We start from the raw sequence: 111,292 nt of genomic DNA on the forward strand, positions 1-111,292 counted from the left end.
TGGGGTTTTCGAAAGGCTGGCGCGGGCGGAAGGCTAAACTGGTTGAAAGACGACTATGATTTCTCAAGGGGTGAACGCGGCAAGTTCTTCCGCGGCGAACTCGAATTGTCTCCCCCCTCCATTTGGAGCGGGAGACAAGGGAGTTCTTGCTGTCGCGCGCCGAGGCCAAGGGGCATTCGCTTGATGAAATCGTCAACGAATTGCTCAAGGAAGACATTCGGCGCATTAAGGGGGCGAGTTAATGAGCTGGCCGGTCTCGGAAAACGCGACCTTGGCGCGAACTTAACCCCCATCCTTCCCGACCGCCTCCTCAACGAGCCGCCTCACCACCGCTGGGTCGCGCGGGAAGCCGGCGCGCATCCATTCGGCCTGCAGCGTTTTGAGCGCGTCGCCTAGCGCCTTGCCCGGCGCGACGCCGCGGGCGATGAGGTCGGCGCCCTTGATGGGAAAGGCGGGCGTCGGCGTCTCTTCGAGATAGCGCGCCGCTTCGAGCCAATCGGCGTCGTCCGCCGCCGCGGCGCTTTCGGCATGGGCCAGCGCCAGAGCGTCGGCGGCCGCGCGCGGGCCGCATAAAAACAGCATCTCGCGCAGATGGGATGGAGGCGGCGGGGCGTCGCGTCCGTGGAGCGGCGCGAAGCTTCGCGCCGCCGCGGCCAGCCGCGCGAATTCGTCGTTGGAGAGCCGCAATCGGTCGCGTAGTCGCTCGGCGTCTTCGACGGTCAGCGCAGAGAACGCCGCCAAGCGCAAAACCGCGTCCGCCGGCCTGCCTCTGGCCGCCTCGCGGTCGGCGAGTCGCTGCAGGCGGGCGGGATAGCCGATGCCGAGGATTACTTCGATCACGCCGGCGTGCGACATGGCGCGCAGCACTTCCGGCGCCCGGCGCGCGAGCATCAGTTTCATCAGCTCGGCGCGGATGCGCTCGCGCGACAGGCGCGACAGATTTTCCCGCGCGACGATCGACTGATGCAGGCCTTCACGGTCGAACGGCCCTTCGCCATGCGAGGCGTTAAAGCGAAAGAAGCGCAGGATGCGCAGATAATCCTCGCGAATCCGCGTCGCGGCGTCGCCGATAAAACGGACGCGCCGCGCCTCAATGTCCGCAAGCCCGCCAACGTAATCGTGAATCTTGCCATCGGGAGAGAGCGACAGCGCGTTGATGGTGAAGTCGCGGCGCTTGGCGTCCTGCTCGAAATCGCCGCCAAAGCGCACCTTGGCGAAGCGCCCGTCGGTCTCGACATCCTCGCGCAACGTGGTGACTTCGTAAGGCGTTCCGGCGACGACAATGGTCACGGTGCCGTGCTCGAACCCGGTCGGAACGCCTTTCAGGCCGGCGTCGCGCGCAGCCGCGAGAACCGTGTCGGGCAGCGCCGTCGTGGCGAGGTCGATCTCATGCGGCGGCAGGCCGAGCAACGCGTCGCGCACGGCGCCGCCGACGACCCTGGTCTCGGCGCCGGTCTTGGAGAGCGCCGCGAACAATGTCGCCAGACGCGGATCGTCAAGAAGTCTTCGCGCCGCCGTCATTCAAATCGGCCCGGCGTCAATTTTCCGTTCTCGACATGGGCAGGCACATAGGCGCCCTGGTTCAACCGGGTGAGGCCGAGCGTGACGACGCCGGCGATGGCGATAAGTAGTCCGGCGATCGTCAGCAGCGAGACGATCCTGCCATGCCAGAGTTCGCGCACGAAGGGCCACCGCCGCTGCAGCAAATGAAAAAGCGCATAGGCGACGAAAGGCGTCAAAAAGAGCAGGGCGGTTTCGACGATTGCGCGCCACATCAGCGAGAGCGCCTTTCAGAATCAGTGCCGGCGACAGAATATACATGGCGCAGTTGAGACGGCGGTTTAATGCGGAAGGCATGAACAAACTGTCACGTGCAAATCATTGCGCAAGCGGCAAAATGCCCTTATCGCGCCGGTCGCGCTTGAATTGCGACGCCGGCGGGATAAAGTTTGAGGCTGGCCGTCAATCCGCCTGCTTCGCCTTTAAAATCCGCGCGAAGCCGATGGCGCCGGGTTTTGGATCGACGCCCGGCGGAACTGGGCGGCTGTGACGCCGGGCGCCCGACTCTCCTCATCGACAGGCTGCCAGAGCAAGGCTGACATGACCTCACTCGACACTAAGACGACTTCGCTCGAATCGGCCGTCGTCCAATCCGCCGAACGCGCTTTGGACCATATCGGACGGGCCCGCGCCGCCATCGGCGCCGTCATCTTCGGTCAGGACGAGGTCGTCGAACAGGCGCTGGTGACAATATTGGCCGGCGGCCACGGATTGCTGGTCGGCGTGCCCGGTCTCGCCAAGACCAAGCTTGTCGAAACGCTTGGCCGCGTGCTCGGCCTCGCCGAACAGCGGGTGCAGTTCACGCCCGACCTGCTGCCCGCCGACATTCTCGGCTCCGAGGTGCTGGAAGAGGGCGCGGACCGATCGCGCTCGTTCCGCTTCATCAAAGGGCCGATCTTCACTCAGCTGTTGATGGCCGACGAAATCAACCGCGCCTCGCCGCGCACGCAGTCGGCGCTGCTGCAGGCGATGCAGGAGCATCATGTCAGCGTCGCCGGCAAGCGCCACGATCTGCCGCGGCCCTTCCATGTCCTCGCGACGCAGAACCCCCTGGAGCAGGAGGGCACCTATCCGCTGCCCGAGGCGCAGCTCGACCGCTTTCTGATGCAGATCGACGTGCATTATCCCGACCGGGCCAGTGAACGGCGGGTGCTGCTGGAGACCACCGGCGAGACAATGGCCGAGGCAAGCCAGGCGCTCGACGCCGACGAGCTGATGGCGACCCAGCGGCTAGTGCGCCGGCTGCCGATCGGCGAGAAGGTCGTCGACGCGATCCTCGATCTGGTTCGCGCCGCCCGTCCCGACGGGGGCGATCCTGAAATCGCGCCGCATGTCGCCTGGGGTCCGGGGCCGCGCGCGGCGCAGGCGCTGATGCTGGCGACACGGGCCAGGGCGCTCGTCACCGGCCGCCTCGCGCCGTCGATCGACGACGTGGCGAAGCTCGCCGCGCCGGTGCTGCGCCATCGCATGGCGCTCAATTTCGCCGCGCGCCGCGAGATGAGCGTTTCCGACGTGATCGCAACCCTCGTGACGCGGATCGGGTGACGCGTCTTGGACCTTTTTCGCCGTCAGACGGAAAAGCTGACGATGTTCGCTGACGTCGCCACGCGCGCCTATGATCCGGCGCGGCGCCAGCCTGCGGACGGCGCGGCGGCGGCCGATCTCGCGAGCCGAATGCCGCGGCTCGTGGCCCGCGCCCGTGAAATCGCGGCAAGCCTCGCCTATGGGGTTCACGGCCGCAAGCGCGCCGGAGTCGGCGAGACCTTCTGGCAATATCGGCCGTTCGCTTCGGGCGAGGCCGCGCATCGCATCGACTGGCGCCGCTCGGCCCGCGGCGATCAGCTCTATGTGCGCGAGCGTGAATGGGAGGCGGCGCACGACTATTTCCTCTGGATGGATTGCTCGCCGTCCATGGCTTACGGCTCGTCCCTCGCGACGGACGACAAGCTTTCGCGCGCCGTCACCCTTGGGCTGGCGCTCGCCGACGTGCTTGTTCGCGGCGGCGAGCGGGCGGCGGCGCTTGGACTGACCGCGCCGGTCTCGGCCCGCGACGTGATCGACCGACTCGCGCGCGCTTTGGCCGAGAACGCAATGGCGGCGGCGCATGACGATCTTCCGCCGCAGGCGCCGCTGCGCCCTCGCGCGCGCGTCGTGCTGATTTCCGATTTTCTCGTCGAACCGGACGCGCTCGCCGCGCGCCTGCGGCGCTTCGCCGACGCCGGCGCCTCCGGAGCGATCCTGATGGTGACCGACCCCAGCGAAGAGACGCTGCCCTTCTCCGGCGAAACCGTTTTTCTCGACACCGACGGCGGAGCCGCCTTCCACGCCGGCGACGCGCGGAGCCTGCGCGCCGCCTATGCGCGTCGCTTTGAAGCGCATCGCGACGCCGTGCGCCGCGCCGCGCAACGCGTCGGCTTCAGCTTCCTGCAGCATCGCACCGACCGGCCGGCGGCGGAGGCGGCGCTGGCGTTGGCGATGGGACTGCTGGGCTCGGACGGCGTGGGGTTCGAGGAGCGGTGCTGATGTTTTCCTTCGCCGCGCCGCTCGCGCTCTTTGGCCTGCTGGGTCTGCCGCTGATCTATTGGCTGCTGCGGGTGACGCCGCCGCGCCCGCGCGAAATCGTCTTTCCGCCGACGAAAATCCTGCGCGAGCTGAAGCCGGATGAAGAGACGCCGGCCAAGACCCCGTGGTGGCTGATGGCGCTGCGGCTGGCGCTCGCCGCCGCGCTGATTTTCGCAATGGCCGGTCCCGTCTGGGCGCCGAGCGGAATCGTCGCATCCTCGGCGCCGACGCTGATCGTGATCGATGACGGCTGGCCGGCCGCGCCGACATGGGAGCGCCGCATCGAGGGCGCCGCGTCGATCATCGAAGCGGCCGCGCGCGCCGGCGGCCCGGTCGCCGTTGCGCTCGCCTCGGAGACTGCCGCGCCCATTCCGGGAGGTGGACCGCGCGCGATTGAGAAATTGCGCTCCGTGCGGCCCAAGCCGTATCTCCCCGAGCGCAAGGCGATCGGCGAAGGGGTCCGGGCTTTTGTCCGCGCGCATCCGGCTGCGCGGCTCGTCTGGATCGCCGACGGCGTCGCGCAGGGCGATGCGTCAGGTTTCGCGCGGACGCTGAAGGCGTCCGGCGCGAACAGCGTCGAAGTTTATGTCGAAACTCATGCGCCGCGGGCGCTCGCCGCGCCGACCAATGACGCCGCGGCGCTCGGCGTGGACGCGCTGCGAACCGGCGATGATGCGTCGGCTGTCATCGACGCCCTCGACGCCAAAGGCCGGACGATCGGCCGCGCAACGGCGGATTTCAACGGCGTATCGCGCGTTCGCGCGAAAATCGAACTGCCGGTCGAACTGCGCAATGAAGTGAGCCATCTGCGCATTGAAGGCGAAAACTCCGCCGGCGCGGTGGCGCTCTTCGACGCGCGTTCGAAGGTGAAGCGCGTCGTGCTGGTCGGCGGCGAGAGCGCAGATCAGGCGCAGCCGCTGCTCTCGCCGCTCTATTATCTCGAAAAAGCGCTCGCGCCTTTCGCCCAGGTGCGTACTGCGCGGCCGGGCGCCGTCGATCCGGTTGCGGCGCTGCTTGCCGAAAATCCCAATATCATGGCGCTCGCCGATGTCGGCCTCGCGCCCGGCGAAACCTTCGACGCTTTGTCGCGCTTCGTCGAAGAGGGCGGCACGCTGGTGCGTTTCGCCGGTCCGCGCCTCGCCAACGCCGACGACGATCTCTTGCCGGTGCGCCTGCGCCGCAACGGCCGCGTGCTCGGCGGCGCCATGTCCTGGGAAGAACCCAAGTTATTAGCCGAGTTCGATGCGACGAGTCCGTTCTTCGGCCTGCCCGCATCGAAAGACGTGACAGTCCAGCGGCAGGTTCTCGCCGAGCCCGATCCCGGACTCGCCAACAAGACCTGGGCGCGCCTTTCCGACGGCACGCCGCTCGTCACGGCGGAACGGCGCGGCAAGGGGCTGATCGTGCTGTTTCACGTCAACGCCGACGCCAATTGGTCGAATCTGCCAATCTCGGGACTGTTCGTCGACATGCTGAAACGGATCAGCGCCATGGCGGGAGAAACTGCGCCAGCGGGCGGCGAACGATCCGACGTCGCCGCCGATCAGTCGGCCCTGGCGCCGATGCGCCTTCTCGACGGATTTGGCGCGCTCGGCGCGCCCGGCCCCGCCGCGCAAAGCATTCCGCCGGGCTTCGACGGCCCCGCCAGCGCCGAACATCCGCCGGGACTTTATGGCGTGGGAGAAAATTTCGTCGCCGTGCAGACGTTGCGTCCGACGGACGAGATCAGCGCTTTCGATTTCGCCGGCGCTGGCCTGAGCGCGAGCGCCTTGCGATCCGGAGCGCAGCTCGATCTGCGCGGCCCGCTGCTGCTCTTCGCGCTTATCGCCTTCATCGCCGACGCGCTGATCGCCATGGCGCTTGGCGGCAAATTGCGCCTGCGACCCTTCGGCGCCGCGACCGCCGCGATGCTGGCGCTGCTTTGCATGACGGCGATAATGCACGACGCACGCGCCGAACCCGCGCCGAAACCAGCCGCCGCTCAAAGAGAGAAAGACGCCGCGTTGACGACGCGGCTCGCCTATGTGATTTCGGGCGACGCCCGCGTCGACGAAACATCGCGACTGGGCCTTGAGGCGCTGACGCAGGCGCTCAATTCGCGCACCTCTTTCTCGCCCGGCGAGCCGGTCGGCGTCGATCCGGCGAAGGACGAACTCGCCTTCTATCCCATGCTCTATTGGCCGATCGTCGCCACCGCGCCGCAGCCTTCCGCTAAAACGACGGCGAGAGTCGCAGCCTATATGAAACAGGGCGGGACGGTGGTCTTCGACACGCGCGACGCGCTCTCGCAGCGCGTCGGCGGCGCGCCGACGCCGGAGACGCAATGGCTGCGCGACCTGACCAGAGGCCTCGACATTCCGCCGCTGGAAGTGACGCCGCGCGATCACGTCATCACCAAGACCTTTTATCTGCTCGACGGTTTCGTCGGGCGTTACGCCAATGGCGAGACCTGGGTCGAGGCGCTGCCGCCGGAGCCCAAGGATCAGGCGGCGCGCCCGGTGCGCGCCACCGACAGCGTCTCGGCGATCGTCATCACCTCGAACGACCTTGCCGCCGCCTGGGCGCATGACAAGCGCGGCCAGCCGCTGTTTCCGCTGACGCCGGGCGGCGCGCGCCAGCGCGAATTCGCGATCCGCGGCGGCATCAATCTCGTGATGTATACGCTGACCGGCAACTACAAATCCGACCAGGTGCATGTGCGCGACCTGCTGGAAAGGCTCGGCCAGTGAGCGGCGATTGGCGCGACGCGAACTCACCCGCGCCCCTCACCTCACCTCTCCCCGCAAGCGGGGAGAGGAAGCGGCCAACGCTTCGCGAAACGAATAAAGGCGAAGGCGCAGCGCTGGTTACCCCTCTCCCCGCGAAAGCGGGGAGAGGTGAGGTGAGGGGCTTGGGCATTCATCGAGACGCTTGGAGCAAGGCGATATGAGCGACCTTACGCTCGCCTTTTCGCCGCTTATTCCCTGGCCGGCGCTTATCGTCTTCGCCGCGCTTGGCGCCGGCGCACTGGCGCTGATGGCCGCGAGAGGCCAGCGCGGCGCGGCGGTCCGCGCGCTCGCCCTCGCTTTGTTTCTGGCCGCGCTCGCCGATCCGTCGCTGGTGCGCGAAAAGCGCGATCCGCAAAAGAGCGTCGTCGCCGTCGTGGTCGACAAGAGCGACAGTCAGAAATTCGGCGAAAGAGACGCGCAGACCGAAGCAGCGCGCAAGGCGATCGACTCGGCGCTCGAAAAATTCGGCGACATCGAGACGCGAACGATCGGCGTCGCCAACGACGCTTCCGGCAATGACGGCACCAAGCTTTTCGGCGCGCTTGCCGAAGTCTTGAAGGACGTTCCGCCGGAGCGCGTCGGCGGCGCGATACTTCTCACCGACGGCGTCGTCCACGATATCCCCGCCAAAGCCGAAGCGCTCGGCTTCAAAGCGCCCGTGCATGCGCTGGTGAGCGGCCACCAAGGCGAACGCGATCGCCGCATCGAGCTGGTCGAGGCGCCGCGCTTCGGCATCGTCGGCAAAGATCAGATCATCCGCGCCCGAATCGTCGATCTTGGCGGCGACGGCAAGCGCATTCCGATCTCGGTGCGCCGCGACGGCGAGGCGCTGCCGACCTTCAGCCCAGTTCCTGGCGACATCGTCAGCATTCCGGTGCGCATCGAACATGGCGGACCAAATGTCGTCGAGCTTGAAATCCCGCCGGCGCCGGGCGAGCTGACGCCGCTCGACAACAAAGCGGTGCTGTCGATCGAAGGCGTGCGCGATCGGCTCAAAGTGCTGCTTGTCTCCGGCGAGCCGCATCCAGGCGAGCGAAGCTGGCGCAATCTCCTGCGCGCCGACGCCAATGTCGAACTGGTGCATTTCACCATTCTGCGGCCGCCGGAAAAGCTCGACATCACCCCGGCGAGCGAATTGTCGCTGATCGCCTTTCCGACCGCCGATCTCTTCGGCCGCAAGATCAATGAATTCGATCTGATCATCTTCGATCGCTATTCGAGCCAGACGACTCTGCCCTCGATCTATTTCGAGAATATCGCCAATTATGTCGAGAACGGCGGCGCTTTTCTCGCGGCGGTCGGCCCTGATTACGCGACGCTGCGCGGGCTCTATTACTCGCCGCTTGAAGATATCCTGCCGGCGCGTCCCGATGGCGCGCTGATCGAACAGGCGTTTCGCGCCCGGGTCAGCAGGGACGGCGCGAAACACCCCGTTACGCGCGGCCTCGCGGGCGCCAACGCCGAGCCGCCGAATTGGGGCGAGTGGTTCCGGCAGGTCGACGCCAATGTGGTGAAGGGCGATTCAATCATGTCCGGCGTGCGCGACAAGCCGCTGCTGGTGCTGTCGCATGAGGGCAAGGGCAGGGTGGCGCTGCTGCTCTCCGACCAGATCTGGCTCTGGGCGCGCGGCTTCGAGGGCGGCGGCCCGCATGTCGATCTGATGCGCCGCCTCGCCCATTGGCTGATGAAGGAACCCGATCTCGAAGAGGAGGCGCTGCGCGCGTCGGCGCATGGCCGCGAGGTGACCGTCGAGCGCCAGACGATGAAGGAGACGCCGGCGCCAGTGATGGCGACGGCGCCGTCGGGCGCGCGCGAAGAAATCGCCGTCGCGCAGAGCCAACCGGGACTGTGGCGGGCGCGTTTCGACGCGAAAGAGATGGGCCTGTGGCGCTTCGAAAGCGAAGGTCTGACGGCGCTGGTCAATGTCGGCCCACCCAATCCGCGCGAATTCCGCGAAGTCGCGTCGACGACGCAGAAGCTGCAGCCGCTGGCGGAAGCGACCGGAGGAACCGTGCGGCGACTTTCGAACGGCGGCGGCGACACTGCGTCGATGCCGCGCGTCGTGGAGCTGCGCGACGCCAACCGTTACGGCGGCGCGGATTGGATCGGCGTCAGACAGACCGGCGCCTCGACCCTGGTCGGCGTCGAAATCGCGCCGCTCGGTCTCGGGCTATGGGCGATGCTGGCGCTGGTCGGCGCGGTGGTGGCGGCGTGGGGTTGGGAGGGGCGGCGGTAAGGTTGGGGAATTTCCTTCTCACGCTTGCAGGAGGGGGGAAATAGCCGCCTTCCTTGCTACACTCTCTATCTTGTTCGGAGAGATTCGCCTTGCCCAGCTACCGCTCAATCGGCCTCATGTCCGGCACGTCGATGGACGGCGTCGATGTTGCGCTCATCGAAACCGACGGCGACGCCGCCGTCGCCTTCGGGCCGACCGGTCATTACCCCTATAATGACGCCGACCGCGCGCTGCTGCGCAATGCGCTCGCCGAAGCCGCGACGCTCGAAGACCGCGACGCGCGGCCGGGCGTGCTCGCCTTCGCTGAGCGCATGGTGACGGATCGACACGCCGAAGCGGTCGAGACGCTGATCGGCGAGAACGCCATCGATCCGGGAAGCGTCAATATCGTCGGCTTTCACGGCCAGACCGTGCTGCACCGTCCCAAACAAGGGCTCACCATTCAGATCGGCGACGGGCCGGCGCTCGCCGCCCGTCTCGGCCTCGACGTCGCCTATGATTTCCGCGCCGCCGACATCGCCGCCGGCGGCGAGGGCGCGCCGATCGTGCCGGTGTTCCATCGCGCGCTGGTCATCGCCGGCGGCATGAAGGGCGAGGTGGCGCTGCTCAATATCGGCGGCGTCGCCAATGTCACTTATGTCGCCGACGGCGAGGCGCCGATCGCCTGCGACACCGGGCCGGGCAATGCGCTGATTGACGATCTGATGCTCCAACGCACCGGCGCGCCGATCGACCGGCACGGCCATATGGCGGCGCGCGGCCGGGTCAACGAAGCGACGCTGCTTAAAATGCTAGCGCATCCCTTTTTCGACGAGCCGCCGCCGAAATCGCTCGACCGCAACGCTTTCGCGCTCGACGCGGTGGCCAAGCTTTCGACCGAGGACGCCGCCGCAACGCTCACCGCCTTTACCGCGGCTTCGGTGCTGCGGCTTTTCCCGCATCTGCCAACCCAGCCGCAATTGCTCATCGTCTGCGGCGGCGGCGCGCGCAATCCGATCCTGGTGCGCGAACTCGTCATGCGTCTGCCGTGCAAGGTGACGACCGCGAATGCGGTGGGCTGGTCGGCGGATTCGATGGAGGCGCAGGCTTTCGCTTATCTCGCCGCGCGGGTGCTGGAAGGTCTGCCGATCACCTTCCCGACGACGACCGGCGCGCCGCAGGCCATGCCCGGCGGCGTGCTGGCGCGGGCGGCCCCATAGGATTCAGTCCGGATTCGTCATTGCGAGCGAAGCGAAGCAACCCAGAGGCCGGCGCTGAATTGCTTCGTCGCTTGCGCTCCTCGCAATGACGCCTCAGTCGCCCCGCGCGGGAATGGCGATGCGCGGCGGATTGCCGAGACGCCGGTCGAGATAGGCGTCGACATGGGCGATCAGCGGCTCGACCCTCTCTTCGAAGAAATGGTTCGCGCCTTCGACCACCGCATGTTCGATGACGATGCCCTTTTGCGTCTTGAGCTTCTCGATCAGCCCGGTCACTTCCTTGAGCGGCGCCACCCGGTCCTGATCGCCGTGTATGAAGAGGCCCGAAGACGGGCAGGGCGCGAGGAAGGAGAAGTCGAAACGGTTCGCGGGCGGCGCGACCGAGATGAAGCCTTCGATCTCGGGGCGGCGCATCAGCAGCTGCATGCCGATCCAGGCGCCGAAGGAGACGCCGGCGATCCAACAGGCGCGCGCTTCCGGATTGACCGACTGCGCCCAGTCGAGCGCCGCCGCCGCGTCGGAAAGCTCGCCGAGGCCGTGATCGAAGGCGCCCTGCGAGCGGCCGACGCCCCGGAAATTGAAGCGCAGCACCGAAAAGCCCCGCTCCGCAAAGGAGTAGTAAAGATGATAGACGATCTGATTGTTCATCGTGCCGCCGAATTGGGGATGCGGGTGCAGCACGATCGCGATCGGCGCGCCGCGCGTGGCGGACTGATGAAATCGGCCTTCGAGCCTGCCGGCCGGACCGGTGAAGATAACCTCGGGCATTCATGATCCCTTGCAAAACTGGCAAGCGCGCCTTCTACCATGCGGCCCGCAGTCAAATGCAAGGAAATTCGGCGGCTGAGGCCTCGCCTTACGCCGCGCGGGCGATCTCCAGCCCCCGGAAGATGGCGCAGCGCTGGAAAACCGGCAGGCTCGGCGGAAGGTTCTTCTGATGGCAGAATTTCGCCGCGAGTTTGGCGAGGCCCTTGATGTCGCGGCCGGTCGCCTCGGGAAAGGTCGCGACCAGACGATCGATCAGCGCATCGTCCAAGGCGAGTTCGAACTGCCCGGCCATGACGCGCCAGATGCGCCGGCGCGCGTCATCGTCCGGCGGCGCGTAGCGGATGAGCGCGATGCAGCGCGAGACGATCGCCTCGTCGATGTCGTCGACGCGGTTGGTGGTGAGAAACAGCAGTCCGTTGAAATATTCGAGGACGCGCAGGAAGACGCCGACGACGGCGTTCATCGCGATATTGTCGTCGCGCCGCTTGATGTAAACGTCGGCTTCGTCGATGAGCATCACCGCGCCCCAGCGCTGCGCACGGGTGAGAATGTCCTTCAGTGCGGTCTCCATCGTCGCGACATTGAGCCCGAGCTGGCCCGAATGCACGCGATAGAGCGGACGCTGGATGATTTCCGAATATACTTCGGCGGTCAGCGTCTTGCCGACGCCGGGCGGGCCGGCGCAAAGCACCGTCGTGCCGCCTGATTTGCCCTGGACGATGTCGTCCATCAGCACATCCATCTCGGCGGTCAAAATATCGATGAGATCGGTCTGTTCCTCGGGCAGCACCAGCTTTTCCCTCAGCTGCGGCTGATAGCGATAGGGCTGCATCTCGTCGACATGCACCCAGACGTAATGATGCAGATCGAGGTGGAACATGAACATGTAGGGGTGCACCGGAATTTGCGTAAACAGCGCTTCGGGGATCAGCGCCTTGAGTTCGGCGATTTCATCTTCGGCGGCGAAGCGATTGCTCTTGCCGGCCTTGCGCAGGAAATGGCCGAGAATGTCGCCGGGCGCCTCCAGGGTCAGGCTGCGCCCGGTGAGAATGCTTTCGTCATTGACGAGACGCGCCTCCGAGCCATTGCTCGACAGCACGATGAGGTCCTTGCGCGACCAGTCGGTGTCGCGATGGGTGGAGGTCGGATCTTCGGCGTGAAAGCCGATGCCCTTCGCCGAAAATTGCGCGCCATAGCGCCCGCGCCAGTCGAAATAGGTCTCGCTGGAGGCGTCGAAGGATTCGATCAGCGCCGGCGTTTCGCGCACGAACCCGCGCGCCGCCAGGATTTCGCCGATGGTGCGGCCGGCGATGTCCGCACTCATGATCCGAACCAGGTTCGACTGCAGCGTTCCCTTGGCGTTGGCCTTCAATTCGATAAGGATTTTTCCCGCCTCGTCATTGGAGGCCGGAACATAGTCGAAACGGGTGATGACATAGGGCAGGGGTTTGGAGGTGACATTGGCGGTAAAAATCCAGCCGCGGATCGCGTCGGTCGTCAGATAGCGCACCAGCGCCGGCAGCACTTCCTCGAGGTCCTCGGCGGCAAAGCGCGTGCTCTTGGCCTCCATCGCCGCACGCAGGGTCGCGAGCTGCGCGGCCCTGGCGCGAAGATGGGGACCCGCGTCCTGATAGATTGCGCCGAGAAAATCGAGTTCTTCAGCGCTGAAATTCGAAAGATCAGCCTCGACGCGGTCGGAGAAGCGCAGCTGCGCGGACAGGCAAGCGTGAGCCGGAAAGCGCGCGACGAGCGCCTCCACATGGGGCTTGTCGATCTCGATGTGCATGAGTCGCCTTTTCAGGGGAGCCGAATGCACATGCCATACAAGAAACGCGCCGGGGCCGACCCGCTCTGCTAGAATGCCGCCAATGATCAGGCGCGCCTATCTCGATCACAACGCGACCTCGCCGCTGCGCCAGGAGGCGCGGGCGGCGATGCTCGAGGCGCTGGAGACGCTGGGCAATCCCTCTTCGGTCCACGCCGAGGGACGGGCGGCCAAGGCGTTGCTCGAAGACGCCCGGGCCGCCGTCGCCCGTGCGATTGGCGGACCTCGGCGCGGAATCGTCTTCACGAGCGGCGCGACCGAGGCGGCGAGCCTCGCGCTGTCGCCCTGGCTTCGCCGAGAGGGCGAGGCGGCGCCGATCGAGGTGTTGCTGGTCGGCGCCGGAGAGCATCTCTGCGTCCTGCAGGGCCATCGCTTTCCACGCGAGGCCGTGGAAAACGTCCCGCTGACCGCGGAAGGCGTGATCTCGCTTCAAGCGCTGGAGGCGGCGCTGGCGCGACGCGCCGGCGCGCGCGCGATGCTGGCGCTGCAGGCGGTCAATAATGAGACCGGCGTCATTCAGCCGGTCGCCGAGGCGGCGGCGCTGGTTCATGCGGCGAGCGGCGTCGTCGTTTGCGACGCCGTGCAGTCGGTCGGCCGGCTCGAGACGACATTCGCGACCACAGACGCGGACATATTGTTCTTTTCCTCACATAAGCTCGGCGGCCCGATGGGCGTCGGCGCGCTCGCCTTTCGCGATGATAGTCTCCATGTCGAGTCGCCGATGCTGCGCGGCGGCGGCCAGGAGTTCGGACGCCGGGCGGGAACCGAAAATGTCGCGGGAATCGCCGGATTTGCCGCGGCTTTGAGCGCAGCGACCGCCGAGTTGGCCAGCGAGGGAGCGCGGCTCGCCCGTTTGCGCGACGGGCTGGAGAGACAAGTCTTGAAAATCGCGCCCGATACCCGAATCTACGGTTTAGGGGCGCCACGCGCGCCGAACGCCAGCGCTTTCGCAATTCCAGGACTGGCGCCGCGCACGATGCTGATGGCGCTTGACCTGGAAAATGTCGCGCTTTCCGCCGGATCGGCCTGTTCGTCGGGCAAGATGATGGAATCCCACGTTCTTGCGGCGATGGGCGCAGCGGAAAAGGAGGCGCTGAGGGCGAGTTTCGGTTGGTCTTCGACGCAAGAGGATGTAGAACAATTTGGAAAGGTTCTTGCACATGTCGTCGACCGCATGAGGTCACGACAACCCGCCGCCTAGTCGACGCCGAAACTGGGCTGGGCGGCGGCGGAACGATCGGCCGGCGGGCCTTGAACCCGTCGTGACGAGGAGAAAGAAAAATGGCGGCTCGTCAGGAGACCGTTGCGCGTGTCGCGTCAATCGACGTCGACGCATATAAATACGGCTTCTCGACCGACATCGAGACGGAAAAGGCCCCCAAGGGCCTGAATGAAGACATCGTTCGTTTCATCTCGGGAAAAAAGAACGAGCCGCAATGGCTCACCGACTGGCGCTTGGACGCCTATCGGCGCTGGGTGACGATGCCTGAGCCGCGCTGGGCGCGCGTGCACTATCCGCGCATCGATTTCCAGGATCTCTACTACTACGCCGCGCCGAAATCGACGTCGGGGCCGAAGTCGCTCGACGAGGTCGATCCGGAACTGCTGCGCACTTATGAGAAGCTCGGCATTCCGCTGCGCGAGCAGGAAATTCTCGCCGGCGTCGAGACCCGCAAAGTGGCGGTCGACGCGGTGTTCGACTCAGTCTCGGTGGCGACGACCTTCAAGGAAGAGCTGGCGCGCGCCGGCGTGATCTTCTGCCCGATTTCGGAAGCCGTGCAGACTCATCCGGAGCTGGTGCAAAAATATCTCGGCTCGGTCGTGCCGGTGACCGACAATTTCTACGCGACGCTGAACAGCGCGGTCTTTTCCGACGGCTCCTTCGTCTATATTCCAAAGGGCGTGCGCTGCCCGATGGAGCTGTCGACTTACTTTCGCATCAATGAGCAGAAGACCGGGCAGTTCGAGCGCACGCTGATCATCGCCGATGAAGGCGCTTACGTCTCCTATCTCGAAGGCTGCACCGCGCCCAAGCGCGATGAAAACCAGCTTCACGCCGCCGTGGTCGAACTCGTCGCGCTCGACGACGCCGAGATCAAATATTCGACGGTGCAGAACTGGTATCCGGGCGACAGCGAGGGCAGGGGCGGCATCTATAATTTCGTGACGAAGCGCGGCGATTGCCGCGGCCGCAATTCGCACATCTCCTGGACTCAGGTCGAGACCGGTTCGGCGATCACCTGGAAATATCCGTCCTGCATTCTGCGCGGCGACGGTTCGCAGGGCGAATTTTATTCGATCGCGGTGTCGAACGGCTATCAGCAGGTCGACAGCGGCACCAAGATGCTGCATCTCGGCAAGAACACCAGAAGCCGCATCATCTCGAAGGGGATTTCGGCGGGGCGGTCGCAGAACACTTATCGCGGCCAGGTGTCGGCGCATCGCAAGGCGGAAGGCGCGCGCAATTTCACCCAATGCGACAGTCTGCTGATCGGTCATGACTGCGGCGCGCATACGGTTCCCTATATCGAATCGAAAAATCCGAGCGCGCAGTTCGAACATGAGGCGACGACGAGCAAGATTTCCGAGGACCAGCTGTTCTATGCGATGCAGCGGGGACTGTCGGAAGAGGAAGCGACGGCGCTGATCGTCAATGGCTTCGTGCGCGACGTGCTGCAGCAGCTGCCGATGGAATTCGCGGTCGAGGCGCAAAAGCTAATCTCGATTTCGCTCGAAGGGAGCGTGGGGTGATGCGGACGTTGCAGATTTCTTTGCCTGAAGAGCTGGAATCGGAGCTTGCCGCGGCCGTCGCTTGTGGCGAGTTCGAGTCCGAGAACGACGCTATTCGCGCTGCTGTCGCGCAATGGCGCACGGAACGCCTAGTGGAGCGGACAAACCTCGATGACTTGCGCCGGCTCTGGCGTGAAGGCGTCGAGAGCGGCTCGGGGCGCTTCGAAACGATCGACGAGATCAAGGCTGAGGCGCGCCGCCGTCGCTCACAGAGCTAAGTCTCCATGCGCGTCATTCGAACTGCGCGCGCGGAAGAGGATTTGATCGAAATCTGGACTTACATCGCCAGGGACAATCAAAACGCTGCGGATCGGACGTTGGATGCGCTGGAAAGGAAAACGAGATTGCTGGGCTCATATCCGCAAATCGGACGGACGCGACCGGACATCGGCGAAGGCGTGAGAAGCGCCGTTAGCGGCGCTTATCTCATTCTGTACCGCTTGCATGGGAACCATATGGAAGTCGTTCGCTATGTGCATATGCGGCGACGACTTGAGGGACTGAATTGATGCTCGACATCAAGGACTTGCGCGTCGCCGTCGGCGGACGCGAAATTCTCAAGGGCCTTACGCTCAGCGTAAAGGCCGGCGAAGTCGCGGCGATCATGGGCCCGAACGGGACCGGCAAATCGACGCTCTCCTATGTCCTCTCCGGCCGCGAAGGCTATGAGGTCACGCAAGGCGAAGCGCGTCTCAACGGCGAGAATATTCTCGAATTCGATCCGGCCGAGCGCGCCGCCAAGGGCGTTTTCCTCGCCTTCCAATATCCGGTCGAAATTCCCGGCGTCGCGACCATGACCTTTCTGAAGGCGACGCTCAACGCCCTGCGCCGCGCCCGCGGCGAGCCGGAACTGCAGACGCCGGAGCTGATGAAGCGCGTCAAGGAGGCCGCCGCCTCGCTCGGCGTTTCCCAGGACATGCTGCGCCGGCCGCTCAACGTCGGCTTCTCCGGCGGTGAGAAGAAGCGGATGGAAATTCTGCAGATGGCGCTGCTGCAGCCGCGTCTTGCTATCCTGGATGAGACGGACTCTGGCCTCGACATCGACGCGCTCCGCGTCGTCGCCGACGGCGTCAATGCGCTGCGTTCGCCCGAGCGCGCCTTCGTCGTCATCACCCATTATCAACGTCTTCTCGACTATATCAGGCCCGATACGGTGCATGTGATGGCGCAGGGGCGGATCATGCGCTCAGGCGGTCCGGAGCTTGCTACGGAGCTGGAAGAGCGCGGCTATCAGGATTACATCGCGCAAGAGGCGGCGTAAGGCGATGATCAAGCTGGCGAGCGAAGCGGAAGCGACGCTTTCGTCCTTTTATGATGAGATGCGCGACAAGGGCGCGGAGCGGCTGCGCGCCGCCGCCTGGACCGCCTTCTCGGCGCTTGGCCTGCCGAGCCGCCGCATCGAGTCGTGGCACTACACAGACCTCAAGACAGCGATGAGCCGGCCGGCGCCGCTCGCCACCGCTTCGCATGCCGCCCTGTCCTTGCCGCGCGCGCATGACTCGCTGCGGCTCGTGACCCTCGACGGGGTTTTCCGGCCCGACCTTTCCGACATCGCGCGGCTCCCCGAAGGCGTCGTCGTCCAATCGCTGCGCGACGCGCTGACCCACGGCGAGCCGCATATCCTGTCGGCGCTGGCGAGCGCCGATATCGGCGCGCAGGACCCGGTGCTGGCGCTCAACGCCGCGCTGATGCAGGACGGAGTCGTCATCGAGATCGCTCCGGGCAAAAAAATTTCCCGCGCGATCGAGCTTGTGACCTTTACGTCCACGGAGGCGACGCAGTCGACCTATACGCGCGCGCTCGTGATACTGGGCGAAGGCGCTCAGGCGACATTGATCGAAACGCTCGGCGCGCTGTCGACGGCGCCGGCGCAGGACAATAGCGCGCTCTTGCTTCGGCTGGCGCAATATGCGCGCGTCGATCTCGTGACGCATCTCTCGGGCGGCGTCGATCAATCGATCCGCGTCGCCTCGCTGCTGGCGCATCTCGACGCCGACGCGAGGATCAATTCCTTCGCGCTGATCGAGGGAGAGGGCCTGCATCGTCGGCAGATTTTCGCGCGACTTGACGGCGAGAATGCGAGCGCCGCTTTCAATGGCGCGACGCTCGGGCGCGGTCGGTTGCACGCCGACACGACGCTGGTCGTCGACCATGCCAAGCCCAATGGCGCAAGCCGTGAATGTTTTCGCAATATTCTCGACGATCAAAGCGTCGGCGTGTTTCAGGGCAAGGTCATCGTGCGCCCGGGCGCCCAAAAGACCGACGGCGTCATGCAATCGAAGGCGCTGCTGCTCTCCGAGCAGGCGACGATGAACAACAAGCCGGAGCTGGAAATCTTCGCCGACGACGTGCAATGCGGTCATGGCGCGACTTGCGGCCGGCTCGACAAGGATCAGCTGTTTTACCTGAGCGCGCGCGGTCTGCCGCGCCGCGAAGCCGAGGCGCTGCTCATCGAAGGCTTCGCGATTGAGTCGATGCAGGCGCTCGAAGACGAGCAGTTGAAGGCGTTTCTGGTGGATCGCGTCAGCGTTTGGCTGTCCCGAAGGATCGCTCGATGAATGAGATCGCGCGCATAACGACGGCTTATGACATCGATGCGGTTCGCGCCGACTTTCCGATTCTCGCCGAACGTCCCTATGGCAAGCCGCTGGTCTATCTCGATAACGCCGCCTCGGCGCAAAAGCCGCGCGCGGTGATCGAACGCGTGGCGCAATTCTACGAACATGAATACGCCAATGTGCATCGCGGCCTGCATTATCTCGCCAACGCTTCGACGGAGGCCTATGAGGGCGCGCGCGAAACCGTCCGCCGCTTTCTCAATGCGCAATCGACCGATGAAATCATTTTCACCCGCGGCGCGACCGAAGCCTTAAATCTCGTCGCCGCCGCCTTCGGCGAAGCCCATATCGGCGAAGGCGACGAGATCATCCTGTCGGTGATGGAGCATCACTCCAACATCGTGCCCTGGCATTTCCTGCGCGAGCGCAAGGGCGCCGTTCTGAAATGGCTCGAGGTCGATGACGACGGCCGCTTCGATCTTGAGGCCTTAGAGAAGCTCTTCACCAAGCGCACCAAGATCGTGACGCTGACCCATATGTCGAATGTGCTCGGCGCGCCGACACCGATCGCCGATGTCGCCCGCATCGCTCACGCCCATGGCGTTCCGCTTTGCGTCGACGGATCGCAGGGCGCGGTGCATCTTGACGTCGATGTGCAGGCGCTCGACGCCGACTTCTATGTGCTGACCGGCCATAAGCTCTATGGACCGACCGGCGTCGGCGCGCTTTATGGCAAGCGTCAATGGCTCGAGGCGCTCCCGCCCTATGCCGGCGGCGGCGAGATGATCGAAACGGTGACGCGCGATACTGTCGCCTACAACGATCCGCCGCAGCGCTTCGAAGCCGGCACGCCGCCGATCGCTCAGGCCGTGGGGCTTGGCGCGGCGCTCGATTACATGGAGCGCCTCGGCCGGGAGGCGATCGGCGCCCATGAGGCGGGTCTGACCGCCTATGCCCATCAGCGACTGTCGCGGATCGACGGGCTGAAAATCTATGGGCAGGCGCCGGACAAAGGTCCGATCCTTTCCTTCGAAATGGCGGCGGCCCATGCGCATGACATCGCCACGGTGATCGATCGATCCGGCGTCGCGGTGCGCGCCGGAACGCATTGCGCCATGCCTCTTCTCGCCCGCTTCGGCGTCACCTCAACCTGTCGCGCCTCCTTCGCGCTGTATAATACGCGCAAGGAAATCGACCGGCTGGCGGAGGCGCTGGAAAAGGCCCGCTCTCTTTTCGCCTGACGAGAACTGCGTGTTCATGAACGATGCTCCCCATACAAGCGCAGCCGAAACCGACGCCGCATCGGAGCGAACCCCCGAGGCCATTGAAAACGAGCGCCTGACGAACGACATCGTGAAGGCGCTGAAGACGGTCTATGATCCCGAAATTCCAGCCGATATCTATGAGCTTGGCCTGATTTACCGGGTCGACATTTCGAATGAAGGGCTCGTCGAGATCGACATGACGCTGACCGCGCCGGGCTGTCCGGTGGCCGGCGAAATGCCTCAATGGGTCGCGAATGCGGTGAGCGCCGTGCCCGGCGTCAGCGATGTGAAGGTGAATATGGTGTTCGAACCGCCCTGGGATCCAAGCCGCATGTCGGATGACGCGCGTCTCGCGCTCGATATGTGGTGAACGGGCACTTAACGGAATGGCTTTGCGATGACTGGCATGATGAAAATGAGCGTGATGAACGTCAGCCCCGCAGCGGCCGAGCGCGTGCGCGGACTGCTTGCCGCGGCCGGCGAAGGGAAGGGGCTGCGCGTCTCGGTGGAGAAGGGCGGCTGCGCCGGCATGTCCTACAAGATGGAGATCGCCGATCCGAAGAGAGGCGACGAAGTCATTGACGTCGAGGGCGGCCGCGTGATCGTCGACGCCGCGGCGGTGCTCTATCTGCTCGGCACGACGATGGACGTGAAGACGACGCAGTTTTCGTCGACCTTCGTATTCGAAAACCCCAATCAAACGTCGGCCTGCGGCTGCGGCGAAAGCGTTGAACTGACGCCGGCCGACGCCGAGAAGCTGGCCGCCGCGTCGGAAATCGGGAGCGCCTGAATCCATTGGGAGTCGCTCATGGACCGCGCGCGTATCGAGGAGCTTTTCGCCCCCTTTGCCGCGGTTTCCGCGAAGCGCATGTTCAGCGGCCATGGCGTTTACGCCGATGGACTGTTCTTCGCCATTGAAGCGGGCGGCGAAATCTATCTGAAAGCCGATCGGCACAGCGCGGCGCGGTTTCGAGAGGCGGGCTCCCGGCCTTTCGTCTATCAAGGCAAGAACCGACCGATCACGCTTTCCTATTGGAGCCTCCCCGACCGGGCGCTTGAGGACCCCGACGAACTCGTTTTTTGGGCCAAATCGGCGGTTGAGGCCGCTCTGCGGGCGGGCTCGAAAAGGTCGAAGCCGGCCGCAAGGAAACGCGCCGCGTCAAAAGCCTGGCCTCGATTGTGACAGAAGACAGAGAATAAGGCGATAAGCTTTTGAATTTCAATGCTCTTCATAAGACGCTAATACTGGCGTCGCCCGCTCGAATCGCCTATAGACATGTCAACTAGACGCTACCCTTGAACTGGCGCTCACTTGGCCGACGACGACACCAGAAAAGACGATTCCGACAAGCCCGGCTCCGACATCAAGCCGGTCTCGATCACCGATGAGATGAAGCGCAGCTATCTCGATTACGCGATGAGCGTGATCGTGTCGCGCGCGCTGCCGGATGTCCGCGACGGGTTGAAGCCGGTGCATCGGCGCATTTTGTTTTCGATGCATGAGAACGGGCACACGCCGGACAAGGCCTATGTGAAGTCGGCGCGCATCGTCGGCGACGTGATGGGCAAATACCACCCGCATGGCGACGCGGCGATCTATGACGCGCTGGTGCGCATGGCGCAGCCCTTTTCGATGCGGCTGCCGCTCATCGACGGGCAGGGCAATTTCGGGTCGGTCGACAATGATCCGCCGGCGGCGATGCGCTACACCGAATCCCGGCTCGCCAAGCCCGCGCTGGCGCTGCTCGAAGACATCGACGAGGGCACCGTCGACTTTCAGCCCAACTACGACGGCAAGGAGCATGAACCGACCGTCCTGCCGGCGCGCTTTCCCAATCTGCTGGTCAATGGCGCCGGCGGCATCGCCGTCGGCATGGCGACGAACATCCCGCCGCATAATCTCGGCGAAGTGATCGACGCCTGCATCGCGATGATCGACCGGCCCGACATCACCGTCGTCGAGCTGATGGAAATCGTGCCCGGGCCAGACTTCCCCACTGCCGCGACGATCCTCGGGCGGGGCGGCATTCGCAGCGCCTTCGCCACGGGCCGCGGCTCGATCATCATGCGCGCCAAATCCGAGATCGAGACTCTGCGCAAGGATCGCGAAGCGATCATCTTCACCGAAATCCCCTATCAGGTGAACAAGGCGGCGCTGATCGAGCGCATCGCCGAACTGGTGCGGGAAAAGAAAATCGAAGGCGTCGCCGATCTGCGCGACGAATCCGATCGCGACGGCATGCGCATCGTCGTCGAACTCAAACGGGAGGCCGTCGCCGACGTCGTGTTGAACCAGCTGTGGCGCCACACCGCGCTGCAGACGAGCTTCCCCGTCAATATGATCGCGCTGAACGGCGGGCGCCCGGAGCTGATGACGCTCCATGACGTGCTGCGCGCCTTCGTCGATTTCCGCGAGACGGTCGTCACGAGGCGCACCAAATTCCGACTCAACAAGGCGCGCGACAACGCCCATCTGCAGGTCGGCCTCGCCATCGCCGTCGCCAATATCGACGAAGTCATTCGCCTGATCCGCACCTCGCCTGACGCAGCCGCCGCGCGCGAGGCGCTGATGGGACGCGACTGGCCGGCGAAGGACATGGCGCCGCTCGTCGAGTTGATCGCCGATCCGCGCCACAGGCTCACCGACGAAGGCGCCATCCGGCTTTCGGAAGCGCAGGCGCGCGCCATTCTCGATTTGCGGCTGCAGCGCCTCACCGCGCTCGGCCGCGAGGAAATTTCAGAAGCGTTGAACAAGCTCGCCGCCGAAATCGCCGACTATCTCGATATTCTGCGCTCGCGCGAACGTCTCTTTGGCATCGTCAAGGACGAATTGCTGGCGGTGCGCGAAGCGCATGCCACGCCGCGCCGCACGCAGATCATCGAAGCCGACGGCGAGGTCGAGGACGAGGATTTGATCGCGCGCGAAGACATGGTGGTCACCGTCTCGCACGCCGGCTACATCAAGCGCGTGCCGCTCTCGACCTATCGCGCGCAGCGGCGCGGCGGCAAAGGCCGCTCCGGCATGCAGACGAAAGAGGAGGATTTCGTCCACCGGCTCTTCGTCGCCAATACCCATACGCCGGTGCTGTTCTTCTCCTCGCTCGGCAAGGCTTACAAGGAAAAGGTCTGGCGACTGCCGCTCTCGGCGCCGCAGGCGCGCGGCAAGGCGCTGGTCAATCTGCTGCCGCTCGAGCAGAATGAGCGGATCACCACGATCATGCCGCTGCCGGAGGATGAGGAAAGCTGGGCGACGCTCGACGTCATCTTCGCGACGACGGGCGGGACGGTGAGGCGAAACAAGCTCTCCGATTTCGTCGACGTGCGCCGCAACGGCCTTATCGCCATGAAGCTCGACGCGGGCGAAGCGATCGTCGACGTCGCCACCGCGACCGAGCATGACGATGTGCTGCTGACGACGCGCGACGGGCATTGCATTCGTTTCGCCGTGCCCGAGGTCCGCGTCTTTCAGGGGCGCACCTCGATGGGCGTGCGCGGCGTGGCGCTGGGGTCCGGAGACCGGGTGATCTCGCTGTCGATTCTCAATCATTTCGAGGCGACCGGCGAGGAGCGCGCCGCCTATCTGAAGCGCGCCAATGCGCTGCGCCGGCGGATGGGCGAGGACGTCTCGCCCGAGGCCGGCGCCGAGGCCGAGGAGGCGACGACGAGCGCCGTCGAACTGTCGGATACGCGCTTTTACGAAATGCAGGCGGCCGAGCAGATCATTCTGACCGTCTCCGAAAACGGTTACGGAAAGCGTACGAGCTCTTACGAATATCGTACGACCGGTCGCGGCGGCAAAGGCATTGTCGCGATGGCGGTCAACGCCAGAAACGGCAAACTCATCGCCTCTTTCCCGGTCGGCCATGGCGATGAGATTATGCTGGTGACCGACGGCGGCCAGTTGATCCGCTGCCCGGTCGACGGCATCCGCATCGCCGGGCGCGGCGCTCAGGGCGTCATCGTCTTCGACACGGCGGAAGACGAGCGCGTCGTCTCGGTCGAACATATCGGCGATGTCGGCGACGGCGAGGACGCACAGACCTGAATTAAGCGTTCGGCGGCAGGGGGAGGCGCATGAGCGAGGGCGACGACGCAGACGGTCCGGCGCTGGTTACCGGCGCGCCGAGGCGCATCGGGCTTGCCATCGCCGAGAGGTTGGCGCGCGAGGGCCGGCCGGTCGTGCTGCACGCTTCTCCGCGCTCAGCCGAGGAAGCGGAGCTTGCGGCGCATGCCGTCCGGCAGCGCGGCGGCCGCGCGGCGACGGCGATCGCCGACCTCGCCGACGCGGAATCGACACAGCGCCTCATCGCCAAGGCTGGCGAAGCCTTCGGCGCGCTGCGGCTCCTGATCAACAACGCTTCGATTTTCGACATCGACGCCGCCGAGGACTTCTCGCTGGAGATTTACGAGCGGCAGATGCGGATCAATCTGCGCGCGCCGCTGCTTTTGTCGCGCGACTTCGCGGCGGCGCTGCCAGCCAACGCGAATGGCGCGATCGTCAATATTCTCGACCAGCGAGTCTGGCGTCTGACGCCGCGCCAATTCACCTATACGCTGTCGAAAGCGGCGCTGTGGGCGGCGACGCAGACCATGGCCCAGGCCTTGGCCCCGCGCATCCGGGTCAATGCGGTGGGGCCTGGCCCGGTCTTTCCCAACGCCGCGCTCGGCGAGAAGGAATTCGAGATGGAGGCGCGCGGCGTGCCTCTGGAACGCGCCGCCGACGTTTCGGGCGTGGTCGACGCCGTCATTTACCTTAGCCGGGCGAAAAGCGTCACCGGGCAGATGATCGCCGTCGACAGCGGCCAGCATCTCGGCTGGCGCACGCCGGACGTGGGGCCGGAATAGCGCGACGCAAGCATAAGCGACGGCTATGAATTCGGCGCGGCTCTCGCGAGCCTGGAGGCTCGCGGTCCAAGGCCGCATCCCGGACCGCGAGCCGGGAGGCTCGCTTGGTTGCGAACAAGCCGAAGTCGGGGCGCTCAATTCGCGGCGCCGACCTAATCGGCGCTGGGCAGCCGGCGGATGGTGAATTCGATTTGGCCATCGTCCAATTCGCGCCAGAATTCGACCTCGGTCATATAGGCGGCCTTGGGAAAGCGCTCGAATAATTCGCGCGCCTTCGCCCGCGCCTCGCCCCGCTCGAGGGTGAAGGTCTCGCGCCGCCAGCCCCCGCCGCGGCCCTCGCGCTTCGTGGCGAAGCGCCGCGCAAGGTCTCTCGGCGCGCTTCTGGGTGCGCTCATCCTGGTGCTCCGGCGCCTGATCCGGGCGATCAGCCTAGCGCATGGGAGGCGGGAAGGGGAGTCGGGGGTCAACGATGGCGCTTGAGCCCGCTTTCCCGCGTCGCCAAACCGCGCTAGACCCGAGCCATGCCCGAGCGCCCTCCTTATATGATCACCACCGCCATTCCTTATGCGAATGGCGCGCCGCATATCGGCCACGCCTATGAGCGCATCGCCACCGACGCCTTCGCGCGGTGGCAGCGGCTTGACGGCTATGATGTGCTGTTCGTCACCGGCATGGACGAACATGGCCAGAAGATGCAGCGCACGGCCGAGAAGGAAGGGCTGACGCCCCAGGCGCTCGCCGACCGCACCGCCGCGCAATTCGCCCGCATGGGCGAGGCGCTGAACGCCCGCGCCGACGATATCGTGCGCACCACGCAGGCGCGCCACAAGGAGACAGTGCTCGAAATCTGGCGGCGCATGGCGGCGAACGGCGATCTTTATCTCTCCAAATACGCCGGCTGGTATTCGGTGCGCGACGAGGCCTATTACGACGCGGACGAGCTGACCGAGCGCGACGGCAAGAAATTCGCGCCGACCGGCACGCCGGTCGAGTGGGTCGAGGAGGAGAGCTGGTTCTTCAAACTGTCGGCCTATGCGGAACGGCTGCTGGCGCATTACGAGGCGCATCCAGAATTCATCACGCCCGAACACTATCGGAACGAGATCGTCGCCTTCGTGAAACGGGGACTGACCGACCTCTCGGTCTCCCGCACGACTTTCGACTGGGGCATCGAGATTCCGCCGAGCGCGGAGACCAGCGCCAAGCATGTGATGTATGTCTGGGTCGACGCTCTTACGAATTACGTAACGGCTACGGGATTCCTTACGGAAAGCATAAACAGAGCGCGGTTCTGGCCCGCCGACGCCCACGTCATCGGCAAGGACATCACCCGCTTTCACGCGATCTATTGGCCGGCCTTTCTGATGTCGGCGGGCACGCCCCTGCCCAAGCAGATCGTGGTGCACGGCTTCCTGTTTTCCAGGGGCGAGAAAATGTCGAAGTCGGTCGGCAATGTCGTCGATCCGATTGAGCTCGCCGAGCGCTATGGCGTCGATCAGCTGCGCTATTTCTTCCTGCGGGAGATTCCCTTCGGCCAGGACGGCAATTATTCGCATGAGGCGATCGTCAACCGCATCAACGCCGATCTCGCCAACGACCTCGGCAATCTGGCGCAGCGGTCGCTGTCGATGATCGCCAAGAATTGTATGGGCGCCGTACCGCGTAAACACACGTTTACGGAAGCCGACCGGGAGATTCTGGCTCAGGCGGCCGAGGCGCTGACGAAGGCGCGCGCGGCGATGACGGATTACGCGCCGCATCACGCGCTTACGGAAATTTTCCGCGTCGTCGCCGAGGCCAATCGCTATTTCGCCGCGGAGGAGCCCTGGGCGAAGAAGAAGACCGATCCGGCGCGCATGGAGACCGTTCTCTACGTCACCGCCGAGACGTTGCGGCGGCTGGCGATCCCGCTGCAGCCGTTCATGCCCGATTCCGCCGGCAAGCTGCTCGATCTTCTCGACGTCGGTCCCGACGAGCGCGACTTCGCCCATGCGGGTGAGGGGAACGCGCTCCAGGAAGGCGCCCCGCTGCCGCCGCCGACCCCGGCCTTCCCGCGTTTCGTGGAGGACGAGCCGCGCTGACGTCGCAAGCGAAACGTTTCAAGATTGATTGGCGAAGCGCACATTCAACGGGGAGGGGCCATGAACGCCATGAACGTCATGAGCATCAGCGAGCTGCAGATCATGTTTTGGTTCGGACTGGCGCTCATTCTGACCGGGCTGGTGCTGCTCCCGTTTAAATTTTCCGGCGGCGGCATGAGCAAGATCAAATTGCCCGCCATCGAGATGGAGCTCAACGGACCGGCGCTGTTCGTTATGTTTCTCGGCGCGGGATTGATGTGGTTTTCGATCTCGAAAAGAGAAACTGAGCCGCCGCCTGAGCCCGTCGCCATCTCCCCGCCGCCGCCATCGGCGGTCACGGCGATGTCGCCGACGCCTCCGCCGGCCCCCGAGCCGGCGCCGCCTGCGCCGCCGGAACCCGCCGCGCCGAACACCGAAAGGGGCTTCGGCGTGGTCTTGATTGCGTCGAGCATCCCATCAACGGCGAATCAGCAGGCGATCAGGGCGAAGGCGCTCGCGCCGGCCGATGCGGACATTATCCTCTACCGTCGAAAATCGGCTTGGGCCGTCGTCATTCATTATGCCGACAGCCTGAAGGCGGAGGAGGATCTGTCCCGGTACAGGAACGAAAAGGACTGGGCGAGCGCCTATGTGGTCAATCTCGGCTCCTGGTGCCCGCTCGCCAAGCCGACGACCGTGCCCCTCCCATCGAATGCGCAGCCCGCCGCCGGCTTTGACTGTCGCCTGAAGTAACGCGGACGGCCCTTGCTTTTGCCACGCGCTCACCACATTCAGGCGCTTCAAAGGGGGTAGCGGCGACAAAATCGGCGTCGGCCTTTGCGGGCTTGCCGGTCAATGTCCTGACATGCGACAATGTCCAGTGCGGGCTTCACTTGAAGGAGCCGCCCATCGCGCCGCTCGATCGAGTTCGCGCAGCAGCATTCTCCTTGGTTGCGTCGTATCTCTAATCGTCTCATTTCTAACGGAGGAACTCACGGAATGGCGCGTGGCATTTCAACGATCCTGACGGCGGTCATCTTCGGCGCGATCGGATTCGTATTAGGAATCTACGCGGCGCCGACAGAGGGCGTCGCCAATCTGAAAGCGGCGATCGAAGGCCGGTTCAAGCCAGCGGCTCCATCCGAGGAGGGCGCGCCGGCCGAAGAGCCCGCCGCCGTCCCGGCCGAACCGGAGGCGCCGGCGCAACCTGACGCTTCCGCCGCCCCGACGCCCGAGACGCCCCCGGCCGAACAGCCGGCGGCCGTCGAGACGCCGCCCGCCCAGGAGAGCGCGCCCGCCGCCGAGACGCCGCCCGCTCCAGCCGCCGCTGAGACGCCGCCGCCTCCGCCGGCGCAGGAAGCCGCGCCCGTCGCCGCGCCGGAGCCGACGCCGGCGCCAGAGCCCGCGCCCAAGCCGAAACCCAAGCCGAAGCCGAAGCCCAAACCGAAGCCGAAGCCGGCGACGCCCGCCGAAGAGCCTGCGGCCGAACCGCCGCCCGCGCAGCAGTAAGGCGCATCGCGACAGCCTCGTCGCAGGCCGCCCGCCCGAGCTTGGGGCAGGGGTCTGCGGCGAGAGCCGACTTCCGATTGAGATTTACGTGGCGATCAGCGACGCGGCGCGCTTTCGTTCTCGAAACCGCAGGCGCCGGCTACTGCGGCGCGGTCATCAGCTCCAGGATATGGCCGTCCGGGCTCTTGAAATAGACGCCGCGACCGCCGTTCCAGTCATTGAGCTGGCCGTCCGTGAATCGACCGGGCGCGCTGCCAAACGCCAGGCCTTCGTCCTTCACGCGCCCGAAAATCCCGTCGAATTCAGCATCGCCGACGTAGAACGCATAGTGGCTGGCCCCAAAGGAATTTTCCCTGTCGAACAGCAGCGTCAGCGAATCATTGATCTTCACCGGCGCGAAATGGCCCTTGGGGCCGTCGTAGCGCAGCCCGAAAATTCGCGCGAACCAGCGCGCCGCCGCGTCATTATCGTGCGCCGGCACGATGGTGTGGTTGAGGATGATGGCCATGGATCGCGCTCCGCCTGCGGGCAACGGAGCTTAGATGGGGAGCGCCGGCATTTTTGTCACCGGCTTCGCCAGCGCGCCGCTTCCGCCCTTTAATCCGGTTCTAATTTTCAGCGCTTCGCTCGCCGTAATTCTGCTTCAGATAGTCGGCGATTTCTCTGGCGTCTGACTCGCTGATTCGCGCGCCCATCACGCTGATCATTTTCGTCACCTCACCATCCCATTTTTCGGCTGTGAGGAATGGCGAGTTCATTTGAATATAGTTGAGGCTGTGGCACGCCGCGCAATTGGCCTCCACCTTGTCGAGCCCCGGCGCCGCTTTCAGCGCGACCGGCTTTTCCTCGGCGAGAGCGACGCCGGCGACGACAATCGTCGCGAGACTCACGATCAGTCGAGGCATCACGGCGCCCTCCTAGATCACGTTCAGCGTGACGGTCTGCATCCTATTGTGATGATAGCCGCCAGGATTCTGGATCAGATCCCGCCCTTGCGTCTCGCCTGCGTTGTTGGTCGCGCGCGCGGTGACGGCGATTTTGCCGCTCGCGTCGCTTGGAAGAAGGAAGCTGAATGCGCGAAACGCGAAACGCCCGAGGTCCTCGCCAAGTTGCGCCGCAGCCCAGGTCTTCCCGTCATCAAGCGAAATATCGACCGCCTTGACGCCCGTCCCGCCATCCCAGGCGACGCCTTCAATCACGACGCCGCCATGGATTTCGGCGCCGTCGACAGGATAGGCGATCAGCGAATTCACCATGATGTCGGTGATCGGGACGTTCGATTCCGTCTCCTGCGACGTGAAGCTGTTCGGCGAAGGAAATTTGCCCTTGGGGAGGCGATAAGCAGTGCGCATCCAAAACGACTCTTCCGGCCTGGTCAGTAGTTTGATCGCGACGAGATGTTTCATCCAATAGGTGGCCGTCCAGCCGGGCACGATGATGCGGGCTGGAAATCCGTTAAGCGCGGGCAGCGGCTCTCCGTTCATTTCGTAAGCCACCAACACGGAGTCTTCGAGCGCCTTCTCCAGCGGGATGCTCTTGACGAAGGCCGGCGTCTTTTCGACGGCGGGACGGTCGGCGCCGACAAAGGAAACTTCCATCGTCTCCTTTTTCACGCCGACCTTGTCGATCAGGTCTTTCAGCCGCACGCCGCGCCAACGCGCGCAGCCCATCGCGCCGTAGCCCCATTGCACGCCGGCGACATGCGGCTGGAAGAGGCCGCGACGATTGCCCGAGCACTGATTGACGGCGACGATTTCGGCCGACGCCATGCTCTTTAATTCATCAAGGGTGATCGCGACGTCGCTCTGCGCGCCCTCGCCGGCGATCGAAAGCCGCCATGTCTTGGCGTCAACGCTCGGAATGCCGCTCAAATGATAGCGAATGAAGAACGCCTCGTCGGGCGTGATGGCGTGACGGAAATAGTCTATCGGCGTTTCGTAATTCGGCGGACGGCGGCTGAGTCTGATGAGCGGGTTCTTGCCGGCGACGGCCTCGAGCGCGGCGGCGTCGCGCACGCCTTCCGGCAACGCCGGTGAAAGCCACATTTCGTTTTCTCGCGCCAGGGCGCGAAGAGGCGAGACGGCGCCAGCTGCGAGCAAAACGCGCCGAGTAATCATGCCGACTCCTGCGTCAACTGGCGCCGACGCGGCGATGCTCATATCACCGGCGGCAGGCGCTCTTCGTCGTCGCCGCCGAGAAGCGAGACGATTTCGCCGGCTACATCTTTAAGCGGCGCGCCGGCGCCGAACACGTCGCGATCGCCCGACATAAACATCGACGCCTCCTCGACGTCGGCGATCGTCGGGCGTAAATCCATGATCGCCGACAGCGTCGCGTCGTCGATCTCTCCGAGCACGTCGATCACGTCCTTGATCGTCGCCGGCGGGCGTCCATCGCCGTCCTGGACCAAAGCTTGCGTCACTGATGCCTCCCCGATCCGCCAATTTCCCACATGAGCGCGACAGCGCGCGGACAATTTCCATTGGCTGCACAAAAATATAGCGCCGCGCCAATTAGCGGCGAATGGGCCGGCGCTGGATATTGGTGTTTTCCGCCAAGCGAGCCATATTGCGGCATTGGCCATCGCGCGTCAGCAGGTCCCGGTGCGGCAAAAATGTCCGCGTCCGGCCGGCGCCGCGCTGCTCCTTCCTGACCGGGACCGATGCTGATTGACACCCATTGCCACCTGGATTTTCCCGATTTCGCGCCAGAGCTTGGCGAAACGGTCGCGCGCGCCAAGGCGCGCGGCGTCGGGCGGATGATCACGATTTCCACGCATCTGTCGCGCTTCGAGCAGGTGACGGCGGTCGCCGAGGCCTATCCGGACGTGTTTTGCACGGTGGGGACGCATCCGCACCATGCGCATGAAGAAACCGAGCCGACGGTCGAAGCGCTCGTCGCTTTGTCGCAGCATCCAAAATGCGTCGGTCTGGGCGAAGCGGGTCTCGATTATCACTATGATCATGCGCCGCGCGAGGTGGCGCAGCGGATATTCCGCATTCACGTTGAGGCCGCCCGTGAAACCGGCCTGCCGCTCGTCATTCACACCCGCGACGCCGACGATGACTGCGCCGCAATCTTGAAGGATGAAATGGGGAAGGGGGCTTTCCCGGCCCTGCTCCATTGCTTCACCGGCGGTCGCGCGCTGGCCGAGATGGCGCTCGAGCTCGGGCTCTATATTTCCTTTTCCGGCGTCGTGACCTTCAAGAACGCCGAATATTTGCGCGAGATCGCCCGCGACGTGCCGCTGGAGCGGATGTTGGTCGAAACCGACGCGCCGTTTCTCGCGCCGACCCCGCATCGCGGCAAGCGCAACGAGCCGGCCTTCGTCGTCGACACCGCGCGCCTCCTCGCCGAACTCAAGGGAATCAGCGCGGCCGAACTCGCGCGCGCCACGACCGAAAACGCGCTGCGGCTGTTTTCGAAAATGCCGCCGCTGGACGCCGCCGCGTGACCCTCAATATCAGGATTCTCGGTTGCGGCTCGTCGGGCGGCGTGCCGCGCGTCGGGCAGGGCTGGGGGAAATGCAATCCCGACAATCCCAAGAATCGGCGCCGGCGCTGCTCGATTCTCGTCGCGCGCGGGCTGGCCGAAGCGGCGACGCAGGTGCTTGTGGACACCGGTCCCGATCTGCGCGAGCAGCTCATCGACGCGAATGTCCAGCGGCTCGACGCGGTCCTCTATACCCATCCCCACGCCGACCACACCCATGGCGTCGACGATGTGCGCGGCCTCGTCATCATGAGCGGACGCCGCATTCCGGCCTATATGGACGAGCCGACGGCGCACGCCTTCGCCAAGAAGTTCGACTATATTTTTCACACGCCGCCCGGCAGTTTCTATCCGCCGCTGATGACCGAGCATCGCCTGCATCTTGGGCGCGCGGTCACGATCGACGGGCCCGGCGGCGCCATCGTCGCGACGCCGTTCCGCCTCGACCATGGCGACATGGACGCGCTCGGCTTCCGCTTCGACAATGTCGCCTATACGCCCGATCTCCACGCCATTCCGCCTGAGAGCGCGCCATATCTCGAAGGGCTCGACCTCTGGATCATCGACGCGCTCCGCCATCAGCGGCACGGCACGCATCTTTCAGTGGCGCAGGCTTTAGATTTCATCGCCCATTTCAAGCCGAAGCGCGCGGTGCTGACCGACCTGCACGTCGATCTGGATTACGACGCGCTTTCGACGGAGCTGCCGGAACATGTCACGCCGGCGTTCGACGGCATGACGCTGGAAGTCTGATGCGGCAGGCGTCGCAATAATGCCGATCCTAGGTTCCATAATATCGATTATGCGAATCGTGCATGGCGGTTCCCCTCGGCGCCATCCTTCGCCACCTGCCGTAGGTGACCGCGCAGGCCCCGCTGCCAGACCGGGCGCTGAATTCGGGTCGCGCTTTTATGCTCGATCCTCCAAGTCGACGCGCTGCGGCGGGACCTTCGTCGACTGTCTTCAGAATTCGATCGCGCGCCTTATCTAAGGCGCTGCAAACGCTATCATTCCCGCCGAGCCAAAAGCGGCGGGCGGCTCTCAAGCCATGGCGATACTTCGGATTTTTGGATCGCCCTACGGAATTTTCTAGCCTTCCGGGGCGAAACTCTGCTAAAAGGCTCGCTGCGCGGGACTATATGGCATTCAAGAGCACATCATCGTCGTTTGCGAGCGGGCGCATTTTTTGCCGCCCGATCGGAAACGCCTGGGCGCACTAAGGTTGGCATAGCGGTCTTGCCGTTTTTGGCGGAGACGAGCAGGTAGACATGAGCAAAGGTAGAGACTTTCGGGGCCCCCGCAAACGCGGATTCGATGATGACGCCCCGTTTGGTTATGACGCTCCGCGGCCCAGCCGGCCGCCGCGTTCGCAATTTGGAGGCGGCGGATTTACTGACGCGCCGCCCCCGATGATGAACGAGCCCGCTATCGACGCCATCGTGAAATGGTTCAAGCCGGATAAGGGCTTCGGCTTTGTCGAGCTCGGCAATGGGACCGGCGACGCCTTTCTCCATATCGGCGCCGTCCAGGCGGCTGGTTATGACTCGCTGCCGCCGGGCGCCAAATTGCAGGTGCAGGTCACCAGTTCGGTCAAGGGCCAGCAGGTGGCGCGCATTCTCGAAGTCGATCTGGCCGGCGCCGCCGAGCGCGCGCCGCCGCCGCGCAGCGGTGGAGGCGGCGGCTTCGACAGTCCCCGGCCCCGTCGCCAGGCGCCCGATCCGTCGACCGCGGTTCCGGTCTCCGGCAAGGTCAAATGGTTCGACGAGACGAAGGGTTTCGGCTTCGTGCAGTCGAACGACGGCGGCAAGGACGTGTTCGTGCATATTTCGATCCTGGGTCCGTCCGGCGTGAACCGTCTCGCCGAGGGACAGCCCGTCACCATGCAGGTCGTCGACACGGCGAAGGGCCGCGAGGCGCTGTCCATCACCCTGGATTGATTTGCTCTCCAGTCATCGACGCGCCGCGATCCTTTTGAGGGCCGCGGCGTTTTTCTTTGGGGAAGCCTCATGTCGGCCCGGCCAAACAGCGACGTCGCCCGACTGATCGAAATCATGGCGGCGCTGCGCACGCCGGGCAGCGGCTGTCCCTGGGACCTCGAGCAGGATTTCCGTTCGATTGCGCCCTATACGATCGAAGAAGCCTATGAGGTCGCCGACGCCATCGAGCGCGACGACCTCGCCGATCTCAAGGACGAATTGGGCGATCTCCTGCTGCAGGTCGTTTTCCATGCGCGAATGGCGCAGGAGCAAGAGCATTTCGCCTTCAAGGATGTGGTCGACGCCATCTGCGACAAGCTGATCCGACGGCATCCGCACGTTTTCGGCGATAGCCGGTCGCTCGACGCCGACGGCGTCAGCGCGCAGTGGAGCGAAATCAAAGCGCGCGAGAAAGCGGCGAAGCAGGGCGGGCCCCCGGCAAGCCTGCTCGACGGCGCGCCGCTCGCCCTGCCCGCGCTGACCCGCGCCTTGAAGCTGCAGCAAAAGGCGTCAGCGGTCGGCTTCGACTGGGACGACGCGCGTCAGGTTCTAGATAAGATTCGCGAGGAAACCGAAGAAGTCGCCGCGGAGCTCAGCTCTCCCGGCGCGCAGGCGTCGCCGGCGCTCGAAGAGGAGATCGGCGATCTTCTATTCGTCGTCGCCAATCTCGCGCGCCACGCCAGGGTCGACCCCGAACAGGCGCTGCGCGGCGCCAACGCCAAATTCGAGCGGCGATTCCACCATATTGAGCAGCGGCTTGCCGAAACTGGGCGTACGCCCGAAGCCGCGTCTCTCGATGAGATGGAAGCTTTGTGGGTCGAGGCGAAGAAAGCAGAGCGCAAGAAACGCTGACGCTTACGACGCCGCCCGCCTTCGCCGCCGGCCAGATTCGCTTAAGACTTCCGCCTGCGGAAAGCGTCTGGCGAGACCCTCCGAGCGCTCCGGATCGACGCGAACGACAAGATGCACGCCGCCCTGGGGCAGGGCTTCGCGTTCGAGCACTTCGGTATGGGCGTGCAGCCAGGCGAGTCCGGCGCCATCGGCAGCCTCCAGGTCGAGTTCAAAACGGACGCGACCCGCCGCCAGCGTCGCTTCGATCCGCGCCAGCAATTCGTCGAGCCCTTGCCCGGTCAATGCCGACACGAGAATGGGCCGTCGCTGCGGTTCGATCCCGCGCGCCGCCAGACTGAGCGCCGCGAGCCGTTCCGGATCGAGCGCGTCGATCTTGTTCCAGACTTCGAGGATTCGGCCCTCGGCCTGGCCTTTGAGGCCGAGTTCGTCAAGGATCGCCTCGACATCCTTCGCCTGCGCCTCCCAATCCTCATGCGACACGTCGCGGATATGGAGCACCACGTCGGCGAGCGTCACTTCCTCGAGAGTCGCGCGAAAGGCCGAAACCAGCATCGTCGGCAGATCGGAGATGAATCCGACCGTGTCGGAGAGCAGGATGCGCGCGCCATGCTGCAGTTTGATCTGGCGCAGCGTCGGATCAAGCGTCGCGAAGAGCATGTCCTGGGCGAGCACTTCGGCCCGCGTCAGCCGATTGAACAGCGTCGACTTGCCGGCGTTGGTGTAGCCGACGAGCGCGACGACCGGATAGGGAACCTCGCGCCTTGTCTTGCGGTGCAGGGCGCGGGTGCGCCTCACCTTGTCGAGATCATGCTCGATGCGGCGCATCCGCTCCTCGATCAGGCGCCGGTCGGTCTCAATTTGCGTCTCGCCGGGGCCGCCGAGAAAGCCGAAGCCGCCGCGCTGGCGTTCGAGATGGGTCCAGGAGCGCACGAGCCGCGACTTCTGATAGGCGAGATGCGCCAGCTCCACCTGCAGCGCGCCTTCCTTGGTGCGGGCGCGCTGGCCGAAGATTTCGAGAATGAGCCCGGTCCGGTCGATGACCTTGGCGTTCCAGGCCTTTTCGAGATTGCGCTGCTGCACGGGCGAGAGCTGGCAGTCCATGCTGACCAGCGCGACCTCCTTCGCCTCGACGATCGCGGCGATTTCATCGACCTTGCCCTTGCCGAGATAGGTCGCCGGTCGAACCTCGCCGAGCGCGATCGCCAATTCGCCGGCGATATCGAGATCGATCGCCTGGGCAAGACCCACGGCTTCGGCTAGCCGCGCCGCCGGATCCCGCGCGCGCGCGGGCCCGCCCTGGGCCAGATAGGGCCCGATGACCAACGCCCTGGCGGCGGCCCCTTTTGGCGCCGCGCCTCTGCTTGCGTCGCTGTCCGCCCTCAATCGCCTACCGTTGCTTGTCGGCCTGCCCTTCGTCGTCGCCCGGCTCAAACATTTGTATGGGGTGTCCGGGCATGATCGTCGAGATGGCGTGCTTGTAGACGAGCTGGGAATGCCCGTCGCGTCGCAGCAACAGGCAAAAATTGTCGAACCAGGTGACGATTCCCTGGAGCTTGACGCCATTGACGAGGAAGATCGTAAGCGGGACCTTATTCTTCCGGACGAAATTCAAAAACGTATCTTGCAGATTTTGCGAACGCTCTGACGACATCGGCTGTCCTGTTCTGTTTTTTAGCCGAGCGGAACTGACGCCGCCCCCGAGGGATCGTTCTTCTTCTTTCGCCGCAGTTTTCATTAGAACCCTTCAAATGGCGAAGCGCAAGGCGCAACCCGGGCCGGTGGCGCCGTGAAGCCTCACTTCGACGCGAGCGAAACCTCCACCGCCCCGCGACGGCGCATAAAGACTTACATCAATTTGATTGTATATCTAATTGTTTTTATAACTCAACGGAGAGCGACTTAAGTTTTCGGTGTAAGGCCGAGCGCTCCATGCCAATGAACTCCGCCGTGCGGGAAATATTCCCGGAGAAGCGATTGAGCTGCGCCACGAGATATTCGCGCTCAAAGACTTCCCGCGCTTCCCTGAGCGGCAGGCTCATCAATTTTTCGCCGCGCACCCCCGCCGGCGTCGCCGGGACGAGTTCGCCAACGTCGGCGGGCAGCATTTCGGCGGTGATCGTCGCACCGGGATCGCCAGATGTGAGGATCATCAGCCGCTCGACATTATTCTTCAGCTGCCGGATGTTTCCTGGCCAGTCGTGCAACTGCAGGACGGCGAGCGCGTCTTCGGAGATTCGCCGGCGCGGCATGCCGGAAGCAAGCGACATATTCTCCATGAAATAGTTGATGAGCGAGGGAATGTCCTCGCGCCGTTCGGCGAGCGACGGCACCCGGATCGGCACCACGGCGAGGCGGTGGAACAGATCCTCGCGCAGGGTTCCCTCCTCGATCGCCGAAGCGAGATCGCGCGCCGAGGACGAGATGATGCGCACGTCGACCTGAACCTTGTTCGATCCGCCGACCCGCTGGAACGTCTGGTCGACCAGCACGCGCAGGATTTTCGCCTGAGTGTCCTTCGGCATATCGGCGATTTCGTCGAGGAACAGCGTTCCGCCATGCGCCTCTTCGAGCGCGCCGATCTTGCGCTCGCCGTCCGAGCCTTCCCGCCCGAACAGCTCGATCTCCATATTTTCCGGGGTGATCGTCGCCGAATTGATGACGACGAAGGGGCCGCCGGCGCGGTTCGACGCCTCGTGGATGCAGCGCGCGGCGAGTTCCTTGCCGGTGCCGGGCGCGCCGGTGATGAGCACGCGGGAGTTCACCGGCGCGACCCGGCCGATGAGCTGCTGCAACTGATGCGCCGCCGGGGAATCGCCGACGATGCGATCGAACGCCCCTGCCCGCTGGCGCAAGGCGGAAAGTTCGCGCCGCAGCTGATAGGCTTCGAGCGCGCGTTCGGCGACGAGCACCAGCCGGTCGGCCTTAAACGGCTTCTCGATGAAGTCGTAAGCGCCGATCTTGATCGCGCTGACCGCGGTTTCGATATTGCCGTGGCCGGAAATCATCACGACCGGCAAGCCCTTGTGCTGCTTTTGAACCTGTTCGAGCACCTGGAGCCCGTCGAGCCGGGACCCCTGCAGCCAGATGTCGAGAAAAACGAGATGCGGCCGCCGGCTGGCGATGGCGGCGAGCGCCTCGTCGGAGTCCTTGGCGGTTCGGACTCCATGCCCCTCGTCCTTCAGAATTCCAGCGACGAGTTCTCTGATGTCCTCTTCGTCGTCGACGATCAAAATATCGGTGGCCATTATTCCCCGCTCTGCCCCGCATCGCTTGCATGCGCCGCTGTAGCGGCCGCCTCGCCGCGCGCCGCGTGCGACTCTTCCTTTGAGGATGCTTCTGCGGCAAGCGGCACGATAAGCCTGACGCAGGCGCCCCGACCCGACGGCGCATCCAGCAGCTCCAGCCGGCCTCCGTGATCCTCGATGATTTTGGCGACGATCGGCAGGCCCAGACCCGTGCCGTCCGATCGCGTCGTCATATAGGGTTCAAGCAGGCGCTGCCGGTTCATCGCCGGGAAGCCCTTACCATTGTCGATCACGTCGATTTCGGCCATGCGATCGCGCACATCCAATTTGATTTCGATTCTTCCCTTTTCTTGAGCGTCTTTTTCTTCGCGTGCGGCGACTCCTTCGACGGCGTTCTTAACGATATTGGTCAGCGCCTGCGACAGCAAGCGGCGATCGAACTGCGCGATAACCGGCGTCTCCGGCAAATCTTCGACAATGTCGATATCGGCGTTGCCGACGCGCATGAGGAAGGTCACCTGCCGAATGCATTCGTTAAGATCGTCGCGCTCCGGGCGCGCCTTCGGCATACGCGCAAAGGATGAAAACTCGTCGACCATCCGCTTGATGTCGTCGACCTGGCGCACGATCGTATCCGTGCACTGATCGAAAATGTCGCGGTCCTCCTGAATCACCTTGCCGTATTTGCGGCGCAGCCGTTCCGCCGAAAGCTGGATCGGCGTCAGCGGATTCTTGATCTCATGAGCGATGCGCCGCGCCACATCCGCCCAGGCGGAGGTGCGCTGCGCCATCACGAGGTCGGTGATGTCGTCGAGCGTCACCACAAAGTTGTGTTGTCCGGCGTCGGCGCGCGCCGAGGTGACTCTGACATTCAGGGTGCGCTCCGCGACGCCGCGCTTGAGAGTGATCTGGCTTTGCACGGCGCGCGGGAAGACCTCGGCCGCGTCTTTCAGGATCGGCGCGATTTCCGGCAGCACCGACGCCACCGAGGCGCCAACCGTCGCCTGCCCCTTGGCGTCCGCGAGCGAAAGTTCCTCGGCCGAGCGATTCAAGATGGTCACGACGCTGTCCGAATCGACGCCCATCACCGCCACCGGAACGCCGGCGAGCACCGCCTCGGTGAATTCGCGACGCTCGTCATTGATGCGATTGGCCTCGATCAGCCGACTCTGCTGAAGATTGAGCTCGGTCGTCATATTGTTGAAGACGTCGCCGAGCCGCGCCAATTCGCCGTGCTGCCGGTCGACATTGACGCGTACGTCGAGATTGCCCGCCGACACTTCGTCGGTCGCGGCGATGAGGTCGCGGATCGGCGTCACCAGACGGTCGGCGAAGTCTAAACCAAACCAGATCGACGACAGCAGCATGATGGTCGTCAGGAACGCATACATCAGCACGAAAGCGCGCTGCACGGCGGCGCGATAGCCGTCGAAAGCGTCGTAGCTGCTGATGAGGCTTTGCGCCTGTTTGGGAAATTCCACCGCGATCGGGTCGATCGGACGCGTGACGTAAAGAAAAGTGTCCTGAAAGGCGCTGAGCGCGCGCAGCGCCACGAAGCTCTTGCCCTCATCGATGACGAGGCACAGGGGCTCGCCACGCCGCGCATCGTCGAAGTCGGATTTGGGCGGGGCGATAATGATCGAAGAAGCATTCTGCGCCACGTCGATCCGGTCGAGAATTTCGCCGTTAGATTTCACCAGGGCGGCGACCGAAAAGCCCAGGAAATAGGCCCGAGACTGGAAGATCTGGTGAAAATAGGGCCGGTCGGAATTGTAGAGAATGCTGGCGCGATCGAGATCCGAGGCGGTGAGCTGCGCCTCCTGCAGCAACGCCCGGCACTGGCTTTCGCGAAACACGGCTGCGGCTTCGGCGGTGTTGTGGACGAACACCTTGACGCTGGACATGAAGGCAGGGTTGAGGACCCGCTCCAGCGTCAAGGAGCCGGCGACCGCCAACAGAATTGCTGGAATCAGGGCGATAACCGAGAAATAGCCAACCGTGCGCACATGAAGGCGCGCCGCCGCCTCGCCGCGTCGCCAGACGCGGTAGAGGCGCCACGCCTTGACCAGCACCATCGCCAGCAGGACGCCGACGAACACGCCATTGACGACGAGCAGCGGCAGCAGCCGATTGTCCGTCGGCGACAGCGCGCCGAACTCCGCCACGACGGAAAAGGTGGCCAAAGCACAGCCGACGGCGCCGATCACAACGATCGGGCCGAACCAGCTACGAAACGGCGATGCGCCTTTCGATCGTGGCGGAGAAGCCGAGTCTCCGGTCAGGGCCATGGCGCCTGTATAGGCTGCGCCCGCGCCGCTTGCAATTGAACCTCCGGCAAGTCGCTACCTAGGCGAGCGCATCAGCCGAATATCAAGATCATTGACCTTCTTGCGCAACGTGTTGCGGTTCAGGCCGAGCAGTTCCGCGGCCTTGATTTGATTGCCGCGAGTCGCCGCAAGCGCTGCCGACACCAGCGGAATTTCGATCTCGCGAATGATGCGGTGGTAAAGGCCGGGCGGCGGCAACTGGTCGCCATAATCGCGAAACAGCTTTGCGAGGTGCAATTCGACCGACGTCGAAAGAGTCTGTCCGTCCGGCGATTCCTGCGACGGCGCGGCGGCGGAAGCGATCTTCTCGGGCTCGGTCTGGCGAAGCTCATGTTCGAGCTCCGCTTCGACCAGTTGGTCGGAAATGACTTCCTGAGGATGCAGGGCGGCGAGCCGGCGAATGAGATTCTCAAGTTCGCGGATATTTCCCGGCCAGCGGTATTTCTTCATCCGGTCGAGCGCCGGCTGCTCGATATATTTCTGCGGCAGCCCCTCGTTCGCCGCCACTTTGAAGAAGTGATGGACGAGGTCGGGAATGTCCTCGGCGCGTTCGCGCAGCGGCGGCAAGCGCAGCGGCACGACATTGAGCCGGAAATAGAGGTCCTCGCGGAACAGGCCTTGCTGGATGAGGATGCGAAGGTCCTTATTGGTCGCGGCGATGATCCGGACATTGGTCTTGATCGGCGTCCGACCGCCAACGGTCGTATATTCGCCCTGCTGCAGCACCCGCAGCAGCCTAGTTTGCGCCTCCATCGGCATGTCGCCGATTTCGTCGAGAAACAGCGTGCCGCCCTCGGCCTGTTCGAAACGGCCGGCCGACCGCTGATTGGCGCCGGTGAAGGCGCCCTTCTCATGGCCGAAGAGTTCGCTCTCGATCAGATCGCGCGGGATCGCCGCCATATTGACGGCGACGAAAGGTCCCTTCTTGCGCTTTCCATAATCATGCAGGGCGCGGGCGACCAGCTCCTTGCCGGTGCCGGACTCGCCATTGATCATCACCGTCAGGTCGGTCTGCATCAATCGCGCCAGCGACCGATAGATTTCCTGCATCGCCTGGGAGCGGCCGACGAGCGGCATCCCCTCGATTTCCTCATGCCCGTCATGTTCCGGCTGTCGGCGCGGCTCGGCCATGGCGCGCCCGACGATGCCGACAAGCTCCTTGAGATCGAAGGGCTTGGGCAGATAGTCATAGGCGCCCCGCTCCGACGCTCGGATCGCGGTCATGAAAGTGTTCTGGGCGCTCATGACGATGATCGGCAGCTCCGGACGCAACTTCTTGATCCGTGGCAGCAACTCGAAGGCGTTCTCGTCCGGCATGACGACGTCGGTGACGACGAGGTCGCCCTCGCCCGATTGCACCCAGCGCCACAGCGTCGCCGCCGCGCCGGTGGTGCGCACCTCATAGCCCGCGCGCGACAACGCCTGGGCGACGACTGTGCGGATGGAGGCGTCGTCGTCAGCGACGAGAATCTCTCCTCGCGTCATTGTTCGGTTCTCCCGCGCCTGCGAGATATCATGCACGCCGTTCCTCGCGTTGTTCTGGCCGTTTCGCCCTAAACATCGGCATCAGCACCCGAAACGTCGTGCGTCTGGGGAGGGACTCGCACTCCACAATGCCGCCGTGGTCGTTGACGATCTTCGCAACTAGTGCAAGTCCGAGGCCAGTTCCCGTAGATTTTGTCGTCACAAAGGGATCAAAAAGATGCGCCGCGATGTCCTCGGGGACGCCGGGTCCATTGTCGCGCACGCAAAATTCCAGCGGCAGTCCGATCGGGCTTTTCTCGCCCAGCGCGCGCAGGCTGACCCCCGGCCGGAACGCGGTTGAGAGTTCGATTTCGCCGTCGACCGCCTCGCCGACCGCCTCGGCCGCGTTCTTCACCAGATTGAGAAAGGCCTGCACCAGCTGATCGCGGTTGGCGAAAACCCCGGGCAGCGAAGGATCGTAATTTTCGATGAAGCGGATGTTGCGCGCGAATCCGCTTTGCGCGACGCGCTTCACATGGTCGAGCACCGAATGGATATTGACCTGCTCGCGCTGCAGCGGCCGCGCATCGGAAAAAACCTCCATCCGGTCGACGAGACGCACGATCCGATCGGTTTCTTCGCAAATCAGCCTTGTCAGCGCGCGATCCTGATCGCCGAGCGAGGATTCGAGCAGTTGTGCGGCGCCGCGAATGCCGGACAGCGGATTCTTGATTTCATGCGCCAACATCGACGCCAGCCCCGAAACGGAGCGGACAGCGCCGCGATGCGTCAACTGTCTGTCTATTTTGTCGGCAATTGTTCGCTCCTGGAGCATGACAAGCACCAGCCCGTCGCCCTCGGGCAGCGGCGCGCAGTGAACGTCGACGCGCCGGTCACCGTCCTGGCCCGGCCGGCCGAGATCGACCTTGTATTCATTGATCGTCGCGCCGCGCTCGCGGACCTGGTCGATGAGCGCGGTCAGCGGCGATCCGAACGGCAGCAGCCGATCGAGCGACTGGCCGATGAGCAAGGGCTTGCCGAGTTCGAAGAAGACCTCTGCGGCGGCGTTGGCGTCTTCGATGACGCCGTCGCGGGCGACGGTCAGGATCGGATTGGGCAAGGCCTCGAGCATGCAGGATCGGCCCGCCTCATTGATGATTTTGAGCGGCTCGAAACTCGCGCAATGCGCGCCGTTCCGGCGCGGGCGATCAGTAAGGCTCATGCCGCTTTCCCCTGCTCCACAGGCGCGCCTCCTAAGAATATCAATTCGATCAGCCGCACCGCCTCGTCGGGCGACTCCGTCGTGACAAGGGCGCGGCGCGCGTCAGCCGCCGTCGGCCGCCCCCAGCGATCGACATAGGCGGCAAGATGCTTGCGCGCATGTCTTAGACCCGCCGACGCGCCCATCGACGCCACGAGGCCTGAGAGATGTTCGCGCGCGATTGCCGCGCGCTGCGCCGGCGTCGGCGGCGCACGTTTTTTGCCGGTCCTCAAGAAATGCGCGATGTCGCCGACGATCCAGGGCTGACCGATCGCCCCCCGCCCGATCATCACCCCATCGGCGCGCGATGATTCCAGCATTGCGGCGGCGTCCTCTTCACCGGCGCAGTCGCCATTGGCGATCACCGGGATTCGCACGGCCTCCTTCACCACCGCGATCGCCCGCCAGTCGGCCCGGCCAGAATAGAACTGCTGCCGCGTGCGGCCGTGAACGGTGATCATCGCGGCGCCTTCGGCCTCAGCCCGACGCGCCAGCTCGGCCGCGTTGCGGCTCGCGTCGTCCCATCCCAACCGCATTTTAACGGTGAACGGCACGCATATTGCCTCACGAGCTGCGGAGATGAGCCGCGCCGCCTGATCGAGATCGCGCATCAGCGCGGCGCCAGCGAGGCCCCCGGTGACGCGCTTGCAAGGACAGCCCATGTTGATATCGACCCAGTCAGCCCCAGCGGCTTCGGCGCATCGCGCCGCCGCCGCGATTTCCTCCGGCGCGCGCGCGGCGATCTGAATGACCCGCGGGCCCTCGCCGGCGCGCGCCAGGCGCATCGACGTTTCGCGATCGCCGCGAGCGACGCCGGCCGCCGTCACCATCTCGCTCACCGTCGCCGAAGCCCCGAGGCGGAAGGCGATGCGACGCATGGCGGGATCGGTCACGCCAGCCATCGGCGCCAGCAGCGCGCGGCCGGTCAATGCGATCCCGTCAATGTTCAAAGGCGAAGACGAAAGGCCAACGCCTAGATTTTCGGCAATTGCCATCTTGCCCACATCATAAGCAGTTCTCTTCGCACTTGCAACATAGCATTTCCAGTCCCGCCGCCATTTGACGGCGAACGGGAAAACCGACACAGAGCGGCCATGGGCGCCGCTCCAGAAGATCCGTCGATCGCCATTCTCATCGTCGCCGGCGGGCGAGGGTCGCGGGCCGGAGACGGCCTGCCGAAACAATATCGACCGATCGCCGGAAAAACACTGCTCGCTCGTACGCTGGAGGGGCTGCGCGCCGCGGCGCCCGAGGCTGCGCTGAAGGTCGTCATCCATCGCGACGATTTCAACCAGTATCAAGCGAGCGCGGCCGAGCTTTCGCCTTCCGACCAAGCCCGTCTTTTGCCCCCCGCCTTTGGCGGGGCGACGCGGCAGGACAGCGTCAGGAACGGCCTCGAGGCGCTCGCCGCCGAGGGCGCGCCCGACATCGTGCTGATCCATGACGCCGCGCGTCCCTTCGCCGACGCCGCGCTGGTCGCGCGCGCGATTGAAGCGGCGGCGATGCATGGCGCCGCCGCCCCCGGCGTGGCGCTCGCCGACACGGTCAAGGAGATCGACGCGGCCGGGGCCGTGGTGGCGACTCCGGAGCGGGCGCGGCTTCGCGCCGTGCAGACGCCGCAGTCGTTTCGCTTCGATCTCATCTTGAAGGCGCATCGCGCCGCGGCGGCCGGCGGACGCGAATACACCGACGACGCCATGGTGGCCGAAGCGGCCGGTGCGAAAGTGCATATTTTCGACGGCGACGCCGCAAATTTCAAACTCACCACGCAACAGGATTTCGCCCGCGCCATGGAGCTTTTGAAGCAGCCCGCCTTCGCCGACCTGCCGGATATACGCATGGGTCAGGGCTATGACGTCCACGCCTTCGGCGCCGGCGACGCGGTCATTCTCGGCGGCGTCGCGATTCCGCACAGCCATGGCCTCGCCGGCCATTCCGACGCCGATGTTCTGTCGCATGCGATCACCGACGCGATTCTCGGCGCCATCGCCGAAGGCGACATCGGCGCGCATTTCCCGCCCTCCGATCCGCAATGGAAAGGCGCCGCGTCGTCGATCTTTCTGGCGCGCGCCTGCGAACTGGTGCGCGAGCGCGGCGGCGCCATCGCCAATGTCGACGCCACCATCATCTGCGAAGCGCCGAAAATCGGCCCGCACCGCGAGCGCATTCGCGAAAGCCTCGCCGCGATCATGGGAGTCGAGATGGGCCGCGTGGCGATCAAGGCGACGACGACCGAGCGGCTGGGCTTTACCGGTAGGCAGGAAGGCATGGCGGCGCTGGCGATCGCGACGGTAAGACTGCCGTGAACGCGTTGCGAAAAATGCGTTGCGTCCATTCTTCTTTGTCGTAGCCGCTCCACGCAAATATTTCAGAATTGGAACGCTAAACGTCCTCAACCCGCCGTCGGGCCGCCGGCGTTGATCGCCAATTGCGCGGCGAAAGCCCGCTTATAGGCGGCCCGCGCTTCGCCGCGCGCGACATAGGCAGCCAGGTTCGGAAATTCGTTCAGAATTCCCGATGATTTCAGCCTGAGCAGCACGGACACCATCATTAGGTCGCCCGCGCTAAAGGCGCCGTCGAGCCAGTCGGCGTCGCCCAGACGAGCGGAAAGTTGTTTCAGCCGGCTGCGCACACGATCCTCGACAAGAGGCATACGCTCCTTATGCCAAGGCTTGTCGGCTTCGATTATTCTGGCGGTTGCAAGTTCAAGGATGGGAGGCTCAACAGTGTTGAGCGCAGCAAATATCCATGTGATCGCGCGCGCCCGCGCATTCGCGTCGTCGGGGAGCAAGCGCCCATAGCGTTCGGCGATGTGGAAGACGATCGACCCTGTCTCAAACAAGGAAAGTTCGTCTTCTTCATAGGTTGGAATCTGGCCGAAAGGGTGAAGCGCCACATGCGCAGGCTCCTTGAGCGCATGGAACGAAACAAGGCGAACCCCGTAGGGTTGGCTCGCTTCTTCGAGCGCCCAGCGAACACGCGTATCACGCGCCAGCCCCGCGCCTCCATCGGGCGACCGTTCGAAAACTGTAATGGTGATGGTCAACGTAAGGTTTCTCCCAAGAGCTCGCCGCTTTTCTCAGCGCATCTTGTGGGAAACGACAATGAAAATCTGGCGACTGGACATTCCTTCGTCGGTCGCGGTGGGAAAAACAAGCTGTTCGACGCCTTCTCGCTCGCTGTCACAGTGCTGCTTGAGGCCCGCTATCTGCTATAAAGGCGCCTCACATTATCGAGGGCCGACATGATCCCCGTGACCGATCGAATCGCGCTCCACGAATGGGAGATCTTGGAGGAATTCGCGCGCGCCTCGGGGCCGGGCGGCCAGAATGTGCAGAAGGTCGAAACCGCGGTGCGGCTGCGCTTCGATCTCAGCGCTTCCCCCTCTCTTAGCGATGATGTGAAAGCGCGGCTGGCGCGCCTCGCTGGCCGGCGCCTGACCAAGGATGGGGTGATCCTGATCGAGGCGCAGCGCTTTCGCACCCAGGAGCGCAACCGGGCGGACGCGCTTGATCGCCTCATCGAACTCATTCGCGCCGCCGCCATCCCGCCGCCCCCGCCCCGGAAAAAGACCAGGCCGACGCTCGGCTCGAAGCTGCGGCGGCTCGCCGGCAAGAAGCAGCGCGGCGACGTGAAGGCGCTGCGCGCCAAACCGGCTGGCGACGTATGATGCGAATTCCGGCCGATCGGCTCGCTTCGACATTGTCATTCCCGCAAGCCGAAGGCCTGACCGGGAATCCAGAGTCGATCCAACAATGCTGGTCGTGCTCTGGATTCCCGATCGCGCTTCGCGCGTCGGGAATGACAAGCGAGCTTATTACAAGATACGTCATGCGTATTTAACGAGATACGTAATGTATCAAAATACGATATACGTAAAAGCTAAAGACCTCCTCGACGCGGCGCGCGCCAAGGGATTGCGCGTGGCGACGGCGGAATCCTGCACCGGCGGGCTCGTCGCCGCCGCGCTGACCGAAATACCCGGCTCGTCCGACGTGTTCGAGCGCGGCTTCGTCACCTATTCCAATGAAGCAAAGCGCGGCATGCTCGGCCTTCCCTGGCCGCTCATCGAGCGTCACGGCGCGGTGAGCGCCGAGGTCGCCCGCGCCATGGCGCTTGGCGCGATCGATCGATCGCTCGCCGACGTCGCCGTCGCGGTGACGGGCGTCGCGGGCCCAGGCGGCGGTTCGGCGGAAAAGCCGGTGGGCTTCGTTCATTTCGCCTGCGCGCGGCGCGGCGGCGGCGTCGACCATATCGAGCGGCGCTTCGGCTCCCTGTCCCGATCCGACATTCGAGCCGCCTCGGTTGCGCAGGCGCTCGACCTTCTCATGAAGGCCGTCGCGGCCGCTTAGACGGCGCCGCGAATTAAACGCCAACCACTCGAGCCGGGGAGGCTCGCGGTCCGCAATGCGCCAACCACGCGCGTCTGGAGGCTCGCGGTCCGTGATGCGCCGCGCTTGGACCGTGAGCCTCCAGGCTCTCCAAAACTCCAGCGACCGGTTCAGCTCTTTGATGGCGTCCCTTAGCGACGGCGGCCGTAAACTTCGTCGGCGCGCTTGGCGAAGGCGTCGGCGTATTTGTGAAAGGCCCGATCGAACATCGCGCCCATCACCAGACCGAGCGCCGCGCTCTTAAATTCATAAGCGATGAAGAAGTCGACCGTCGACCGCGGCGCGTTTTCGCTCGCTCCCGGCTCGTCGCGAAAGGTCCAGCGATTGTCGAGCTTTCGAAACGGCCCCTCGGCGCAATCGACCCTGATCTCGAGCTTGTTGGAGTCGCAGCGGACTTGGCTCACATAGCGTTCGCAGATCGCCTTGAAGCCGACCTGCATTTCGACGAGCAACAATTCGACGCCCGGCGACGGTTCCGAGCGACGGCGAATTCGGATCGCTTCGCAAAGCGGCACGAATTGCGGATAGGAGTCGACGTTGCCGACCAGCGCGAACATTTCTTTTGCGCTGTGGGGCACATGGCGGCGGTTGCGGAAGCTCTTCATGAGGCCAAGCTTCTAATTCATCGACGCGGCGGCGGCAAAAGCCTGAATTCGCGCGGCTGGAACAATCCCGCCGGAGCGCAGGTTTAATCGACGCGTTCTCGCTGGCTCCCGATAGGCGCATGAGCCGATGGAGGAAATGATGGCGGACAAATCCAATTTTACGGCCGATGAGTGGAAGAAAGTCCTGGAGTCGCCGCTGCTGGCTGGTTTCGCGGTCAGCGCCGGCGATCCCAGCGGCTTTATCGGGACATTGCAGGAGGGGTTCGCTAGCGCCAAGGCCCTGGCCGCCGCCAAATCCGATCCGAACGCCGACGCGCTGATCAAGGCGGTCGTCAATGATCTCCTAACCGCGGACGGACGCGCCGCCGCGCGCGAAGGCGTCAAGAATGTCGTCGACGGCGCCAAAGTCGACGAGTTCAAGGATCGCGCGCTTAGCGAATTGCGCCGCACCGCCTCGATCCTCGATTCCAAGGCGCCGAGCGAGTCGAAAGCCTTCAAGGCCTGGCTCAACCATATCGCCGATCTCGTCGCCGAGGCCGGCACCGAGGGCGGGTTTCTTGGCTTTGGCGGCGTGAAGGTCAGCGACGCCGAACGCGCGACGCTCGCGGAAATTTCCACGGCGCTGGGGGCGTGAGTTACCGTGCCGCCGCGCCCGTTCCATGTCCCTCCCCCGCTTCGCAAACCGGGCGCTCCCGGTTTGCGCATCTTTTCCGAAGTCGGCAATGGCCGACTTCGGATGGGAGAAGGGACGCTAACGAACTGCGTTAGCGGGTTGTCGATGAAGCGTCGACTCCGCTCCCTCTCCCGCGAAGCGGGGGAGGGTTGGGGTGGGGGCTTCGCCCGCGCGATCCACTATCCTTCCGCGAGCCTCTCCCCGCGCGCCGCGCGCAATTTCGCGAAATCGTCGCCGGCGTGGTGCGACGAACGGGTCAGCGGCGAGGACGCCACGTAAAGAAAGCCTTTGGCGTAGGCGAGCGTCTTATAGGAGTCGAACTCCTCGGGCGTCACGAAGCGCTCGATCGGATGGTGCTTGCGGGTCGGCTGCAGATATTGGCCGATGGTGATGAAATCGATCTCCGCCGAGCGCATGTCGTCCATGACCTGCATCACTTCGATGCGGCTTTCGCCGAGCCCGACCATGATTCCCGATTTGGTGAACAGCGACGGGTTCAGCTCCTTGGCGCGCTGGAGCAGCCGCAGCGAGTGGAAATAGCGCGCCCCCGGCCGCACCGTGACATAGAGCGACGGCACGGTTTCGAGATTGTGGTTGAAAACATCCGGTCCCGCCGCGACGACACGCTCCAGCGCTCCGGGCTTTCTGAAAAAGTCGGGCGTCAGCACTTCGATCGTCGTCCCTGGACAGGTCGAGCGGATGGCGGCGATGGTTTCGGCGAAATGGCCGGCCCCGCCGTCATCGAGATCGTCGCGGTCGACCGAGGTGACGACGACATGGGAGAGCCCAAGCGCCCGGGTCGCTTCGGCCACCCTGCCCGGTTCGGTCGGATCGAGCGGCGCCGGCAATCCCGTCGCGACATTGCAGAAGGCGCAGGCGCGGGTGCAGACCTCACCCATGATCATGAAGGTCGCGTGTTTCTTCTCCCAGCATTCGCCGATGTTGGGACAGGCCGCCTCCTGGCAGACGGTCGAAAGACCCGCGCCCTTCAACAGGCCGCTGGTTTCAGCCCAGGCCTTGGAGCCCGGCGCCTTGACCCTGATCCAGGGCGGCTTGCGCAGAATCGGCGCGTCGGGACGGCCAGCCTTTTCCGGATGGCGCAAAGACGACGCGCCCTGCTTCTTGCGGGGGTCGTCATTCAAGAGATCGAGCACGGTCAAAGGGGGAGAGTCTCCTCTCTGACCAAGCTAGGCGCGTCAGTGATGAACCGCAATGTCCCCGGCGGTCCCATCCAGGTAATGCCAGGCGCGCCAGACAAGACAGAACAGCGCCGCGCCGATCGCGCCCACGGCCAGCACGGCGTCGGCGCCGCGGGGCCCGACTCCCATGCGAACTGCGACCTCGGCGGCAAGCCACGCGCCGGTGACCCCGGCGAGCAGCAGAGCGCCCAGCCGACAGTCGACCCGTTCAGCCAAATGGGCGAATTGCGAGAGTTTCGTCGCACACCAGCCGATGACGCCCCCAATGAACATGAGGGCAACGAACTGCGCATTAGGCGCGCCGATGACAGTAGCTGCGGCGGAGAGCGTCGCGTCCATGGATGCCTCCTGCGAGTAAGGACGATCGCATTTTACGCTGACGTGCACTCAACGAATTTGTCGGGTCTTTGTTCCGAACCTTCCACAGAAAACAACCGAACCCCGAGAATGGCGACTTTATAAAAATGTCTATATATAAATAAATCATAATCTTATATATTACACTTATTGTTTAAGTTGAGATATCGCTAAAGATATTCGACCTCCAGCACGCCGGGTATCGCGCGCAGCGCGCCGGCGACTTCCGGACTGACCGAATAGGTTCCAGGCAGCCGAATTTCGATTTCTTCCTGTCCCGCGTCGCGCTTCAGAAGGATCGACACTTCGCCCTCGCCGCGTCCGCTCAGCCGAGTCTTGATCCGATCGAGCGGGCTCTCGTCGCCGACGACGACCCGCAGCCCCTTCTGCGCGCGGGCCGCCGCGGCGGCGAGCGGCTCGACCGTCACGATGCGGGCGCGCACGTCCTCGCCCTCGACGGCTGCTGAGAGCGTGACCAGCACCGCCGCGCCCTTTTCCAAAAGATCGCGAAATTGCGTCAGCCCCTCCTGGAAGAGGATCGCTTCATATTGTCCGCTGACGTCGGAAAGCTGCACGATCCCCATTTTCGAGCCGGATTTGGTGCGCCGCTCGGCGCGATCGAGAACCACCGCGGCCAGCCGGCCGGCGGTCGCGCCGCGCTTGACCGAGGCTGCAAATTCGCTCCAGCGCGACACGCGCAGCTTCGGCATGAGACTGGCGTAGGCGTCGAGCGGGTGGCCCGAAAGAAAGAAGCCGGCGGCCTCATATTCGCGCCGCAGGGTCTCCGCGGCCGGCCAGGGCGGCGTTTTGGGAACCGCGAGGTCCGAAGGCTCAGCCTCGCCGAACAGCGCATTCTGCCCCGCCTTGCGGTCCTCGACGTGGCGGTTAGCGGCGGCGAGCATCGGCTCGATCGCGGCGAAGGCCCGCGCCCGATTGGGCTCGATCTCGTCGAAGGCGCCGCAGGCGGCAAGACTCTCCAGCGTCTTCTTGTTTACTTCGCGCGGGTTCAGTCTTCTCGCGACATCGGCGAGGCTGGCGAATTGGCGCTCGCCCCGCGCGCGCACCAGCGACTCGGCCTGCCCCTCGCCGACGCCCTTGATCGCCGAAAGCGCGTAGCGGATCGCGAGCGCTCCTTCGGCGCCGGCGGAGACGTCGAAATCCACCCCCGATCGGTTGATCGACGGCGGCTCGACGGAAAGACCGATCCGCCGCGCCTCGTCGCGAAATTCGGCGAGCTTGTCGGTCTGGCTTTTATCGAAGGTCATCGAGGCGGCGAGGAATTCCGCCGGATAATGGGCCTTCAAATAGGCCGTCTGATAGGTGATGAAGGCGTATGGCGCCGAGTGCGATTTGTTGAAGCCATATTCGGCGAATTTGGCGCAGGCGTCGAAAATCGCGTCGGCGGTGGATTTGGCGATGCCATGCGCGGTCGCGCCGGAGACGAAGCGCTCGCGCTGCGAATCCATCTCCGCCTTGATCTTCTTGCCCATGGCGCGGCGCAGAATATCGGCCTGTCCGAGACTGTAGCCGGCGAGGTCCTTGGCGATCTGCTGCACCTGCTCCTGATAGGTGATGACGCCGAAGGTCTCCTTGAGGATCGGCTCGAGTTCGGGATGGTCATATTCGATCGGCTCGTCGCCGAGCTTGCGGGCGCAATAGGTCGGGATGTTGGCCATCGGGCCCGGCCGATAAAGCGCGACAAGGGCAATGAGGTCCTCGAACCGGTCGGGGCGCATGTCGACCAGCGCCTTTTTCATCCCGGCGCTTTCCACCTGGAACAGGCCGACGGTCTCGCCGCGCCGCAGCAGTTCGAAGGTCGGCTCGTCGTCGAGCGGAATGGCGGTGGGATTGAGCGAAATCCCGCGCTTTTCGAGGAGCGAGACGCAGGTCGAGATGACGGTCAGCGTCTTCAGCCCGAGAAAGTCGAATTTCACCAGGCCCGCCGGCTCCACCCATTTCATGTTGAACTGGGTCGCCGGCATGTCGGATTTCGGGTCGCGATAGAGCGGCGTCACCTCATGCAGCGGCCGGTCGCCGATCACGACGCCGGCGGCATGGGTGGAGGCGTTGGAATAGAGCCCTTCGAGCGAGCCGGCGATTTTAAACAGGCGGCGGACGCGCTCGTCCTCCTCCACCGCCTCGCGCAATTTCTGCTCGCTCGCCAGCGCCTCGGCGAGAGTGACCGGCTTCGCGGGGTTTTGGGGGACGAGCTTGGCGAGCTTGTCGACCTGACCGAGCGGCATTTCCAGCACGCGGCCGACGCTGCGCAGAACGCCGCGCGCCAGAAAAGAGCCAAATGTGATGATCTGCGCGACGCGGTCCGCGCCATAGCGCTCGCGCACATAGTCGATCACCTCGCCGCGCCGCGACTGGCAGAAGTCCACGTCGAAATCCGGCATCGAGGTTCGTTCGGGATTGAGAAAGCGCTCGAAGAACAGACCGAAGCGGATAGGGTCGAGGTCGGTGATGGTCAGCGCATAGGCGACGAGCGATCCGGCGCCCGAGCCGCGGCCCGGACCGACCGGAATGCCCTTGGATTTGGCGAATTTGATGAAATCCGAAACGATCAGGAAGTAGCCGGGAAAACGCATTTTCTCGATGACCGAAAGCTCGAATTCGAGCCGGGCGCAATAGTCCTCGCGCGTTCGGCCAGCCGCCGGACCATGCGCTTCGAGGCGCTGTTCAAGCCCTTCCGCCGCCTGTCGACGCAGCTCCTGCGCCTCGATCTCGTCGAGCGAAAGCCCGTCGCGCGTCTCCTGGACGAAGCGCGGCATGATCGGCTTGCGGGTCTGCGGCCTGAAGCTGGCGCGACGGGCGATTTCCAGCGTATTGGCGGTCGCCTCCTGAAGATCGCCGAAAAGCGCGCCCATCTGCGCGCGGGTCTTGAAATAATGCTCCGGCGAAACCCGTCGCCTGGCGTCGACGCTCGCCACCGCGCCTTCGGCGATGCAGAGCAGCGCGTCATGGGCCTCGAAATCGGCGGGCTGGGCGAAATAGGCTTCGTTGGTCGCGACCAGCGGCAGTCCGCGACGATAGGCGAGGTCGACCAATTGCGGCTCGACCTCCCGCTCGGCCGGCAGATTGTGCCGCTGGATTTCGACATAGAGCCGGTCGCCATAGAGACGTTCGAGCGCGGCGAGGCGCGCGCGCGCCTCCTCCGGAACGCCCCTCGCGAGCGCCCGGTCCAAGGCGCCTTCCGGTCCGCCGGTCAACACGATCAGATCCAACGCGTCGGCGGCGAGCGCCTCGAGCGTCAAATGCGGCTCGTCGCCCTGTTCCGTGTCGAGAAAGGCGCGCGACGCGAGCCGCATGAGATTGCGATATCCGGCCTCGGTTTTGGCAAGGAGAACGATATTGCCGAAGCGATCGTCCCTCGCCGCGCCCGCCGCGCCCTTCCCATCGCCGAAATCGACGCGCAGCTGCGCGCCGGCGATCGGCTGAATGCCGGCCTTTGCCGCCTTTTCCGAAAACTCGAGGGCCGCGAAGAGATTATTGGTGTCGGTTACGGCGAGCGCCGGCTGCTCGTCGCGCGCCGCAAGGTCGATGAGCTTGCCAAGCGCCAGCGCGCCCTCGCGCAGCGAATAGGCGGTGTGAACATGCAGATGAACGAAGCCGGCGTCGGCGGCTGGCATAGTCTGGCGCCTGACTGGGACATGGCGGAATCGCGATGAATGTTACAGTCTCGCGACCGCGCGCGAAACGCCGCCCGCGCCGCCGTCCCCAGATGACGCAAAAGCCCGGCCTGACGGCTCAGGACCGGGCCAAAATCAGAAGCCGCCGCTCAGAAGGTGAAGCGGCGAACGTCCACGCCATATTCATTGAGGAGCCTGTGCATCGCCGGAGAAAGGCGAACCACACGAAAAGCGTTTTGATTTGAGCTACAATCGTTTTTGAGCCCGACATATTTGGCTCTCAGCGTGTTGGCTTCGCTCTCGCTCACTGAGGTGCGAACCTGTTCGATCACCAAGCTCACTTCCGAACTGTCATATTGTCTGACCAGCGAACAGCCGATGCGCAAATCCTGCGCGGACGCCGGAAAAGCGGAAGCGCTGAGAAGGATCGCGCCAAATAGCGCGCCGGCAAAAGCCGGTTTTTTGTGACTCACGGGATACTCCCTTGGCTAAAGCCGACCATTTCGCGCGTCGCCAGACAAAAAATCTCAGCGAAAAGCGGCGAAACTGCGTTCGGCGGAAAGCCCGGCGGAGGCAGGCGCCTCCCCCGGTTATCCTAGCCGCGTAGTGGACGAACGTGTTTACCGCCTATCACTCGGCGGGGCTGTACGCCTTCGCCGCCGACTCGATCGGCTTGAAAACTTCCTTGGCCATCGACGTATAGAGCTCGCCGAGCTTCGTCGCCTCGGCGAGGAAATCTTCATAAGCGCCCTTGGCGTAGTCCGACTGAAGCTGCAGCGCTTCGTCCAACTTTTTGACCGCGATCAGCTTTTCAGCCAGAACGCGGCTCTTCTCGAAGGACTTCTTGGAATAATCGGTGGTTTCGGCGGCGATGCTCTGCCAGCCCTTGGTCACCGCGGCAGCAGCGGCGGAGACGGCTTCAAATTGCTCTTTGCCGAGCTTCTGAACGTTGTCGAAGGTAGCTACCATGGTTCGTCCTCATGATTTTGGCGCAAAGGCGCCCTATGCGGCCATATGCGCCCGCTAACGATCTATTTATATGCATTGCACAAAATAAAGTCAATAAAAATGTTGCGACGCAATATCAATCAAGCGCATCGAAGGGGCGCATGGACAATGCTTAACCTGCGGGTAACCGCCGGCCGTTAATTTAGCCGAACGTCACTTTTGGCGCGGCTGGGCGGTTGCGCGGACAACAGTGAAGTGAAGGAACGCGTTCATGGTGAGATCGAGTTTGTTGGACGAGCTGTCGCGGGCCCGCTCCCTTGCCGCAGTCGCCGCCACGATCATGATCCTTTTGACGACGTCAATCGTCCCGGCGGAAGCGCGTCGGGGCTGGCGTCACCACCATGCCGAGTTTAATGAGCGCGTCTCAGCCGCACGGACCCGCGCCAATGCCGCTGGCGATCCGATCATCGGCGAGCATCGCGGCTTTTCGGCCATCGTCGTCGACGCCAACAGCGGCCACACGCTCTATTCGCGCTCGGAACATGAGCTGCGCCATCCGGCGTCCGTCACCAAGGTGATGACGCTCTACCTCTTGTTCGAGCAGCTGGAAAAAGGCCGGCTGCGCCTCGATTCGCCGCTGATGATTTCCCAGCATGCGGCGGCGCAGGCGCCGACCAAGCTCGGCCTGCGTCCCGGCCAGACGATCAGCGTCGACAATGCAATCAAGGCGGTCGTCACGAAATCCGCCAATGATATCGCCTGCGCAATCGCCGAAAACGTCGCTGGCGACGAGCATAGTTTCGCGCAGATGATGACCCACAAGGCGCATGCGCTCGGCATGCGCAACACCCATTATGAGAATGCGTCTGGCCTTCCCGACCCGGACCAGGTGACGACTGCGCATGATCTCGCCCTGCTCGGACGCGCGATTCAGGAGCGCTTTCCGCGCTACTACCGCTACTTCTCGACGCCGAGCTTCGCCTACAACGGCGCTGTGCACAGAAATCACAACCATCTGCTCGGCCAGGTCGAAGGCATGGACGGCATCAAGACCGGCTATACGCGTGCGTCCGGCTTCAATCTTCTCACCTCCGTGCGCCGTCATGGGCATCACATCGTCGCGGTGGTGATGGGCGGCAAGACCGCCTATACGCGCGACCGCATCATGGCCGGGCTGATCGAGGAACATATCGGCGGCGGCTCCTCGGTCAGAACCGTGGCGGCAATCGCCGAAGACCCGCGCGCCGGCGACGCGCCGGAGCGTTTGGCCGAGGAAGAACGGCCGCAGCGCGCCAGAGTCGCCGCCGAGCGCGTCCAGCAGATCGCCGCACCCGAGCGACTGGCCTATGCCGAGCCCCAGGAAACCCTCGTCGACGAGCCGGAGCCCTTCAGGCGCCAGCAGACTGCGCCGGTTCCATCGGCGGACATTCCGTCTCAGCAAAGCGCCGCGCGGCCGTCGATCCGGCCCGCCTTCGTGTCAGGCGGCCAAAAGCGGGCGGGCGCCGCCGATGACGCCGAGCGCAAGAGCATGTCGCCGAGCGCCAGAACGCATGTCGGCCTCACGCCGGTCGCCTCGCGCGATGGATCGACCACGAGCGGCTCGCGCAAGCTCGATATTACGCCCGTGTCGACGACCCCCTCGGCTATTCGCGGCGCCGCCCTCAAAACGCAGGCCGCCAGAGCCGACGCCAATCGCCCCGCGCGACCGGGCTGGATGATCCAGATCGGCGCGACCGAGGACGAGGAAAAAGCCAATCAATTGCTTGCGCGCGCGCGCGGCCAGCTGCAGGGGTTCCCGGCCAGTGCGACGGCGTTCACTGAAAAGGTCCAGAAAGGATCCGGAACGCTTTATCGCGCCCGTTTCGCGGGCCTCGAGGAGGAGACCGCGCAATCGGCGTGCAAGGCGCTCAAGCGCTCCGGCTTTGCCTGTTTCACGACGAAGAACTGATTTGCGACATGTCGACGACCTGGGACCACGACTACGGCGAGCGGCGGGCGTCAGTGCTGGTGACGCCGCATCAGGACATCCTTCGCCTCATTTACGCGGGCCGCAAGATCCGTCGTCCCGCCAAGATCTGGATGAAGCTTTTTCATCAGATCGCGGTGGGCTCGGGCAATGTCCGCGGCGGCGGCGCCGCGCTTGAGGCCAAGAATCTCGTACGCCTCGTCTTCCGAAATCGCGCCCGTGCGACGCGCGCCGCCCTCGCCCGCGCGGAAGCCCCCAAAGTCCGCGTGCGCATCGCTTGCCGAACGCCAGCCGGAAAATCGGCGGTCAAGATAAGCTTCTAAGAGCCTCGCGCCGTCCGGGTCGTCGCGGCGGCAAACGCCGTACAGTTCAAGAAGGGCCGGCCGCGTCAGGGAGTTGAGCTGCGCGCCCTCATGCTGGCCCGCAAGCACGACGCCCCGGATCGCGCCGCTCGAATGGTCGAGCTCCATTTCGATCATCGCGGAACGCACGCGCGACACGCCGCCCCCGCCCCCGCCGGCGTTTCGAAAACCGCGCAATGTTCTGCCGCTCAGACCCATCAGCCATGCGCCAAAGCCGAGCAGCGCCATGCCGATGTCGAGACGGCCGCGGGCGAGAAGCAGCGCGCCCAGCGCCAGCGCCAGGACGCCGCCGCCGCGCTTCAAGATGACGGCCAGCACCGCAGGCGACGTCTTCGTATAGGCGTTGAGCGCCAGGATGGTCAGGACCAGCGCGACAAGTCCGATCAGAATGGGCATGCTCTCATCCTCAACCGATCTGGGACAGGAGCAGACGCGCCGCGCCCTCGCCTTCGCCGGCGCGCCGCTCCAACTCCAATCTGCCGCCGACGGCGTAGGCGGCCGCGGCGGCCAGCAATTCAGCAAGTCGCCGCGGCGCGGCGGCGTCGAAGGCCGCATGGGCGCCGCCGGTCAGGCGCGCGATCTCGCGATAGGCGTGTCTTACGTCGGCGTCCTGGCCCTCCTGGAACATGAAGGCTTTCACGCCGAGCAGCCCCAATTGTCCCGCCGTCGCCGTCAAATCGTCGATCCGCTCCTCCATCGCGTCGCCAATAAACACCAGCGCCCCGACGCGTCCGCTGCGCGACTCGTCGAGCGCGTGGCGCAGGACCTTGCCGATCTGCGTGCGTCCGCCCTGGCAGATGATCCGCGACATCAGCGCGCCGAGCCCTTCTCCTCCCGAAACGAAGCGCGAGGCGCGGCATTCTGCAAAGCCGCGGAAATAGACCAGCTGAACGTCAAGCCCGCCCTGGGCGGCGGTCGTGCGAAACATTTCTCCTTGAATCGACTGCGCCATGTCCCATGTCGGCTGCCGGCTCATTGTCGCATCAAGCGCGAATATCAGCCGGCCGCGCGACTGGTCGACCGTGACGCTCCTTGCCTTGTCGAGGAAGGCGTCTATCGGCCCCGATCGAGCGGAACCCTGAGCGGCTGGCGGCTTAGCTGAATGATCGCCCACTGCGGTTCACGTCGTTTCTTTGACGTTCTCATTAAAATCGGCCGCGCGCTCTGATAAACAAGAGGCTTGGCGCAAAACCCGAACATAGGCTCTTTCGACGCGCCCGGCGAGGACTCGATGCCAACCCACCGCGAAGAATTTCATGGGCTGAGCGGCGCTCCCCTGACGGACTCGGCCGGATGGACGCGCATCGCGGCGCTCCCGGCGGAGGATAGCGTCCGTGTCCAGTCCCTGATGCGGGCGTTCGCCGAAGAGCTGATGGAAAGCGGCGTGCGGGTCGGCGGCGTGACGCAGATCCGGGTCGCGGATCGATCAGGGATCATGCTGCGCGACGTCGCCAGCGGCGCCTTCTATCCGATCTCGCAGGACCTTGGCCCCGGCTCTGTCGCCTGCAATCTCAATACGAGCGAATTGGCGCTCGCCTGTGCCGCGATCGAGCGGGCGGCCAGCAGCGGCGCGCAGCTGATCGTCATCAGCAAATTTTCCAAACAGGAGGCGGGTCGCGGCGGGCTCTGCGACGCCTTCCGCGCCGCGATGACGGCGCGCGTGCCGGTGATCGCGGCGGTGTCGCCGCACTATCGCGAGGAATGGCGCGCCTTCGCCGGGCCGCTGGCCGAAGACGTCGCGCCGGAGCGCCAGGCGCTCGCCGACTGGTGGGCGAAAATCTACAAAGTCGCGGACCGGTCCCCTATCTGACCGGCGGCGCGTACATTAGGCCGCCCTTGCTCCACAAGGCGTTCAGCCTTCGCTCCATGGCAAAAGGCGCCCCCTGCCCGAGGTTGCGCTCGAAAACATCGGCGTAATTGCCGACATGTTTGATGATGCGATAGGCCCAATCCTCGGACAGGCCGAGATCGCCGCCATGTGCGCCGTCGACGCCGAGCAGGCGCCGGATCTGTGGTTTTTCCGACGACAGCGCGGCGTCGGCGTTCGCCTTGGATACGTCCAGCTCCTCAGCGTCGAGCATCGCGAAGAGCGTCCAGCGGACGATATTGAACCATTGATCGTCGCCCTGTCGCACGAGCGGACCGCGCGGCGATTTTGAAACAAGGTCGGGCAGAACGGCGTGATCCGCCGGCGCCGTCAAGCCGATCCGGACGCCATGCAGGGTGGTAACGTCGGCGGTCAGCGCGTCGCACTTGCCATCGTCATAGGCCTTGGCCGCATCCTCCAGGCTCGCATAGAGCTTGGGGTCGTATTTCGCCTTGCGGGCTCGAAAGAAGTCGGCGACGACAAGCTCATAGGGCGTGCCCTGCTCGATGCAAATCGCGGCGCCGTCGAGGTCCTGAACGGAATTGAAGCCGCGCTGCCGGCGCACGATGAAGCCCTGTCCGTCGTATAGAAATATGCCCGCGTAGATGAGCTTTTGACCCGCGTCGCGCGCCTGGGTCCAGGGCGATGCGCTGGCGAGGAGATCGACCGCGCCGGACTGCAGCGCGCCGACCCGCGCTTTCGGCGAGAGTTCGACGAATCGCGCCTTGGAAGGATCATCGAGAACCGCGCTGGCGACGGCGCGGCAGAAGTCAACGTCGAAGCCGCGCCATTCGCCCGATCCGTCGCGCTGGGCAAAGCCCGGCGCGGCGGTGACGCCGCAGATAAGGGCGCCGCGCTTGACGATCTGGCCGAGCGTGGGGCCGACGTCCGTCTGCGCGCTTGCGCGAGGCGCGAAGAGCGCGCCGGCGAAAGCCGCTAAACAGGCAAAAAGGAGGCGGCGCATCATGGCGGGCTCGGCATCCGGCGGCGGATATAATACGGTCGCCCGGCGCGCGCGCATAGGCGACTCGTCAGAGGCGGCATGTCAGAAGACAAGAAAGAAACGAAGCATAAATTAAGGCCCGCCACTCTCGTGACGCAAGCCGGCCGCGCGCCTTTCGATCATTTCGGCTTCGTCAATCCGCCGATTTATCGCGGCTCGACCGTGTTGTTTCCGACCGTCGCCGCGCTCGAGGGGCTGCGCCAGCCCTACACGTACGGGACCAAGGGCACGCCGACCACGCGCGCGCTCGAACAGGCCTGGTGCGAGATCGCCGGCGCCGCCGACGCCGTGCTGACGCCCTCGGGCCTTGCGGCGATCGGCCTCGCGCTTCTGACCGCGACCCATGCCGGCGCGCATGCGCTGATCGCCGACTGCGCCTATCAGCCGACGCGGATGTTCTGCGACGGCCTGCTCAAGCGTTTCGGGGTGAATGTCGAATATTACGACCCGCTGATCGGCGGCGGGATCGCCGCGCTGATGCGGCCGGAGACGACCGCGGTGCTCGTCGAATCGCCCGGCTCGCAGAGCATGGAGGTTCAGGACGTTCCCGCCATCGCCGCCGCCGCGCACGCCCATGGCGCCTGTGTGATCGCCGACAACACCTGGGCGACCCCGCTTCTGTTCCCGCCGCATGAGCGCGGCTGCGACCTCGCGATCGAGGCCGGCACCAAATATCTCGCCGGCCACGCCGATCTGCTCATCGGCCTGGTTTCCGCCAACGCCAAATGGGCCAAGCGCCTGCGCGCGACCTTCAACGCCTTCGGCATGGGGGCCGGTCCTGACGATGCGTCGCTGGCGCTGCGCGGACTGCGCACCATGGCGCTGCGGCTGCGCGAGCAGGAGCGCGCCGCGCTCGACATCGCGCAGTGGCTGCAGGACCGTCCCGAAGTCTCCCGCGTGCTGCATCCCGCCCTTCCGAGCCATCCCGGCCATGAGCTTTGGAAACGCGACTTCAGCGGCGCTTCCGGCGTATTTTCCGTCATCCTCAAGGACGCGTCGAACAAGGCGGTCGCCGCTTTCGTCGACGGGCTGGACCTGTTCGGCATCGGCTTTTCCTGGGGCGGCTATGAAAGTCTTGTTCTGCCGTTCGACTGCGCCTCATACAGGACGGCCACCCGCTGGACGCCGGAGGGACCGGCGCTGCGCTTCTCGATCGGACTGGAAGACGTCGGCGATCTGAAGTCGGACCTGGCGGCGGGACTTGCCCGGCTCAAGGCCTCCTAAAGGCGGCGCACTTAGAATATATTCCAATCTGCGATTCCCTGTGTGGCGAAGGTCTTTCGGAGGGAGAAGAGATATGGCGCCCGTTTCCCGGATTGTCGCTTACGCTGGCCTCTGCGGCTGGCTGATGGCGGGCGTCGCGCCGGCGCTTGCCGCCAGCGGCCAGGATTTTGCGAACCTCACATGCGCCTGCAAGGGCTGCGGCCAGAACAAGTCCGACGTCATCGGCAAATGCCCGGACGTCTGCAAGGACAAGACAGTCTACAACAAGGGCGAGAAGGTCGTTCCCGCCGCGCCGGTTCGGGCCCGCCCTTCTCGAAGGGACAAAACCGCCAAAGCCGCCGAGCCGACGGAATTCTGCAAGGCGGCGCGCATGAAGCTGCCGAAAGGCTGGATGCGCGCCGATCCGCCGTCGGCCCCGTCGCGATAGGGCCGGCGGCGAATTGCTTAGACCGTCGCTCTAGGCCTAATTCTGCCCCGCCGCGCCGCAGAAGCCGAGAATCAGGTCGCGCAACTCAGGCTCTTCGACAAGGTCGGCTGAGATGGCGCATTCGAACCAGCGGGTGGCCCGCTGGCTTTTCTCCGGCCATTGCTTGCGCTGCCGTTGCACGCGAAGCGAGAACACCTCGACGCGGCAGTCGACCGTGGTCCCGCTCTTGAGACGTTTCTCATAGCCGAAGTCGCCGAGCTTCGTCTTCTCGATCTTACCGACAAGGCCGGCTTCCTGCACCGCCTCGATCGCCGCGACGATATGCGGTTTGCGGCCCTTCATCGGCCAGCCTTTGGGAATGACCCAGCGCTTGGTGTCGCGCGACGTGACCAGCATGATTTCCGTCCGGCCGTTGGCGACGCGCCAGGGCAAGGCCGCATATTGGGTGCGTGGAACCGGAGCCGCGCCCTCGCGCTTCTTCTTCGGTTTCGGCGTCTTCATGCCACGAACCTCGCGAGCACGTAGAACGCCGCGGCGAAAAAAGCAGCCATGGGCATGGTGATGACCCAGGCGACGACAATGTCCTTGGCGACGTTCCAGCGCACCGCCGCGACCCGCCGCGACGCGCCGACGCCAATGATCGCGCCGGTGATCGTGTGCGTCGTCGACACTGGGATTCCCAAGCCCGTCGCCAGGAACAAGGTGATGGCGCCTCCGGTCTCGGCGCAGAACCCCTGCATCGGGGTCAGCCGCGTGATTCGCGACCCCATTGTGCGCACGATTCGCCACCCGCCAAACAAGGTTCCAAGGCCCATGGCGGCCTGACAGGCGATGACCACCCAAAAGGGCACGTGAAACGCGCCGTCGAGCGCGCCATGGGCATAGAGAAGCACGGCGATCACGCCCATGGTTTTCTGCGCGTCATTGCCGCCATGTCCGAGCGAATAGAGGGAGGCCGAGGCGAATTGCAGAATGCGAAACAGCGCGTCGACGCCGCTGGGCGTCCGCCGCATGAAAATCCATGACACAAGCAGAATCAACGCTAGCGCCAGCACGAAACCCAACGCCGGCGACAAAAAGATGGCGGCGGCGGTCTTCAGCAGCCCATTCCAGACGATCGCCGAGACGCCGACCTTGGCGACGCCGGCGCCGACCAGTCCGCCGACGAGGGCGTGCGAACTCGACGACGGAATGCCCAATCCCCAGGTGATCAGGTTCCAGACGATCGCACCCATCAGCGCGCCGAAGATGACGAAATCGTCGACGATATCGGGCGAGACGATGCCCGCGCCGACGGTCTGCGCGACATGCAGCCCAAAAAAAAGAAAGGCGATGAAATTGAAGAAGGCGGCCCAGAACACGGCGTATTGCGGACGCAGAACGCGCGTCGAGACGATGGTCGCGATCGAATTGGCGGCGTCGTGCAGGCCGTTCAGAAAATCGAAGATCAGCGCGACCGCGATGAGCGCCAGGAGGTAGGACGAGAAGTTCTGCAAGCGCGCGCCCTAGGAATGCTCGATGACAATGCCGGCGACGCGTTCGGCTACGTCCTCAAAACCATCGACGACTCTTTCGAGATGGCCATAAATCTCCGCGCCGACAATGAACGCCATCGCATCTTTGTGGCGATGCGCCTGAAACAGCTCCTTCAATCCCTGATCGTGAATGGCGTCGGCCTCATCCTCGATGCGGGTAATTTCCTCGCTGAAGGCGTTCAGCCTGCCGGCGTTCTGGCGCATCGAGCGCAGCAAGGGTATGGCGTCGCGCGTGAGCTCCGCCGCTTGGATGATGATGTCGCCCATGCGGCGCATGCCCGGTTCGAAGTCGCGGGTCTCGTAGAGCAGCGTCGCCTTCGCCGTCTGATGCATTTGATCGATCGCGTCGTCCATCGCCGTGATCAGGTCGCGGATGTCGCTGCGATCGAAGGGCGTGATGAATGTGCGGCGAACCGCGAGATGCGCCTCTCGGGTGATAGAGTCCGCCTCATGTTCCTTGCGGCGGATTTCCTGGGAGCACAAAAGCACGCGCTCGCCGCCGTTGAGCAGCTCGCGCAAGGCGTGCGCGCCGGCGACAAGCGTCTCCGCGTGGCGCTCGAAAAGATCGAAGAAGCGCTCTTCTTTCGGCATGAGCGCCTGGAACCAAGACAGCATGGCGCTCTCGCCCCCGAATCTTCGTCACAAAACTGTCATAAACGGATCGCGGACATAGCCGGGCAAACCCCGGCTGTAAAGCGGCGAGAGGCGGGCGGCCTATCTCGAATGGCGCTGCGCCCTGTTCCAGGCGACCGATTCCGCCTCGGACAGTGAAACGCTTGTATCGTTTGGCGTGAATTTACGCGGCAGCACATCTCGAAGCCGCGCGCGGATGTGGCGCGGGGCGTGGCTGAGATTCACCAGACTTACGCCGTTGTAAACGAGCGCGCCGTTCTCGCCGATCACAATATCGTCCGCCCGCAGCGTCGGGTCCTTGCGCGAAAGCCGCAGGAAAAAGTCATGAGACGCAGCCGGATCATTGCAGGAGCATCGCGCCGTCAGCCTGTCGCGAAAGCTGAACGCGGTCCGCAGGGTTGAATAGCGCTCTCCCTTCGCGTTGCGCGCCTCCTCGATGCTGTCGCCCTGATAAAGCTGGACGCGCGCGGCCGGACAAGCCAGTTCGCACGACTGCTGGCCAGAAATCTGGGAAGATTTGATCAAGGGAAAATAATAGCCGTCGCAGGCGCGCACGCAGTAGCCGCCGCCCGACATCGAATCGGTCTCCGCCTGAACCGAAGGCTTGTCGCGGCGAATGGCGGCTTTCGGCGCCCGAGGTCGCGAACGCGTACGGGTCACGCTCCAGGAATGGCGCGACGGATAGGCCGAATATGGCTCCGGCCCGAAGAGGTCATCGAAAAAATCGCCCTGCGCAAAAGTGTCGAGGGGCGAAACGAGCGCGACGGCCAACGCTAAAGCGCCGGCGACATTTTTCGCCCCTTCGCGGTTGAACCGCATCTGCCTGTCCTCGTCGACAATATTTCGACTGGCGACCCCGGCAGGATTCGAACCTGCGACCTACTGCTTCGAAGGCAGTTGCTCTATCCGGCTGAGCTACGGAGCCGTCGACGGCGCAGCTTACGCCGCATACCGTATCACCACGGTGAATGCGGCGCCAGACGACGCTCGACAGGAGAGTCATATATGGCGACCCCGGCAGGATTCGAACCTGCGACCTACTGCTTAGAAGGCAGTTGCTCTATCCGGCTGAGCTACGGGGCCGAAGGAGACTCAATGCGTCCAGAGTCCGATGCGGCTGGTTTTGAAATTATCAGAATAGGATACGCCGCGGCGCGCGGCGAGATTGGGCCGCGGCTCCTCGACGCGATAGGCGAGGCCGTTGCGCTCGGCATAGGCGATCGCCTCCTCCTTGGTCGCGAATTTGAGCCTTACCTGCTGGCGCATGTCGCCGGAGCTCGTCCAACCCATCAGCGGCTCGATGCTGCGCGGCAGCTCCGGCTCGAAGTCGAGGCGCCACAGGTCGGAGCCGGGGCCGGATTGAGTGGCGCTCGGGGCGGGTAGATAGATTCGTGCGGTCATAAGGCCTCGACGTTGAAGCTGCGCCCGACGGCGCTTTGTGACAATGCGCGGCGGCGTTCGCGCTGGTCGGGGCAGCAGGATTCGAACCTGCGACCTGAAGTACCCAAAACTTCCGCGCTACCAGGCTGCGCCATACCCCGCCGGACAGGCCACGCCCAAGGCGGCCCTGCCCTCGCTCGAATTCCGCTAGCACGCACGCCCGCTTGGAACAAGAGAATGCGCCGATAGAGCCGCAGCTTGAGAAAAACCGCTCGCCGGCTCTTTTGCGCCTGGCTCGCCCCATGCTTTGAGACTGATCAATCTATCGGCGACTTGGTCAATCCGCCCGATATTCAGCCTTAACCTAGCGCTCAAACATGCGGTGACGCACCCGATCGCCTGGGGCGAGCGATATGCGCCGCGCCGCGCCGGCGTTGAGCTCCAGCACCGAATAGGCCGGCGCCGGCGAGCTGATGATCCGTTCGGACAGGGGCTCGGCGTCGGCGGCGACCCCAATCACCCGCCCGTCGCGTCCAATGAACACCATATCCAGCGGTATATACGTGTTCTTCATCCACATCGAGACCGGCCCCTCGACCTTAAAGTCGAACAGCATCCCGCGATCGGCCGGCATTGTTTTGCGAAACATTAGGCCGCGCGCGCGCGCCATCGGCGTGTCGGCGACTTCGACCTTGAACTCATGCTCGCCGGTCGACGTCACGATGCGCGCGACGTCGTCCGCCGGCTGCGCTTGCGCGACTATGGACGCCAGCAGCGCCAGAAAAGAGAAGATCGCTAAGCGGAAAATTTGCGCCGCTCTCATTTGCAAGCGCTCCAAAGGATGCTGCGCGGCATGGCGGACTTCAGTGCGACGGGACGCTCTTTGCTTCAAGCGGACGCACCTCGGTCGCCATCAGCCCCTTTGGACCGCCGCCGTAACGCACGAGCACGCTATCGCCGGGTTTTAGTTCGGTCATGCCGTAGCGGCGCACGGTCTCCATGTGGAGAAAAATATCTTCGGTGCCTTCGCCGCGCGTGAGGAAGCCGAATCCCTTCACGCGGTTGAACCATTTGACGATGGCGATCTCATAACCGCTCGTCGCGGCGACCTGGACATGAGTGCGCCCGGCGCAGGACTGCGAGGGATGGACGGCGGTCGACTCGTCCATCGCGATGACGCGAAAGACCTGCATGCCCTTGGCGCGCTTCTGCGCCTCGCAAACGACGCGCGCGCCTTCAAAGGCCGTCTGCAGCCCGCTGCGGCGAAGGATGGTGACATGCAAGAGAATATCGGCGGTGCCATCGTCCGGCACAACGAAACCATAACCCTTGGCGACATCGAACCATTTTATTCGTCCCGCGATCTCAATCAATTCAAGACCGGACTCATCCGATTCAGTCGCGCTCGACGTCAAATCATCCTGAAAAGTCATTTTAGCGCCCACCGACTAAACTCCCCAATGCTGATCCAGAGCATTGTCCCGACGCGCGCGTTGGCGATTTTCCGAAGGCGCGTATCACCCCGCATCGCTCAAGAATCACTTTTGACAGGATATCACCCACGGCGCGCCTTCCAACCTGCAATTTTCATTGCCAAGCGCAATGTCTGTGGATATGCGCGGCGTTTGCGCGCGCATTGGCGAAACCATTGGCGCACATGTTGAAACTTGCATGTTCGCGCGTCGTCGCGTGCAGCGATATTGCGCAATATGGGCGTCGTGCGGCAGCGGATGAGGTCGACGGCGACGCACAAATCTTCACGCCTGTGGCCCGAGCGCCACATTGGCGCGATTTGACAAACCGGCCCGCGGCGCGCAATCGAAATGGGCGAGCGTGTGCGCCTTGACGCCTGCCTCCCATTTTCTCGGTTGGAGCGCCGCCAATGACCATTTCTACGACCGCCCCAGCGAGCGCGCCGACGATGGTTCGCGCTCCGGAAGGCGATTCCGGCCAAATCGATCCGCGATACGACCTTGCCGCTCTTGCCGCCGCCCGTGAAGGCGAGCGCTTTTCGCTGCATTCGAAGCGCCTCAATGAAATGTGGGTCCGCGTTCTCAAGACGATCGGCTATGACGTTGGATTCACGCGAGGCGTCGGCCCCTATCTATGGGATCGCAAGGGCGACCGCTATCTCGATCTCCTCAGCGGCTGGGGAGTCTTCGCGCTCGGACGAAATCATCCCAAGGTGCGCGACGCGCTGGTGAGCGTGCTCGACGGCGAATTCGCCAATCTCGTGCAACTTGACGTTTCGGTTCTGGCCGGCGTTCTCGCCGAGAAGCTGCTCGCCTATGCGCCGTGGCTGGACAAGGCGTTTTTCGCCAATTCCGGCGCCGAGTCGGTCGAAGCGGCGATCAAATTCGCGCGCGCGGCGACGGGCCGTCCCGGCATCCTACACTGCGCGCATTCCTTTCACGGCCTGACCTATGGGTCGTTGTCGATGAACGGCGACGAAATTTTCAAGAAGGGGTTCGGCCCGTTGTTGCCGAATGCTCATGAAGTCGAATTCGACGATCTTATCGCCCTCGAACGCGCCTTGGCTGGGCGCGACGTCGCCGCCTTCTTCGTCGAGCCGATCCAGGGCAAGGGCGTCAATATTCCGAGGGAAGACTATCTTCTCGGGGCGCAGGCGCTGTGCCGGAAATATGGAACGCTGTTCGTCGCCGACGAAATCCAGACGGGGCTCGGCCGCACCGGCCGCTTCTTCGCGATCGATCATTTTCCAGGCGTCGAGCCGGACATGGTCGTCGTCGCCAAGGCGCTTTCCGGCGGCCATGTTCCGGTCGGCGCGGTGCTGGCGCGCAAATGGATTTTCGACAAGGTCTTCGACCGCATGGATCGCGCGGTCGTGCACGGCTCGACCTTCAGCAAGAATGATCTCGCGATGGCGGCGGGGATTGCGACGCTCGATGTTCTCGAGAACGAGCATGTGATCGAAAATTCGGCGAAGAAGGGCGACCGCCTTCTCGCGTCCTTTACGAAGATGGCCGAAGGCTATGAGCTCGTCGCCGACGTGCGCGGCAAGGGTCTCATGATCGGCGTCGAATTCGGGCCGCCGAAGTCGCTCAAGCTGAAAGCCGCCTGGAATCTGCTGGAAACAGTGAATTCAGGCCTGTTCTGTCAGCTCATCTCGATCCCGCTGTTTCGCGATCACAAGGTGCTGACGCAAGTCGCCGGACATGGCAATCACACGATCAAGTTGCTGCCGCCGCTGACGATATCGGACGAGGATTGCGATTGGATCGAACAATCGTTCGACGCCGTCATCGCCGACGCGCATAAGGCCCCGTCCGCCGTCTGGTCGCTCGGCAAGACTCTCGCCGAACACGCGATCAAGGCGCGCATGAGCGGCTGATCCGATTGTCGACGCGCCGCGATCCGCGGATCGCGCTCACACGACTGGCGAAGGCTGCTTCTCGACCTCGTGCGAATAGTCTTCGATCAGCGCGCGCGACAGTTCGCCGGGCGTGAAACGATAGGCACCGATCTCCGACACCGGCGTCACTTCAGCGCCCGTGCCGCAGATGAAGCACTCCGAGAACGTCGCCATTTCCTCGGGCATGATTCGGCGCTCGACGACCTCGATCCCGCGTCGTCTCGCCAGATCAATCACCGTGCGCCGCGTTATGCCGTCGAGAAAACAGTCGGCGATCGGCGTATGCAACGCGCCGTCGCGCACGAAGAACACGTTCGCGCCGGTGCATTCGGCGATGCGGCCGAGCCAATCATACATCAGCGCGTCGGCGAAGCCGCGCCGCTCGGCGCGATGCTTTGAGATGGTGCAGATCATATAGAGGCCGGCCGCCTTCGCCATCGACGGCGCCGTCTGCGGATCTGGCCGCCGATATTCGGCGATGTCGAGCCTGATGCCTTTCATCTTGGTCTCGACGTCGAACATGCTCGGCCAATCCCAGACCGCGATCGCGACGTTGATCGTCGAATTCTGGGCGGCGACCGCCATCATTTCGCTGCCGCGCCACGCCACCGGCCGTACATAGCAGTTCGACAGGCCATTGGCTTTCACCGTCTCATGCTTGGCGGCGTCAAGCTGTTCGGCGCTGTACGGAATTTCGAAATCGAGAATTCGAGCGGAGTTCAAAAACCGTTCCGAATGCTCGCGCGATTTGAAGATCGCGCCGCCATAGGCGCGCTCCCCTTCGAAGACGCAAGAAGCGTAGTGCAGACCATGCGAAAGGACGTGAAGCTTGGCTTCGCGCCAGGGGACAAGTCCGCCGTTTTGCCAGATGAATCCGTCGCGCTGATCGAAGGGCGGAAGCGACATGGCGAACTCCGGAAAGACGCGATCGAAGAGGCTGAACAAGGCGCTGCGACGCGCGGTCAGCACTAGCCATCGGTCAGATTTATGTCAATATAGTTGACGTAAATAGCTCGCGCGAAACGTCAGGCAAGAACCAGCGTGAACGAACTCCTAGCGAGAAAAATGGTTGAGCCCGGCTCCGCCGCCTGGCGGAGAGCCGCCGCGGACGTTGCGGCCACGACCGACGAGGACGCTCTCGAACTTGTCGAGCTATTTTTCTTCGCCTACCGCGATTTCGTCGGCGACGCGGATCGACTGCTCGAAAAATACGGTTTCGGACGGGCGCATCATCGCGTTCTGCATTTCGTCTACCGCCGCCCCGGCCTCACCATCGCTGCGCTGCTGGACATATTGAGGATTACCAAGCAGAGCCTCAACCGCGTGCTGAAACAGCTTCTCGAGGCAGGCTTCGTCGAGGCGCGCGCCGGAATCGTCGACCGCCGCCAGCGCCTGCTCTATCCGACTCCCCAGGGGGCGAAGCTGGCGCGCGATCTCTCGGCGCTGCAGTCGGCGCGATTTCTGAAGGTCATGGATGAACTGCCCCCCGTCGCGCGCGGCGCGGCCTCCGAATTTCTGTTCGCGATGATCGACCCCGATGAACGCGCGCGGGTTCGCGCCCATCTCGCCTGCGCAAAAACGGCCGGCGACGCGCCATGACGCTCGCTCCGCATCACGCCGGCGCGCCGAACGCAAAGGCGGCGCATATATTGGTTGTTGACGACGATCAGCGCATTCGCACCCTCCTGTCGCGCTATCTGACCAAGGAGGGCTATCTGGTCAGCGCCGCCGCCGACACAGGCGAAGCGCGCGCGAGATTGCGGGATTTCGCTTTCGATCTCATCGTGCTGGATGGAATGATGCCTGGCGAAACCGGCGCCGCCTTCGCCGCCCGGCTCCGCAGCAGCGCGGAGCCGCTGCGTTCCGCGCCGATTCTCATGTTGACCGCGTTGACGGAGACAGCGGACCGCGTCAAAGGGCTCGAGGCCGGGGTGGACGACTATCTCGCCAAACCATTCGATCCTCGCGAATTGTCGCTTCGCATCGCCAGCATCCTGCGCCGCGCCCGGCGCGCCGAGCCGGCGGGCCCCAGGCGGTTCGGCGATTTCGTGTTCGATCCGTCGCGCGGCGAATTGTTGCGCGGCGGCGCGCCGGTTCGGCTGACCACCCGCGAGCGCGATCTCTTGCGGACGCTGGCCGAAGGCGACGGCGCCTTGGTATCGCGCCAGACCCTCGCGCAGCGCGATCCCGATCGGAGCGCAAGCGAACGCAGCGTCGATGTCGAAATCGCCCGATTGAGACGCAAGATCGAGACCGACCCCAATGCGCCACGCTACCTTCAAACCGTGCGCGGCCACGGCTACCGGCTTCTCGTCGAGCCGCTGCGCGCCAGCCGATGAAATGATAGAGTCGCCACGATGACCGCCGTCCTACCGGAAGTTCTCGCCGCGCCACGCAATCTGTGGCGGCGCTTCGCCAACTGGCTGCACGACCGCATGCCAAAGGGGCTTTACGCCCGCGCGCTGCTGATCGTGATTCTGCCGGTCGTGCTGCTGCAATCCGCCGTCGCCTATGTCTTCATGGAACGGTACTGGGAGGTAGTGACCTATCGGCTGTCCGCCGGGATGGCCCGACAGGTCGCGGCGCTCGTCGATGTTTATCAGACATTCCCGCAGGATCCGGACCACGCGCAACTGCGCCGTATCGCCGCTTTCGATCTCAACATGGAGATCGCGGTTCTTCCCAAACAGGAGCTGCCGGCGCCGCCGCCCAAGACAGCCTTGTTCTCGCTGCTCGACAAGGCGCTTGCGAAAGAGCTCTCGCGCAGGCTGAAGGACCCGTTCTGGATCAACACGTCGCTTCCGCGCAACCTGATCGAAATCCGCGTCGCGCTCGACGACGCGACGCTGCGAATGTTCGCCACGCGCACGCACGCCTATGCCTCCAATTCCTATATTTTCTTTATGTGGATGGCGATCGCCTCGGTGATCATCGTCGCCATCGCTACGTCGTTCCTGCGCAACCAGATCAGGCCGATCCTGCGTCTGGCTCGCGCCGCCGAGGAATTCGGCAAAGGCCGGAACGTCGCATTCAGCCCGCGCGGCGCCCGCGAGGTTCGGCAGGCTGGCGCGGCCTTCCTCGACATGAAGCGCCGCTTCGAACGCGCGATCGAGCAGCGCACGACCATGCTCAACGGCGTCTCGCATGATCTGCGCACCATCATCACGCGGTTCAAACTTTCCCTTGCATTGATGGGCGATTCGAACGAAGGCGCCGAAATGCGCAAGGACGTCGACGAGATGGAGCGCATGGTCGAGGCCTATCTCGCCTTCGCGCGCGGCGACGGCGACGAGAATTCATCGCCCACGGACATCGCCGCGATTCTAAGCGAGTTGAAGGCGGACACCGAACGGCTGGGTCTCGCCGCCGCGGTCAAGATCAAGGGCGATCCGACGATCGTCGCGCGGCCGGCGGCGATCAAGCGTCTGCTCGCCAATCTCGTCGGCAACGCGCAGCGCTATGGCAAGCGCATCGAACTTTCGGCGGTCAATGACGGCGCGACGATGACGGTCAATATCGACGATGACGGTCCGGGAATACCGGTCGAGCGTCGCGAAGAGGCGTTCCGGCCGTTCTATCGATTGGATGAATCGCGCAATCAGGATGATGGAAATTCTGGCTTGGGCCTTGCGATCGCGCGCGATATCGCGCGGGGGCATGGCGGCGACATTACGCTGGACCGCAGCCCGCTCGGCGGCTTGCGCGCGACCGCCAGCCTGCCCCTGTAACGACCATCGCGGCGCCGGTTACGCGCGCGCGTGTGGATAGCCGCCGTCGTCGTCGTGATCGCGGCCGCGCCGGGGGCGCCAGCCGAACAGGCTTTGCGCGAAGGAATAGAAGGGCCGCGTCAGCCTTGCGAAATCCTCCGCGCGATCGACATAGCGCTCGCCGCGGGTGAGTTCGCGATCAAGCGTCGACAAGGCGTCATGGATGTCGCCGGCAAACCAATCTTCAAGCACTCGGCTCCAGGCCAGGGCCAGTCCCTGCAGCTTGAGCGAGCCGACCGGGCCCTCGCTGTCGACGTCGGCGGCCTCCAGCATGAATCGCATCGAGTTCACGGTTTCCCGGTTGAGCGCCGCGGCGGTGAGCGGGTCGCGCGCCGCCCAGCGGCCGACGCTCGCCAGCGCCTCGCGATGCGGCTCCAGCGCATCGAGCCGACGGCGCAGCACGTCGTAGAGCCGCTCGCGCGCCGGTTCATGCGAAGCTTCCTTCGGCTGCGCATCGAGAACCTCCCGGTCGATGCGCCGCGAAAACGCGCCCATGATCGCGCCTTTCGACGGGAAAAGTTCGCGCAGATCGGCGAGCGAAATGCCGGCCTCCTGGGCGATGTCGGTGAGCGTCACGTCGCCGAACTCGCGCCGCGTCGCGAGCCGAAGCGTCGCATCGATCACTCGGTCGCGGGGGCTGCCGCCGCTATTCATATCTGTCTCCAGGTCCGCAGGAATTCCTAGTCTGTATTCTATTGTCGCCCGGCGGCGAGACAAGGCGCGCGCCGTCTTAACCGGACAGTTCCCCTGCCCGGCGTTTGGCGGCGGCGACGGCGCGCCGCATCAGCGCGGCAAGGCCGTCGGGCGCTTCGAGAACCTCCAGCGCCGCCGCGGTCGTGCCACCGGGAGAGGTCACACGCCGGCGCAATTCGTCGTGACTCGTCTCGGCTTGTCGGCGCATCAACTCGCCGGCGCCTTCGACGGTGGCGCGCGCCAGTCGCGTCGCGAGCGCGGCCGGCAGACCGGCTTCGGCGCCGGCGGCGGCGAGGCATTCGGCGAAATAGAAGACATAGGCGGGGCCGGAGCCCGAAACAGCGGTCACGGCGTCGATGAGCGACTCGTCGTCGACCCATTCCACAGCGCCGACGGCGCGCAGCAGCGCATCGGCGAACGCGCGCTGAGCGGCGCTGGTCGCGGGGCTCGCAAAGGCGCCGGTGATTCCGCGCCCGATCGCCGCCGGCGTATTGGGCATCGCCCGCACGATCGCCTGTGTCGGCAGACGCGCGGCGATGTCGGCGATGCGCTTGCCGGCGAGGATCGACGCCACGACGGTCGTGGGGCCAACGAATGGCGCCGCCGCGAGAGCGCCGGATTCGAGCGCTTGCGGCTTTACCGCGAGAACGACGGCGTCGCGCGGCGCAGCGGCGCCGTTAAGCTCATACCCGCGCTCGGCGCATAAAGTCTGGAGCCGCCGCGACGGCTGCGGCTCGATGACCGAAACGCATCCGATCAGATTCTGGGACGCCCAGCCTTCGAGCAAGGCGAGCCCCATATTTCCGGCGCCGATCAGGGCGACCGACCCCTTCGGATCGACCGCGTCCGTCACGCCTCGCCTTTCGTCTCGAAATTGGCGGAGGCGAGCGCCTCCTTGGCGCTTTTGCCGGCCCAGAGCACGAAATGGAACGCCTGATAATGCCGCTCGCAGGACTGAAGCGCATTGTCGAGCAAGGCCGCGCATTGCGTCGCCGACGGCTGCGCCCCGCCGCTGAGGATCAGCCCGTGACGATGCATCGCCACCCCCTCCTTCGGCCAGAAATCGAAATGCCCGATCCACATCTGCTCGTTGATGGCGTTGACGAGCGACATCAATTCGCCGCGCCGGCGCTCAGGCGCCTTGAGATCGAAGGCGCAGCTGACATGCAGCGTTTCGAGATGCGGAAGCCAGGTGAAGGCGACGTGATATTCCGTCCAGGCGCCGGCGACGGAAATTGAAATCTCGTCTTCGTCGTCTCGATCGAAAGACCAGTCGTTGGTGGCCGCCAGTTGCTCCACGACATCCACGGGATGTTCGGCGCGTTCAGTTTCATTTTCTGTTGCGATCAGCATGTGCCAACCTTTTATTTGGATGTCAGCATGACGCGGCGACTAAAGGACGGGCGACGATGCGTCGTGGAGTTTTCCGAGAGGCGCCTCCTTTTCAAGCAATTGATTCGAAGTCGAATCATCTCTTGTTTCACTATACTCCACACTCGAACTGTGACGCGAAAAAAGCGACGCTCCGATCTCGTTGCGGAGAAGACTTGCGGGATTCGCCGGTCGGCGTCCATCACGCCGCGGCAGTCGTCCACAAGCGAGTGGCGCGAAAAAAAAGCTGCGGAAAAGCCTTGGGGCGGGCGCGCCGGCGTGGCTAAGAACAAATAAAAGCCTCGCCCGCGTCGTGCGGGCGAGGCGTGATTCTATATGCGACGCTTACGTCAGCGCGTCATCATCACCGGCGCGCCGACGCTCACTCGTTCATACAGATCGGAGACGTCCTCGTTCAGCATGCGAATGCAGCCATAGGAGGCGGCTGTGCCGATCGAGGCGCGCATCTTGTGGGTCGTGCCGTGAATCGCCACCTCGCCATTGCTGAGGGTCAACGCGCGGACGCCCATCGGATTGCGCGGCGATCCGCCGGGAATGAAGTTCGGCAATTCAGGATGGTCGGCCTTCACCACCGCCGGCGGAACCCAGTCCGGATTGACGTATTTCCCCGCCACCGACGTCTCGCCCGACCATTCCTTGCCGCGCTTCGGCACCGCAACGGGATAGCTGATCGCGACGCCGGTATCGACGACATAGAAGAGCCGGCGCTGACCGGCGCTGATGACGATCGTGCCGGGCGCGACGCTCGGCGAAATGGAGACGATGTTGCGGGCCGCCGCGTTCTGCGGCAGCGCGGTCAACGCCATTCCGCCAACCGCCGCGAGCAAGAGGAACTTCAACGCCCTCGCCGGCTTGACGCTGCGGACTCGACGCGAAAGATCAATGAGGTTACGCATGACGCTTACACCCTGTTTACTGACGCCTTGGCGGCGAATTCTCGAATGGACGCATTCTAACTTTCGCCATGATCTTGTCGAAACGTTCCGCGTCTTCAGGTTAGGGCTTAACGTTAAGACATGTCGTGAATTTTAGAACTTGCAGCCCGTCGCTTCCGATCATTGCGTCGCGATTGCGCCATCCTTTCGACCATATTCATGCGCATTGCGCGCATGCTAAGCTAACTGGCGCGGGCACGGTCGTAAGGAATGAGCGAAGCAGTCGGACCGCCAAAAATTTTTGATCGCGCGCTGCTGCGCCGGCGCCTAGCTCGATCGATCGCCAAAGGCGCGCCCGATTTTCTGATGGCGCGCGCCGCCGACGATCTGCTCGATCGCCTGCTGACCGTGAAGCGCGAATTTCCCCGCTCGCTCGATCTCGGCTCGCCAACCGCACATTTCTCGCAGGCCGTCGCGGCGAGCGGCCGCCCGCGTCCCTTGCGCGCCAGCGGCCATGGCGGCGACGTCATCATCGACGAGGAAGCCCCTCCCTTCGCGGCCGGCTCCTTCGACCTGATCGTCTCCGGCATGGCGCTGCAATGGGTCAATGATCTGCCGGGCGTGCTGGCGCAGGCGCGGCGTATTCTTGCGCCGGACGGGCTGTTCCTCGCCTGCCTCATTGGCGGCGCGAGTCTCGTCGAGCTTCGTTCCGCGCTCGCACAGGCGGAAGTGGAAATCGCCGGCGGCGCGAGTCCGCGCGTCTCGCCCTTCGTCGACGTTCGTGACATGGGCGCGCTGCTGCAGCGCGCCGGCTTCGCCCTGCCCGTCGCCGACGTCGACAGCGTCACGCTGCGCTATGATTCAATGTTCGCGGTGATGGACGATTTGCGCGCCATGGGCGCCGCCAATGTTCTTGCAAAGCGCGCGCGTAAGCCGATGCGACGCGACGTTTTCGCGCGCGCGGCGCAGATTTACGCCGAGCGCTTCTCTGACCCTGACGGACGCGTGCGCGCAAGCTTCGAAATCGTCTGGGCGTCCGGCTGGGCGCCGCATGAGAGCCAGCAGAAGCCGGCGCAGCGCGGCTCGGCGACGATGCGGCTCGAAGATGCGGTGAAGGCGTCGCGCAAGGGCGATGCCTAGGCGTCGCCATATGGGACGCAGGAGCTTTGGCGAGCCTGGAGGCTCGCTTCGCTGCGACCAAGCCGGAATTGGCGCATCTAATTCGCGGCCCCGATTTAGGGCGCGACCTCGACCTCGACGCTGCGGGTTTGAACTGGCGCGGGCTCCCAGGGCCGCTGATAGACGAAAACGATTGCGGCCTGACCGGGCTTGAGCGCGCGGATGTTCCAATGATGCACGCCAGGGCTGCCGACCATGCGCCGTCGCGCGCCGCTGCGGCCCGCATCGGTTATCGACATAATGCCGAGATTGCGGCTGGCGCTTTGATCGATGCGCCAGGAATAGCCGGTCGTCACATTCTCCTGCAGAGAAAAATTGGCGCTGCCTCCCGGCGTGAGCCTTATGACGTCGCCAGCCTGCGCGGGCGGCGCAGCGAAAAGACCGAGCAGCAGCAGACGCGGCAATTGACGCCTCATGACCTGTTTCCCTTAACCCGCGAATCTTTCAATACACGCCCGGAATGAGCCGGGACGTATGGGCGCGATAGGCGTCATAGGACACGCCGAACTCGGAACTCAGCAAGCGTTCCTCGGCGTTCATCCGGGCGATGAGCGGCGGGATATTCGCCAACGCCAGAAGCACGCCAACCGCCGTATTGAACGCCAGCCCCCAGCCGAGCGCCGAGATCAACAGGCCGAGATAGCTCGGATGCCTGATGCGGCTGTAAAGTCCGGTGGTCACGAGTTCGTGGCCCGGCTGAATCGCGACGAGGCCGCTGAACCGTCGTCCCAGCACGGCGACCGGCCTCAGCCGCAACGCCCCGCCCGCAGCGAAAAGCGCGACTCCGAACCACCGCACGGCGTCGCCGTCCAATGTCCAAAAACCCTCCCGGTCGGCCCAGGCCGGCAGATAGGCGCCAAGAAGCCCGAGACTGAAGAATACCGGAATGACCCAGCGATTGCCCGTGTCCTCCCGGACGCCCGAGCTGAGATTGCCGCCGACGAAGAGCGAGACGACCCCCAATGCGAGCGTGACGCCGACCAGCGCGGTCCGCGCCGGATTGGCGAAATAGGCGTCGACCCCGCCGGCGCCGAGGATCGCCAGCGCAAGAAATACGCCGATGGACAGCGCAACGGAGAGGGCGCGAACCAGCAGCGAATGAGACTTGGCGTCATCCATCGGCTCAACCTTTCGTCAGTCGTGGCCCCGCGAGCGATCCGAAATTTACCGCGTCGAAGCCGAAGGGCGCGCCATCGAGGAGCCCCTAGGGACCGGCGCGCACATCGTCACATCAATTCCCTGATCACCGCCGCCGCCCGCTTTACCACAGGATTTTCGAAGCAGGACTTGTCGTGCTTTTCGAACATGTCGAAGCTCTGTTCGACGAATGGCTTCAAACGCAAGAACGGTCCTCGACCGTCCGAGAGGTCGAGGGGCGCGCCCATTTTCTTGAACAGATAATCGCCGCGCATTCCCAGCGCGGCGCCGATTTCCGGATAAACCGGCCATATGACGCTGGCGGCAAGCGTATCGATAACCGGCATCGGCCGCGGCGCATTGGAGGAGATAAGGCCGCCTTCGTCGCCAGCTGTTTCGCCACGCTCGCGAGGATGACCGGGAGCGGGTGGTTGATCGTGTGCATGAACGGCCCTTCATGCATCCAGCCCTCCCATTCGGGCGCCGCATCCAGCCCGACCTCCGCGAAGGTCTTGAACAGGAACCTCCTGGCTTTCTCAAACTCCGCAAAATATCCGAGCCGCTCGAAAACATCCGCATTGAAGAGCCGCGTCGCCGTTTCGGCGTCGCCGCCGAGCGAATAGACCGCGGCGGCGATCGCCGAACTATAGGGGCCGACCGGCGAGCCGAGGAATGCGTCGGAACTGCCGCGGATATAGACGCAGTCGGGATGAACTCCCGTGAACACGATCGGGGGAATTGCATGCGCGGCGGCGTGGATTGTTTGGAATTGCGACCATTCAAGCTCGCCGAAAGCGTCCGGAAGCTTATGCATGAACACAATGTCGCAGGCCTTCATCAAGGCGACGACCTGGTCCAACATGCCTTCTCTTTGCCATACGCCCGCCTCGAACGCATAGACGGTGTCTTCATCGAGAAGCCGCATGAGAGAAAAACCGAGTGCGGTCGCCGTGCATCTTCCAACCACGCCGATCTTCATTCGAGAACGGCTCCTTCATCGCAAATGATCCCCGCGTTTTCGTTCATCCGCGCCTCATCCTCGTCGCTGAGTTCGAGGGAGACGTGCGGGCCAGCGGCGAACCGGTAGTTCTCGGCGGGAACGTCGTCGCTGATCGCCGTCGGGCATAGCGGAAAGACTGTTCCGTCGACATTCGAAAGCCAGGTTTCGGTGAGGCCGAGGGTGTAAATGAACACGTCGCAGGTCTCGAACATCTCGCGCACCTTGTGCAGGTGGCGCGCGCGGTCGGCCGCCAGCGCCTCGCGAGATTCAAAGCCCGTCCTCTGAATGCGTGGGCGGAGCGGATCGACGAGATGGCCGTCCCGGTTGATCCAGGCATCATCCGCCGGCGCGAATTTTCCGTAGACGCGATCGAACAGCTGCACCAGCTGGCGAACCGTGTAGACATTGCCGAAGGGCGCCGGAAACACCCCATAATTCTCGTCGCGTGCGACGCCCCCCGGATCAAAGGTTTCATACACCGAATAGTTGAAGCCGCTCTCGAGCAGCGCGCGCGAGATATGCTGCGCGAAGCAGCTGCCGGCCGTGGCGACGCGATCGGTCCTGCCAATCTTGAACGGCACGCTGACGACAGGATCGACGACGGAACTCTCGACAATTCCGCCCCGCCAATATGTCCAGTCCGGACGACCGAGATACGGGCTTGCCATGAGAATGTCCTAACCTATCGCGCCTTTACGGTGATCAGGAAGAGCCGCGATCAACATCGAACGGCTGGCGTTGCGACGCGCAACCTGTTGAAAGGAACGCTACGTTACAAGGAGCGGCGGGCATCGCTTACTTCGTCGCGAGCAGGCAGCTTTGCGCACCCGCGCGACGGCCGAGGCAGGCGAACGGACCGGACGGGGCCACGGCTTCTGTTTGGCGGCCAGCACAAAACGCGACAATTCCGCGCGCCGCCTTCGCCGGCGTCATCGAGCTTTCGTACTCACAAACGCGGCGTTGATTGCCCTTCTGGCCGTCCATTGATGGGTCTGGCTTTGGAAGACGGATTTCGCGGTCGAAGCAGGAATGCAACGAACGAGCAATTAAAGCGTTTAAGCTGTGTTGGGATTCTCTTTGGAGGGCGGATCTATGCGTTCTGCTCCGATGACTGTTTTTGCAGTGGCGGTTATTCTAGGAGGCACGGCGACAGCGATAGCCGAGCCCACGAAGCGACAGGTTCCACACGTCGAACGAACCACTCAGCAGCCTACAGAAGCGCCTGAAGGGATTACGGCGATTCCACGGAGTTCGGCCGAGCAAGACCGAAGCAGTTACGTTAACTGGTCGCCATTTCTTCGTACCCAGAATTCCAGGCTCTCCGGTCGGACGCCCAGGATCCGCGGAGGTGGAGCTTCTCCGATTGCGCTCGAGGGCGGGACCACCCCGAGAGCCGCCGGAGGCGGCGCATCGCCCCCAGTCGTTTTTGGACCAATGAGCCCAAGCGCGGAAGCGCAATGACGGAGCGATCTCACCATTCGTCATGCGATCGTCCTGTGTTCGTTTACGCGCCCCTTATTCCCACTCAATTATCGGCCGCATAGGCTAACTCTTTGAAAAGAGAAGCGAAAAAATATTTTCAAAAGGCGATATACCGTCAGCCTGACCGACGCCAACGCATCGCTTATGAAAACATTGGGTTTTTTCGGCTCAGCGGCCGGTTGAAAACTTCGCCATCTATCGCCGGTGACGGCGCCCGCGTCGTTTGGCGCCTCTAACAGCGAAAGTGCCCGTAAAAACCGCATCATGCCGACTCACGGCCTGATTTGCCATCCTCATCGGGAGACTCGGTCTGCAACATCCTACCATATGCCAGAGCGTCACCCGACCATTTCCATATCTGCTGGCTCTTCGACGAGAAGCAGGCGCCTGAGCCGCGTCAGCATGTCGGTACCGCTCGACACGTCGATGCTCGCGGTCTCCAGGATGGTGTCGTGTCCCGTGATGCGATGGCGGGCGTGAACCAAATCCTCGGGGCCGAGGCCCGGGTGATGGGGATAGAGCAGCGTCAAGCGCGGAGCGCGATAGAGCTGCGCATACGCCATCATCTGATAGACGTCGGCCTGCGAGACCCCTTGTTTGGGGTCGTCGATGCGAGAGGAAATCCGCTTCCACTTGGTGTCGATGACGTGGGTGATCGCGCCGCCACGGCGGATCAGGATGTCGGGCTTGGTCTGGAAGAGCCCTCGTTCGCTATCCTGTGCGCTCAGGCAGAACAGGCGCCCGCCTTGCAACGAGACGGTAAGCCCTGTTCCCGCCAGCGCCCGGGCGATCAGCCGCCCAACATATTCTTCGAACAGCGCGTTCATCTCGAACAGCATCGCTGTGCCCTGACCTGCGCCGCCCGTGGTCGTCTGATAGCGGTCCTGCAAAAACAGCCGGGCCATGGCGAAGAGTTCCTGCCAGGACCGATTGGTGCGATCGATGACAACCTCATCCCAGTGCAACGCTGAAACCGGTACATCGGCGATTTCGGCATAGACGAAGGCCAACTCGCGCAGACGTTGCTGGTTGGCACTGCGCCGCGAGACGCGGAGAAGGCGAACCACTGCCGCCTTCATGATCCGGTTGAGCGCGATGTCTTCGGACAACAGATCGAACCGGCAGGCAAGGCGCGAGGGGTTGACCGCATGGCGGGTGAACTGGCGGGTGATATCGAGCTGGCCGCGCGAGGTCGGCAAGTCCTCCTCGCGCTCGACATACCGGCGCGGCATCCCCTTGCGTAGGGCCGTGGTCAGCTTGTCGCAAAAGATGCGGATCAGGATTTCGAGCAGAGTCTCGCGCTGCCAGGCGAGATCGGTGATGACGCCCAGGTCGATCTTGAGATCAAGCGCGACGGCCAGCATATGGACCAGACGTTTGCGGATCGCCGCGTTCTGGTGATCGGGCGTTTCACCGGGCGCCACGTCGATCTTGGGCAGTATCTCCAGGCTCGCATCGCCTGCGGCCAGAATCCCGACCACGCCGCGAGCGCGCAAGGCATGCCGACCATGTTCGAGCACCCCGCTGCCGCCGCGGCCAGCAAAGACCGAGCGCGCCGCCAGGCCCGCTAGCCGGTCGGCATGGTGGGCCGGGATCTGCCCCTCGCCATCGCCATAGGCGAGCTTGTCCCATTCTCGAACCGTGTAGGCAGGCATCAGGCTGCAAAATCCGAGAAATCGAAACTGGCCTTCACACTCCAGCGCCGCTTGTCCCCGCCCAGCTCATCATCGACGAAGCCGGCCGGAGCCGGCAGCCTTTTTGCTTCGAGGAAATGGGCGCCGTTGGTGCCGTCGCCATCGCCGAGCACTGCGGCGACTTTCGACCAATCCTCATAGAAATACTCTGCCAATAGCGGGATGACCTTGTGGCGCATGACGTCCTCGACGCCAGCCCGGCTGCGGCAGCCGGTGAAATAGGCGTGGCCGATCTGGTGTTCGCGATCGAAGAGAAATTCGATCCGCTCGTTGAGCGTGTGCAGCAGCTTGCACAGATCAATCCCATCGAGATCTTCGGCATCAAGCTGCCGTGCCGCCAGCGCCCGGCGCAGTTCCTCAACGTCCGGCATCAGCTCGCGGAAGGTGAAGCGGCGGCGCAAGGCGGTATCGAGCAGCGCAATCGAGCGATCTGCTGTGTTCATTGTACCGATGATGTGCAGGTTGGCCGGCACACCGAAACTGGTCCCGGAATAGGGAAGCCGGACCCTGACCTCGTTTTCGCAGCCGAGCCGCTTGTCGACTTCGAGCAGCGTGATCAGCTCGCCGAACACCTTGGAGATATTAGCTCTGTTGATCTCGTCGATGATGAGGACATGCGGTCGCGCACCGGCCACCGGCCGCTCGGCATTAGGGTCGATTACCACGGCTTCAAGCGCATCCCAGTCGATCCGGTCTGGATCGAGCCGATAGGCCGACTGGCGGCGAAAATTCCGGGCGTAGAAAGGCGCGCGCTCGGCGCCATTGTCATCGCGCCATATCCATTCGACGCGGCGCCGGTGCGGGTGGACGGCCGCATCAGCATCGAAATAATACTCACCGCTCACGCGGCCAAAGGCGCGATAGCTGTCGCGGCCATCAGAAATAACGACATAATCGCCCACCTGAAGGCCGGACCGGAAGGCGTAAAGCATCTCGATATTGGGGTCCTTGCCGGATGCGTCGGGGTCCTTCTGGTCGTTCCACGCCTTCCGAATTTCTTCGAAATCGTCGAAGCGCTCGTCGGACCAGTCAATGTCGCCGCCCCAGCCTAGATGGATCAGCCCGCCATCGAGGCCTTCGCGGATCCGATCTTCCTGACTGCCGCGCTGGCCGAGAGCGATCTTGTAGATCGCGCGCGAGCGGTCGAGCCGCTTGGCCGGCGCATCGCCGGTGTCGAGACGCGCCCTCTCGCTGATGATCTTGAACACCCCGGCATGGGGCTTGAGACTGAAGCCACCCGAAGTGCTGGCGACCTCGTCGTCACCTTCCTGTTCCACACCGGTCGTCGGCCGCAGCCCCTCGACGAAATCCTCATAGGAAAAGGACTGGTGAAAGGTAACGAACTCGATCCGTCCTTCGCCGGCAAGACGGCGATATTCAACCATCACGGCATCGCGGTCATCGCGAAGAGGATCAGCCGCCACATCGCCCAGACAGAGCCGCACCGCCTCCCAGGCCGTCGCATAAGTCTTGCCGGTTCCCGGCGGCCCGTAAAGGATGAGATTGGTGGCGGCGGGCATCGCGGTGGCGGGTACAAGCGTCATGGTTTGGTGCCCTTCTGCCGAGGCGAGCTGATAAGTGAAAACTGTAGAACTGCTGGGATTGGGCAGGGTGTGCGTCGGCGGCGGAACCTGGGCGCATTGCTGGAATTTCTCGCTCCCGAGCGCGCTACAGATAGCCGGATGCCGGTCGAGTAGACCCATGTCGTGGCCGAGATCACTGGCGCGGATCGCAACCTTGCTCGCGCTCTTCTCGCGGGCCGGTTCGACATAATAGTTGCGTGCGCATAGCCGGATGCGGTCGGCATCGCCGATCAGATGCTCGTACCGCTCTGGCGGCGTGACCGGCGCATCATCGCTATCGACGATGATATAGCCGACGTTATGGAGTTGGGCGGCGGCATCGGCCTTCTGTCCCCAGCCGCCATTGAGCTGTGTCTTGCCGCGCAGGAACCCGACGATCGGCTTGGACGGGTAGATCCGGTTGGGCCGGTCGCGTGTCGAACGGACCCAATAGTCACGCGGCTCGCCAAAGGCATCGAAAATGGAGCTATACTCCTTCGACTGGCGGTAGCTGTCGTAGGCGTCCATCGCCGCCTCGACCGCCTCGCGCGAAAAGGCAGTCATGTCCTCTTCCTTGTAGTCGTGGACGATCCAGAGCGCGCTTTGCACATCGATCATGTCGCGCGGCGCCAGGCCTCGATCCGCGAAAGCGCGCCGGACCGCCTGCATAAAGCGCCATTCGTCGCGATAGGTGTCGGCCATCGACGCATAATCGGGAAACCGGCGACCCACCGCTTCCCGCCAGAGGTCCTGACGCACGGAATGGCGAATATAGATGCCATCGTCAGGGGCGAGATGGAGGAACAGGAATTCGGCTATCTGGCGTGCCGGGTCTGGCTTGCCGTCTGGAACCGCTGCGATCCATGCGTTGACGAAAACCTCCAGGGCGGCCGCGTGGCCGTCCGGCGTACCGAGCGCGGCGTCGACCAGCGTTCGCAACGCCGGCCAGAGCTTTTCGCGATCGGCGTCGCCCTTGGACGACATCGGCCAATAGGCGCGCCATTGCAGCAGATTGCTTTTGACGAGCGCGGCATTGACGGCGTCGGCCAGCGCCTGATCGGAATCGGCCTGCGGGATCGCGGCCTTGAGCTCGGCTGCGATCTGCAGCTTGTAGGTCCGTTCCGCCTCGTCGAATTGCGGGTCGGGTAGATCGAAGCGGTCGAGCGCGGGAAAGAAATGACGCAACTGCTCGATCCAGCGCGTGACCGCCGCCGGATTGAGCACCAGCTCATCGTCGGACTGCAACAGCACGCCGATCAGCCGGCGCAGGGCCTCGGCGCTGTCGATCCGCACGACAAAGCAGTCAGTACCGCCAAAGGACCAGTCGCGGCTAAGGGCGGAATGCCGCCCGCCATCCTTCATACCGCTTTGATAGGGGCGTATCTCGGTGGCAAAGCCGTTTGCTTCGACCAGATCGCGCCACTTCACATCAAGAAAGACGTTGGCCGGATTCTGAATTTCCCACAGCAGACGCTCGCCTGCGCCAAATTCAAAGGACGCCATCTTCTTGGTGACGCCTTCGCCGGGGCGCAGACCCGAACCTCGGAGCACATCGAAAAGCGCCCGTCGCAGCGGTATGGGACGTTCCTGCTCATTTTCATCGAGGCGCGCCTCGAAAGTCGTCCACATTCAAAGAAATCCAAACTCGGGCAATGCGCACAGCGTGTTGACGAGGCGCATCTGTTCGACGGTGTCGCATTTTGCTTCGCGCAGCCGCGGCGCGCCGAAGACGAGCGCCAGGCCTTTGGCGCGCGAGACGGCGACATTGATGCGGTTGAGCGAGAACAGAAAATCCATGCCGCGCGGCGTTTCCTCGACCGACGACGCGGTCATAGAAACCAGGCAGACAGGTGCTTCCTGACCCTGGAACTTGTCCACCGTGCCGACACGGATGGCGGCGGGCAAGGCATCCTGAAGGGCGTTGACCTGTGCATTGTAAGGCGCGACGACGATGATGTCGGCAGGACAAACGGGGCGCGTTGTCCCATCCTTTTCAGTCCAGGTTCCCGTCAGCAGATCCGTGATCGTCGCCCGAATGGCGGCGACCTCCTCGGCCGCGATCTGGGCATTGCCCTCATGCGCGACCGGCACCCAGAAAGCGCCGGCTTCGGGACCGCCCGTCCCGCCTATTGCCTGGACGGCAGTATCAGGAGCGCTGGCAAGCCTGCTTTCATAGACCTGCCGCGATATGAACGCGCAGACATCGGGATGCATCCGGCGCGAAACCGGCAGGAAGATGCCGCGATCGGGCGCGATCGTGGCGTGATCGCCCAGCATCCATTCCAGACACGACAGGTTTGCCGGATCGGGATGCGCGCCCTGGATAACCTGCGGCAATTGACGCGGATCGCCGACCAGCACGATGTTGCGCGCACACCGGCCCATGGCGACCATGTTGGCGAGCCCGACCTGCCCGGCCTCATCGACGAACAGCCAATCGAGCGCCTGCTCCTGTTCGGGGCGGGCAAAGAAGAAGGCCGTGCCGCCAACCACATGGGCGCGGCTCCATAAAGGATCGTCATTGGCGGTGGAGCGGATGACGCCGGTAAAATTGTCCGGATAGCCATCATCGCCGCTGCCAACCTTGTGAGCGATGCACAGGCCACGGACAGGGTCGCCATCTTCCTGCGCGGCGAGGCATCCCATCAGCACATTGCGGATGGCCTCATGGTTGTTCGAGGCAACGCCGACGCGGTGGCCCTGGCGCACCAGTGACAGGATCGCCCGGGCGGTGACATAGGTCTTGCCGGTTCCCGGTGGTCCCTGGATCGGCAGCACGGTGCCGTCCATGGCGGCAATTGCCGCGATCGTACCCGTCAGCGGATCAGCGCCATCCAGCAGATCCGCGCGCGCGCCCGTCACAAGACGCGGCGCGGCGCGCGCCAGCAGATCATCGATCGCGGTCAGGCGGCGTGCGCCGCATTGATCCTCGATCACGTCGTGCAAAGCCGCAGCAATAACGTCCGTATTCAACGGCCAGTCGGGATGTAACGCCAGGCGGTCAGCCAAAAGATGGGCTTTGGCAGGGCCAGCCTTGACCGCGATGATCCGGGTGGTGCGATCCAGTTCCTCGATGCTGATACTGGCTGGCGGCCCATCGACGACCGGGACTGTCGCACTGCGACCAGCACGCAGCTTGGTTTCCTGCGGCGGAAAGCGATACCGGCGCATCATCGAGCGTTTGACCGGTTCGGCGGAGCCGATCGCTTCCAGACCGGCCAACGCATCGAGATCGTCGATCAGATCATCCTCGTCCTTGCCTGTGCTGTCGAAAACCGCCCATTGCGCCGGCTTGGCCTCGCGCTTGTGGAACAGGCCGAGGTTGAACAACATGTCCTGTCGGTCCTGCGGCAGGTCGGTCGCAGCGAGCTTCGCGCGCAGAGCCTGCGTATCGGCGTCTTCCTCGACCTCCTTGTCGCCGGCATCCACGGCCAGGACCGGCCATGGCGCCGCAGGCCGGATGCTGACCAGCCAGTCGCGCAACTCCTCGGTCGAGACACAGTCGATGCGGTTATAATCCTCGATCTCATCGAGGATTTGCTGCTCGCCGGTTTCGCGCCAGCGCTCATAGGCCACGACCGAGCCGCCCGCCGTTTTCACCTCCCCATCGCGCTTGCGCCCATAGAAAGCTTCCATCGACTTGATGGAGTAGTTGGCTTCCGAACCGATGAGCGCGCCGCGCACCACGGCGAAGAGATCGACAAAGCGTCGCTCGCGCAGCAGGCGGTCCAGGAAGGCCTCACCGATCCCGTATTTGGCGGTCAGCCGCCGCAAGGCGGTGATCTCGTAAGACGCATAGTGATAGATGCGCGCTTGGGGAAAAGCGGTGAGCCTTTCCCGGAAGAAATCGAGCAGCTCGGACAAGGCCTGGGCTTCGGCGGCATGGTCATGCGCCCAGAAGGCCTTGAACTGGCCGTCGAACCAGACACCGTGGAGATATTCAAGGCCGCCTTCGTAATGCGGGTCGCCCTCAATATCGTAGAAGATGTCGCTCGACTGCGGCTCCGGCAGCAGATCGAAGCCCTTGCCGGGATCGGGCAAGCGCAGCTCGAAGGCGGGCGCCCCCGTCTTGCGGGCATGTTGCAGACGGGCCTGAATCACGAGACGTGCCCGTGTGTGTTCGGCCATGCCGCGGATCGGGTGGTCGAGCCCGGCCAGCGCTTCCATCGTCGCGATGCCGGATGCCTCGAGTTTTTTGACCTGGCTGCGGCTGATATTCGCGACGTTGAACAGGCTGTCCTCGGTCTGCCAGAAGCTTTCGCAGTGATCGCCCCAGCGGCAGAGCCCACAATCAGCACAGGGGATCGGCCGGGTCGGCGCCGGGTTTTCCAGGAAAGCCTCGAGCCGCTGGCGCGCCATTCGCGCATAGGCCTGATAGTCGGCGAGCCGTAGCTGCGCCCGGCTTCCATCGCCGAGTTCGACATGGGCAAATTCGGGGGCGATGCCCTGAATCTCGGTCAACAGGTCCGAGTAGAGCACCAGTTGCAGCACATGTTTGGGATGGGGACGCCGCTTGAGCTTGGTGTCGGTGACTTCATAGCTGAAGGGGCCAAGATCCGACGGGCGCTCGACGCGCTCGAGAAAATCCGACCAGCCACCCCAATTGTCACCGAGCAGCGCTCCCTGAAACACGATCTGCGGGCCTCCCGCCAGGGCGGCGCGCGTCGTCTCCGCGTTGTCGGCAAGGTCGGACCGAGCGATCTCGACAACCGAAACACCCGACGCTTTCAGCTTCGCCAGATGGGCAGCTTCATGGGCATCGCCCTGCTTCTGGAGCAGAGCAGCGTCATCGCTGTCTTCGCGGGGCACCAGGCCATTGCCCCGCATATACGCGAGATCGAGCGCGGTCGCGTGGGTGCAACCCATGAACCGCATCAGATCCGATGCGGACAATAGTATCCGGTCGCCCTCAATACTTCGCATAACCCGCCCCCTGTTCGAGTGCAGTCCCGACAAGACTTGCATCTCGACAGGCTGCAAGCTCTGACATAGCGTGCGTGGGTGTCAATATCTGACATAGTCTACGGCCGGGATTTGGATTCATGTCGTATTCCAAGGCTCAGGATCTGATCAGGCTGGCGCGGATGGCCGCCACCCGACGGACCGGAATCGGCCTCGATGAGATCTGTGAGGAATTCAGCGTCTCCCACCGCACGGCGCAGCGCATGACCGACGCGCTGGAAACTGTGTTCACCAACGTCGACACGGTGGACGGCCCGGACCGTCGGCGGCGCTGGCGTGTCGCCGACACGATGCTCGACCGACTCCAGCCCCGTCAGGAAACGGCGATCGAGGCGCTGGAGATCGCCGGCAGAACTGCGCGGAGCGATGGCCGCCTGCGCCACGCCGCCGCGCTGGAGGACCTGCGCGACGGACTTCTGGCCCGACTGACGCCGCGAGACGCCCTGCGCACTGAAACCGATGTCGAAGCTGTCCTTTTGGCGATGGGGTCAGTCACCAGCCCAGGCCCCAGGGTCAATCTGGCGCCGGCGGTGCTGGACGCCGTGATCGAGGGACTGCGCGGCCCGTTCCGCCTGCGGCTGCGCTACCGAACCGAGGACTCACCCGAACGGATCATCGAGCCGCACGGTCTTCTGCTGGGACATCGCAGCTATCTGGTGGCGCGCCAGCCGGCACGCGGCGAAGACCTGCTGAACTTCCGGATGGACCAGATCCTGAGCGCCCAGACCCTGGACGAGAGCTTCAGCCTGATACCCGGCTTTTCGCTGGAGGAATATGCGGCGCAGTCTTTCGGCGTCTACCAGGACCCGGCGCAATATGACGAGGTCATCTGGCGTTTCGCACCGCACGCGGCAGCACGGGCGGCCGAGTTTTGCTTTCACCCAAGACAGGCCGCGGAAGCCCAGGAGGATGGCGGCCTGATCGTGCGCTTTCATGCGGCGGGCTGGCTCGAGATGGCGTGGCATCTCTATCAATGGGGCGATGCGGTCGAGGTCATCGCGCCCGAGGGGCTGCGCACCTTGGTCGAAAACCACCGCAGGAGCGATTTCGACGCCCTGCCATGAGACAACGGGAACGAAGCGGAATGACGACAAAGACCGGCATCACCCATGCAGAACTGAAGACCAAGCAGCGTGCGGTCCGCGAGGGCTTTCCGCAAACCATGAGCCTGCGCGTCCATCGCGCCATTAACTGGATCGGCCGCGCCGAGGCCTGCGGGGCAGATGCCGATGCCCGTTTCATCTTCCTGTGGATCGCATTCAGCGCCGCATACGCGCAAGCCTGCCGGCGCTGGCATGGCACTTTGCGCAATATTTTTCATAGGTGTCAATCGGCGTTGAAGTTTGACCCCGTATCGGCGTCCAACATTGACCCCTTTGTTTCGCGCGTCGTGACGGAAGGAGGGCGTAGCCCGACCGGAGTTACGACGCACGCGGCGGCATGATCAGGCGCGATTTTTGAAGCGCCAGCTCTCGTTGCCGGTTTCGACGATGTCGCAGTGGTGGGTGAGACGATCGAGCAGCGCTGTCGTCATCTTCGGATCTCCAAAGACGCTCGGCCATTCGCCGAAGGCGAGATTGGTCGTGACGATGATCGATGTTCGCTCATAGAGCCGGCTGATGAGATGGAACAGGAGCTGGCCGCCGGCCTGGGCGAAGGGCAGATAGCCGAGTTCATCGAGAATGACGAAGTCGAGACGAGTCAGATAGTCGGCGAGCCGTCCTTGGCGTCCGGCGCGCGCTTCAGCTTCGAGGCGATTGACGAGATCGACGGTGGTGAAGAAGCGTCCGCGCGAGCCGGCGCGAATGCAACTGCGGGCGATGGCGATCGCGAGATGCGTTTTGCCCGTTCCAGTTCCGCCGACGAGAACGACATTGCGTTGCTGAGCGATGAAGGCGCCGCCGGCGAGATCGCGGACGAGCGCCTCATTGATCGGCGTGTCCTTGAAGGCGAAGTCGTCGACATCTTTAGCGAGCGGTAGTTTGGCGACAGTGAGCTGATACTTGATCGAGCGCGCCTGCTTCTCGGATATCTCTGCCTTGAGCAGATCGCCAACAAAACGCTGGGGTTCGTGTTTACGCTTCACGGCGACGGCGAGCGTCTCGTCATAAGCGCCGCGCATGCCATAGAGCTTGAGTTCGCCCATCATGTCGAGGACTTCGGTTCTTTCCATGGTCACAGGCTCCTGAGCTGATCGTATCTGGCGCAGTCGGCGATCGGCGCATGCCGCAGGCGAAGCGCCTGCGGAGTCGCGATGATTGCCGGCGGTTCAGGATCGCGGCGTCGCGCGAGGATGTTGAGGATGACGTCGGCGGAATGGACGCCGTTTTCGAGCGCTTCAGCGCAGGCGCCGTCGACCGCCGGCAATCCGTCGGTGAGCACCGCGGCGAGAATGGCGACCATCTGACGGTCGCCGTCGTCGGAGCCGGAGAGCTTGCGGCGCACACGCTCCAGCGCTCCGGGCAACACCCAGTCCTTGAACGGCGCCCCGTTCCTCAGCGCGCCCGGCTTTCTGGCCAGAACCGGCACATAGTGCCAGGGGTCGTAGATCGTCTCGCCGCGCCCGAAGCAGCGGGCATGTTCGGCGACGACGCGCCCATCCTGGCGGATGACGATGCGATCGGCATAGGCGTGGATCTCGACCGGGCGTCCGACAACGCCGGCGTTCACCGAGTATTTGTTGTTATCGAAGCGGACCAGGCAGGTCTTCGACACCGAGGCCGGGACAGCGTGGAATCCATCGAAGCGGCCGCGATAGGGAATGAGATTCGGCCGCTCCTCCTCGAAGACCTCCCAGACGGTTCTGTCGGCGCGCTCCGGATGGGCGTGCGCCTTGGCGTAGGCGATGCATTTATCCATCAGCCACGCGTTCAACTCGTCGAAGCTCTTGAACCGCAGGCGCGGCGTGAAGAAGCGCTCGCGCACAAGGCCGACCTGATTTTCGACCTGCCCCTTCTCCCAGCCCGACGCCGGCGTGCAGGCCACAGGCTCGACGAGATGGTGCGAGCACATCTGAAGGAATCGGCGATTATATTGCCGGTCCTTGCCGACGAAGATCGTTTCGACCGCCGTCTTCATGTTGTCGTAGACGCCCCGGCCGCAGGCGCCCTTGAAGAAGGCAAAGGCACGCTCATGCGCGTCGAAAACCATCTCCTGTGTCTCGCGCGGATAGGCTCGGGCGATAAACATCCGGCTGTGACAGAGCCGCAGATGCGCGACCTTCACGGTCATCGTCACGCCGTTCATCAGAACGATCTCGTGGCTCCAGTCGAACTGGTAAGCCTCGCCCGGCGCAAAGCTCAGCGGCACAAAGGCGCTCGCCGTCTCGCTCGCATGCTCGCGCGCCCAGTTCCGGGCGTAACGCCGCACCGCGTCGTAGCCGCCGTCATAGCCAAGCGCCCGCAGCTCTTCGAACACACGGATCAGCGTCAGCCGCTCGCGTGCCGGCTTCGTTGCGTTCGCCGCGAGCACTCGGTCGATCTCAGCCTTCCAGGCGCCGAGTTTGGGACGGGGCTGGACCTCCCGTTCATAGGAAAACGAGGTCTCGCCCGACCGCAGAACCTTGCGAACCGTGTTGCGTGATATCTTCAGATCGCGGGCAATCTCCTTGATCGACTTGCCCTTCTGGAAATGCTCCCGCCGAATCCGGCCAATCGTCTCCACAACAAGCATCCCCCCCACCGTCCGCTCGATGCCAAAGCGGACAGACCTGCAAACACTTCTCAAGGGGGTCAATTTTGGACGCCGATCCCCAGGCTTAGGGGGTCAAATTTGCACGCCAAAACACATACTTTGCCTCGGCGCTTGGCCAGACGCGGTCCTGGAAGGGCGTATCGATGATGCCGGGATTGATGGCGTTGACACGAACGCCCTGCTTGAACAACTCGATCGCGGCCGTCTTGGTAAGCCCGAGCACGGCATGCTTGCTGGCGATGTAGAGGCCGGCATTGGCGAAGCCGATGACGCCGCCCATCGAGGCGTTGTTGATGATCGTGCCGCCTCCCTGCGCCAGCATCGCCTTGGCCTCGTGTTTCATCGACCAGAAAACGCCACGCACATTGGCGTTGAAAATGCTGTCGTAAGTCTCGTTGGTCTGCTCGACGAAGGGCGAGAACGCGCCTTCGGTGCCGGCATTGTTGAAAGCAACATCGATGCGGCCATAAGTCGAGATCGTCCTCGCGATGAGATCGATCACGCTCTGCTCGACGTTCACATCGGCTACCACCGCTGTTGCTTCGAAGCCCTCGCCCCTGATCTCGGCCACAAGGGCCTCGATCTCCGCGCCGCGGCGGGCGCTTGCGATCACCTTGGCGCCGCGGCGGGCGACTTCGATTGCGGTGGCTCGCCCGATACCCGAGCTGGCTCCTGTAACGACCGCGACTTTACCTTCGAGAGACTTGAACGGTTTGCTGCTCATTTCTATCTCCATCGATTGAAAATTTGCCTGGTACGAAGCATGCCAATGCGATGACACCGCATTTTCGACGCGCCTCTTCCTTGCCTGGCTCGCCGGAACGCCGGCATCACGCAGCGATGTCCTGAACGAATTCGACCGCGTTGCCGCTGTTGTCCTTGATCATCGCAAACCGTTTGCCGATGATCGGCAAATCGAACGGCTCGGTGAAGATATCAACCTGACGGATTCAGCAGCGGAGTTGCGTCCGTCCTCCAGCGCTGCGGCGATGAAATCATCGCGATGCTCGGGCTTCACGTCGAAGTGGACGGCAATGTTGTACATGTCTGACGCCTGTTGCTTTCGACCTCGGAGCTGGACCGTGGGGCGGTGCAAAGGAGTTAGGCCTTCCTCTTAATTCTGATTAGTCGTATAATTTAGCATGCAGTCATGAATTGTATTCATGAATCGAGAGGGCGATGCTGGCAGCTGAATTGGGTGAACTTGCCACCTTTTTGGCGGTGGCCAAGCACTGTAGCTTCAGCAAAGCGGCGGTTGAGCGCGGCGTAGCCTCGTCGGCGGTGAGCCACTCCGTTCGAAGCCTCGAGGAGCGCGTTGGCGTCCGGCTGCTGCATCGCACGACGCGCAGTGTCTCCTTGACGGACGCCGGCGAGCGCTTTGTGAGCGAGCTGTCGCCTGCCTTCGAGCAGATCGGGCGAGCGTTGGACGGCCTCAACGCCTTCCGCGGCACGCCTTTTGGACTGGTACGGATCACGGTGCCAACATCGATCGCGCCTTACGTGCTGCGCGACGTTCTAGGGCCTCTCATCAGCAAGAACCCGGGGCTGCAGCTTGACATAGAGACGAGCGATCGCCTGGTCGACATCGCCAAGGAGGGGTTTGACGCCGGCATTCGCTTCGGTGAACGACTGAGCCAGGACATGGTGGCAGTCCGGATCAAATCGAAGCTGCGGTTCGCCGTCGTCGGCTCACCGGAGTACCTCAGGGGCCGACAGCTGCCGCAGATCCCCGCAGACCTCCAGAATCACGCCTGTATCCGCTACAGATTCCCAAGCGGCGCGATCTATAATTGGGCGTTCGAGCGTAACGGCGAAACGCTCTCGGTTGAGGTCAACGGCCCGATGATAACAGACGGGCAGGAACTAATGGTCGAGGCCGCCCTGCAAGGATGCGGCCTCGCCTACGTATGGGACGATCGGGTTCAGGATGAACTTCGGTCCGGCAGACTCATCCGATGTCTTGACGATTGGTGTCGTACCGACGACGACCTCTTCATCTATTATCCGAGCCGTCGCTACGTCTCGGCGGGACTACGTGCTCTTATCGACAAACTCCGCGCCTAGTCGACTTGCGTTTCGGCGCAAGCATGATCCCGACGATTGTAGAATGAGTCGTAGCCAGCCTACGATAACTACGACTGTTCCAAATGCCGGAAGGATACCGTGACAAGGAATCGGGCCAAATAGAATCGGCTGCTATCGATGCCTATCGGTAAGACTCTCCTGCCAATTGTACTCCACGCTATCCTCAAATATCCCTCTTGTACGACCCGTCACTCCCACTCGATTCTCTCAACACGTCGTAACGCACTGATTTATGGGCGCAAATTTTTCCTGATGACGCTCGAAATCCGGACAACGAGCCGTCAAAATTTTTTGCTTATGATTTCAAAGGAAAATTCACGCGATTCGAATTCAGCGACGTTTCAGCGTCTATCGACAACGATCCGTCGATTGCTCGCGCCATCGACCACAGGGCGCGCTACGCGCCGATATAAGGAAAGACCGTCAGCATTCGTAGCACAACGCGTTCGCACTCGCTATGCTCGCTGCTCACCGTCACTCTGGGAAGCACGCCATCAACGAAGTGCAGCGGCGCCTCTTTCCGGTCGGCTCGAACTCCGCCTGATGTCCACATAACCTCGATGGTGAGCGGACAGCCCCGTCATTGGTCCAAACGCCACGTGCGCGTGCCATTCACATTGTGTGGCCCGGTTTCTTTTAGAATGTCCGGTGTCAGACCTTCAAGTCCTGATCAAGGATGCCGCGAACTATCATCTAGCTCTTGGCGCGCAACTTCATCTGGCCGGGTGCTTCTTCAATCTCCCTGACGGCCTGTATCGCAAAGCGCCCCAGATCAGGATAGATTGACCAAGCACGAAGCAGCGGAATGTCGCTCGCGCTACCGAACCGCCCCACATTCACCAAAGCCTTTTCGATCACGTCTTCGATGCGGAAGAACTCGAAATAGCCGGATTGAAGGGTCGGCTTTTCAAGGGCCGTCCGGTAGATCGCTGCGACCTCGTCGGGGAAGAACTGTCCAAAAGACGTCACCACCGGCCCCGAACCCGGAAGCTGCCGCGCGCTTTCAGCGAACATGTGGTCCGACCTGAAGAATTCCCCAACGACGGCGGCCGCGACACCAGTTTCATGACGCGACAGGATGGCGAGCGGGGCTGCGCAATTCGACTTGCGTTCCGAAAATGGAAGATCGTCGCGATTCAGCCAGTAGAGAATCCGGCCGCAAGCCAGCAGCACATGGTCCGCCGCAGAGACCGCTTCGGCCGAACGGTCAGGCAATGGGCAGCGCAGGCGCGCCAACGCCGCGTGAGCCATTTCGAATGTGCGAATGCTGTCCTGAAAGAATGCATCCTTCTTGGGCGGCAATCCTGTCCAGCGCTCAATGATTGCTCCGACGGCCGGGTCTGAATGTGATGCGACCTCCGCGATCAAGGAGGGGGTGAACATCGAGTCGCGATCGACGCTTTTCGCGGCCATGACTTGCAAGGCCTTGCGGTCGTCGCCGGAAAGGCCGTTCCAGCCTTCCCAATACGCGCCATCATAGGGATGATCGAATTGCGCGTTCCATAGGCCAGCCGCACGCCGCCATGAATCAGGATTGTCCCGGTCGGCCAATACCTCGTTCATCTCTGCCCTAACGGTCGCGACATGTTCTTCCTGATCGTCGTCGAGCGCGCCGAGGGATTTGAGCGCATCGATCATCCCCCAGGCGTCAAAGCCGCCATTGGTCATGAACGTTGCCTCGATGGCGGCAATCAATGCGCGACGCTCATCGTCATTTAATGCGTGGGCGCTCATCATCGCCGCATGCATCAGCCCGAGCCGCAGGTGGTGGTATCTACGTATTATGTAATGATCGTTGGGTTGTGTAGTCATGCCCCCGGTACTTTTTCCAGGCTTTACGCAATAACACATGTATCCTTGGTGTACCTGCCCGGCAGGACATGGCTTATCGCAATCTGGTAGGTACCCACATGCTGATAGAGCGGCAGGGGCGAGAAGCACGGTTAGCGCTCCTAATGTTTTGCGCTTGTTGGTGAACGGTAGCCCCATAGCGACCCCTTGGTCAGTACCGGCACGTTTATGAAAAACTGTTTCAAACTTAGCCGATCTCGAACCATTGTGACAACGGGATTCCAAGCGAGGTCACAAGGCCGGGATCGCTGCTGCCGAGCAAATCTGTGTAAAAACGTCCTACTCGTTTCGTCGCCACGGCCGGTCCGCACCAAGTCGGCGATACGACCATCGCAAAACGCGAGTTGTGCACCGGCTGATGACGAAGCGGTTCGCTTATCGTCCGCTCGTCCGACACCTCTCCCTTTGATCCGCAATCTCAACCCATCGGCCCCTGCCACCCCTTTCGCCGTTCGCCTGTTTTTGCACGCCAGGCCCCTACGCCCCTGACGAGCTTGTTGCGTCGCCTCGGTCTTGGCCCTTTCTAATCGACCCCGACTTCGAACCGCCTGCGCGGTTCGCGGAGAACCGGGGGCGGATGTGGCGGCGCAATCTCACAATGCGGAGGCGGCCTCGCGCAGCGCGCGTATGTTGCGCACGGCGTTGGGTCCGCAGATCGCGGCCTGGCTCGACGACGAGAGCGTCGTCGAGGTCATGCTCAATCCCGACGGACGGCTCTGGCTCGATCGCTTGACGAGCGGCCTGGAAGACGCGCAAGCGAGTCTCTCGCCCGAGGATGGGGAGAGGATCGTCCGGCTCGTCGCGCATCATGTCGGCGCCGAGGTTCATCCGGAGGCACCGCGCGTTTCGGCGGAACTGCCGGAAACAGGAGAGCGCTTCGAAGGCCTGTTGCCGCCCGTCGTCGCGGCGCCCGCCTTCGCCATCCGCAAGCCGGCGGTCGCCGTGTTCACGCTCGACGATTACGTCGCCGCCAGCGTCATACCGAAAGAACAGGCCGCGATTCTCCGCATCGCCGTCGCCGAACGCAAGAATGTGTTGGTCGCCGGCGGCACCTCGACCGGCAAGACGACGCTCGTCAACGCTCTGCTTGCCGAGGTCGCCAAAACGAGCGACCGCGTGGTGCTGATCGAAGACACGCGCGAACTCCAATGCGCGGCGCCCAATCTCGTCGCTTTGCGCACCAAGGATGGCGTCGCCTCACTTTCGGACCTTGTGCGTTCGTCGCTGCGTTTGCGGCCTGACCGCATTCCGATCGGCGAGGTCCGTGGGCCGGAGGCGCTCGATCTTCTCAAGGCTTGGGGAACCGGGCATCCCGGCGGGGTCGGGACCATTCACGCGGGATCGGCGCTCGGCGCCCTGCGCCGGCTCGAACAGCTGATCCAGGAGGCCGTCGTCACCGTGCCGCGCGCGCTGATCGCCGAGACGATCCAAATCGTCGCCGTGCTCGCCGGGCGCGGTTCAGAACGGCGGTTGATCGAACTCGCCGCCGTCGAGGGGCTCAACGAATACGGCGATTACGTCCTCGCCGATCTTATGCGCATCACATTCGGAGAAGATCAATGAATCTGGCTTCTGTTCAGAAACGGTTTGGCGCTTCGCTTGCCGCCGGCATCGTCACGACTGGCGTCGCCGTTCACTCGACGCCGGCTTTGGCCGCCGGATCGAACATGCCCTGGGAGCAGCCGCTCCAGCAGATTTTGCAGTCGATCGAAGGCCCGGTCGCCAAAATCATCGCCGTGATCATCATCATCACCACGGGCCTGACGCTCGCCTTCGGCGACACGTCGGGCGGGTTTCGGCGTCTCGTTCAGATCGTCTTCGGGCTTTCCATCGCCTTCGCCGCATCGAGCTTCTTTCTCTCCTTCTTCTCCTTCGGCGGCGGGGCGCTGATCTGATGGAAAGCGTTTCCCTCCACTCCGATGTTTCCGTCGCGGGCTTTCGGGTCCCCGTCCATCGGGCGCTGACCGAGCCGATCCTTCTCGGCGGCGCGCCGCGCGCGATCGCGATTCTGAACGGAACGCTTGCTGCGGCGCTCGGCCTCGGCCTGCGCTTGTGGATCGCGGGCCTCGCCTTCTGGATCGTGGCGCAATTCGCAGCCGTGTGGGCCGCCAAGCGCGATCCGGAATTCGTCGAAGTCGTGCGCCGTCACCTGCGCTATCCCGCCCATCTCGCAGCGTAGAGGACGCGTCCATGCTGAATCTCGCGGAGTACCGAAAAAGAACACAGAGCCTGGCCGACTTCCTCCCTTGGGCGGCTCTGGTCGCGCCCGGTGTCGTGCTCAACACGGACGGTTCGTTCCAGCGCACAGCGCGCTTTCGCGGACCCGATCTCGACAGCGCGACGCCGGGCGAACTCGTCGGCGCAACGGCGCGGCTCAATAACGCGCTGCGGCGTCTCGGCTCCAGCTGGGCAATCTTCGTCGAAGCGCAGCGCAATCCGGCGCAGCATTACCCGTCGAGCCAATTTCCCGATCCGGTCTCGGCGCTCGTCGATATGGAGCGCAAGGCGCAGTTCGAAGAGGAAGGCGCGCATTTCGAGAGCGCGTATTTTCTCACGCTCCTCTTCCTGCCGCCCGAGGACGAGGCGGCCGGCGCCGAGAATTGGCTCTACGAGGGGCGCGCCTCAGGCCATTCGGCGACCGCGGTGCTCGCTGGATTCGTCGACCGGACCGACCGTTTGCTGCAGCTCGTCGAAGGCTTCGCGCCCGAAGCAGAATGGCTCTCGGACGCCGAGACGCTGACCTATCTCCATTCCTGCGTCTCGACCAAGCGACATCGTGTCCGCGTACCCGAGACGCCAATGCATCTCGACGCCATTCTGGTCGACGAGCCGCTTGCCGGCGGGCTCGCGCCCCGGCTTGGCGACGCGCATCTGCGCGTTCTCACCATCACGGGATTCCCATCGGCGACCTATCCTGGCGTACTCGACGAACTCAACCGGCTCGCTTTTCCCTATCGCTGGTCGACGCGGGCGATCACCCTCGACAAGACGGACGCCACAAGAGTCCTGACCCGCATCCGCCGGCAATGGTTCGCCAAGCGCAAATCGATCTTCGCCATCCTCAAGGAGGTGATGACCAATGAGGCGTCGGTTCTGCTCGACACCGACGCCCATAACAAGGCCATGGACGCCGACGCGGCGCTCCAGGATTTGGGGTCCGAGCTCATTGGCGAAGCCTATGTGACAGCGACGCTGGCCGTCTGGGACGAAGACGCAGCGCTCGCCGACGAAAAGCTGCGGCTCGCCGAGAAGATCATTCAAGGCCGCGACTTCACTTGCATGGTCGAGACGGTCAACGCCATCGAATCCTGGCTTGGTTCGTTGCCCGGACACGTCTACGCCAATGTGCGTCAGCCGCCGATTTCGACCATCAATCTCGCCCATATGATTCCGCTTTCCGCCGTCTGGGCGGGGCCGCTCAACGACGCGCATTTCGACGCGCCGCCACTCTTTTTCGCCAAAACCGAAGGTTCGACCCCGTTTCGCTTTTCGCTGCATGTCGGCGACGTCGGACACGCCCTCGTCGTTGGCCCCACAGGCGCCGGCAAAAGCGTGCTGTTGGCGCTGATGGCGCTGCAATTTCGCCGTTATGAGCGTTCGCAAATCTTCATCTTCGATTTCGGGGGTTCGGCGCGGGCCGCGACGCTCGCCATAGGCGGCGACTGGAACGATCTCGGCGGCTCGCTTGCGGATGACGCCATCCACCCTGTCGCCCTGCAGCCTTTGGCGCGGATCGACGAGCTTGCGGAGCGCGCCTGGGCGGCGGAATGGGTCGCGGCGGTTCTTGCCCGCGAGAATGTCACCGTTACGCCGGAAGTGAAGGAACATCTCTGGTCGGCGCTCTCGTCGCTCGCCTCGGCTCCGGTTTCCGAACGAACCCTCACCGGCCTCTCGGTCCTTCTGCAATCCAAGGCCCTTAAGCGCGCTCTGCAACCATTTTGCCTCGGCGGCCCGCATGGGCGGCTTCTCGATTCCGAGGCCGAATATCTGGGGCAAGCGGACATTCAGACCTTCGAGACCGAAGGGCTCATCGGCTCTTCCGTGGCGCCCGCCGTCCTCGCCTATCTCTTTCATCGCATCGAAGGCCGGCTCGATGGCTCGCCGAGCCTGATCATAATCGATGAAGGCTGGCTCGCCCTCGATGACAAAGGGTTCGCCAGCCAATTGCGCGAATGGTTGAAAACTTTGCGTAAGAAAAACGCTTCCGTCGTCTTCGCCACCCAGTCGCTCGCCGATATCGAAACGAGCCCAATCGCGGCGGCGATCATTGAGAGCTGCCCGACGCGGCTGTTCCTGCCCAATGAGCGCGCGCTGGAGCCGCAGATCTTGGGCGTCTATCGCCGCTTTGGCCTGAACGATCGCCAGATCGAAATCATCGCCCGGGCGACGCCGAAACGCGACTACTACTGCCAGTCGCGGCGCGGCAACCGGCTGTTCGAACTCGGGCTCGGGCCGCTGGCGCTCGCCCTTTGCGCCGCCTCCTCCAAGACCGATCAGAAGCTCATCTCCGAACTTTTCGCGCAAACCGGGCGCAACGGCTTCACGCGCGCCTGGCTCTCATCTCGTGGCCTTGCCTGGGCCGCCGAGCTTCTCCCGCAAAACCTCGATCAGGAAGCCTCATCATGAAGTCCGTTCGTCATCGCATCGCCCCGAGCAGCCTCGCTCTTGTGGTTGCGCTCGCAATGTCCTTGTCGCCTCTGCGGGCGCGGGCGCAGTTCTTGGTGTTCGATCCAAGCAATTACGCGCAGAACGTCATGACGGCGGCGAACACGCTGCAGCAGATCAACAATCAGATCACGGGCCTGCAAAACCAGGCGCGGATGCTGCTCAATCAGGCGAGGAATCTCGCCAATCTTCCCTATTCCTCGCTGCAGACGATCCAGCAATCGATCGGAGAGACGCAGCGGCTGTTGGGCCAAGCGCAGCGCATCGCCTATGACGTGCAGCAGATCGACCAAGCGTTTACGACACAATATGGCGTGGCCAATGTATCGTCGACTTCGGCCGCGCTGATCGATGGCGCCAGGCAGCGGTGGCAGAATTCTCTTGCCGCCTTTCAGGACTCCTTGCGCGTTCAGGCCGGCATCGTGCAGGGGATCGAAACGGCGCGATCTGAAGCGGGAGCGCTCGTCTCGTCGAGCCAATCGGCGGTCGGCGCCTTGCAGGCCTCGCAGGCCGGCAATCAGCTCTTAGCTCTCCAGAGCAAACAGCTTGCCGATGTGACGGCGCTGCTTGCCTCCCAAGGACGCGCTCAATCGCTGGAGATGGCGAGAAACGCCGAAGCGCAGGAACAGGCGCGCGAACAAATGCGCCGCTTTATCGCGCCGGGCCAAGGCTATCAGCCCGGCAATGTCGCCATGTTCCACAATTGAGGCGCGCGCGATGAAAATCGAAGACTGGCTCGCTCCTGAAAACATCGGCTTCATTGCGCTCGGCGTCGTGATCGGCGCCGTCGCTCTTGTCGGCGTCGAAGCAGCTTGCGATGCAGATGTTGCGGCAAGGGGGCGGCTGCCGCCCACGTCGCGGACCTTCGCGCCAGTCGAAGCGCCTCCGATCGACGAAGAGCTTCTGCGCTGCACGAAGCTGCCGATCGAGCAGGCGGACGATCCGGCGTGCAGAGAACTTTGGGCGAAGCAGCGCCGCAAATTTTTGACGTCAGGCAAAGCGCCCCACGACGCTGGCCAGCCGCTCGATATGTTTCCCACGCTTCCGAGGGAGCAGGACAAAATCGCGCCGATGACCGCTCCGACTCCAGAGGGCGAGTGAAACCATGGGCGGAACCGGCGTCATCGATCGCTTCCTGGAGACCTTCACCTCCTATATCGATTCAGGCTTCGGCCTGCTCGGCGGCGAAGTTGGATTTCTTGCGTCGACGCTGGTCGTGATCGACGTCACGCTTGCCGCGCTCTTCTGGAGCATGGGGCCGGACGAGGACATCATCGCCCGACTCGTCAAGAAGACGCTGTTCGTCGGGGTGTTCGCTTTTCTCATTGGCAATTGGAACAATCTCGCCCGCAGCGTCTTTCAGAGCTTTTCTGGACTCGGCCTCAAGGCCGCGGGCAGCAGCCTTTCGGCGGCCGATTTTCTGCGGCCGGGCCGCGTCGCGCAGGTCGGGATCGACGCCGGCCATCCGATTCTAGACGCCATCTCAAGCCTCACGGGCTATGTCTCCTTCTTCGAGAATTTCCTGCAGATCGTCGTTCTGCTCATCGCTTGGCTCATCGTTCTATTGAGCTTCTTCATTCTCGCTATTCAGCTCTTCGTCACGCTGATCGAGTTCAAGCTCACGACGCTCGCTGGTTTCGTGCTCATTCCCTTCGGCCTCTTCGGCAAGACCGCCTTTATCGCCGAACGCGTGCTCGGCAATGTCGTCTCTTCTGGCGTCAAGGTGTTGGTGCTCGCCGTGATCGTCGGCATCGGCTCGACGCTCTTTGCGCAGTTCACGCAAGGATACGGCGGTGGGCAACCTTCGATCGACGACGCCATGGCGCTCGTTCTCGCCGCGCTATCGCTACTCGGGCTCGGCATGTTCGGCCCCGGCATCGCCAACGGCATCGTTTCGGGCGGGCCGCAGCTCGGCGCGGGCGCCGCCGTCGGAGCTGGCCTTGTTGTCGCCGGCGCGGGTATCGCAAGCGTCGGCGCGGCGCGCTTTGCGGGCGGAACGCTCGCAGGCCTTGCTGGCAATCGCGACACCGTTGCGGCGACGACAATTCCGCCGGGACGAGGGCCTGGATCGCCCGGCGCGCTCGGTCCGGCGGGCGGCCCGCCCTCTGCCGGTCCCCCGGGTCGACCGGGAGGAGGAACGGGCGCTCCGATCGAACGGCCGTTTGCATCCGCGAGCATTGCGGCGGCGCCGATGGGCGGTTCCGCCGATCCCGCGGGCGCCGTTCCTTCCGCCGGCGGCGAGCCCGCCTGGGCGCGGCGAATGAAGCGCAGTCAATCCGCCGCTCATGGCTTCTCGCTCGCTGCCCACACAATCCACTCCGGCGATTCCCACGGCGGCGGAGCTTCCATCAACCTTTCCGAGGCGCGCTGATGTTCAAACGATCTTCCGTTCGCTATGGGCGCACGCCCGAACCTGAAACCCCATACCAAAAAGCCGCGCAAGTCTGGGACGAGCGCATCGGCTCTGCGCGAGCGCAAGCCCACAATTGGCGACTCATCGCCTTCGGCAATCTCTTTCTCGCCGGCGGTCTCGCCGCCGCCCTCGTCTGGCAAGGCGCGCGCGGTTCGATCGTGCCCTGGGTGGTGCAGGTCGATAAGCTCGGCGAAGCCCAGGCGATCGCGCCGGCCGTCGCCGACTATAAGCCGACCGATCCGCAGATCGCCTGGCATCTCGCGCGCTTCATCGAGAATGTGCGCTCCATTCCTTCCGATCCGATCATTGTCCGCCAGAATTGGCTCAAGGCCTATGACTTCGCCACCGACAAGGGCGCGCTGGCCTTGAACGACTATGCGCGCGCTAACGACCCCTTCGCCAAGATCGGCCAGCTTCAAATCGCCGTCGATGTGTCAAGCGTCATTCGCGCCTCGGCCGATTCCTTTCGCATCGCCTGGACCGAGCGCCACTACGAGAACGCCACTCTCGCCTCGACCGAACGCTGGACCGCCATTCTCACCATCATCAATCAGCCGCCGCGTGACGCCGAGCGCCTGCGCAAGAACCCGCTCGGTCTTTTCATCCACGCCGTCAACTGGTCAAAGGAGCTCGGACAATGACGCTTCATTCGTTTCGCAGGGTTGCGCTTGTTCTGCTGGGCTCCACGAGTCTCTGCGCCTGTTCGAGCTTCAAGCCGCCCGAGATTGATTACGACGATTTCCCATCGCCGGCGGCGCTACAAAGCGATCCGCCGAAGGCGGTCAAGATCGTCGAAATCCCGAAGGTTCTGCCGCTTCCCGGTCAGCTCAAATCTTTGTCGCGCTCCAAGGGAGAGCCGGCTGAACCCGTCGATCCAAAGTTGCGCATCGAACAGGCCAACGCCGCCGCGCGCATGCAGCCGCGCCGCGCCGGCTATTTCAACGCCGTCCAGGTCTACCCCTTTTCGGACGGGGCGCTCTACCAAGTCTACGCCGCTCCCCGAGAAATCACCGACATCGCCCTGCAGGACGGCGAACAGCTCGTCGGCTCCGGCCCGGTCGCCGTCGGGGACACCGTGCGCTGGATCATCGGCGACACGGAGAGCGGTTCGGGAGCGAGCAAGAAGACCCATATCATGGTCAAGCCGACCCGCGCGGACCTCATGACCAATCTCGTCATCAACACCGACCGGCGCACCTATCATCTGGAGCTGCGTTCGACCGAAAAGACCTATATGGCTTCGGTCTCCTGGCAATATCCGCAGGACGAGCTCATTGCGCTGCGCCGGCAGAACGCCGTCGCGGAAGCCGCCGCGTCCGTCGACGCCGGCCTCGACCTCGCCAATCTGAATTTCCGCTACGCGATCGACGGCGACGCTGCGCCCTGGCGCCCGCTGCGCGCCTTCGACGACGGCCGCAAGGTCTATGTCGAATTCCCGCGCGGAGTCTCCCAGGGCGAAATGCCGCCGCTCTTCATCATCGGCGCCTCGGGCGGCAGCGAACTCGTCAATTACCGCGTGCGCGGCAATCATATGATCGTCGATCGACTCTTTGCCGCGGCCGAACTGCGTTTTGGTGCGGATGAGCAGAAGATCGTGCGCATCGTGCGCAGCGATGGAAGGCCGGCGATATGAGCGCGCCGCAGCACGAGAAGGAACTCGTCAAGGAACTGCGGCTTCGTCCCGAGCGCCCGCCAGTGACGCGGCTCTCGCGCCGCGTGCTAATCGCGCTCTCCGGCGTCTCCGCCGCCGCCATTCTCGGCATGACGTTCTTCGCCTTGCAACAACGCGGGCGCTCAGCGTCAGCGCCGGAGCTTTATAACACCGAGGCCAAGACCACCGCCGACGGGCTCGCCGCCTTGCCGCGCGACTATGGGGGCCTGCCGAGGAACGTCCCCAAACTTGGGCCGCCGCTGCCGGGCGATCTCGGCCGTCCAATCCTCGCCGCGCAGGGCCAATTGCCTACGCCGGCGGCAGTCGATCCAGAAGAACAGCGAATCGGCCAGGAGCGCGAGGCGGCGCGCACGGCGAAATTGTTCGCGCCGACTAATGTCAGTCAGCGACCATTGGCGGGCGCGGCCGCGACAGCATCGACGAACGCCGCTTCGCCATCCGCTGCGCTGCTTACTACAGAAGCGCCGCCGATCGATCCGAGCGTGATCCAAAATATGCAGGATCGCAAGCTCGCCTTCGTCAACGCGGCCGTCGATCGCCGCACAGTCAGTCCAGATCGTCTAGCGCGGCCAGCATCGCGCTATGTCGTGCAAGCGGGCGCCGTCATTCCTGCGGCGCTCGTCACCGGAATTCGCTCTGACCTTCCGGGCCAAATCACGGCGCAAGTGACCGAAAATGTCTATGACAGCCCGACGGGGCGTTTCCTCCTCATCCCGCAGGGCGCGAAGCTCATCGGCGTCTATGACTCGCAAATCGCCTTCGGCCAGTCGCGTGTGCTGCTCGTATGGAACCGGCTCATTCTTCCGGACGGCCGCTCCATCGTGCTGGAGCGCCAACCTGGCGCCGACGCCGCCGGCTTCTCGGGGCTCGAGGACGAGGTCGATCATCATTGGCTGAGATTGGCGGGCGCGGCGGCGCTGTCGACGATCCTGGGCGTCGGAACGCAGCTCGGCTCGATGGGAGAAGAGAATGCGCTCATCCAGGCGCTTCGCCGCGGCGGCGCGCAAAGCCTCAATCAGACCGGCCAGCAGATCGTCGGGCGCAATCTCAATATCCAGCCGACGCTGACCATCCGTCCGGGATTTCCAGTGCGGGTGATCGTCACCCGCGACTTGGTGCTGGCGCCCTATGGCGCCCCTGCGGAGATCCAAACCACTGGCCTCGACCAATGACGAAGCTCAAACTCGCATCATTTCAGGATGACAAGCCCGTCAGACTCACCGTCTCCCTGCCGGCGGCGCTCCATCGCGACCTCGTCGCCTATGCGGAAATCCTCGCGCGAGAGTCAGGCAAAGCCGTCGAACCGGCGAAACTGATCGCGCCGATGTTGGAGAAATTCATCGCAAGCGACCGCGCCTTCGCCAAGGTGCGCAATAGCGGGAAGAAACCGTCCGCGCCGCAGAATGGCGCCTCTCAGGCGAATTGGCGCGCTCCGGGATGAGGAGACGCTCAGGCTGTGCCGCGGGCGAGCCAACCGCACGTGATTGATTTGAAATCTCATTGGCTGGCGACGCTTCCAGCGGAGGGTCGCCTGCTCGATCGGGGACGAAGCAACTAACACCTGCTCGCTAGACCCATCCGATTTGCACTCCATGGCCGCCCATTCCACTGCGCAGTGATTTAGGGTCTTTCCCTTTTTCGAGGACTATCGCTTTCTTTTTCCTCTGCGCCGAATGGCTTGGAGGACAACCGTGGCTCGCTTGGAAGAAGCACCAATCAAACGAACGATCCGAAGGCGCCAGCTACGCGAGATGGTGCCGCTCGCCGATAGCACCATCTACGAGATGGAACAGCGCAGAGAATTTCCTCGACGCTTCGCCCTCTCACCACGTTGCGTTGTGTGGGATCTCGCCGAGGTCGAGGCGTGGTTGGCATCACGCCGGTCAGCACCCATCCGGCGCGCTCAGTCGCCCGACGTCAGACAGCGGCGGTCGCGCCCGGTTCGAGAGCGGGATCCGGTTCAAGCAACGGCATCGAAGGCGGGATGAGCACCGGCACGCGCTTCTTGCCGGCGACCCAGGCGTCGATGATATCCGACCACTCCTGCATCATGTGGCGACGCTGCACTTCGTACTCGGCCTTGTTGTACACCCCGCGCGAGGAACGGCCATCCTCATGCGCCAAGCACTTCTCGATCCAATCGCTGTTGAAGCCAACTTCGTTCAGTAATGTCGACCCGGTACGGCGAAGATCGTGGACCGTGAACGGTTCTAGCGGCAGGCCTTCCTTCTTGGCCTGCTCGACCACTGAATAGGTCACCCGGTTGAAGGTCGCGCGGGACATCGGAGCGTCGGCGTCATAGCGCGACGGCAGGACGTAGCGTGAGTTTCCCGAGCACGTCTTCAGCGCAATGAAAATGTCCAGAATCTGGCGCGACATGTACACGTTGTGCGCCTTCGACCGCTTCATGCGTTCCTTCGGAATCGTCCAGAGCGCGTTCTCGAAGTCGACTTCATCCCATGTCGCATCCTGGAGTTCGCTCTTGCGAACCATAGTCAGAAGAAAAAGGCGAAGGCCCAGCCGGATTGTCGGCAGCGTGGCAACATGTTCGAGTTGCTTCAGCATGATCCTAATCTCCGTGGGCGACAGAGATCGATCCCTTGGAACGAAATTAGCGATGGCGGCCGGACAAATCTCGTCAGCAGGGTTGGCGACCTTCTCGCCGTGCAGGATCGCGAAGCCGTAGATCTGCTTGAGAATGTCGCGGACGTGGATCGCCGTCGCCGGCGCACCGCGATCGACGATGGCGCCGCAATGAGCCCGCAAGTCATTTGGCGTGATCTCGGTCAGAAGCCTGTTCCGCCACTTCGGTAGCAGTTCGCGTTCGAAGATCGATCGCCGCATTGCGCGTGTGCTGTCTGCCATCGGCGCCGCGGTCAGCCATTTCTCCCCGAACTCACCAAAGCTCTTCGCCTCCAGGAGACGGCGCTTTTCCCGCTGCTTTTCGATCGCTGGCGACCGTCCCTCGCTGATGGCCCGTTTGGCGTCGATGCACAGCTCCCGCGCCCGGGCAAGTGACAGCCCCGCCGGGCCGTACTTGCCAAACGTGACGGTCTCGCGCCGCCCGTTCATCCGATAGTCGAGCTGAAAAGTGAGGGTCCCCGATGGCCTGACCAGCACATACATGCCGTCCCGGTCCGTCACCTTGTAAATTTTCTCTTTTGGCTTCAGATGCTTAAGGGCCGCATCAGTAAGCATTTCCGCGCCTCCACGAAAAAAGACCGTCAGGCCATTTTCTGGCACCAATTTAACAAAATCTCTTTTTATTACAGCCTATTATGGCATAAAAAAAGACCGTCAAAGGCGCTCGGACCCTGACGGTATCGGACGAAATCCACTTTCGCAAGAGAGAAGCATACCGTCAGCGAGTACGTCAGCCGCCATCTCTGCCGGCCGATAGTCCTCGATTGGTAATGAACTATTTTCTTTTTTATTTCAGTGCGTTATGGCGCATTTCTGGATACCGCCGGATACTCTGGGATGGGCAAAAATCATTCCCACTCGATCGTCCCCGGCGGCTTCGACGTCACATCATAGACCACGCGGTTGACGCCCTTCACTTCGTTGATGATGCGCGTCGCGGCGCGGGCGAGAAAGCTCATGTCGAAGGGGTAGAAATCGGCGGTCATGCCGTCGCTCGACGTGACCGCGCGCAGCGCTACGACGTAATCGTATGTGCGCCCGTCGCCCATCACGCCGACGCTGCGCACCGGCAGCAGCGCGGCGAAAGCCTGCCAGATGTCGTCATACAGTCCCGCCTTGCGGATTTCGTCGAGATAGACAGCGTCGGCCTTGCGCAAGATCGCCAGCTTCTCGCGCGTCACGAATCCGGGACAACGGATCGCCAGTCCCGGCCCCGGAAAAGGATGCCGCCCCACAAAAGCTTCCGGCAGGCCGAGTTCGCGCCCGAGCGCGCGCACTTCGTCCTTGAAGAGTTCGCGCAGCGGTTCGACCAGCCTCATGTTCATGCGCTCCGGCAGGCCACCGACATTGTGATGCGATTTGATCGTCACCGAAGGCCCGCCGGTAAACGACACGCTCTCGATCACATCCGGATAGAGCGTGCCTTGCGCGAGAAACTGCGGCGCGCCGCGACCGTCCCGCGCAATCTTCTTCGCCTCGGCCTCGAACGTCTCGATGAACAGGCGGCCGATGGTCTTGCGCTTCATCTCCGGGTCTTCGACGCCGTCGAGCGCGCCGAGAAAAAGGTCCGCCGCTTCGACGTGATGCAGCGGGATGTTGTAGTGATCGCGAAACAGCCGCACGACCTCTTCCGCCTCGCCCTGGCGCAGCAGGCCGTGATCGACGAAGACGCAGGTCAGCGCATCGCCGATCGCTTCGTGAATCAGCACCGCCGCGACGGCGCTGTCGACGCCGCCCGAAAGCCCGCAGAGCACGCGCCCGTCGCCGACCTGGCGCCGGATCGCGGCAATGGCCTCGCCGCGAAACGCCGCCATCGTCCAGTCGGACTTCAGCCCCGCGACCTTATGAACGAAATTCGACAGGAGTTTCGCGCCATCCGGCGTATGCGCGACTTCGAGATGAAACTGCACCCCGTAATAGCGCCGCGCTTCATCGGCGATCGCGGCGAAGGGCGCGTTTTCGGACGCGGCGATAACGCGAAAGCCATCAGGAAGTTTTGTCACCCGGTCGCCATGGCTCATCCAGACCGGAAAGCCGCCGCCCTTCTCCCATACGCCGTCAAGAAGCGCGCTTTGCTCCAGCGCCGTGACCTCGGCGCGGCCGAATTCGCGATGATGGCCGGCTTCGACCCTGCCGCCGAGCTGAACCGCCATCGTCTGCTCGCCATAGCAGATGCCGAGCACCGGCACGCCTGAATCGAAAATCGCCTGCGGCGCGCGCGGCGAGCCTTCCTCGGTGACCGAGCAAGGCCCGCCGGAGAGGATCACCGCCTTGGGACGAATCTCCGCGAAAGCCCGCTCGGCGTTCTGAAACGGCGCGATCTCGCAATAGACCCCCGCCTCGCGGACGCGCCTTGCGATGAGCTGCGTGACCTGAGAGCCGAAATCGACGATCAGCACCTTGTCGTGGCGATCGGCGATGTCGTGGTGGAAAAATTCGGCGGTCGTCATTGCGTCTCTGTCTGCCTTGCTCCCATCATCGACGGGTCGAAGGCGGGCGCCCTGAAGATTGCCGGCCCCGCCGAAATGGCCTTGCTTTTCCGGATATCAAATTTTTTTGAGCGCCGGGGAATATTCCATCGCGAACCGGAGTCTTCTCCCTATCCGCGCTTCGCCGCGACGATGAAGGAGACCGGACATGTTCGAGGCCAATACCACTCGGCGGCAGGCCCTGAAATGCATGGCCTGGGCCGGAAGCGGCCTATTGTGGACGATTGACGGCGGCGCGCCGAAAGCCTCGCTCGTCGGCTCGGCGCAGGCCGCCGCCGGCGGCTTCTCCTTCGTGCAGATTTCGGACAGCCATATTGGCTTCAATAAGCCGGCCAATCCCGATCCCGCCGCGACGTTCCTCGCAGCGCTGCGAAAAATCGACGCTTTGCCGAAGAAGCCCGATTTCATCATCCACACGGGCGACATTACGCATTTGTCAAAGCCGAAGGAATTCGATGAATTCGAACAACTTGCGCGCGCCGTCAAGTTCGACTTCCACTACGTCCCCGGCGAGCATGATGTAATCGACGAGAGGCCGGGCGAGGCCTTTCTCGCGCGCTATGGCAAGAATTCGCAGGGCAAGGGCTGGCATTCATTCGATCATCGCGGCGTTCATTTCGTCGGCCTCGTCAATGTGCATGAGCTGAAAGCGAGCGGCATGGGCAATCTCGGCGACGAACAGCTCGCCTGGCTCGCCGATGACCTCAAAGCCAAAACCGCGTCGACGCCGATCGTGGTTTTCTCGCATATTCCGCTTTGGATCATCGCCGCCGATTGGGGCTGGGGCACGCAGGACGGCGCGCAGGCGCTGAAGCTTCTGTCGCGCTTCGCCTCGGTGACCGTTCTCAACGGCCACATACACCAGCTTATGCAGAAGGTCGAAGGACATGTGACCTTTCATTCCGCGCGCTCCACCGCCTTTCCGCAGCCGGAGCCCGGAACCGCGCCATCCCCGGGTCCAAAGCTCGTGCCCGCCGAAGAACTACGCCGTTTCCTTGGCGTGTCGAGCGTGACGCTGACGAAGAGCAAGTCGCCGCTCGCCATCGCCGATGCAACGCTGGAGGGCTGAAACATGAAGCTGCGCATCGCTCTCTCGATCTTACTGCTGACGGCGCCGGCCCTCGGCGCAGAAGAGACGAAAGTAACGATCGACAATTTCACCTTCTCCCCGGCGACGCTTTCCGTCAGGGCTGGGACCACAATTGTCTTCGTCAATCACGATGATCTGCCGCATAATGTCGTCGACGCGAATGGCGGGTTTAGATCGAAAGCGCTGGACACGGACGAGACCTTCGCGCGCGTCTTCGACAAGCCGGGAGAATTCATCTATTTCTGCGGCCTGCATCCGCAAATGCACGGCAAGATCATCGTGACGCCCTGAGAACGGATGGCCTGAGCGTGTCCGACGACATCGCGCGGCGGCGCTTTCAAGAACATGCTCTGCCGCATCTCGACGATGCCTATTCGCTGGCGCGCTGGATCACCGGCGACGCCGCGGACGCCGAAGATGTGACGCAGGAGGCCTGCCTGCGGGCGTTGAAGGCGTTCGCCACGATTTCGCCGGAGCGCCCACGCGCTTTTCTGCTCACGGTCACGCGCAACGCCGCCTATTCCTGGCTGGCGAAGAATCGTCCGCGCGCGCTGGTGCTTGCCGGCGCCGCCGAAGAGGCCGAGGCGCAAGCGGGCGCCGATGTTGCGACGGCTCCATCTCAGGAAGAGGCGATGATCGCGGCGTCTGACCGGGCGAGCGTGACGGAAGCGATCGCGAACCTGCCGCTGGCGTTTCGGGAAGCGCTGGTTCTGCGCGAGATCAACGGGCTGAGCTATCGCGACATCGCGGAAGCCACCGGCGCGCCGCTTGGAACTGTGATGTCGCGTTTGGCGCGGGCGCGCGCCTTGCT

General features: G+C 63.7%; 109 protein-coding genes and 3 tRNA genes (1 of these 112 cut by a window edge). 56 read left to right on the forward strand and 56 right to left on the reverse strand.

Annotated features, from left to right (window positions below):
- Nucleotides 1-282: 282 nt before the first annotated feature.
- Nucleotides 283-1,521, reverse strand: a complete 1,239-nt coding sequence (locus U1E20_RS11820; RefSeq protein WP_409980824.1) for a CCA tRNA nucleotidyltransferase — start codon at nt 1,519-1,521, stop codon at nt 283-285.
- Nucleotides 1,518-1,775, reverse strand: a complete 258-nt coding sequence (locus U1E20_RS11825; RefSeq protein WP_409980825.1) for a DUF6111 family protein — start codon at nt 1,773-1,775, stop codon at nt 1,518-1,520. The genes U1E20_RS11820 and U1E20_RS11825 overlap by 4 nt, the downstream gene beginning before the upstream one ends.
- A gap of 325 nt (nt 1,776-2,100) precedes the next feature.
- On the opposite strand from U1E20_RS11825, the gene U1E20_RS11830 reads away from it, so the two are divergent.
- The 5 genes from U1E20_RS11830 to U1E20_RS11850 all read left to right on the forward strand — a co-directional run bounded on the left by U1E20_RS11830 (nt 2,101) and on the right by U1E20_RS11850 (nt 10,325).
- Nucleotides 2,101-3,105, forward strand: a complete 1,005-nt coding sequence (locus U1E20_RS11830) for an AAA family ATPase (RefSeq protein WP_409980826.1) — start codon at nt 2,101-2,103, stop codon at nt 3,103-3,105.
- Between the two features lie 42 nt (nt 3,106-3,147).
- Nucleotides 3,148-4,083: a DUF58 domain-containing protein gene (locus tag U1E20_RS11835; protein ID WP_409980827.1), complete on the forward strand. Its 936-nt coding sequence runs from the start codon at nt 3,148-3,150 to the stop codon at nt 4,081-4,083.
- Nucleotides 4,083-6,851 carry a DUF4159 domain-containing protein gene (locus tag U1E20_RS11840; RefSeq protein WP_409980828.1) on the forward strand — a complete coding sequence of 923 codons (2,769 nt, stop codon included), beginning with the start codon at nt 4,083-4,085 and terminating at the stop codon, nt 6,849-6,851. The genes U1E20_RS11835 and U1E20_RS11840 overlap by 1 nt, the downstream gene beginning before the upstream one ends.
- A gap of 196 nt (nt 6,852-7,047) precedes the next feature.
- Nucleotides 7,048-9,126 (forward strand): hypothetical protein, encoded by a 2,079-nt coding sequence (locus U1E20_RS11845; RefSeq protein WP_409980829.1) that lies wholly within the window; start codon nt 7,048-7,050, stop codon nt 9,124-9,126.
- A gap of 89 nt (nt 9,127-9,215) precedes the next feature.
- Nucleotides 9,216-10,325 (forward strand): anhydro-N-acetylmuramic acid kinase, encoded by a 1,110-nt coding sequence (locus U1E20_RS11850; protein ID WP_409980830.1) that lies wholly within the window; start codon nt 9,216-9,218, stop codon nt 10,323-10,325.
- 93 nt (nt 10,326-10,418) lie between these two features.
- On the opposite strand, the gene U1E20_RS11855 is transcribed toward U1E20_RS11850, so the two are convergent.
- Both U1E20_RS11855 and U1E20_RS11860 read right to left on the reverse strand, forming a co-directional pair.
- Nucleotides 10,419-11,093 (reverse strand): alpha/beta hydrolase, encoded by a 675-nt coding sequence (locus U1E20_RS11855; protein WP_409980831.1) that lies wholly within the window; start codon nt 11,091-11,093, stop codon nt 10,419-10,421.
- Between the two features lie 88 nt (nt 11,094-11,181).
- A complete protein-coding gene (locus tag U1E20_RS11860) occupies nt 11,182-12,879 on the reverse strand; it encodes an ATP-binding protein (RefSeq protein WP_409980832.1) in 1,698 nt (565 codons plus the stop codon).
- A gap of 82 nt (nt 12,880-12,961) precedes the next feature.
- Here U1E20_RS11860 and U1E20_RS11865 point away from each other — a divergent pair, with 82 nt between their 5' ends.
- The 12 genes from U1E20_RS11865 (at nt 12,962) to U1E20_RS11920 (ending at nt 24,376) form a co-directional block, all read left to right on the forward strand.
- Nucleotides 12,962-14,119: a cysteine desulfurase family protein gene (locus U1E20_RS11865; RefSeq protein WP_409980833.1), complete on the forward strand. Its 1,158-nt coding sequence runs from the start codon at nt 12,962-12,964 to the stop codon at nt 14,117-14,119.
- Between the two features lie 80 nt (nt 14,120-14,199).
- Nucleotides 14,200-15,669: a Fe-S cluster assembly protein SufB gene (gene sufB / locus U1E20_RS11870; protein WP_409980834.1), complete on the forward strand. Its 1,470-nt coding sequence runs from the start codon at nt 14,200-14,202 to the stop codon at nt 15,667-15,669.
- The gene (locus U1E20_RS11875; RefSeq protein WP_409980835.1) at nt 15,669-15,926 is read left to right on the forward strand and encodes a type II toxin-antitoxin system ParD family antitoxin; all 258 of its coding nucleotides are present in this window, start codon (nt 15,669-15,671) and stop codon (nt 15,924-15,926) included. Before sufB ends, U1E20_RS11875 begins: the two co-directional genes overlap by 1 nt.
- Before the next feature lie 6 nt (nt 15,927-15,932).
- Nucleotides 15,933-16,217, forward strand: coding sequence for a type II toxin-antitoxin system RelE/ParE family toxin (locus tag U1E20_RS11880; RefSeq protein ID WP_409980836.1), 285 nt, complete (start codon nt 15,933-15,935; stop codon nt 16,215-16,217).
- On the forward strand, nt 16,217-16,969 hold the full coding sequence (gene sufC / locus U1E20_RS11885) for a Fe-S cluster assembly ATPase SufC (protein WP_409980837.1): 753 nt from the start codon (nt 16,217-16,219) through the stop codon (nt 16,967-16,969). The genes U1E20_RS11880 and sufC overlap by 1 nt, the downstream gene beginning before the upstream one ends.
- Before the next feature lie 4 nt (nt 16,970-16,973).
- A complete protein-coding gene (gene sufD, locus U1E20_RS11890; protein WP_409980838.1) occupies nt 16,974-18,266 on the forward strand; it encodes a Fe-S cluster assembly protein SufD in 1,293 nt (430 codons plus the stop codon).
- Nucleotides 18,263-19,507: a cysteine desulfurase gene (locus tag U1E20_RS11895; RefSeq protein ID WP_409980839.1), complete on the forward strand. Its 1,245-nt coding sequence runs from the start codon at nt 18,263-18,265 to the stop codon at nt 19,505-19,507. The genes sufD and U1E20_RS11895 overlap by 4 nt, the downstream gene beginning before the upstream one ends.
- Nucleotides 19,508-19,523: 16 nt before the next feature.
- Nucleotides 19,524-19,901 carry an SUF system Fe-S cluster assembly protein gene (locus tag U1E20_RS11900; protein WP_409980840.1) on the forward strand — a complete coding sequence of 126 codons (378 nt, stop codon included), beginning with the start codon at nt 19,524-19,526 and terminating at the stop codon, nt 19,899-19,901.
- 39 nt (nt 19,902-19,940) lie between these two features.
- The gene (locus tag U1E20_RS11905) at nt 19,941-20,321 is read left to right on the forward strand and encodes a HesB/IscA family protein (RefSeq protein WP_409981083.1); all 381 of its coding nucleotides are present in this window, start codon (nt 19,941-19,943) and stop codon (nt 20,319-20,321) included.
- Nucleotides 20,322-20,339: 18 nt separating this feature from the next.
- The gene (locus U1E20_RS11910) at nt 20,340-20,714 is read left to right on the forward strand and encodes a TfoX/Sxy family protein (RefSeq protein WP_409980841.1); all 375 of its coding nucleotides are present in this window, start codon (nt 20,340-20,342) and stop codon (nt 20,712-20,714) included.
- Between the two features lie 129 nt (nt 20,715-20,843).
- Nucleotides 20,844-23,576 carry a DNA gyrase subunit A gene (gene gyrA / locus U1E20_RS11915; RefSeq protein WP_409980842.1) on the forward strand — a complete coding sequence of 911 codons (2,733 nt, stop codon included), beginning with the start codon at nt 20,844-20,846 and terminating at the stop codon, nt 23,574-23,576.
- 29 nt (nt 23,577-23,605) lie between these two features.
- Nucleotides 23,606-24,376 carry an SDR family oxidoreductase gene (locus U1E20_RS11920; protein ID WP_409980843.1) on the forward strand — a complete coding sequence of 257 codons (771 nt, stop codon included), beginning with the start codon at nt 23,606-23,608 and terminating at the stop codon, nt 24,374-24,376.
- 152 nt (nt 24,377-24,528) lie between these two features.
- Here the strand turns inward: U1E20_RS11920 and U1E20_RS11925 are convergent, their stop codons facing one another.
- Nucleotides 24,529-24,771, reverse strand: coding sequence for a hypothetical protein (locus tag U1E20_RS11925; RefSeq protein WP_409980844.1), 243 nt, complete (start codon nt 24,769-24,771; stop codon nt 24,529-24,531).
- A gap of 126 nt (nt 24,772-24,897) precedes the next feature.
- On the opposite strand from U1E20_RS11925, the gene metG reads away from it, so the two are divergent.
- The 3 genes from metG to U1E20_RS11940 all read left to right on the forward strand — a co-directional run bounded on the left by metG (nt 24,898) and on the right by U1E20_RS11940 (nt 27,945).
- Nucleotides 24,898-26,457, forward strand: a complete 1,560-nt coding sequence (metG, locus tag U1E20_RS11930; protein ID WP_409980845.1) for a methionine--tRNA ligase — start codon at nt 24,898-24,900, stop codon at nt 26,455-26,457.
- Nucleotides 26,458-26,517: 60 nt separating this feature from the next.
- Entirely contained in the window at nt 26,518-27,189 is a 672-nt protein-coding gene (locus U1E20_RS11935; protein WP_409980846.1) for a hypothetical protein, read from the forward strand.
- Nucleotides 27,190-27,435: 246 nt separating this feature from the next.
- A complete protein-coding gene (locus U1E20_RS11940; RefSeq protein ID WP_409980847.1) occupies nt 27,436-27,945 on the forward strand; it encodes a hypothetical protein in 510 nt (169 codons plus the stop codon).
- Between the two features lie 139 nt (nt 27,946-28,084).
- Here the strand turns inward: U1E20_RS11940 and U1E20_RS11945 are convergent, their stop codons facing one another.
- From U1E20_RS11945 to U1E20_RS11960, 4 genes are all read right to left on the reverse strand, one after another.
- Complete coding sequence (locus U1E20_RS11945) at nt 28,085-28,453, reverse strand: VOC family protein (RefSeq protein ID WP_409980848.1); 369 nt, start codon at nt 28,451-28,453, stop codon at nt 28,085-28,087.
- A gap of 100 nt (nt 28,454-28,553) precedes the next feature.
- Nucleotides 28,554-28,850 (reverse strand): c-type cytochrome, encoded by a 297-nt coding sequence (locus U1E20_RS11950; protein ID WP_409980849.1) that lies wholly within the window; start codon nt 28,848-28,850, stop codon nt 28,554-28,556.
- A gap of 12 nt (nt 28,851-28,862) precedes the next feature.
- Entirely contained in the window at nt 28,863-29,990 is a 1,128-nt protein-coding gene (locus U1E20_RS11955; protein WP_409980850.1) for a molybdopterin-dependent oxidoreductase, read from the reverse strand.
- A gap of 110 nt (nt 29,991-30,100) precedes the next feature.
- Nucleotides 30,101-30,367 carry a hypothetical protein gene (locus tag U1E20_RS11960; protein ID WP_409980851.1) on the reverse strand — a complete coding sequence of 89 codons (267 nt, stop codon included), beginning with the start codon at nt 30,365-30,367 and terminating at the stop codon, nt 30,101-30,103.
- Nucleotides 30,368-30,607: 240 nt separating this feature from the next.
- On the opposite strand from U1E20_RS11960, the gene U1E20_RS11965 reads away from it, so the two are divergent.
- The 4 genes from U1E20_RS11965 (at nt 30,608) to mazG (ending at nt 34,265) form a co-directional block, all read left to right on the forward strand.
- On the forward strand, nt 30,608-31,399 hold the full coding sequence (locus tag U1E20_RS11965; protein WP_409980852.1) for a TatD family hydrolase: 792 nt from the start codon (nt 30,608-30,610) through the stop codon (nt 31,397-31,399).
- Nucleotides 31,396-32,190: an MBL fold metallo-hydrolase gene (locus U1E20_RS11970; RefSeq protein ID WP_409980853.1), complete on the forward strand. Its 795-nt coding sequence runs from the start codon at nt 31,396-31,398 to the stop codon at nt 32,188-32,190. The genes U1E20_RS11965 and U1E20_RS11970 overlap by 4 nt, the downstream gene beginning before the upstream one ends.
- Before the next feature lie 515 nt (nt 32,191-32,705).
- The gene (locus U1E20_RS11975) at nt 32,706-33,374 is read left to right on the forward strand and encodes a cold-shock protein (RefSeq protein WP_409980854.1); all 669 of its coding nucleotides are present in this window, start codon (nt 32,706-32,708) and stop codon (nt 33,372-33,374) included.
- 69 nt (nt 33,375-33,443) lie between these two features.
- Nucleotides 33,444-34,265: a nucleoside triphosphate pyrophosphohydrolase gene (gene mazG, locus U1E20_RS11980; protein WP_409980855.1), complete on the forward strand. Its 822-nt coding sequence runs from the start codon at nt 33,444-33,446 to the stop codon at nt 34,263-34,265.
- 3 nt (nt 34,266-34,268) lie between these two features.
- On the opposite strand, the gene hflX is transcribed toward mazG, so the two are convergent.
- The 7 genes from hflX to dusB all read right to left on the reverse strand — a co-directional run bounded on the left by hflX (nt 34,269) and on the right by dusB (nt 43,464).
- Nucleotides 34,269-35,648, reverse strand: a complete 1,380-nt coding sequence (hflX, locus tag U1E20_RS11985; RefSeq protein WP_409980856.1) for a GTPase HflX — start codon at nt 35,646-35,648, stop codon at nt 34,269-34,271.
- A 4-nt stretch (nt 35,649-35,652) separates the two neighbouring features.
- Nucleotides 35,653-35,916, reverse strand: coding sequence for an RNA chaperone Hfq (hfq, locus tag U1E20_RS11990; RefSeq protein WP_026222957.1), 264 nt, complete (start codon nt 35,914-35,916; stop codon nt 35,653-35,655).
- A 226-nt stretch (nt 35,917-36,142) separates the two neighbouring features.
- Nucleotides 36,143-37,510 carry a sigma-54-dependent transcriptional regulator gene (locus U1E20_RS11995; RefSeq protein WP_409980857.1) on the reverse strand — a complete coding sequence of 456 codons (1,368 nt, stop codon included), beginning with the start codon at nt 37,508-37,510 and terminating at the stop codon, nt 36,143-36,145.
- Entirely contained in the window at nt 37,510-39,798 is a 2,289-nt protein-coding gene (locus U1E20_RS12000) for an ATP-binding protein (RefSeq protein ID WP_409980858.1), read from the reverse strand. Before U1E20_RS12000 ends, U1E20_RS11995 begins: the two co-directional genes overlap by 1 nt.
- Before the next feature lie 54 nt (nt 39,799-39,852).
- Nucleotides 39,853-41,322 carry a nitrogen regulation protein NR(I) gene (gene ntrC / locus U1E20_RS12005; protein ID WP_409980859.1) on the reverse strand — a complete coding sequence of 490 codons (1,470 nt, stop codon included), beginning with the start codon at nt 41,320-41,322 and terminating at the stop codon, nt 39,853-39,855.
- 28 nt (nt 41,323-41,350) lie between these two features.
- Complete coding sequence (locus U1E20_RS12010; protein WP_409980860.1) at nt 41,351-42,523, reverse strand: two-component system sensor histidine kinase NtrB; 1,173 nt, start codon at nt 42,521-42,523, stop codon at nt 41,351-41,353.
- Nucleotides 42,520-43,464: a tRNA dihydrouridine synthase DusB gene (gene dusB / locus U1E20_RS12015; RefSeq protein WP_409981084.1), complete on the reverse strand. Its 945-nt coding sequence runs from the start codon at nt 43,462-43,464 to the stop codon at nt 42,520-42,522. The genes U1E20_RS12010 and dusB overlap by 4 nt, the downstream gene beginning before the upstream one ends.
- 192 nt (nt 43,465-43,656) lie before the next feature.
- Here dusB and U1E20_RS12020 point away from each other — a divergent pair, with 192 nt between their 5' ends.
- On the forward strand, nt 43,657-44,868 hold the full coding sequence (locus U1E20_RS12020; RefSeq protein WP_409980861.1) for a bifunctional 2-C-methyl-D-erythritol 4-phosphate cytidylyltransferase/2-C-methyl-D-erythritol 2,4-cyclodiphosphate synthase: 1,212 nt from the start codon (nt 43,657-43,659) through the stop codon (nt 44,866-44,868).
- Between the two features lie 86 nt (nt 44,869-44,954).
- Here U1E20_RS12020 and U1E20_RS12025 read toward each other — a convergent pair whose 3' ends face one another.
- Nucleotides 44,955-45,557, reverse strand: coding sequence for a glutathione S-transferase family protein (locus U1E20_RS12025; RefSeq protein ID WP_409981085.1), 603 nt, complete (start codon nt 45,555-45,557; stop codon nt 44,955-44,957).
- Here U1E20_RS12025 and U1E20_RS12030 point away from each other — a divergent pair.
- The 3 genes from U1E20_RS12030 (at nt 45,459) to U1E20_RS12040 (ending at nt 46,914) form a co-directional block, all read left to right on the forward strand.
- Nucleotides 45,459-45,779: a hypothetical protein gene (locus U1E20_RS12030; protein ID WP_409981096.1), complete on the forward strand. Its 321-nt coding sequence runs from the start codon at nt 45,459-45,461 to the stop codon at nt 45,777-45,779. The genes U1E20_RS12025 and U1E20_RS12030 overlap by 99 nt on opposite strands.
- Before the next feature lie 27 nt (nt 45,780-45,806).
- A complete protein-coding gene (gene arfB, locus U1E20_RS12035) occupies nt 45,807-46,232 on the forward strand; it encodes an alternative ribosome rescue aminoacyl-tRNA hydrolase ArfB (RefSeq protein ID WP_409980862.1) in 426 nt (141 codons plus the stop codon).
- A gap of 184 nt (nt 46,233-46,416) precedes the next feature.
- Nucleotides 46,417-46,914 carry a CinA family protein gene (locus U1E20_RS12040; RefSeq protein ID WP_409980863.1) on the forward strand — a complete coding sequence of 166 codons (498 nt, stop codon included), beginning with the start codon at nt 46,417-46,419 and terminating at the stop codon, nt 46,912-46,914.
- A 170-nt stretch (nt 46,915-47,084) separates the two neighbouring features.
- On the opposite strand, the gene U1E20_RS12045 is transcribed toward U1E20_RS12040, so the two are convergent.
- On the reverse strand, nt 47,085-47,558 hold the full coding sequence (locus U1E20_RS12045; RefSeq protein ID WP_409980864.1) for a type II toxin-antitoxin system RatA family toxin: 474 nt from the start codon (nt 47,556-47,558) through the stop codon (nt 47,085-47,087).
- A 139-nt stretch (nt 47,559-47,697) separates the two neighbouring features.
- On the opposite strand from U1E20_RS12045, the gene U1E20_RS12050 reads away from it, so the two are divergent.
- Entirely contained in the window at nt 47,698-48,192 is a 495-nt protein-coding gene (locus U1E20_RS12050) for a hypothetical protein (protein ID WP_409981086.1), read from the forward strand.
- 218 nt (nt 48,193-48,410) lie between these two features.
- Here U1E20_RS12050 and lipA read toward each other — a convergent pair whose 3' ends face one another.
- From lipA to U1E20_RS12075, 5 genes are all read right to left on the reverse strand, one after another.
- Nucleotides 48,411-49,391 (reverse strand): lipoyl synthase, encoded by a 981-nt coding sequence (lipA, locus tag U1E20_RS12055; RefSeq protein ID WP_409980865.1) that lies wholly within the window; start codon nt 49,389-49,391, stop codon nt 48,411-48,413.
- Nucleotides 49,392-49,427: 36 nt separating this feature from the next.
- Nucleotides 49,428-49,769 carry a hypothetical protein gene (locus U1E20_RS12060; RefSeq protein ID WP_409980866.1) on the reverse strand — a complete coding sequence of 114 codons (342 nt, stop codon included), beginning with the start codon at nt 49,767-49,769 and terminating at the stop codon, nt 49,428-49,430.
- Nucleotides 49,770-49,957: 188 nt separating this feature from the next.
- On the reverse strand, nt 49,958-53,419 hold the full coding sequence (gene dnaE / locus U1E20_RS12065) for a DNA polymerase III subunit alpha (RefSeq protein ID WP_409980867.1): 3,462 nt from the start codon (nt 53,417-53,419) through the stop codon (nt 49,958-49,960).
- A 149-nt stretch (nt 53,420-53,568) separates the two neighbouring features.
- Entirely contained in the window at nt 53,569-53,892 is a 324-nt protein-coding gene (locus U1E20_RS12070) for a hypothetical protein (RefSeq protein WP_409980868.1), read from the reverse strand.
- Between the two features lie 157 nt (nt 53,893-54,049).
- Nucleotides 54,050-54,388: a phasin family protein gene (locus tag U1E20_RS12075; RefSeq protein ID WP_409980869.1), complete on the reverse strand. Its 339-nt coding sequence runs from the start codon at nt 54,386-54,388 to the stop codon at nt 54,050-54,052.
- Between the two features lie 250 nt (nt 54,389-54,638).
- On the opposite strand from U1E20_RS12075, the gene U1E20_RS12080 reads away from it, so the two are divergent.
- Nucleotides 54,639-56,315, forward strand: a complete 1,677-nt coding sequence (locus U1E20_RS12080; RefSeq protein WP_409980870.1) for a serine hydrolase — start codon at nt 54,639-54,641, stop codon at nt 56,313-56,315.
- 50 nt (nt 56,316-56,365) lie between these two features.
- Here the strand turns inward: U1E20_RS12080 and U1E20_RS12085 are convergent, their stop codons facing one another.
- Both U1E20_RS12085 and U1E20_RS12090 read right to left on the reverse strand, forming a co-directional pair.
- The gene (locus tag U1E20_RS12085) at nt 56,366-57,091 is read right to left on the reverse strand and encodes a DnaJ domain-containing protein (protein WP_409980871.1); all 726 of its coding nucleotides are present in this window, start codon (nt 57,089-57,091) and stop codon (nt 56,366-56,368) included.
- Between the two features lie 10 nt (nt 57,092-57,101).
- Complete coding sequence (locus tag U1E20_RS12090) at nt 57,102-57,809, reverse strand: VWA domain-containing protein (protein WP_409980872.1); 708 nt, start codon at nt 57,807-57,809, stop codon at nt 57,102-57,104.
- 117 nt (nt 57,810-57,926) lie between these two features.
- On the opposite strand from U1E20_RS12090, the gene U1E20_RS12095 reads away from it, so the two are divergent.
- Nucleotides 57,927-58,505, forward strand: coding sequence for a DUF2478 domain-containing protein (locus U1E20_RS12095; RefSeq protein WP_409980873.1), 579 nt, complete (start codon nt 57,927-57,929; stop codon nt 58,503-58,505).
- On the opposite strand, the gene U1E20_RS12100 is transcribed toward U1E20_RS12095, so the two are convergent.
- The gene (locus tag U1E20_RS12100; RefSeq protein ID WP_409980874.1) at nt 58,498-59,529 is read right to left on the reverse strand and encodes an amino acid ABC transporter substrate-binding protein; all 1,032 of its coding nucleotides are present in this window, start codon (nt 59,527-59,529) and stop codon (nt 58,498-58,500) included. The two genes, U1E20_RS12095 and U1E20_RS12100, sit on opposite strands and share 8 nt — an antisense overlap.
- 75 nt (nt 59,530-59,604) lie before the next feature.
- Here U1E20_RS12100 and metC point away from each other — a divergent pair, with 75 nt between their 5' ends.
- On the forward strand, nt 59,605-60,789 hold the full coding sequence (gene metC / locus U1E20_RS12105) for a cystathionine beta-lyase (RefSeq protein ID WP_409980875.1): 1,185 nt from the start codon (nt 59,605-59,607) through the stop codon (nt 60,787-60,789).
- Between the two features lie 73 nt (nt 60,790-60,862).
- Nucleotides 60,863-61,216, forward strand: a complete 354-nt coding sequence (locus U1E20_RS12110) for a hypothetical protein (RefSeq protein ID WP_409980876.1) — start codon at nt 60,863-60,865, stop codon at nt 61,214-61,216.
- 36 nt (nt 61,217-61,252) lie between these two features.
- On the opposite strand, the gene U1E20_RS12115 is transcribed toward U1E20_RS12110, so the two are convergent.
- The 10 genes from U1E20_RS12115 to U1E20_RS12160 form a co-directional block, all read right to left on the reverse strand.
- Nucleotides 61,253-61,717 (reverse strand): NUDIX hydrolase, encoded by a 465-nt coding sequence (locus U1E20_RS12115; RefSeq protein WP_409980877.1) that lies wholly within the window; start codon nt 61,715-61,717, stop codon nt 61,253-61,255.
- Nucleotides 61,714-62,712: an inorganic phosphate transporter gene (locus U1E20_RS12120; RefSeq protein ID WP_409980878.1), complete on the reverse strand. Its 999-nt coding sequence runs from the start codon at nt 62,710-62,712 to the stop codon at nt 61,714-61,716. Before U1E20_RS12120 ends, U1E20_RS12115 begins: the two co-directional genes overlap by 4 nt.
- 9 nt (nt 62,713-62,721) lie before the next feature.
- Nucleotides 62,722-63,366 (reverse strand): DUF47 domain-containing protein, encoded by a 645-nt coding sequence (locus U1E20_RS12125; protein WP_409980879.1) that lies wholly within the window; start codon nt 63,364-63,366, stop codon nt 62,722-62,724.
- Between the two features lie 99 nt (nt 63,367-63,465).
- Nucleotides 63,466-64,203, reverse strand: a complete 738-nt coding sequence (locus U1E20_RS12130) for a DUF2865 domain-containing protein (protein WP_409980880.1) — start codon at nt 64,201-64,203, stop codon at nt 63,466-63,468.
- 29 nt (nt 64,204-64,232) lie between these two features.
- Nucleotides 64,233-64,309: transfer RNA gene (locus tag U1E20_RS12135), tRNA-Arg, on the reverse strand.
- Between the two features lie 81 nt (nt 64,310-64,390).
- Nucleotides 64,391-64,467, reverse strand: a tRNA-Arg gene (locus U1E20_RS12140).
- 9 nt (nt 64,468-64,476) lie between these two features.
- Entirely contained in the window at nt 64,477-64,785 is a 309-nt protein-coding gene (locus U1E20_RS12145) for an ETC complex I subunit (protein ID WP_409980881.1), read from the reverse strand.
- A gap of 63 nt (nt 64,786-64,848) precedes the next feature.
- Nucleotides 64,849-64,925: transfer RNA gene (locus U1E20_RS12150), tRNA-Pro, on the reverse strand.
- A 203-nt stretch (nt 64,926-65,128) separates the two neighbouring features.
- Nucleotides 65,129-65,587 (reverse strand): DUF192 domain-containing protein, encoded by a 459-nt coding sequence (locus tag U1E20_RS12155; RefSeq protein ID WP_409980882.1) that lies wholly within the window; start codon nt 65,585-65,587, stop codon nt 65,129-65,131.
- 40 nt (nt 65,588-65,627) lie between these two features.
- Nucleotides 65,628-66,197: a cold-shock protein gene (locus U1E20_RS12160; RefSeq protein WP_409980883.1), complete on the reverse strand. Its 570-nt coding sequence runs from the start codon at nt 66,195-66,197 to the stop codon at nt 65,628-65,630.
- Nucleotides 66,198-66,685: 488 nt separating this feature from the next.
- On the opposite strand from U1E20_RS12160, the gene U1E20_RS12165 reads away from it, so the two are divergent.
- On the forward strand, nt 66,686-68,116 hold the full coding sequence (locus U1E20_RS12165; protein ID WP_409981087.1) for an aspartate aminotransferase family protein: 1,431 nt from the start codon (nt 66,686-66,688) through the stop codon (nt 68,114-68,116).
- A 36-nt stretch (nt 68,117-68,152) separates the two neighbouring features.
- Here U1E20_RS12165 and U1E20_RS12170 read toward each other — a convergent pair whose 3' ends face one another.
- Nucleotides 68,153-69,043 carry a branched-chain amino acid aminotransferase gene (locus U1E20_RS12170; protein WP_409980884.1) on the reverse strand — a complete coding sequence of 297 codons (891 nt, stop codon included), beginning with the start codon at nt 69,041-69,043 and terminating at the stop codon, nt 68,153-68,155.
- 159 nt (nt 69,044-69,202) lie between these two features.
- On the opposite strand from U1E20_RS12170, the gene U1E20_RS12175 reads away from it, so the two are divergent.
- From U1E20_RS12175 to U1E20_RS12185, 3 genes are read left to right on the forward strand one after another with little or no spacing between them, the layout of a single operon-like run.
- The gene (locus U1E20_RS12175) at nt 69,203-69,736 is read left to right on the forward strand and encodes a MarR family winged helix-turn-helix transcriptional regulator (RefSeq protein WP_409980885.1); all 534 of its coding nucleotides are present in this window, start codon (nt 69,203-69,205) and stop codon (nt 69,734-69,736) included.
- Nucleotides 69,733-70,476, forward strand: a complete 744-nt coding sequence (locus U1E20_RS12180; protein ID WP_409980886.1) for a response regulator — start codon at nt 69,733-69,735, stop codon at nt 70,474-70,476. Before U1E20_RS12175 ends, U1E20_RS12180 begins: the two co-directional genes overlap by 4 nt.
- Nucleotides 70,477-70,494: 18 nt before the next feature.
- Nucleotides 70,495-71,865, forward strand: coding sequence for an ATP-binding protein (locus U1E20_RS12185; protein ID WP_409980887.1), 1,371 nt, complete (start codon nt 70,495-70,497; stop codon nt 71,863-71,865).
- Nucleotides 71,866-71,883: 18 nt separating this feature from the next.
- Here U1E20_RS12185 and U1E20_RS12190 read toward each other — a convergent pair whose 3' ends face one another.
- From U1E20_RS12190 to U1E20_RS12205, 4 genes are all read right to left on the reverse strand, one after another.
- The gene (locus U1E20_RS12190; protein ID WP_409980888.1) at nt 71,884-72,558 is read right to left on the reverse strand and encodes a TetR/AcrR family transcriptional regulator; all 675 of its coding nucleotides are present in this window, start codon (nt 72,556-72,558) and stop codon (nt 71,884-71,886) included.
- A 76-nt stretch (nt 72,559-72,634) separates the two neighbouring features.
- Nucleotides 72,635-73,450 carry a pyrroline-5-carboxylate reductase gene (proC, locus tag U1E20_RS12195; protein WP_409980889.1) on the reverse strand — a complete coding sequence of 272 codons (816 nt, stop codon included), beginning with the start codon at nt 73,448-73,450 and terminating at the stop codon, nt 72,635-72,637.
- Nucleotides 73,447-73,950: a YbjN domain-containing protein gene (locus tag U1E20_RS12200; RefSeq protein ID WP_409980890.1), complete on the reverse strand. Its 504-nt coding sequence runs from the start codon at nt 73,948-73,950 to the stop codon at nt 73,447-73,449. The genes proC and U1E20_RS12200 overlap by 4 nt, the downstream gene beginning before the upstream one ends.
- Before the next feature lie 368 nt (nt 73,951-74,318).
- On the reverse strand, nt 74,319-74,795 hold the full coding sequence (locus U1E20_RS12205) for a L,D-transpeptidase (protein WP_409981088.1): 477 nt from the start codon (nt 74,793-74,795) through the stop codon (nt 74,319-74,321).
- Nucleotides 74,796-75,134: 339 nt separating this feature from the next.
- Between U1E20_RS12205 and U1E20_RS12210 the strand changes: the two genes are divergently transcribed.
- Nucleotides 75,135-76,004: a methyltransferase domain-containing protein gene (locus tag U1E20_RS12210; RefSeq protein ID WP_409980891.1), complete on the forward strand. Its 870-nt coding sequence runs from the start codon at nt 75,135-75,137 to the stop codon at nt 76,002-76,004.
- A 95-nt stretch (nt 76,005-76,099) separates the two neighbouring features.
- On the opposite strand, the gene U1E20_RS12215 is transcribed toward U1E20_RS12210, so the two are convergent.
- From U1E20_RS12215 to U1E20_RS12250, 8 genes are all read right to left on the reverse strand, one after another.
- Nucleotides 76,100-76,459: a protease inhibitor I42 family protein gene (locus U1E20_RS12215; RefSeq protein ID WP_409980892.1), complete on the reverse strand. Its 360-nt coding sequence runs from the start codon at nt 76,457-76,459 to the stop codon at nt 76,100-76,102.
- 28 nt (nt 76,460-76,487) lie between these two features.
- Nucleotides 76,488-77,162 (reverse strand): methyltransferase family protein, encoded by a 675-nt coding sequence (locus tag U1E20_RS12220; protein WP_409980893.1) that lies wholly within the window; start codon nt 77,160-77,162, stop codon nt 76,488-76,490.
- A 214-nt stretch (nt 77,163-77,376) separates the two neighbouring features.
- Entirely contained in the window at nt 77,377-78,159 is a 783-nt protein-coding gene (locus U1E20_RS12225; protein ID WP_409980894.1) for a WcbI family polysaccharide biosynthesis putative acetyltransferase, read from the reverse strand.
- Nucleotides 78,156-78,848: a GSCFA domain-containing protein gene (locus tag U1E20_RS12230; RefSeq protein WP_409980895.1), complete on the reverse strand. Its 693-nt coding sequence runs from the start codon at nt 78,846-78,848 to the stop codon at nt 78,156-78,158. The genes U1E20_RS12225 and U1E20_RS12230 overlap by 4 nt, the downstream gene beginning before the upstream one ends.
- A gap of 127 nt (nt 78,849-78,975) precedes the next feature.
- Nucleotides 78,976-79,164 (reverse strand): hypothetical protein, encoded by a 189-nt coding sequence (locus U1E20_RS12235; protein ID WP_409980896.1) that lies wholly within the window; start codon nt 79,162-79,164, stop codon nt 78,976-78,978.
- Nucleotides 79,165-80,000: 836 nt separating this feature from the next.
- A complete protein-coding gene (locus U1E20_RS12240) occupies nt 80,001-81,317 on the reverse strand; it encodes an McrC family protein (protein ID WP_409980897.1) in 1,317 nt (438 codons plus the stop codon).
- Nucleotides 81,317-84,547 (reverse strand): AAA family ATPase, encoded by a 3,231-nt coding sequence (locus U1E20_RS12245; protein ID WP_409980898.1) that lies wholly within the window; start codon nt 84,545-84,547, stop codon nt 81,317-81,319. Before U1E20_RS12245 ends, U1E20_RS12240 begins: the two co-directional genes overlap by 1 nt.
- Nucleotides 84,548-87,811 carry a TM0106 family RecB-like putative nuclease gene (locus tag U1E20_RS12250; protein WP_409980899.1) on the reverse strand — a complete coding sequence of 1,088 codons (3,264 nt, stop codon included), beginning with the start codon at nt 87,809-87,811 and terminating at the stop codon, nt 84,548-84,550.
- 149 nt (nt 87,812-87,960) lie between these two features.
- Between U1E20_RS12250 and U1E20_RS12255 the strand changes: the two genes are divergently transcribed.
- Both U1E20_RS12255 and U1E20_RS12260 read left to right on the forward strand, forming a co-directional pair.
- Nucleotides 87,961-88,944 (forward strand): helix-turn-helix transcriptional regulator, encoded by a 984-nt coding sequence (locus U1E20_RS12255; protein WP_409980900.1) that lies wholly within the window; start codon nt 87,961-87,963, stop codon nt 88,942-88,944.
- 20 nt (nt 88,945-88,964) lie between these two features.
- Nucleotides 88,965-89,324 carry a hypothetical protein gene (locus U1E20_RS12260; protein ID WP_409980901.1) on the forward strand — a complete coding sequence of 120 codons (360 nt, stop codon included), beginning with the start codon at nt 88,965-88,967 and terminating at the stop codon, nt 89,322-89,324.
- Here the strand turns inward: U1E20_RS12260 and istB are convergent, their stop codons facing one another.
- The 4 genes from istB to U1E20_RS12280 form a co-directional block, all read right to left on the reverse strand.
- Entirely contained in the window at nt 89,325-90,053 is a 729-nt protein-coding gene (gene istB, locus U1E20_RS12265) for an IS21-like element helper ATPase IstB (RefSeq protein ID WP_409978580.1), read from the reverse strand.
- Between the two features lie 2 nt (nt 90,054-90,055).
- A complete protein-coding gene (gene istA / locus U1E20_RS12270; RefSeq protein ID WP_409980375.1) occupies nt 90,056-91,552 on the reverse strand; it encodes an IS21 family transposase in 1,497 nt (498 codons plus the stop codon).
- Nucleotides 91,553-91,637: 85 nt separating this feature from the next.
- A complete protein-coding gene (locus tag U1E20_RS12275) occupies nt 91,638-92,297 on the reverse strand; it encodes an SDR family NAD(P)-dependent oxidoreductase (protein WP_409980902.1) in 660 nt (219 codons plus the stop codon).
- Nucleotides 92,298-92,456: 159 nt separating this feature from the next.
- Nucleotides 92,457-92,618: a hypothetical protein gene (locus U1E20_RS12280; protein ID WP_409980903.1), complete on the reverse strand. Its 162-nt coding sequence runs from the start codon at nt 92,616-92,618 to the stop codon at nt 92,457-92,459.
- A 134-nt stretch (nt 92,619-92,752) separates the two neighbouring features.
- Between U1E20_RS12280 and U1E20_RS12285 the strand changes: the two genes are divergently transcribed.
- Nucleotides 92,753-93,637, forward strand: a complete 885-nt coding sequence (locus tag U1E20_RS12285; RefSeq protein WP_409980904.1) for a LysR family transcriptional regulator — start codon at nt 92,753-92,755, stop codon at nt 93,635-93,637.
- 714 nt (nt 93,638-94,351) lie between these two features.
- Here the strand turns inward: U1E20_RS12285 and U1E20_RS12290 are convergent.
- Nucleotides 94,352-95,407, reverse strand: a complete 1,056-nt coding sequence (locus tag U1E20_RS12290; protein WP_409980905.1) for a hypothetical protein — start codon at nt 95,405-95,407, stop codon at nt 94,352-94,354.
- Between the two features lie 729 nt (nt 95,408-96,136).
- Here U1E20_RS12290 and trbB point away from each other — a divergent pair.
- The 12 genes from trbB to U1E20_RS12350 all read left to right on the forward strand — a co-directional run bounded on the left by trbB (nt 96,137) and on the right by U1E20_RS12350 (nt 106,247).
- The gene (gene trbB, locus U1E20_RS12295) at nt 96,137-97,072 is read left to right on the forward strand and encodes a P-type conjugative transfer ATPase TrbB (RefSeq protein ID WP_409981089.1); all 936 of its coding nucleotides are present in this window, start codon (nt 96,137-96,139) and stop codon (nt 97,070-97,072) included.
- Complete coding sequence (locus U1E20_RS12300; protein ID WP_409980906.1) at nt 97,069-97,404, forward strand: TrbC/VirB2 family protein; 336 nt, start codon at nt 97,069-97,071, stop codon at nt 97,402-97,404. Before trbB ends, U1E20_RS12300 begins: the two co-directional genes overlap by 4 nt.
- A complete protein-coding gene (locus U1E20_RS12305) occupies nt 97,404-97,688 on the forward strand; it encodes a VirB3 family type IV secretion system protein (RefSeq protein WP_409980907.1) in 285 nt (94 codons plus the stop codon). The genes U1E20_RS12300 and U1E20_RS12305 overlap by 1 nt, the downstream gene beginning before the upstream one ends.
- 11 nt (nt 97,689-97,699) lie before the next feature.
- The gene (gene trbE, locus U1E20_RS12310) at nt 97,700-100,135 is read left to right on the forward strand and encodes a conjugal transfer protein TrbE (RefSeq protein ID WP_409980908.1); all 2,436 of its coding nucleotides are present in this window, start codon (nt 97,700-97,702) and stop codon (nt 100,133-100,135) included.
- Nucleotides 100,132-100,881 carry a P-type conjugative transfer protein TrbJ gene (gene trbJ / locus U1E20_RS12315; RefSeq protein ID WP_409980909.1) on the forward strand — a complete coding sequence of 250 codons (750 nt, stop codon included), beginning with the start codon at nt 100,132-100,134 and terminating at the stop codon, nt 100,879-100,881. Before trbE ends, trbJ begins: the two co-directional genes overlap by 4 nt.
- Before the next feature lie 10 nt (nt 100,882-100,891).
- Complete coding sequence (trbK-alt, locus tag U1E20_RS12320) at nt 100,892-101,275, forward strand: putative entry exclusion protein TrbK-alt (RefSeq protein WP_409980910.1); 384 nt, start codon at nt 100,892-100,894, stop codon at nt 101,273-101,275.
- A gap of 4 nt (nt 101,276-101,279) precedes the next feature.
- A complete protein-coding gene (trbL, locus tag U1E20_RS12325; RefSeq protein WP_409980911.1) occupies nt 101,280-102,545 on the forward strand; it encodes a P-type conjugative transfer protein TrbL in 1,266 nt (421 codons plus the stop codon).
- Nucleotides 102,545-103,228: a conjugal transfer protein TrbF gene (gene trbF, locus U1E20_RS12330; protein ID WP_409980912.1), complete on the forward strand. Its 684-nt coding sequence runs from the start codon at nt 102,545-102,547 to the stop codon at nt 103,226-103,228. Before trbL ends, trbF begins: the two co-directional genes overlap by 1 nt.
- Complete coding sequence (trbG, locus tag U1E20_RS12335) at nt 103,225-104,220, forward strand: P-type conjugative transfer protein TrbG (RefSeq protein ID WP_409980913.1); 996 nt, start codon at nt 103,225-103,227, stop codon at nt 104,218-104,220. The genes trbF and trbG overlap by 4 nt, the downstream gene beginning before the upstream one ends.
- Nucleotides 104,217-105,431, forward strand: a complete 1,215-nt coding sequence (locus U1E20_RS12340) for a TrbI/VirB10 family protein (protein WP_409980914.1) — start codon at nt 104,217-104,219, stop codon at nt 105,429-105,431. The genes trbG and U1E20_RS12340 overlap by 4 nt, the downstream gene beginning before the upstream one ends.
- A complete protein-coding gene (locus U1E20_RS12345) occupies nt 105,428-105,700 on the forward strand; it encodes a DUF2274 domain-containing protein (protein ID WP_409980915.1) in 273 nt (90 codons plus the stop codon). Before U1E20_RS12340 ends, U1E20_RS12345 begins: the two co-directional genes overlap by 4 nt.
- A gap of 232 nt (nt 105,701-105,932) precedes the next feature.
- A complete protein-coding gene (locus tag U1E20_RS12350) occupies nt 105,933-106,247 on the forward strand; it encodes a helix-turn-helix transcriptional regulator (RefSeq protein ID WP_409980916.1) in 315 nt (104 codons plus the stop codon).
- Here U1E20_RS12350 and U1E20_RS12355 read toward each other — a convergent pair.
- Together U1E20_RS12355 and guaA are read right to left on the reverse strand one after the other, a co-directional pair.
- On the reverse strand, nt 106,177-107,457 hold the full coding sequence (locus U1E20_RS12355; RefSeq protein ID WP_409981090.1) for a tyrosine-type recombinase/integrase: 1,281 nt from the start codon (nt 107,455-107,457) through the stop codon (nt 106,177-106,179). The genes U1E20_RS12350 and U1E20_RS12355 overlap by 71 nt on opposite strands.
- Nucleotides 107,458-107,750: 293 nt before the next feature.
- On the reverse strand, nt 107,751-109,352 hold the full coding sequence (gene guaA / locus U1E20_RS12360) for a glutamine-hydrolyzing GMP synthase (protein WP_409980917.1): 1,602 nt from the start codon (nt 109,350-109,352) through the stop codon (nt 107,751-107,753).
- A gap of 187 nt (nt 109,353-109,539) precedes the next feature.
- Here guaA and U1E20_RS12365 point away from each other — a divergent pair, with 187 nt between their 5' ends.
- The 3 genes in view from U1E20_RS12365 to U1E20_RS12375 are tightly spaced (at most 17 nt apart) and all read left to right on the forward strand, a layout consistent with a single transcriptional unit that may run on beyond the window.
- A complete protein-coding gene (locus U1E20_RS12365; protein WP_409980918.1) occupies nt 109,540-110,460 on the forward strand; it encodes a metallophosphoesterase family protein in 921 nt (306 codons plus the stop codon).
- A gap of 3 nt (nt 110,461-110,463) precedes the next feature.
- Nucleotides 110,464-110,772: a cupredoxin family copper-binding protein gene (locus U1E20_RS12370; protein ID WP_409980919.1), complete on the forward strand. Its 309-nt coding sequence runs from the start codon at nt 110,464-110,466 to the stop codon at nt 110,770-110,772.
- 17 nt (nt 110,773-110,789) lie between these two features.
- Nucleotides 110,790-111,292: the 5' portion of a sigma-70 family RNA polymerase sigma factor gene (locus tag U1E20_RS12375; protein ID WP_409980920.1), read on the forward strand. It continues 28 nt past the right edge of the window; only the first 503 of its 531 coding nucleotides appear in the window; its start codon is at nt 110,790-110,792; its stop codon lies beyond the right edge, outside the window.

The organism is Methylocystis sp., from assembly GCF_046349115.1.
In the GTDB taxonomy this organism is placed as follows: domain Bacteria; phylum Pseudomonadota; class Alphaproteobacteria; order Rhizobiales; family Beijerinckiaceae; genus Methylocystis.

What these genes read in the sequence shown, in the direction of transcription:
- U1E20_RS11820 (WP_409980824.1), bottom strand. Translation starts at nt 1,521, where the DNA reads ATGACGGCGGCGCGAAGACTTCTTGACGATCCGCGTCTGGCGACATTG.
- U1E20_RS11825 (WP_409980825.1), bottom strand. Translation starts at nt 1,775, where the DNA reads ATGTGGCGCGCAATCGTCGAAACCGCCCTGCTCTTTTTGACGCCTTTC.
- U1E20_RS11830 (WP_409980826.1), top strand. Translation starts at nt 2,101, where the DNA reads ATGACCTCACTCGACACTAAGACGACTTCGCTCGAATCGGCCGTCGTC.
- U1E20_RS11835 (WP_409980827.1), top strand. Translation starts at nt 3,148, where the DNA reads ATGTTCGCTGACGTCGCCACGCGCGCCTATGATCCGGCGCGGCGCCAG.
- U1E20_RS11840 (WP_409980828.1), top strand. Translation starts at nt 4,083, where the DNA reads ATGTTTTCCTTCGCCGCGCCGCTCGCGCTCTTTGGCCTGCTGGGTCTG.
- U1E20_RS11845 (WP_409980829.1), top strand. Translation starts at nt 7,048, where the DNA reads ATGAGCGACCTTACGCTCGCCTTTTCGCCGCTTATTCCCTGGCCGGCG.
- U1E20_RS11855 (WP_409980831.1), bottom strand. Translation starts at nt 11,093, where the DNA reads ATGCCCGAGGTTATCTTCACCGGTCCGGCCGGCAGGCTCGAAGGCCGA.
- U1E20_RS11860 (WP_409980832.1), bottom strand. Translation starts at nt 12,879, where the DNA reads ATGCACATCGAGATCGACAAGCCCCATGTGGAGGCGCTCGTCGCGCGC.
- U1E20_RS11865 (WP_409980833.1), top strand. Translation starts at nt 12,962, where the DNA reads ATGATCAGGCGCGCCTATCTCGATCACAACGCGACCTCGCCGCTGCGC.
- sufB (WP_409980834.1), top strand. Translation starts at nt 14,200, where the DNA reads ATGGCGGCTCGTCAGGAGACCGTTGCGCGTGTCGCGTCAATCGACGTC.
- U1E20_RS11875 (WP_409980835.1), top strand. Translation starts at nt 15,669, where the DNA reads ATGCGGACGTTGCAGATTTCTTTGCCTGAAGAGCTGGAATCGGAGCTT.
- U1E20_RS11880 (WP_409980836.1), top strand. Translation starts at nt 15,933, where the DNA reads ATGCGCGTCATTCGAACTGCGCGCGCGGAAGAGGATTTGATCGAAATC.
- sufC (WP_409980837.1), top strand. Translation starts at nt 16,217, where the DNA reads ATGCTCGACATCAAGGACTTGCGCGTCGCCGTCGGCGGACGCGAAATT.
- sufD (WP_409980838.1), top strand. Translation starts at nt 16,974, where the DNA reads ATGATCAAGCTGGCGAGCGAAGCGGAAGCGACGCTTTCGTCCTTTTAT.
- U1E20_RS11895 (WP_409980839.1), top strand. Translation starts at nt 18,263, where the DNA reads ATGAATGAGATCGCGCGCATAACGACGGCTTATGACATCGATGCGGTT.
- U1E20_RS11900 (WP_409980840.1), top strand. Translation starts at nt 19,524, where the DNA reads ATGAACGATGCTCCCCATACAAGCGCAGCCGAAACCGACGCCGCATCG.
- U1E20_RS11905 (WP_409981083.1), top strand. Translation starts at nt 19,941, where the DNA reads ATGAAAATGAGCGTGATGAACGTCAGCCCCGCAGCGGCCGAGCGCGTG.
- U1E20_RS11910 (WP_409980841.1), top strand. Translation starts at nt 20,340, where the DNA reads ATGGACCGCGCGCGTATCGAGGAGCTTTTCGCCCCCTTTGCCGCGGTT.
- U1E20_RS11920 (WP_409980843.1), top strand. Translation starts at nt 23,606, where the DNA reads ATGAGCGAGGGCGACGACGCAGACGGTCCGGCGCTGGTTACCGGCGCG.
- U1E20_RS11925 (WP_409980844.1), bottom strand. Translation starts at nt 24,771, where the DNA reads ATGAGCGCACCCAGAAGCGCGCCGAGAGACCTTGCGCGGCGCTTCGCC.
- metG (WP_409980845.1), top strand. Translation starts at nt 24,898, where the DNA reads ATGCCCGAGCGCCCTCCTTATATGATCACCACCGCCATTCCTTATGCG.
- U1E20_RS11935 (WP_409980846.1), top strand. Translation starts at nt 26,518, where the DNA reads ATGAACGCCATGAACGTCATGAGCATCAGCGAGCTGCAGATCATGTTT.
- U1E20_RS11940 (WP_409980847.1), top strand. Translation starts at nt 27,436, where the DNA reads ATGGCGCGTGGCATTTCAACGATCCTGACGGCGGTCATCTTCGGCGCG.
- U1E20_RS11945 (WP_409980848.1), bottom strand. Translation starts at nt 28,453, where the DNA reads ATGGCCATCATCCTCAACCACACCATCGTGCCGGCGCACGATAATGAC.
- U1E20_RS11950 (WP_409980849.1), bottom strand. Translation starts at nt 28,850, where the DNA reads ATGCCTCGACTGATCGTGAGTCTCGCGACGATTGTCGTCGCCGGCGTC.
- U1E20_RS11955 (WP_409980850.1), bottom strand. Translation starts at nt 29,990, where the DNA reads ATGTGGCTTTCACCGGCGTTGCCGGAAGGCGTGCGCGACGCCGCCGCG.
- U1E20_RS11965 (WP_409980852.1), top strand. Translation starts at nt 30,608, where the DNA reads ATGCTGATTGACACCCATTGCCACCTGGATTTTCCCGATTTCGCGCCA.
- U1E20_RS11975 (WP_409980854.1), top strand. Translation starts at nt 32,706, where the DNA reads ATGAGCAAAGGTAGAGACTTTCGGGGCCCCCGCAAACGCGGATTCGAT.
- mazG (WP_409980855.1), top strand. Translation starts at nt 33,444, where the DNA reads ATGTCGGCCCGGCCAAACAGCGACGTCGCCCGACTGATCGAAATCATG.
- hfq (WP_026222957.1), bottom strand. Translation starts at nt 35,916, where the DNA reads ATGTCGTCAGAGCGTTCGCAAAATCTGCAAGATACGTTTTTGAATTTC.
- U1E20_RS11995 (WP_409980857.1), bottom strand. Translation starts at nt 37,510, where the DNA reads ATGGCCACCGATATTTTGATCGTCGACGACGAAGAGGACATCAGAGAA.
- U1E20_RS12000 (WP_409980858.1), bottom strand. Translation starts at nt 39,798, where the DNA reads ATGGCCCTGACCGGAGACTCGGCTTCTCCGCCACGATCGAAAGGCGCA.
- ntrC (WP_409980859.1), bottom strand. Translation starts at nt 41,322, where the DNA reads ATGACGCGAGGAGAGATTCTCGTCGCTGACGACGACGCCTCCATCCGC.
- U1E20_RS12010 (WP_409980860.1), bottom strand. Translation starts at nt 42,523, where the DNA reads ATGAGCCTTACTGATCGCCCGCGCCGGAACGGCGCGCATTGCGCGAGT.
- dusB (WP_409981084.1), bottom strand. Translation starts at nt 43,464, where the DNA reads ATGGCTGGCGTGACCGATCCCGCCATGCGTCGCATCGCCTTCCGCCTC.
- U1E20_RS12020 (WP_409980861.1), top strand. Translation starts at nt 43,657, where the DNA reads ATGGGCGCCGCTCCAGAAGATCCGTCGATCGCCATTCTCATCGTCGCC.
- U1E20_RS12030 (WP_409981096.1), top strand. Translation starts at nt 45,459, where the DNA reads ATGCGCAGGCTCCTTGAGCGCATGGAACGAAACAAGGCGAACCCCGTA.
- arfB (WP_409980862.1), top strand. Translation starts at nt 45,807, where the DNA reads ATGATCCCCGTGACCGATCGAATCGCGCTCCACGAATGGGAGATCTTG.
- U1E20_RS12040 (WP_409980863.1), top strand. Translation starts at nt 46,417, where the DNA reads ATGTATCAAAATACGATATACGTAAAAGCTAAAGACCTCCTCGACGCG.
- U1E20_RS12045 (WP_409980864.1), bottom strand. Translation starts at nt 47,558, where the DNA reads ATGAAGAGCTTCCGCAACCGCCGCCATGTGCCCCACAGCGCAAAAGAA.
- U1E20_RS12050 (WP_409981086.1), top strand. Translation starts at nt 47,698, where the DNA reads ATGGCGGACAAATCCAATTTTACGGCCGATGAGTGGAAGAAAGTCCTG.
- U1E20_RS12060 (WP_409980866.1), bottom strand. Translation starts at nt 49,769, where the DNA reads ATGGACGCGACGCTCTCCGCCGCAGCTACTGTCATCGGCGCGCCTAAT.
- dnaE (WP_409980867.1), bottom strand. Translation starts at nt 53,419, where the DNA reads ATGCCAGCCGCCGACGCCGGCTTCGTTCATCTGCATGTTCACACCGCC.
- U1E20_RS12075 (WP_409980869.1), bottom strand. Translation starts at nt 54,388, where the DNA reads ATGGTAGCTACCTTCGACAACGTTCAGAAGCTCGGCAAAGAGCAATTT.
- U1E20_RS12080 (WP_409980870.1), top strand. Translation starts at nt 54,639, where the DNA reads ATGGTGAGATCGAGTTTGTTGGACGAGCTGTCGCGGGCCCGCTCCCTT.
- U1E20_RS12085 (WP_409980871.1), bottom strand. Translation starts at nt 57,091, where the DNA reads ATGCCCATTCTGATCGGACTTGTCGCGCTGGTCCTGACCATCCTGGCG.
- U1E20_RS12095 (WP_409980873.1), top strand. Translation starts at nt 57,927, where the DNA reads ATGCCAACCCACCGCGAAGAATTTCATGGGCTGAGCGGCGCTCCCCTG.
- U1E20_RS12100 (WP_409980874.1), bottom strand. Translation starts at nt 59,529, where the DNA reads ATGATGCGCCGCCTCCTTTTTGCCTGTTTAGCGGCTTTCGCCGGCGCG.
- metC (WP_409980875.1), top strand. Translation starts at nt 59,605, where the DNA reads ATGTCAGAAGACAAGAAAGAAACGAAGCATAAATTAAGGCCCGCCACT.
- U1E20_RS12110 (WP_409980876.1), top strand. Translation starts at nt 60,863, where the DNA reads ATGGCGCCCGTTTCCCGGATTGTCGCTTACGCTGGCCTCTGCGGCTGG.
- U1E20_RS12115 (WP_409980877.1), bottom strand. Translation starts at nt 61,717, where the DNA reads ATGAAGACGCCGAAACCGAAGAAGAAGCGCGAGGGCGCGGCTCCGGTT.
- U1E20_RS12125 (WP_409980879.1), bottom strand. Translation starts at nt 63,366, where the DNA reads ATGCTGTCTTGGTTCCAGGCGCTCATGCCGAAAGAAGAGCGCTTCTTC.
- U1E20_RS12130 (WP_409980880.1), bottom strand. Translation starts at nt 64,203, where the DNA reads ATGCGGTTCAACCGCGAAGGGGCGAAAAATGTCGCCGGCGCTTTAGCG.
- U1E20_RS12145 (WP_409980881.1), bottom strand. Translation starts at nt 64,785, where the DNA reads ATGACCGCACGAATCTATCTACCCGCCCCGAGCGCCACTCAATCCGGC.
- U1E20_RS12155 (WP_409980882.1), bottom strand. Translation starts at nt 65,587, where the DNA reads ATGAGAGCGGCGCAAATTTTCCGCTTAGCGATCTTCTCTTTTCTGGCG.
- U1E20_RS12160 (WP_409980883.1), bottom strand. Translation starts at nt 66,197, where the DNA reads ATGACTTTTCAGGATGATTTGACGTCGAGCGCGACTGAATCGGATGAG.
- U1E20_RS12165 (WP_409981087.1), top strand. Translation starts at nt 66,686, where the DNA reads ATGGTTCGCGCTCCGGAAGGCGATTCCGGCCAAATCGATCCGCGATAC.
- U1E20_RS12170 (WP_409980884.1), bottom strand. Translation starts at nt 69,043, where the DNA reads ATGTCGCTTCCGCCCTTCGATCAGCGCGACGGATTCATCTGGCAAAAC.
- U1E20_RS12175 (WP_409980885.1), top strand. Translation starts at nt 69,203, where the DNA reads ATGGTTGAGCCCGGCTCCGCCGCCTGGCGGAGAGCCGCCGCGGACGTT.
- U1E20_RS12180 (WP_409980886.1), top strand. Translation starts at nt 69,733, where the DNA reads ATGACGCTCGCTCCGCATCACGCCGGCGCGCCGAACGCAAAGGCGGCG.
- U1E20_RS12185 (WP_409980887.1), top strand. Translation starts at nt 70,495, where the DNA reads ATGACCGCCGTCCTACCGGAAGTTCTCGCCGCGCCACGCAATCTGTGG.
- U1E20_RS12190 (WP_409980888.1), bottom strand. Translation starts at nt 72,558, where the DNA reads ATGAATAGCGGCGGCAGCCCCCGCGACCGAGTGATCGATGCGACGCTT.
- U1E20_RS12200 (WP_409980890.1), bottom strand. Translation starts at nt 73,950, where the DNA reads ATGCTGATCGCAACAGAAAATGAAACTGAACGCGCCGAACATCCCGTG.
- U1E20_RS12205 (WP_409981088.1), bottom strand. Translation starts at nt 74,795, where the DNA reads ATGGCGTTGACCGCGCTGCCGCAGAACGCGGCGGCCCGCAACATCGTC.
- U1E20_RS12210 (WP_409980891.1), top strand. Translation starts at nt 75,135, where the DNA reads ATGAGCGAAGCAGTCGGACCGCCAAAAATTTTTGATCGCGCGCTGCTG.
- U1E20_RS12215 (WP_409980892.1), bottom strand. Translation starts at nt 76,459, where the DNA reads ATGAGGCGTCAATTGCCGCGTCTGCTGCTGCTCGGTCTTTTCGCTGCG.
- U1E20_RS12220 (WP_409980893.1), bottom strand. Translation starts at nt 77,162, where the DNA reads ATGGATGACGCCAAGTCTCATTCGCTGCTGGTTCGCGCCCTCTCCGTT.
- U1E20_RS12225 (WP_409980894.1), bottom strand. Translation starts at nt 78,159, where the DNA reads ATGAAGATCGGCGTGGTTGGAAGATGCACGGCGACCGCACTCGGTTTT.
- U1E20_RS12230 (WP_409980895.1), bottom strand. Translation starts at nt 78,848, where the DNA reads ATGGCAAGCCCGTATCTCGGTCGTCCGGACTGGACATATTGGCGGGGC.
- U1E20_RS12235 (WP_409980896.1), bottom strand. Translation starts at nt 79,164, where the DNA reads ATGGACGGCCAGAAGGGCAATCAACGCCGCGTTTGTGAGTACGAAAGC.
- U1E20_RS12240 (WP_409980897.1), bottom strand. Translation starts at nt 81,317, where the DNA reads ATGCCTGCCTACACGGTTCGAGAATGGGACAAGCTCGCCTATGGCGAT.
- U1E20_RS12245 (WP_409980898.1), bottom strand. Translation starts at nt 84,547, where the DNA reads ATGTGGACGACTTTCGAGGCGCGCCTCGATGAAAATGAGCAGGAACGT.
- U1E20_RS12255 (WP_409980900.1), top strand. Translation starts at nt 87,961, where the DNA reads ATGTCGTATTCCAAGGCTCAGGATCTGATCAGGCTGGCGCGGATGGCC.
- U1E20_RS12260 (WP_409980901.1), top strand. Translation starts at nt 88,965, where the DNA reads ATGACGACAAAGACCGGCATCACCCATGCAGAACTGAAGACCAAGCAG.
- istB (WP_409978580.1), bottom strand. Translation starts at nt 90,053, where the DNA reads ATGGAAAGAACCGAAGTCCTCGACATGATGGGCGAACTCAAGCTCTAT.
- istA (WP_409980375.1), bottom strand. Translation starts at nt 91,552, where the DNA reads ATGCTTGTTGTGGAGACGATTGGCCGGATTCGGCGGGAGCATTTCCAG.
- U1E20_RS12275 (WP_409980902.1), bottom strand. Translation starts at nt 92,297, where the DNA reads ATGAGCAGCAAACCGTTCAAGTCTCTCGAAGGTAAAGTCGCGGTCGTT.
- U1E20_RS12280 (WP_409980903.1), bottom strand. Translation starts at nt 92,618, where the DNA reads ATGTACAACATTGCCGTCCACTTCGACGTGAAGCCCGAGCATCGCGAT.
- U1E20_RS12285 (WP_409980904.1), top strand. Translation starts at nt 92,753, where the DNA reads ATGCTGGCAGCTGAATTGGGTGAACTTGCCACCTTTTTGGCGGTGGCC.
- U1E20_RS12290 (WP_409980905.1), bottom strand. Translation starts at nt 95,407, where the DNA reads ATGCATGCGGCGATGATGAGCGCCCACGCATTAAATGACGATGAGCGT.
- trbB (WP_409981089.1), top strand. Translation starts at nt 96,137, where the DNA reads ATGTTGCGCACGGCGTTGGGTCCGCAGATCGCGGCCTGGCTCGACGAC.
- U1E20_RS12300 (WP_409980906.1), top strand. Translation starts at nt 97,069, where the DNA reads ATGAATCTGGCTTCTGTTCAGAAACGGTTTGGCGCTTCGCTTGCCGCC.
- U1E20_RS12305 (WP_409980907.1), top strand. Translation starts at nt 97,404, where the DNA reads ATGGAAAGCGTTTCCCTCCACTCCGATGTTTCCGTCGCGGGCTTTCGG.
- trbE (WP_409980908.1), top strand. Translation starts at nt 97,700, where the DNA reads ATGCTGAATCTCGCGGAGTACCGAAAAAGAACACAGAGCCTGGCCGAC.
- trbJ (WP_409980909.1), top strand. Translation starts at nt 100,132, where the DNA reads ATGAAGTCCGTTCGTCATCGCATCGCCCCGAGCAGCCTCGCTCTTGTG.
- trbK-alt (WP_409980910.1), top strand. Translation starts at nt 100,892, where the DNA reads ATGAAAATCGAAGACTGGCTCGCTCCTGAAAACATCGGCTTCATTGCG.
- trbL (WP_409980911.1), top strand. Translation starts at nt 101,280, where the DNA reads ATGGGCGGAACCGGCGTCATCGATCGCTTCCTGGAGACCTTCACCTCC.
- trbF (WP_409980912.1), top strand. Translation starts at nt 102,545, where the DNA reads ATGTTCAAACGATCTTCCGTTCGCTATGGGCGCACGCCCGAACCTGAA.
- trbG (WP_409980913.1), top strand. Translation starts at nt 103,225, where the DNA reads ATGACGCTTCATTCGTTTCGCAGGGTTGCGCTTGTTCTGCTGGGCTCC.
- U1E20_RS12340 (WP_409980914.1), top strand. Translation starts at nt 104,217, where the DNA reads ATGAGCGCGCCGCAGCACGAGAAGGAACTCGTCAAGGAACTGCGGCTT.
- U1E20_RS12345 (WP_409980915.1), top strand. Translation starts at nt 105,428, where the DNA reads ATGACGAAGCTCAAACTCGCATCATTTCAGGATGACAAGCCCGTCAGA.
- U1E20_RS12350 (WP_409980916.1), top strand. Translation starts at nt 105,933, where the DNA reads ATGGCTTGGAGGACAACCGTGGCTCGCTTGGAAGAAGCACCAATCAAA.
- U1E20_RS12355 (WP_409981090.1), bottom strand. Translation starts at nt 107,457, where the DNA reads ATGCTTACTGATGCGGCCCTTAAGCATCTGAAGCCAAAAGAGAAAATT.
- guaA (WP_409980917.1), bottom strand. Translation starts at nt 109,352, where the DNA reads ATGACGACCGCCGAATTTTTCCACCACGACATCGCCGATCGCCACGAC.
- U1E20_RS12365 (WP_409980918.1), top strand. Translation starts at nt 109,540, where the DNA reads ATGTTCGAGGCCAATACCACTCGGCGGCAGGCCCTGAAATGCATGGCC.
- U1E20_RS12370 (WP_409980919.1), top strand. Translation starts at nt 110,464, where the DNA reads ATGAAGCTGCGCATCGCTCTCTCGATCTTACTGCTGACGGCGCCGGCC.